The organism is Franzmannia pantelleriensis (assembly GCF_900102875.1).
Taxonomy (GTDB): Bacteria; Pseudomonadota; Gammaproteobacteria; order Pseudomonadales; family Halomonadaceae; genus Franzmannia; species Franzmannia pantelleriensis.
Genome location: NZ_FNGH01000003.1, coordinates 56714 through 169913, shown reverse-complemented (window position 1 = coordinate 169913; position 113200 = coordinate 56714). Strand labels below are relative to the sequence as shown.

The following is a 113200-nucleotide window of genomic DNA, read 5'->3' as shown; positions in this document are numbered from 1 at the left end:
GCGACTGAACTGCGAAGGGCTCTCGTAGCCCACCCGTGTGGCGGCGGCCGCGGCCGGCAGGCCATCCCGGATCATCAGCAGTCGCGCCTGGTGTAGTCGGGTCGACTTGATGTACTGCAGGGGCGAGGTTTGCGTCACCGCCTTGAAGTGCACGTGAAAGGCCGCCGTGCTCATGCCGACATCGCTTGCCAGGCGGCCCACCTCGAGGGCGTCGGCGTAATCTGCGTGGATGCGCTGCAGGGCCTTGGCAATCCGGCCGAACTGGCCCTGCTGGGCCAGTGCCGCGCGCACGCTGCCGCCCCGCTCACCAACCAGCACCCGGTAGTAGATCTCCCGCACGATCCCCGGCGCCAGCACCTGCGCCTCGGTGGGCGAAGAGAGAGCCTCGAGAAGCCGGCGCGTGGCATCCGCCATGGACTCCCCAAGCGGCGTCGAGAGCATGCCCCGTGGTATCGACTCTGAACATGCGTGCGCCTGATCCAGCATGAAGGCCAGCTCGGCCAACACGGCCATATCCAGCCGAATCGACATGGCCAGCAGCGGCTCCTCGGGGCTGGCCTCGGTATCCGAGGCGAAGGGCAGGGGCACCGACAGCACGAGATAGTGCAGGGCATCGTAGAGATACACGTCATCGCCCAGGTACCCCCACTTGCGCCCTTGGCACACGATCACGATGCTCGGCTCGTAGAGCACCGGGGTGAGTTTCAGCGGGCGGTCCGAGCGCATGAAGCGCACTTCGTTCAACAGCGACTGGGTATACCCCTCTTGCGGCGCTAGCCGATACAGCAGTTCGATCATTCGTTCCTGAACGGCGGGGTTTATCCTTGTCGGCATTCCGCCCCCTCCATCGCCTCGCCGGCGCAATACATGTTTAGGCAACAAGATTCGCCCTATTCAATCACCAATACAACTCATCAATAGAAACAGGCAATAGTTTCAGAGGAATGACCCTGTCGGCCTTGCCGGTGCCCCCTTAGGCTTTCCTGCATGACGCTCTTGCTCGTGGATCGATTATCCGAGCCCCGCAACAGGGTCGTCCCAAGCCCCCATACGGAGTCATGCTAATGAATAAGGTCATTCTTCTCACCGGCGCCAGCAGCGGCATTGGCGAAGCCACCGCACGACTGCTGGCCAAACAAGGCCATCGGCTGGTCATCGGCGCACGCCGCACCGACAGGCTGGAAGCACTGGCCCAGGCCATTCGCTGTGAAGGCGGCAGCGTGGAGTATCGCGCGCTGGACGTCACTCGGCGGGAGGATGTCCAGGCCTTTGCCGATGCCGCGCTGGCGCTTCATGGTCGCATCGACGTGATCATCAACAATGCCGGCGTCATGCCGCTCTCGCCCCTGGCCTCGCTCAAGGTTGACGAGTGGGACCGCATGATCGACGTCAACATCCGCGGCGTGCTCCACGGCATCGCCGCCGTGCTACCGACCATGCAGGCCCAGGGCAGTGGGCAGGTGATCAACATTTCCTCCATCGGCGGCCTCTACGTGGTGCCTACCGGCGCCGTCTACTGCGCCACCAAGTACGCCGTGCGGGCGATTTCCGACGGGCTGCGCCAGGAGCATGACAATCTCCGCGTCACCTGCGTCTATCCCGGCGTGGTGGAGTCGGAACTGGCCAATACCATCACCGATGCCAGCGCCGCCGAAGCGATGCAGAGTTTCCGCCAGATCGCCCTCAAGCCCGACGCCATCGCCGCTGCCATCGCTCACGTCATCGGCCAGCCCGATGAGGTGGACACCAGCGATATCGTGGTTCGCCCCACCGCAAGCCCGGCATGAGTCAACCGCTACGACGAAGCCCGTGGCGAGCGTGAGAGCGCCTACCAAGGCCGCTACCGCGTGACTGGCAGTTACATCGAGTACTGGGATGACAGCGGTTTCACCGCCGATGGAGAGTTCGTCGACGTTGTGCTCTATCACGCCGATATGGTGCTACGGCGTCGGCAGTGATACTCAGGTTCAGCGCGAGGGCGCCGAGGGCTCCGGTCGCGTAATCAGCCAGGCCGCCACCGCCACCAGTAGCGCCACGATCGCCCAGCGCAGCCAGCCCTCACCGAGGTGCAGCAGGATCATCACCATGCTGGCGCCGATCATTCCCACGGCGACGAACTTGGCTCGCCGTGGGATCGCCCGCTCCCTTTCCCAGTTCTCGAGCAGTGGCCCGACATAGCGCCGCGAGCGAATCCAGGCCTCGAAGCGCGGCGAGCCGCGAGAGGCGCAGTAGACCGCCGCCAGCATGAACTCCGTGGTCGGCAGTAGCGGCAGAAACAGGCCCAGAAAGCCCACAGCAAAGCTCAATGCCGCCAATGCCACCCATAACAATCGCACCATTACCATCGCCTCGTTAACCTACGGTTCATCCAATACCCATGAGAGTTAACGTTCCAGGCGGGGTTATTCATCATACCCAATATAATTGAGAATCATTACTACCAATGATAGTATTCCCACCTCACCATGGGAGTCATCCACTATGGCTGGACGCACGAGCTATCGCCTTTTCGATATCACCCTGGCACGCCGTACCCAGGTCAGCCCATCGCTTGTCAGGTTCACCTTCACCGGGCCCCAGGTTGGCCAGATGGCCACTCACGCGCCGGACCAACGCATCAAACTGTTCTTTCCCAAGGACGCCAACGGCCTAGACGCGCTGTTCGAGATCGCCAAGCTGGAAGAGCACGACTGGTTCGGCGCCTATCGTGCCCTGCCAGACGCCGAGCGCCCTCCTATGCGCACCTACACCATTCGCGCACTGCGCCCGGCACGCGGCGAAGTCGATGTCGAGTTCGTGCTGCATGGCGACAACGGCCCCGCCTCGCGCTGGGCGATGCGCGCCCGCCCCGGCGACCGCCTGGCGATGACCGCCCCGCTGGCCAATGCCGGAGGCGAAAAGCTCGGCTATGAGTGGAAGCCACCGCGGGGCGTCCGGCGCATCCTAATTATCGCCGATGAGACCGCCCTGCCGGCGGCCGCCGGCATCTTCGAGACACTCGACGACCTGCCCCTCGCCCCACAGGTAGAGGCCTTGATCGAAGTGCCGCGTAGCGAGGATATCCAGCCCCTCTCTCCCCCCGCCAAGCTGCGCTGGTTGACCCGCGATAGCGAGCCGGGTTGCGTACATGGCGACCTGCTGATGCGGGCCGTCCGCGACATCGACCTGCACCAGGAGATCCGCGCCCTGGGCGGTAAACCTCATGGAGGCTCCAGCGAGGGGCTCGATGAAGACGACGCCGCCCTGTGGGAGCCCGCGAGTCTCGACGACAATGCGCCCTTCTACGCCTGGGTGGCGGCCGAAACCAGGGTCACCCGGAATATTCGCCGCTATCTGGTCAACGAGTGCGGCCTGCCCAAGCAGTGCGTCACCAGCATGGGCTATTGGCGCCTGGGCAAGACCGACGACTGAACATCGCGTGGAACCTCGAAGCATGACAACACCGGCCAATCGCTGGCGGGATACCCCGGATCGCTATGGCCTCATCAGCCGTCTCCTCCACTGGCTGACGGCGGCGCAAGTGATACTGCTATTCGGCGTACTGCTGGCCTGGAAGGGATTCGGTGAGCACCCCGTCACCCTGCTGCTGGCAAGGATCGGCCCTCATGGCTCACTGGGCGCCATGCTGCTGGTGACGACGCTGCTGCGCGCCATCTGGGCCTACCGCCAGCGCCATCACCGACCGCCCCGCCCACCAGGCGTGGGGGGATTGCTGGCTAGGAGCGTGCACCTGGCCTTCTATACGCTGTTGATCCTGATACCGGCGCTGGCCATCCTGCGCCAGTATGGCCGGGGCGGCCACCTGATCTTCTATGGCATGGAACTGCTGCCGGAGGCGGAGCGCGAAATTGCCTGGATGATGGCGCCTGCTGATCTGCTGCACAGCCCCCTGGCCTGGCTGCTGCTGGCACTGATCGCTGGCCATGTGGCGATGGCACTGGCCCATCGCCTGTGGCTCAAGGATGGCATCCTGGCGCGCATGCTGGGCTCACCCCAGGCCACACGCGACACTTAACCAAACCCGCGCCTAACCTGCACCGAAAGCCCCCGCCACTCGTTCGATATCGCCAGCGTCGAGCACGCCCGCCTGCCAGCGCAGCGACAGCCAGGCGAGCAGGTAGTCGTAGCGGGCGCGGGCCAGGTCGCGCTGGGCTTCGACGTGCTGCTGTTCGGCGTTGAGGGCATCGAGGTTGGTACGCTCGCCGCCGAGGATGCTGCGCCGGGTGGCATCGAGCCGCGCTTCGGCGGCGGCCACGGCGTCGCGGTAGGCCTCGATGCGCCGCTGGCTGCTCAGGGTCATGCGGTACTGGCACTCGACGTCGTTGAGCAGTTCGGCCATGGCGCCGTCGAGCTCGAAGCGGGCCTGCTCCAGGCTGTCGCTGGCCTGGCGGCTGGCGGCGCGCACGCGCCCGCCAGCGTAGAGCGGCACCTGCACTTCCACGCCGATGCTGTCGGTGTCGTAGCGCTGCCCCACCTGGTTCTCGGCGTTGGAGTCGGTGATCTGGCTGCGCGCCACCAGCCGTACACTGGGCAAGTGGCCGGCGCGCTGTTGGTTTCGCTGCTGCCGGGTGGCTTCCAGCAGGCTACGCTGGGCGGCAAGCTCGGGGTTATGGGCCACGGCGCGCTCGCGCCACTCGTCCAGCGGCGGCAGGGCCGGCGTTTGCAACCGTGCATCGTCGCGTAGCGGCGCCAGCGCAGCGCCGGGCGAGTGGCCAATCAACACAGCCAGGGCATTGCGGGCATCCTGGCGGCGGTCCTCGGCCTCGATCAGCTGCGCCTCCACCAGCCGCCGCTGGGCCTCGATCTCCATCTGGTCGGTGCGGGTACCCTCGCCGCCCGCCACGAAGCGCCGGCTGCGCTCGGCCTCCTCTTCCAGGGCCCGGCCATGGGCGCGCATCAGCACCACCTCCTCCTCGGCATAGAGGGCGTCGGTATACGCCTGCAGCACGCGCACCGCCAGCGCCTGGCGCGCCCGCTCCAGGGTCAAGCCGGCGGCCTCGGCGCGTGCCTTGCCCTCACGATACTGAGCGAATGCCGCCGCATCGAACAGCGGCTGGGTCAGGGTGAAGCCGGAGGAGTAGCTGGAATACGCCAGGTTCTGCCGGGTCGGCCCCACAGGCGTGTCCTGGCGAATCTCCGCGTCGTTGCGCATGCGGCTATAGCGGTAGCTCAGATTGGGCAGCAGCGCCGCACGCCCCAGCGCCTGCTCGTGGCTGCCCGCGGCGCTCTCGCTGCGGGCCGCCTGCCAGGTCGGGTCGTGCTGCAGCGCCAGCTCATAGGCCTGGCGGAAATCCAGCGCCATGGCGGGCAGGGCCAGCAATGCGCTCCCGGTCACCAGCAGCCAGGCAGCGAGCACGCGGCAAACCAACTTATCCATCAGGCATCCCCCCAGGCGGTGCGGGCGCGATCCAGCAGCGGCTTGAACAGGTAGTTGAGCAGCGTACGCTCACCGCTGCGCACGAAAGCCTCCACCGGCATGCCGGCACGCAGGGCGTCACTGCCCAGCCCCTCCAGGTCCTGCGCTGCCACCTCCACCCGCAGGCGATAGTAGGGCTCGCCGCTGCGCTCATCGACCAGCCGGTCGGCGGAGACCTGGGCCACTTCGCCAGGCACCCGCGGCGTGGTGCTGCGCTCGAAGGCGGTAAAGGCCAGCTCCACCGGCAGCCCGGCATGCACCCGGTCGATATGCTCCACCGGCAGCTGGCCCTCCACCAGCAGTGGCTCATGCTCGGGCACGATCTCCATCAGGCGGCCGCCCGGCGCCACCACGCCGCCTTCGGTGTGCTGGGCCAAGCCCACCACGATGCCTGCGGCCGGGGCGCGTAGCTGGGTATGCGCCAGCTCGAACTCCGCCGTGGCCAGGCGGCCGGCCAGCTCACTCATGCGTGAGCGTGCCTGGGTCAAGGCGTCGCGTACGTCGCGCTGATACTCCTCGCGGCGCTGGGTCATGCGCAGCTGGAGTTCATCGATCTGGCGTTGGGTCTGCTCCAGGGTGCCGCGGTCGGCGACCAGCTCGCCCTGCAGTTGGGCGTACTGGCTCTCGACCTCCAGCAGGCGGTTGCGCGGGATATAACCCTCTTCCGCCAGGCCGCGCAGGTTGTCGCGCTGTTCGCCCAGCAGCGCCAGCCGTCGGCGCTTCTGCGTCAGCGATGCTTCGAGCCCGCTGGCCTGGGCGCGCTGGCCTGCCAAACTGGCGTCCAGCCCCGCCAGTTCCGAGGCGAGCGAGGCCTGGCGGCTCTCAAACAGCTGGCGATGCAGCGCCAGCACGGTCAGCCGTTCCGGGTCTGCCTGCTCGGTCAGCTCGGCGGGGTAATCGATGCTGGCGAGGCCATCGCGCTCCGCCTCGAGGCGGGCGATCTCCGCCAGGACGGTGCTGTACTGGCCACGCAATACGTCTACCTCGCTGGTATGGCGGGTCGCATCCAGGCTGACCAGCACCTGGCCCTGGGTGACGTGGTCGCCCTCGCGCACCCACAGGCGCTCGACGATGCCGCCGCTGGGGTGCTCCACCGCCTGGCGGTTGCCCGACACCACCACGGTGGCGGGGACCGCAACGCCGTTGTCCAACGGTGCCAGGGCCGCCCACACCACGAAGGCTACGAAGCCCGTCAGCAGCAGCCAGCCGCCCAGGCGACGCGGGCGCCGCCGCCGCTGCGCCATCGCTTGCCAGTCCGGCGTGGCCGACGCGATGGCAGTGCCGGTCTCGGCGCCATGCGCCGTATCGGGAGATAGGCTCATGCGCTGTTCTCCATCTGGTAGGGGCTGTGCGTCATCAGGGTCGCACCGCGGGCAGCGGCCTGACGTGACGCCCCCGCCTGCAGTACCTCCTGGGTCGGGCCGAACCGCGTCTGCCGGCCGTCCTTCAGCGCTAGCAGGTGGGTGGTGGCCTTGAGCACCTGAGGCCGATGGGTGATCAGCACCACCGTCACCTTGCGCTCACGCAGCCACTGCAGGGCTGCCAGCAACGCCTGTTCGCCAGCGTCGTCGAGGTTGGCATTGGGCTCATCGAGCACCACCAGCGATGGCGGGCCGTAGAGCGCCCGGGCCAGGCCGATGCGTTGCCGCTGGCCGCCGGAGAGCCCCACGCCGCCGTCGCCCAGCGGCGTGTCGTAGCCCTGGGGCAGCGACAGGATCAACTCATGCACCCCAGCCGCCTTGGCGGCGGTAATGACCTGGGCCGAATCCGGCTCGGCAAAGCGCGCAATATTCTCAGCCACGCTGCCGGCAAACAATTCCACGTCCTGGGGCAGGTAGCCGATGTGGGGCCCTAACTGGGCCTTGTCCCAGTGCTGGATGGCGGCGCCATCCAGCCGCACCGTGCCCACCTGGGGCCGCCATACGCCCACCAGCAGCCGCGCCAGGGTCGACTTGCCGGAACCGGAGGGGCCCACCACCCCCAGCGCATCGCCCGGCGCCAGGCGAACATCGATCTGCATCAGAGTCGGTTTGCGCCCTCCCGGCGGCATCGCGCTGACGGCCTCTACCGCCACCTCGCCCCGCGGCGCGGGTAGCGCCATGCCCGTTGCGCGAGCAGGATGCGCCTCCAGCAGCACCGCCAGACGCTGATACGCCAGGCGCGTGGTGCTCCACTGCCGCCAGGCGTTGATCACCTGGTCGATAGGCCCCAGCACGCGTCCCATCAGGATCGATCCCGCGATCATGGTGCCCGGGCTGATGGCGCCGCCCACCGCCAGCCAGGCGCCCAAGCCCAGCACCAGCGACTGCAGCGCCACGCGCAGGCTCTTCGATGCCGCGGTGATCAACGCCGTGCGCTCGCTGGCCAGCCCCTGCAGGGCGACGAAACCACCATGCAGCCGCGCCCAACGCCGCGACAGCGCACCCAGCATGCCCATGGCTTCGATGGCCTCGGCATGGCGCAATTGCGCCTCGGCGGTACTGGCGGCCTGCACCGACAGGCCGCCCGCTTCACGCAGCGGCGGCTGGGAGAGCCGCTCGTTGAGCCACGCCAGGCCGACCAGTAGCACCGCGCCCGCCAGTGCCAGGCAGCCGATCCAGGGGTGGAACAGGAACATCACCAATAGATAGAGGGGAAACCATGGAGCATCGAAGAAGGCAAAGATGGCGTTGCCGGTGATGAACTGGCGCAGCGAGTCGAGATCCCGGGTGGCCTGGCCGGCCTGGGCACCCTGGCCGGCCAGGCCGCGCTCGAAGGCTGCCGTATAGGCCCGCTCGCCGAGCCGCTCATCCATGCGCTCGCCGACCTGGATCACCACCAGGCTGCGCACATACTCCAGCGCCCCCATCAGCGCCAGCAGCCCCACCGCCATCAGCGTCAGCAGCAGCAGCGTGGTGGTATTGCCCGAGGCCAGCACCCGGTCGTAGACCTGCAGCATGTAGAGCGGCGGCACCAGCATCAGCAGATTGATCACTGCGCTATAGACGCCAACGCTGCGAAAGCCGCCGCGATAGGCCCCCAGCGCCTGGCGTATTTCGTTACGCGGCTCGCCGCGCGAAGGTTTCATGATGGGCTGCCCCTAAATAAGCGTCGTGGAAACTCGGCGCGCCCCCGTCGGGGCCCGCTCATGTATCTGTTCCGCTCATCACAGGGTCACGGTAGCCAGGCTTGACATCGCACCACTGCTGGCGACAATGCCAAGGCACCGCGCCCCGGGCACAAGGCCCGTGGCGCGGTGATCAAAGGTTGCGGCAAGGGGACTCCCCTTGCCTTTTTTATTATGTGGCGATGCTCAGGCAGCCAGGGCGACGTCGAGGTCGCTGGTGCTGGCTACGCCGGTGGTTGGCGCCGGAATCGGATCATCGAGAAGGCCGGCATCGTCCAGTACCGCCAGAAGGCCTCCACCATTCGGTGTGCCGGCGCTGTCTTCCGCCCCATCCACGGAGCCGTTCATCAGACCCCAGATAACGTCGTGGATGTCGTTGTCACGACCTTCGGACTGATCGGCAGTCAGCGGATTTTCGAAGGTGAAGGTGATGAAGTCGCTGGACACCGTACCATCGCTGTTCAACCCACCTCCCAGAGTCAGTTCCTCGAGAGTGCCGTATAGCGCATGCTGGGCGAAGTCGTAGGAGAGGTCTCCTACGGCAGAGAAGGCAAAGTCGCCACCATCGAGAGCCATGGCATAGGTATCGCCCGACAAACCGGATGGAGAGCCATTCGTATAGAACCCACCGGTATTGCCGGGATGCTCACCCGAAACACCGTAATCCTCGAATCCTACCAACAGTTCCTCAAGCGTAGAGGGGGGTGGAAAGATATCAGGAAAGTTGGCCTGATCGTAGTCGTAGCTAATGCTCATGATCGTTACTCCTTATTTGGTCACTCTAACTCGACAAAACACCCGCCGAGAGTTCCGAGGCATAATTCCTATGCCCCACCTTTATGCCGAGAGATTTCGGCATCCTCCTCGAGCATGGCGACATGCATCACCACGCTCTCAGAACTGAAGTTCCACTCCTGCAATCGCCGTACGGCCGGGACCATAGGTCTTGGAGAATATATCTGAGTAGCCAGTGACGTAATTCTCGTCGCGCAAGTTCTCCACCGAGGCACGCAGCAGTACATGGGGATTGACACGATAGCTGGCGTAGAGATCCCAGGTGGTGTAGCCGGGCCAGATGGGCGTATCGAAGTCGTCCGGCCCGCCATCAGCGCTATAATTGAGGCGCACCCCCATATCCAGGCTGCGGTCGAACAGCCGTGTCCCCAGAGTCCAACTGCCGCGGTCCATGGGCACATTGCGAGCACTGTTCATACCGAATTGCGCAGCCTGTCCTCCTGAAGCGCACACTAGGCGCTGGTCCAGATAGTCTTCGTAGGAGTCGTAACCACCATCTATCGCCCACTGATGATTTTCAGAATAGTTACCATCCTCGTCAGGCATATCATCTCTTACCCAATGACTGCCCAATGGATACTGTTTCTGACAAAAATCCTGATCTCCTCCCAGCACATGGGTATAGTTGAGCCGCGAGTACCAGATGCCAGCATCGTAATCGAGTTCCAGCTCGACACCACGAAATTTCATCGGCATCTGGTTGTTGATGAACATAGTATTACCCAACCCACCCGTGTCACCGGGCAGGGTATTGACCATACTGGTAATCAGGTAGTTGTGGGCCTTGGTGTCGTAGTAGGACAGTTTGGCAAATAGCCGGTCATCTCCGGTAAAGACATCCTGGAATGCGGTATTAATACCCACTTCCCAGCTACGCGTGGTTTCTGGCTCGGCATAGGGGTTGGGATACATGGTGGCGAAGGGGTCACTGGGATGGCTACCCTCCATCAGCGACTCGGTCAATGCCGGTGGACGCCAGCCTCTCCCCCAACTGGTAAACAGTTCCAGCCAGTCGTTGGGGCGATAGGCAGCCTGCAGAGTCGGCAGTAGCTTGTCCATGCTATTGTCGACTTCATATTCATATACCCCCCGCTGAGACTCCCACTTTGGCGCAATCCAGTTCGAATTGTAGTAATAGTCGTACCATCCGGTATCGCGCAGCATCTGCTGCTCTTCAGGGGTCCACCTTTCATCGAATTGTTCTTGGCGCGACGTGTATGTCCACTCCGTTCCCGGAACCTGGGTATCACCTTTTAGACGGTAATAATCGTAGCGGAGTCCAGCACCAAGAGTATAAGTATCGTCCTCCCATGTCAGGTTACCAAAGATACTGGTAATACTTCTCCGTCCATTGGGCTGCAGGCTGTTCTCGGCTACATCAACGACACTTCCTTCGCGGTCCCTGACAGTATCTGCATCACCGCGGTCCTGGAAATACTCGATGCCATGATTGAGAGAAAATCCATCCAAACTTCCCAGCGAGAAGTGCGCGGTATTCTCAAGGGCGATGCCATAAGTCTCGATCTGCGTCAGTACATTAGATCCAAGTCCGGCAGCGCATTCATTTTGCCAATCTTCGGGGAATGGTGTTTGATCGCACAAGCCACTGCTCCACGCTGCCTCCGTCATATTGACATCACCTTCAAACACCGGTCTTCCCGACTGTGTATAGCGTTCATTCTGGGTATCGACGTAATAGATCAGGGCGCTGAGATCCACCAGAGAAGATTTCGGATCAAACCTGTAGTCTAGACCAAAAGACTGGGTTTTTGCCTCGGCGTCACCGTATTTATCCCAAGCATCTTCTCCATCAATCGAACTACCATCGACAGGGTTTACAATCTTACGATCAGAAACATTATTGTAGCCAAGTTCAGTACCCACATAGGAAAATTGCAAAGATTGACTTTGCGTCAAACCTAGACGAGCCTTGAGTAGTGTAGACTCCTGGGTGTAGTCGGAAAAGCTGATGCGGTCGACGACCTGGGTCGTATCACGTCCTTCAAAATGATCCTGAACACCGGTATCCAGAAACTCACTATCCCCTCCTCGCATTCCAGGGCTATAATCGCCGAAGCTGCGCCGGCTTTTCGCCGCCAACAACTCCCAGCGGTCGCCAAAACGTCCGGCCACCGCGGCACTACCGATGAAATTGACTCCGTTACCCTCGCTGCCAAGGCCGGTGTTGGCCCTTAAGCGCACGCCGACATCGTTGCCTTCCATGATGATGTCGTCGTAATCGAGTGTTCTGAAATTGGCGCTACCAGCAATAGCGCCAGCCCCATGCATACCGGAACTCGGCCCCTTGTCGATGACAACACTGCTGAGAAGCTCGGAATCAACGTAGAGATTGCCATTGCGCTGCTGGTGGGCGTTCTCATTAAAGTTTTGTCGCATGCCATCGATCATGGTGTTGACACGCCCAAAATCCTGCATGCCGCGAATATTGACCGATAGACCAGGGTCCTGCGCACTCACTGCGCTATACACCCCAGGAGTCTCTTCCAACATATCAGCGGCATGGCGAGGAGGCCGGCGATCGATCTGCTCGCGGCTGATCACGCTCACCGAGCGCGGTTCATGGTAGACCCAGTCGTCGCCGATGCGGTCGGCTTCGACCGTCAGGGTGCTGAACGCCACTTGGTCGCCGGTGCTGGTCATCGTCGCCGGCTGCGGCTCGACGATTTCCGCGGTGCGCTGGTTGCTGTACTCGATGTCCAGCCCGGTGCCACTCAGCAGGTGTCTTAGCGCCTCATCAGCGCTCATCTCGCCGCTGATGGCCGGCGCCATGGCATCGATGGCCTGGGCATCCGGACGCAGCACCGAGATATTGGTGATGGCGGTAAATTCGCCGAGTGAGTAGAGCAACGACTGCTCGGGCAAGTCAAAGCGGTAGCGCTGCTGGGCGAGCGGCTGGCTCTCCCCCTGCCCCATCGCTTCTCTGTTCGCCCCCGACTGCCCATGGGCCTCGCGCAGCCCGACGAGCGCCACGAAAATCGCCAGCATCGTGACGATGCCGACCCCCTCAGCAACCTTGCGATAGTGGCTCTTACCCGCGCTGGGCAGCCTCCCTCGCTGTTCATGCTGCATGTGAATTCCCCCTCCGCACTGTAATTTATTGAATGATTGTGCTTCTCATTCAAATAACGTCCAAGGCAGGGAGGTTCCTCAACGATTCTCGCAACATGGGCTGAAATAGTGGCGCAGCGGGGAGCGCGTCGGCGTTACGCTAGGGGTAAGTTTGGCTCGGGGTGGCTCGAGCATCGATGGAGGGCAGTGTGCCGAGAACGATACAAGCCGCTTGCGCGGTCATTCAGCGCGAGGATGGCGCCATCCTGATGGTGAAACGCCTTAACCCGCCCGAAGCGGGCTTATGGTCGGTGCCCGGTGGCAAGGTCGATCCAGGAGAGAGTTTGCGTGACGCCGCCGCTCGCGAGGCGTTCGAGGAGACGGGGTTGCGCGTCGAGGTTGGCCAGCGGCTCTGGACGGCACAGCTGGCCTGGGATGACGACATCGTTTACGAACTGCATGACTTCGCCGCTAGCCCCATCGGCGGTGTGCTGCAAGCCGGCGATGACGCCGCCGAGGTGCGCTGGGTGCCTGCCGATCAGATAAGCAGCATGCCGCTGGTCGCAGCACTGCTCGATCACCTACGCGCTGCGGGCTTGGCTCCCCGCCGTTAGCAGGTTGGCTCCGACGATAGAGGGATGCCTCCGGGCAATTGCCCAACAGTATAAGTGGGCATATACTTTTCGAAGAGTTGCCTGCCCTTCAGTGGGAGAAAAACCATGCCGCAGATCACGCTATATCTCGATGCAGACACGGAAGCGATGGTCAATGCACAGGCCAAGGCCTCGGGTCAGTCGAAAAGCCGCTGGGTAGCGGAGTTAATCCGTCGTCATGCCCATGATCAATGGCCGGACTCCTGCCGAGCGCTGGCCGGCAAGTTCCCTGACTTTCCCCTGCGTGAAGACGCACCCGCCCAGGACCCAGCAAACGACGTGCAAAGAATAGGGTTTTGATGCTAGTGCTCGATAGCAACACCATTAGTTACTACTTCCGGGGCGACCCGCAGGTCGTGACACGCATGCTGGCGCTCAAACCCTCCGACTTGGCTGTTCCGGCCATTGTCGTATACGAACTGAAGTACGGCTTAAACCGATTGCCCGACGAAGCGTCGTGCCCTCGTTTGCAAGCACTGGACACCTTGTTGCAATCGGTATGGAAACTGCCTTTCGACGATGGATGCGCCGACGTGGCCGCGAGCCTGCGAGTCAGTCTTGAACGTCAAGGCAAGCCCATAGGGCCAATGGACACCTTGATCGCTGCCACCGCACTGCATCATCGTGCGCCACTGGTAACTCGCAATGTGAAAGAGTTCTCGCGCGTTCCAGAATTGAACATCATCAATTGGCATTCTGATCCACCGGATGGGCACTAACCGCGCCAGCCAGCGACCGCCGATCGGCGGCATCTCAACGCGCCAGCGAACGTGCCTGCGTTTCGACATAGGCGAAAGCCTCCTTGGCCCCGGCGATCGCCTGGGCGATGTCTGCCTCGCTTAGCGCTATCGCATCCAGCTGCTGGGTAAAGTTGCGCCAGTGCAGGCCGCGGCCATCGTCACTGGGCGCCAGGTGGCGCGCCCCGTAATTGGCAGTCAGCCCTAACGCGGCGGCGCGTTTGAACAGAAAGGCCGCCCCCAGATTGGAGCCCTCGTTCACATACAGCCAACCCAGCAGATAGGACGCCGCCTCACTTGTCGGCGCTGCCAACGGCTTGGCCTTTGCCTGCCGTTCGGCGTCGACGTTAAAGTCCTGGCAGTCGCGTACCACGGCGGCGTATCGGCAGCGCGGGCCCAGGTCGGCGATCCAGTCGGCCAGCTGCGGATGGCGATAGCAGGGCAGGCAGCGCTGTTGAAAGCCATATTGCACCCGCAAGAAGCGCGCATAGCCTTCCAGGTCGTCAAAAGGGCGCAGCGTCATGATCGCGTGATCGACCCGCTCATGCTGCTCTCGGGTGGCATGCTTGAGGCGCTTGCTGAGTGGCTGAACGGTGGTCTGCTCTGGCGGGGTTACGGTTTCCATGAGGGCCTCGTCATAGGGAAGGGACAGTTTGCTGGGTAGGATGCGCTGGCGACGCCAGCCAGGTAACGCCTGGCAGCCGCCTGACGGTTATCCCCAGGCTGGTTTCCAGGGCATCGAGAATGGCGTCGGGATCATGGGCGGGAAAGCTACCGGAAAGCCGATAGGCCCCCGCCTCATCGCCGCTGACCACCACACGCCCCGGCAGCATGCGCTCGAGCTGCACGGCCACCTCGTCGAGTGCGGTCTGGTCTAACAGCAGCTGGCCGCGGGCCCAGGCTAGCCGGCCCCTGGCATCGATCTCGCTGGGCACCCCAAGGGCTGCGCCACGCTGGAGCTCGATCATCTGGTCGGCACCCAGCACCTCCTGCTCGGCGCTGCCGCCACCCTGGCCATGGGAGACGGCGACACGCCCCTCCTCCACGGTGACACGGACATCACCGGCGCGACGCTCTACGGCAAAGCGCGTGCCCAATACCTCGGTTCTCGCCTCGCCGGCCAATACCGAGAAGGAGCGCGTCGGCTCATGGGTCACATCCACCCACAGCCGGCCTCGGCGCAGCGTCAGCTGCCGTCCGCCATCCGTCATCTCGATATCCACGGCGCTATCGGCATCGAGAAACAGCCGGGTGCCATCTTCCAGCGTCACCTGCTGGCTATGCCCCGGCGCCGTGGCCAAGTCTGCCATCCACCTGTCGAACAGACCGGGATCGCGCCAGGCGCCGAAGCCGAGCAGTAGCGTCAGCAGCAGGCATGCTGCCGCGGCCGACGGCCAGGATTGGTGCGACGAGGCCGGGCGGGCACTCGCTTCGCGCTCGGCGAGTAATTTGGCCGGCGCTTCCACCGCTTGCCAGAGTCGCTCCGCCTCTGCGTAGGCCTCGGCATGACGCTCGCTCCGCGCCAGCCACGCCTCGAAATCACGCCGATCCGCCTCGTTGGCAGAGGGGTCTCTCAGGCGCAGAAACCAGGCCATGGCTTCATCGTCGAGCGTCTCCTGTGAAGGTAACGCCACCTTGGAACATCTCCTCATCGCACGCTCATCACTGTTTCGGCACTTGTGGTTGTCTTTTCTAATAACGCGTCAGTTGCCAAACTCCCTCATTCCTCGTCATGCCGACGTTGCCACTGGCGACATACCCGCATCGCTCGCATCATCTCCTTCTCCACGGTGCTCACCGACACCCCCAACCGCTCGGCAATGGCGGCATAGGTCTCGCCCTCGATGCGGTTGAGCAGGAAAATACGCCGCGTACGCGCCGGCAGTGCGTCCAACTCCGCCGTCAGGCCACCCCAGCGTTCCAACGTGGCGGCAATCGCCTCGGGACTAGGATGCGCGTCATCCTGCTCCTCTGCCTGAGCCCCCTCCTGGTGACGCTGGCGTACCTTCTGGGCACGCAGATGATCGAGGGCCAGATTGTGCGCGGTACGATAGAGCAGCCCTACGGAATCATCTGCCCTCGGCTGGCGATGCCATAGCTTGACGAAGGTATCCTGAGCCAGATCTTCGGCTTCGGCCTCGTTGTCGACGAGACGGTTGATCCGCTGGACCAGTCGCGGGCGTTCCCCGAGAAACATCTTTAGCAGCGAGCGTGGTGAAGTGGGCATAGGACAGGCAGCATCACGTTGCGATGACATGGTTAGCGATACATCATGAAACAAACGAGACGCATTATCAAAAAAGCATCATGACGACACCGTGGACCTGCCGGCGTTGCTCATGCAACATCCAGGGACAACTGCCCGCCATTTGCAGAGGATGCCCATGCCGCTTGCCGACGCTTCCCTGACTCCCGGCTTCATGGTGGATTACTACCACCCTCCCTGTGCCGATGCCCTGGGCCTGATCCTCCTCCGCGCCAATCACGATGGCCTCACCGAGGTCGCGTTCGTCGCCAGCGAGGACGATGCGCCCCGACCGGGCGAGCTGACCGCGCGGGCCAAGGAGCAGCTCGAGGCGTACTTCACAGGCGCTCGTCGCGACTTCGACCTGCCACTGGCACCGCAGGGCACCGACTTCCAACGCCGCGTCTGGGAGGCACTGGCCAGCATCCCCTTCGGCGAGACTCGCTGCTAAGCCGAGATCGCCGAACAGCTGCGCTGCAAGGGCGGCCAGCGCGCCGTGGGAGCGGCCAACGGCAAGAACCCCATCGCCATCGTGGTGCCCTGCCACCGGGTGATCGGCAGCGACGGGCGGCTGACCGGCTACGCTGGCGGCCTTGGCCGCAAGCAGTGGCTGCTCGCCCACGAGGCAGGCGAGGTGCCCCTCGCCCTGATCTGACCCCTCAGCGGGTCACCACAGCAGCAGCGCCATGCCGCCCACCAGGAAGTTGGGCGTTGGCTGCTGGACGCGTTCGACCGGGACACACATGGCACCGCGCGCCACAACATCACTGGCTAGCCAGCGACTGATATCAGACGCGTCAACGGCCCAAGAAAAAAATCTCACGAAACTGCATCTACGCCTCTCGACCGGCCGTACATGGAAGTGACAAGCGGTTTTAACGGCCGACATGTCGCAGGACTTGGATTAAGCGACATGGCGATATCATCTAAAGAAGAGAGGTAAACATCATGAAATACACCACTATCATCGCCCAAACCATTGCTGCCAGCATGCTTACCCTGGGCCTGGTGGCCCAAGCTGCTGCGGTTGAAGGAACCCACACACGCGTCGAGATTGGCAGCCCAGCCGAGGGCGGTACCCGAGAGGGGTTCCGTTTCGTTCAGGTGGAAAAGGATCAAGACGCCATGCATCGCGCCGCGTCAAATGATCACCTCCCATCCAAGGTGGGCAACCCGATGATTGGCGGCACCCGTGAAGGCCTGCATCGCCACAATATTGAGTTCGTCGGCTCGGCGGATAATAGCGAGTATTCCACCAGTAGCGATAACAGCACCCTCGCCGAGGATCTGCAACTCAGAACCGGTACCAGTGGCTAGTAGCGGCATGGCCTAGCGTCAAGGCGTTCTAGCAACGCGCAATCCTCGTAACACGGGCCACCCAATGGGTGGCCCGTTTATCACACGATACACTGCAGCATCATATCGGCATGGCCTACCAAGGCATTCGGGCGACTCATCGGCATTTCACCGCCTACTGATTTGCGGCACCATGAGGCCTTGCCCCCGCAGGAAGTCACCACCATGCCGTTCGCCACCACGCCCCTCACTCCCGGCTTCATGGTCATCCATGGCAATCGCCTGGAGGACCTGCGCGGCGTGGCGGTGGAGTGGATGAAGCGCCACCCCCTCGGCCCGCTGGAGAACGAGACGATCCTGGTGCAGAGCAACGGCATCAGCCAGTGGCTCAAGCTGGCGCTGGCCGCCGACGAGCGCGACGACGGCACCGGCGGCTCGGGCATTGCCGCGGCGCTGGATATCACCCTGCCGGCACGCTTCCTGTGGCAGGCCTATCGCGCGGTGCTCAACCACGTGGAACAGGATCCCCACGCGGTGCCGGCCACCTCGCCCTTCGACAAGTCCCACCTGCTGTGGCGGCTGCTGCGCCTGCTGCCGGCGCTGATGGAGCGCGACGCCTTCGCCCCGCTGCGCCAGTTCCTCGCCCACGACGACGACCTTCGCAAGCACTATCAGCTCGCCGAGCGCCTGGCCGACCTGTTCGACCAGTACCAGGTCTACCGTGCCGACTGGCTCGACGCCTGGGGCCGCGGCGACGACGTGCTGATCGCCCCCCGCGGCCACGCCCAGACGCTTCCCGACACCCAGCGCTGGCAACCGGCCCTGTGGCGCGCGCTGATCGAAGACGTGGGCGACGAGGGCATCGCCTCCAGCCGCGCCATGGTGCACCGCCGTTTCATCGACGCCGCGGCCCGGCTCGACGCCAACGACCGGCCGCCCGGCCTGCCGCGCCGGGTGATGGTGTTCGGTATCTCCTCGCTGCCCCAGCAGGCGCTGGAGGCACTGGCCGCCATCGCCCGCTGCTGTCAGGTGGTGCTGTGCGTGCACAACCCCTGCCAGCACTACTGGGCGGATATCATCGAGCACAAGGACCTGCTCCGTGCCCAGCGCTACCGCCAGCAGCGCAAGCCGGGCATGCCGGCGCGCCTCGACGTGCTCGGCCTGGGCGACGCTGACGCTAATGGTGACGGCGCGGAGAGCCTGCACCTCCACGCCCAGCCGCTGCTGGCCGCCTGGGGCAAGCAGGGCCGCGACTACCTGCGCCTGCTCGACGAGCACGACGACAGCCAGCAGTACGCTGGCCTGTTCGCCGCCAACGCGCTGCGCATCGACCTGTTCGAACCCTTCGTCAATAGCCGCGGTCAGGCGCGCCTGCTCAACCAACTGCAGGACGACATCCGCGAGCTGCGCCCGCTGCACGAGACCCGCGAGGCCTGGCCGGCGGTCGACGCCCAGGCCGATGACTCGATCGTCTTTCATGTCGCCCACAGCCCCCAGCGTGAAGTGGAGATCCTCCACGACCAGCTGCTGGCCGCCTTCAGCGCCGACCCGCAGCTGCGCCCGCGGGACATCATCGTGATGGTGCCGGACATCGACCACTACGCGCCGCATGTGCAGGCCGTGTTTGGGCAATATGCGCGGGGCCACAGCGCCCCGGAGGACCCGCGGCACATTCCCTACACCCTCTCCGACCAGGGCAGCCGCCACCGCCTGCCGCTGCTGATCGCCCTGGAAACCCTGCTGCGCCTGCCGGAGCTGCGCCTCTCGGTGAGCGAGCTGCTCGACCTGATCGACGTGCCGGCGCTGCGCGCCCGCTTCGGCATCGACGAAGACGACCTGCCGACCTTGCGCCGCTGGATCGAAGGCGCCGGCATCCGCTGGGGCCTGCACGGCCAGCAGCGCGCCAGCCTCGACCTGCCCGGCGGCATGGAGCAGAACACCTGGGCCTTCGGCCTGCGCCGGCTGCTGCTCGGCTACGCCGTGGGTGAGGCGGCCACCGGCCCCTGGCAGGGCATCGAGCCGTTCGACGACATCGGCGGCCTCGACGCCCAGTTGGCCGGCCCCCTGGCCAGCCTGCTGGAGCGCCTGGAGCGCCAGTGGCACGCCCTGCGCGAGCCCACCGACGTGAACGGCTGGGTACAGCGCCTGCGCCAGCTGCTCGAGGAGAGCTTCAGCGGCGACGACGCCCAGGACAGCCTGATGCTGGCGCAGCTCGAGCAGGCGCTGCAGACCTGGCAGGAGAGCGCCGAGGAGGCCGGGCTGACCCGCGACCTGCCGCTCTCGGTGGTGCGCGAGCACTGGCTGGCGCAGATCGACGAGCACAGCCTCTCCCAGCGCTTCATGGCCGGCGCGGTCAACTTCGCCACCTTGATGCCGATGCGCGCCATCCCCTTCAAGCGCGTGTGCCTGCTGGGCATGAACGACGGCGACTACCCCCGCAGCCACCCGCCGATGGACTTCGACCTGATGAACGGCGACTACCGCCCCGGCGACCGCTCACGCCGCGAGGACGACCGCTACCTGTTCCTCGAGGCGCTGCTCTCGGCCCGCGACCAGCTCTACGTCAGCTGGGTGGGCCGCAGCATCGTCGACAACAGCGAAAAGCCGCCCTCGGTGCTGGTCGGCCAGCTGCGCGATCACCTTCAAGCCGGCTGGCGCACTAGCGACGACAGCGACCTGCTCGACGCCCTCACCACCGAGCACCCGCTGCAGCCGTTCAGCCGCAGCTACTTCCCCAGCGAGGCGCAGCAGGCCGAACGCAGCGTCGCCGACCAGCGGCTGTTCAGCTATGCCCACGAGTGGCACGAGGTGCACCACACCAGGCCGACCGCGGATCGCGAACAGCGCACGCCCGCTCTCTCTGCCTTCGAGCAGGACGCGCCGCTGACCCTGGCTCAACTCGGCAACTTCCTGCGCGACCCGGCCAGAGCCTTCTTCAATACCCGCCTGCAGGTGTTTCTCGACCAGGAGGACCTCACCAGCCTCGACCACGAACCCTTCACCCTCGACGGCCTCGCCAACTGGCAGCTGCAGGACCTGCTGATCCAGGAGCAGCGCCGCGCTGTGGACGCCGGCCAGCCCCGCGAGCCGGCCATGCTCGCCGCCCTCGACCGCCTGCAGGGCCAGGGCGTGCTGGCCATGGGCGCCTTCGGCGAACGCATGCGCGAGCAGCTGATCGAGCCGATGCCGGAGCTGTTCGAGGCCTATGAGGCGGCCCTCGAGCAGTGGCCCCAGGCCATTGCAGAGCCCGAGCCGGTGCGCCTCAACCTGCCCGGCGCCCCGCCCCTCGAGGACTGGCTCGACGAACTGCGCCGCGACGCCAACGGCCAGCGCTGCCGCCTGCTGCTCTCCAGCAGCAGCCTGGTCAAGAAGGGCAAGTACCACTGGCACCACCTGCTGCGGCCCTGGGTCGCCCATCTGGCCGGGCACCTGGAGGGCGAGCCCATGACCACCCAGCTGCTCTCCAAGGCGGGAAACGTGACGCTGCCGCCCCTCGACCCGGCGCTGGCTCGGGAGCAGCTGCGCGACATCATCAAGGCGTGGCAGGCCGGCATGGACGCACCGCTACCGCTGGCCATCGGCACCGCCTTCGTGTGGCTCAGCAAGCTGGGAACGCCGGAGAGTGAGCGCGACAGCGACGCCTGGCACGCCGCTCGCAAGACCTACGAAGGCGACGACTACAACGCTGGCGACGTGGATCGTAACCCCTACCTGGCCCACCGCTGGCCCAGCTTTACCGCGCTCTATGAAGCCCGCCACGACGCCGGCGGCTTCGCCGACCTGACCGAGCGTCTGCTCGCCCCGGTGCACCTGGCGGTGAAAGGGGGATAAGAAGGGGGACAAGAAAGACGACAAGAGAGGGAAATAAGCGCGTGACTAGCGTCAGGAGGGGTCTTGGCGACCAAACAGCCCGCTCTCTTGCACAGTCGACCGCAGCCTGCGCACAAAGCTCGCCATCAAGGGCGTCACGGCATCCTGCTACCTGCCCGCCCTCGCCATCGCCGGCCTCAAGGCCCGGGATATCATGGGCTTCTGTGCCATCATCCTGCTGGTATCGTGCGGCGATGGCCGACATCATGGAGCGAGACTTGTATAGTGTATATATACACCATACAATTATCGTGCGCTGACGTGAGAGACGGCATGATCATTAGCTTCAAACACAAGGGCCTCAAGGCCCTGTACGAGAAGGGTGCAACGAAGGGCGTGCAGCAGGATCACGTCAAGAAGCTACGCCGCATACTAGCCGGCCTGGACGATGCAGAAACCCCGGAAGACATGGACCTGCCTGGCTACAACCTCCACGAACTCAAGGGCGATAGAAAGGGAACCTGGTCGGTACAGGTCAGCGGTAATTGGCGCATCACGTGGAGATTCATAGGACGCAATGTCGAGGTGGTGAACTACGAGGACTATCACTGACCAGAGAGCGGGCGTACCCCCATTTTCATCATCTTCAGAGGTAACGAATCATGGCTATGTTCAATCCCCCACACCCTGGAGAGAGTCTGCGCGAGGACGTACTCGAGCCATTGGGACTCAGCATCACCGAAGCCGCGAAACGCCTCGGCGTGACACGCGTCGCGCTGTCCCGAGTCGTCAATGAGCATGGCGGCATCAGCCCCGATCTGGCAGTACGTCTCGAGCGGGCGGGCGTGAGTACCGCACGCCACTGGATGGCCCGCCAAACCGCCTATGAGCTATGGCAGGCAGAGCAACGCGACCAGCCCGATGTGGTACGCCTCGACAAGAGCGCGTGAATCACCAACCATGTGGGTCTGCTCAAGTTTCTTGAGGTCGTCCATGTCGCTTTCTGCTGCCCTTCTTCTCTCTAGCGCCGTGGTGGTCCAGGGTGACCGCCCTGTAGGCCTGTGTGGCCTCGTAGCGAAATGCGCTAGCCCTTACGCCGTCAAGGAAGATAGCGCATGAGCGACGTCGCGCAGCCAGTAGCGCTAGATCCATTGTCGTTTCCGCTTCACGGCAGCCGACTCATCGAAGCCAGCGCCGGCACGGGCAAGACCTTCACCATCGCCCTGCTCTACGTGCGCCTGGTACTCGGCGCCCGCTCCGCCGAAGACGACGCTGCCTTCGAGCGCCCGCTCACGCCGCCCGAAATCCTCGTCGTCACCTTCACCAACGCCGCCACCCAGGAACTGCGCGAGCGGATTCGCGCGCGGCTGGTCGAGGCAGCGAATGTCTTTCTGCAACCGGCGGAAGGTGCCGAGGGCGATGAGCTACTTCTGCAACTACGCGATCACTACGATGCAGCCACCTGGCCCGCCTGCGCCCGCCGCCTACAGCTCGCTGCCGAGTGGATGGACGAGGCCGCCGTCTCCACCATCCACAGCTGGTGCTATCGCATGCTGCGCGAGCACGCCTTCGACAGCGGCAGCCTGTTCTCGCTGAACCTGGAGAACGACCAGAGCGAGCTGGAGCTCGAGGTAGTGCGCGACTACTGGCGCAGCTTCTACTACCCCCTCGGCGCCGAGGAACTGGCCGCCGTGGTGCGCTACTGGCAATCCCCCGAGGCGCTGCACGCCGCCGTGCGCGGCCTGATGCCCGAGTGCGCCGCGCTGGACGGCAACGCCCCGCCGCCGGCCGAGACGCTGGCCAACGCCCAGCGTGAAACCGCCCAGCGCCTGGCCGAGCTCAAGGCGCCGTGGGCCACCTGGGTCGACGAGTGCGAGGCGCTGTTCGAAGAGGCCGCCCAGCGCAAGGCCTTCAAGGGCCAGAGCTTCAATGCCCGCAGCCGCGCCAACTGGCTGGGTGCGCTGCGCGAGTGGTGCCAGAGTGACGCCACCTGGCCCGCACTGACCGACGCCGCCTGGAAGCGCCTCACGCCCCAGGGTATGGCGGATATCTGGCTCAAGGGCGAGCCGCCCAACCACCCGGCGCTGGCCGCACTGGAAGCGCTGCAGGACGAACTCAACGCCCTGCCAAGCCCCTACGCCGACCTGCTCACCCACGCCGTGCACTGGTGCCGCACCCGGCTCGACCGCGAGCAGGAGCGCCGCGCCGAGATGGGCCCCAACGAGCTGCTGACCCACCTCGACCGGGCGCTGGCCGGCCCCAATAGCGACGCGCTGAGCGCCCAGATCCGCCGCCAGTTCCCGGTCGCCCTGGTCGACGAATTCCAGGACACCGACCCGGTGCAGTACCGCATTTTCGACTGCGTCTACCGCATCGCCGAGAACCGCCGCGAGAGCGGCGTCTTCCTGATCGGCGACCCCAAGCAGGCGATCTACGCCTTCCGCGGCGCCGACATCCATACCTACCTGCGCGCCCGCCGCGACACCGCCGGCCGTCATGTCACCCTGGGCACCAACTTCCGCTCCAGCACCGCCATGGTCGAGGCGGTCAACCGCTGCTTCGCATTTGCCGAGCGTCACCCGCCGGGGGCCTTTCTGTTCAAGTCGCCCGAAGGGAACCCTGTTCCCTTCCTGCCGGTAGGCGCCAAGGGCCGCAAGGACGTACTGACCCGCCGCGGCCAGCCGCTGCCCGCCATGACCCTATGGCAGCTCGACAGCGACGAACCGCTCTCCAAGACCGCCTACCACGGCGTCATGGCCGAGCGCTGCGCCTCACACATGGTCGAACTGCTCAACGAGGGGAAGCACGGCAGCGCGGGCTTCCAGCATGAACAGGGTGGGCTACAGCCGCTCAAGCCATCCGACATGGCGGTGCTGGTCAACGGCCTCGGCGAGGCGCGGGCCATCCGCCAGGCCCTGGCCCGGCGCGGGGTGAAGAGCGTCTACCTCTCCGACAAGGACAAGGTCTTCGCCTCCCCCATCGCCCCGCAGTTGGAGGCCTGGCTGCACGCCTGCGCCGAGCCCGACGACGCCCGCAAGCTGCACACCGCCCTGGCCATGCCTGCGCTGGGGCTGGAGATCGCCGACCTCGACCAATTGAAGACCGATGAACTGGCCTGGGAAGGCCGGGTGATGCAGTTTCGCGACTACCACACCCTGTGGCAGCGCCAGGGTGTACTGCCGCTGGTGCGGCGGCTGATCAACGACTTCGCTATCGCCACCCGGCTGCTCGCCGGCGGGCCGGCCTCGGAAGGCGAACGCTCCCTGACTGATCTTCTGCATCTCGGCGAACTGCTGCAGCAGGCCAGCCAGGAGCTCGACGGCGAGCACGCCCTGATCCGCTTCCTGGCAGAGTCCATCGCCAACCCCGACGGCCAGGGCGACACCCACAAGCTGCGCCTGGAAAGCGACGCCGACCTGGTGCAGGTGATCACCATCCACAAGTCCAAGGGCCTGGAGTACCCACTGGTGTTCCTGCCCTTCATCTGCGGCCACCGCCCCACCAAGGCCGACGACGCCCCGCTGCGCTGGCACGATGCCGACGGCCGGCTGCGCATCAGCCTCGAGGCCGACGAGCAGATGCTCGCCGTGGTCGACCGCGAGCGCCTCGGCGAAGACCTGCGCAAGCTCTACGTCGCCCTGACCCGCGCCCGCCACGCCACCTGGCTGGGCATGGCGCCCCTCAAGGGCCTGGAAGGCAGTGCCATGGGGCAAGTACTTACTAACGGCGAAGCCATTTCCACAGCTGGCCTCGGCGCGGCGCTGTCCCGGCTCAAGGGCGAAGGCCACGAGGCCTGCCCAGCCATCCAGATCGAGCCGGCACCCCAGGCCCACGCCCAGGTCATCGACCTGGGCAGCGACGCCCCGGCCCTGGGCGAGGCGCGCAGGCCCCAGCGCGCCGCCCGCGAGCACTGGTGGATCGCCAGCTACTCGGCGCTGCGCCTCTCCGGCGAGGCCCCCGAGCCCCTGGCTGCCGACAGCATGGCCGCCCCAGTAAGGACTGACTTACCGGCTACCCCGCATGGCAGCGCGGGGCCGCCGAGCGACAGCAGCGGCCTGCCGGAGCCCGCCACCGCCATGGAAGCCACCGCCCTGGAAGTGCTCGAGGAGCCCCGCGACAGCGGCCAGAGCGAGCCGCTGCCCTCGCTGCATCGGTTCCCAAGGGGGCCCGGCCCCGGCACCTTCCTCCACGGCATCATGGAATGGGCCGGCGAACAGGGCTTCGCCCGCGCCGCCGCCGACCCCGCGGCCCGCGAGGACGCCCTGGCGCGGCGCTGCAACCTGCGCGGCTGGTCGCAGTGGCTGCCCACCCTGCACGACTGGTTCGGCGCCCTGCTGGGAATGCCGCTGCCGCTCCCCGATGACGCCGGCAGCCTGCGGCTCGACACGCTGACCCACTACCAGGTAGAGATGGAATTCTGGTTCGCCGCCAGCCGCGTTGACACCCGCCGCCTGGACGCCCTCGTAAGTGCTTACACACTCCCCGGCGCCCGCCCCACGCCGCGTGCGGCGCTGGATGCCGACACCCTCAACGGCATGCTCAAGGGCTTCATCGACCTGGTGTTCGAGCATCAGGGGCGCTACTACGTGGCCGACTGGAAATCCAACCACCTGGGGCCGGGCGACAGCGCCTATAGCACCGATGCCATGCGCCAGGCGGTGGCCGCCAAGCGCTACGACCTGCAGTACGCGCTCTACCTGCTGGCCCTGCACCGGCTGCTCAAGGCGCGCCTGCAGGACTACGACTACGACCGGCATATCGGCGGCTCGCTTACCGTCTTTTTAAGGGGCGGAATGTCAGAGAGCCGCGGCGTCTACGCTGAGCGCCCGCCCCGCGAGCTGATCGAGGCCATGGACGCGCTGTTCCAGGGCAAGGGTCACGCCGCCGCCCAGGCGCCGACTGACACGGAGACGCCGGCATGAGCAAAGGCAGCAAGGACACTCACAACGATCCGACGCCCGACCTGTTCGGGGGTCTGCTTGACGACGCGCCCCGTCCCGAGGAGGTCGTACAGGCGTCCGCTCAGGACGAAGACGCCAGCGCCGAGCTGCACGATGTGGCCGCGCTTACCGCCCTGCTCGACCGCTGGGTGGAGCGCGGCTGGCTGCGCGCGCTGGACCGGGCACTGGCGGTATTCCTGCACCGCGAGGTCGACGACGCACCGCCCCTGCTGCTGCTCGCCGCGGCGCTGGCCAGCCACCAGCTCGGCCGCGGCCACGTCTGCCTCGACCTCGCCCAGACCCTGGCCGCCCCCGACCTGGCGCTCTCGCTGCCCCCGGAAGGCGACGACCTCAGCGACCCGCCGCCGCTGCCCAGCGAGGTTCTCGCCGAGCTCCAGCTCGCCACCTGGCGCACCGCCCTGGACCACCCACTGCTGATCGCCGACGGCAATGGCCAAGGCAACACCCCGCTGGTACGCACCGAGCACAGCGGCAACACCCGGCTCTACCTGCGCCGCTACTGGCAGTACGAGCAAGACATCCGTGGACTGATCGGCGCCCGCCTCCCAAATGTCTCCATCAACCAATGTAGGAGCGACTTCAGTCGCGATGATGCCCCCACCAACCAGTGTGGGAGCGACTTCAGTCGCGATGATGCCCCCACCAACCAGCGTGGGAGCGATTTCAGTCGCGATGATGCCCCCACCAACCAATGTGGGAGCGATTTCAGTCGCGATGATGGCCCCACCAACCAGTGTGGGAGCGACTTCAGTCGCGATGGCGCCGCCAGGCGCCCCGATACCACCACCTTGGCCACCGCCCTCTCCGCCCTCTTCACCACCACCGAACTGGACTGGCAAAAAACCGCCTGCGCCCTCGCCGCCCAGGCCCACTTCACGGTGATCACCGGCGGCCCCGGCACCGGCAAGACCACCACCGTGGTCAAACTGCTCGCCCTGCTGCAGGCACTGGCCCTGGGCGAGCCCACTGCCAACCAGGCCCCGCGCCCGCTGCGCATCCGCCTGGCCGCCCCCACCGGCAAAGCCGCCGCACGGCTCAACGAATCCATCGCCAAGCAGGTGCAGAACCTCTCGCTGGTGGAACTGGCCGTCGCCGTGGGCCAACAGGGTGTGGATATCTCGACCCTGCGCGACAGCATTCCCACCGAGGTGACCACGCTACATAGACTGCTCGGCTCACGGCCGGATACCCGCCACTTCCGCCACCACGCCGGCAACCCGCTGGCGCTGGACGCCCTGGTGATCGACGAAGCCTCGATGGTGGATATCGAGATGATGGCCGCCGTGCTCACCGCCCTGCCGCCCAAGGCGCGGCTGATCCTGCTCGGCGACAAGGACCAGCTCGCCTCAGTGGAAGCCGGCGCCGTACTCGGCGACCTGTGTCAGCGTGCCGAAGGCGGACACTACACCCCGGCCACCACCGAGTGGCTGGAAGCCGTGACCGGCACGTCGATCCCCGCGCAGTACCAGGACGCAGACGGCCAGCCGTTGGATCAGGCCATCGCCATGCTGCGGGTGAGCCACCGCTTCGATGCGCAGAGCGGCATCGGCCAGCTCGCCGAAGCCGTCAACCGCCCGCTCGCACCCGAGCATGGGCAAAAAGAGAAAAGACGCGCGGTCAGCCAAGTGTTCCAGCAGGAATATGCCGACCTCGCCCGGCTACGCTTGGCAGACGCCGATGACCCGGCGCTGGACCGGCTGGTGGTAAACGGCAACCCGGCAGGCTTCATCAACGGCGGCGAAGGCCGCCACGACCGCCGCGGCGAGCCCATCGCCCCTCCCCGCGGCTACGCCCACTACCTGAACGTGATGCAGCAACTGCGCCCCGCCCAGCCCTACTTCGGCGAAGGCGAAGCCCGCCAGCCCTATGACGACTGGGCCCGCCAGTTGCTCGCTGCCCACGGCCACTTTCAGCTGCTGTGTGCGCTCAGAAAAGGCCCCTGGGGCATCGAAGGGCTGAACCCGCGCATCGGCCGCGCCCTGCGACGCGCCGGCTGGCTCAAGGCCAGCGACCTGGAACTGGAACAAGGCTGGTTCGAAGGCCGCCCGGTGCTCGTCACCCGTAACGACTACGGCCTGGGGCTGATGAACGGCGATATCGGTATCACCCTCGCCGTACCCGAGGCCCGCAGCGCCACCGATACCCCCGCCCGCACCCTGCTGCGTGTTGCCTTCCCCGCCAGCGACGGCAGCGGCGACATCAAGTGGGTGCTACCCAGCCGCCTGCAAGCGGTGGAAACCGTCTTCGCCATGACGGTACACAAATCCCAGGGCTCGGAATTCACCCACACCGCCCTGCTACTCCCCGACGCCCCCAACCCCATCCTCACCCGGGAGCTGGTCTACACCGGCATCACCCGTGCGAGGGACTGGCTCACGCTGGTGGAGACGGGACGCGGGATGCTGGATGAGGCGGTGACGACGAAAGTTGTGAGGGTGAGCGGGCTAGGGATGTTGTGATGAGAGCCGACTCCACCAGTTCTGGTGAAGTCGGCTTTCGGCCAGAACCGGACGTTTAGGTAACGCTTATGTAGCATTCAAATTATCCAGCCGCGATAAAACGAGCGCTCTGGTTGAGCGCAGTGTTAGGCAATATCGCCAACCTAATCATTAACGTCATACTTTGCTGACAATAACTTATAATGACATGACATTTCATTGTGAGCGCTGCGAAACTCTGTTAGGCATTTCTTGACCTTTTCCTTACACACCGCAAGGTCTCTCTTATATTTTCTATCACTCTTTAGGTCGACGATCTTTTTTTCTTCATGTGAACCAAGATATTTATCAACTACTGGCCACACAGATTCACGTAGCATCCGCTGGATGTCTTCCGGCTCGCCGACAGACGAATAGATAGCATACTCTTCAGATATGGGATACAAAAGCTTGTTAAACGAAACAACTTCGGCTTTTAGTGCATTGAATTTTATTTCATATTTCTCAACCACCCTTGAAAAGATCCTGTCAAATCTTGCTGCCTGTTCATCCAATTTAATATCAACATCTCGGCTTGATACGTTAGGAAAAAAACCACTACTACTTTCTTCTTTCTCAAACCTAGACAACCAATCATTTGTCAGCTTAAGATGGCTCGACATCCTTGTAGACCAATCAAACCAAAACCTCTGAAAATATGGTTCGTATCGCATCTTCCTTTCCAAAGAAAGTGTGCGAGAAAAGGTCCATATAGATAATATGGTAGCGATAATCGCGGCAATGAGTGTCACCCAATCCTTAATAGTCATATCGCCCCCTTTGATTCGCCTAACAGATATTGAAAAATGCGCTATGGTCTTAGATGAACACGCACACACATACAGTATGTATTATACAGAACACCGCATGCCTCCCAATCTACCTCTATTGAAACCATGATGTTAAGTAAAAGCTATCCACACGACGACAACAACCGCTCCCTGCCACAATGACAATGATCGTGCATGCTGAATATTCCAAGACATCCTCTTTGGTTCGTCAGATTCAGCGCGCACCCCATCAGCATAGCCTGAAGTTCCATATTTTGCCAATAGCGCACATATGGAACAGTCACACATCATAAATCCATATATACCATTAGGAAGACGCATTAATCATTGCTTTGATTATAATATTTGAAAAAAACTACCAGCTTCTTTTAGACTCATGGGGTCATTGGGCGCATTGAACTTTCCGGCAGCATGTCGAGCGTCTTTTCCATCCACTTTTGCACAATTTGCAGAATGAGTAAGACGTTCGCGTCTGCTTGAAAGCAGCATAGCCCACTTTTATTAACTTTTTCCGAGGTGCCTCTCAACCTCCTCAAGTATTCTATAAAGACGAGGCCATGTTTTAAGAGCCCCCATTAATCCAGCGCTGCCCGCAAATGATAGTTATGAATAACGACAGAAAGCAGCTCTTGCTCATGCGTTACAGCAAGATCCTCTAAACTCTGTCCATCGACAACAGTGGCTGACGTTACTTTCGACAGAAAAGTAATAACAGTGGATGCAGAACTATACCTTGCGCGCTTACCATGATCTGTCTCTTTAATTACTTCTAAATCCGCGGACCTACGATGCCCCTGGCGTAAAAGAGATATTATAGCCGATAACTCATCAATGACTTGAAGCGACATATCATAGATTTTAGAAAACTCTTCATGCGATTCGAAAGCAGACCCCGAAAGATATTCGCAGCCATTCTCCTCAAATGAAAAAACATCACCATCGGGAAACCATCGAGGAAACTCTTCAAGATCAAAATGATCCCCACACAAACTAATCAACCATCGAGCAATATATCCCTCCCTAAAATGCTAACTTGAATTACCGCTTACGGCCAGGAGCGGACGTTTAGTGACGCTTGATGTAGCGGTGGAGCTGATCCTCTCTGAACGTAGTGAGAGTCGGGTCGAGTAACTTATTAGCGAGCAGTAACCTTGATTGGTAGTCATTCGCGTCGAAGTTTATTGGTGACCCAAATGATCGCGGTAAGGAAACCGACCACAACGAGGGATAGAGCAAAGGCAGTCAGGCCGGTCCAGGCATCTCCACGGTCGGGAAACGCACCTGTCAGGAACGGTTGAACTACAAGGTCCGCCAAACCGGCGACTCCTACGAACCCAAACACACCCGCTAGCCAACGATCAATTTGAGCTCGTTTCTTCTCGGTTCGGTATCGACGTTCGTCCAAGTGCCAGCGTGCCTGCTCCTTTCCCGATTCTACGAGCCCAGTTGTTCCGGATGCAGCTAGCAAGTAGTAAAGAGCATCTGTGATTTCCCCTGCTTGGCTCGAATGGTGGATTACAGATTCGGCCCCGGCCAAGACTTCGTAAGCTTCAATCAAGTGCTCATCCGATGGTGGAGAGCTCGCTGTCGCGCATGCGCGCGCAATTCGCAGGTTATGATACTCGAAGTGCTCTGCTCTGGCCTGATTCTCCAAAATATGAGTCTGGGTGTTAGCGTCCTCCCAGGCATCATCCGGCGTATCTGTTGCTCTTAGCCACGTCCAAAGGAGGAGCGCTCGATTACCATGGAAGCAGTAGTCCTCGAAAGGGCGCATGTCGGGTGGCAAGTCCGGGGTGGCCACTATTTCGGCGGATCGCGAGAGCACGCGGGATATCGACGGACCGAATTCCTTCAGCAGTTTCTCCTTGGAATCGGGCTGGTCGACAAAGCGCATCAACGAAATAGAGGGTCGGCCTTGCCATAGCTGTACTCGTGCCGGCCGTTTGCCCTTCTTTCTGTCTCTAGCCACTGCCAGACCTGCCACAGCGCTAACATAGATGGACCGGCAAAGATCAATTGTGGCCTCCCATTTCGCTTGATCCTCTGAACCGGCGATTTGGTGAAGAACCCAATATTTCCCATCAATCTCAAAGGTTTGTCCCTCCTTTCGAAGAGAGTCATCGAGCACCGCTCGCCCCTTTCGGCGCAGCTCCTTCACCAACTTTTGCGACTTTCGTCCAATGACTCCCTGGCCACCAATGGAGAGCTCTCTCTCATATGCGCAAGGTATAATCTGTTCAGCATCCATGCGCTGAAGGTCTGCCTGGACCCAAACGCGATTGAAATAATTTTGAAAGAGGTTGACGACTTCTTGAATGAAATCCGCCTCGTCTAGGTTGCTCCACGTGGTGTCGAGCTGGAAGCTAATGACTATGATTCCGTCAGAATAAAGTTTGAGCCATGGATGTATAGGAAGGGTCCAGTCGTCGCGCTCCAGAACCACGGGGGGTAGCGCCGCCCGGAGATGAGGGGGGAGCTGCCTTGCCTCTGCACCCTCGATGCGTTGTTCATGGAATGAAAGCTCCAGGCAGAAAATGAGGTCCTTAGCTGTGTAGTCTGGCAGATTTTCGCTAAATTTAACCGTCCAGCGGGAATCCCACTGACGCCCTTGCGGTCGAAGCCATTCAAGCTGGACGGCACCTTCCGCGTCAAGGTAGACGCATTTCAAGTCTGAGAAACAGACAGTTTGGACCATTCCGGATTTGAGAAGATTCGTCGCGGTCTTGAGAAGGTCCACATCCATGACGTCAAGGCCCGCTGTATAGTTGTAGAAGCAGTTGACCTGATGCACTTGCAGTTTGGTCGGGCGTGGCTTCACCAAGGCACTCTCCAGTTTGCGTGTTGCAGACCACCTATGAATAGCCCAACAGCTGCTTGCAAAAGCTCAATATCAGCGGCGGCGCCCAGCGCTGTCCGTTGCATGCTGTTGTTAGGACTGCGGCCCCAGGCTGGATCACACTCCATCATCAGGATCACTGCTTTCTCGCAAGTCCTCACGAGTATTCTCCAACACTAGGCGCCCCATCACTGGCAACCATCGTTCCTCATCATCGAGAAGGCGTCGGGCCGTGGGAAACACAGAAGCTCGACCGTCCTCCCCAATCGCAGCAAGTTCGGAGCTTCGGCCAAGGGCAACAGCAGCTCGCCGGTGCCGGACACCGCCGGCCGCAAGAACCCTAGCTGCTAGCGTAGGGACACCAAAACGCAGGTGCTCAGGAAAATCGACCACGGCTTGCGATAGCTCACGCTCGTTCTCCTCGAGTAGCTTCTTGAGCAAGCCAACGGCCTGTTCGACCACTACCTGAAGGACGTGGCTGATCACCCTAGCGTGAACACCCAGCATCGTGTCGATATCGATCCCCGCTCTTCGAGCTAGCTCGACTAGGGGCTGACCGTCGATCCAAGCATCGAGGACCCGGACAAAGTCCGAACGTGACGGGGATGCATCCCTGTACGCCTCCTTGACTACCTCAGTCACTTCGGGAAGGTCCCATGCCCACATCAGCAGCGTCTCTGTCAGCTCCGGGTCGGTTGCAACTGCGATGTCATCCCAACTCTCCCGCATGGGCAGCAGCTTCACTTCCACCGACTCCAGCATCCGGACGCGCGTACCCGTTTCTCGAATCCACCCGAGTCGTCCTGCCCCCTTGATTGCTGACACCCGTCGAGCACGTAGCTCGAATACATGTTTCATGAGAGCCGTTGTCTCGGGCTGAGCCTGGCTGGCCGCAAAGGTCTGACTCGACAGTTCACCGGCGATCCGTATCAGCTCGTCCTCCCCCAGCTCTTCTGCCGCAAGGTCGATGAGTGTTGCATCGATGCCGTCGATCAGGGTGTGGAGCGCGGTCGCGCCTTCAAGGATGTCATTCGTAAGCGTGATGCTCCGCTGGTTGAGTGCAGCCTGAAGGCGTCCCATCAGCTCGATCAGTGCACCAGAAACGCGCTCGCCCGGCTGCTGCTGAGCCACAGGGGCCACCAACGGCCATTGCGCAGGGTTGGCGCAGATGACAAGGCCCTTGGTTGTTGCCCCAGCTCGCCCTGCACGTCCAACGAGATTCTTGATGTCGCGTGCGAGCAGGTTCTCCGCGGCCCCGTCTGGACCGCGGCGTTGTACCGAGTACAAGACCAGCGTTCTGATTGGTAGATTGACCCCCTCCGCCAACGTGCTCGTGCAGATCGCGAGTCGAACATCCTCCTTGCGAACTAACGCTTCCACAACTTCACGGCTTTCCTGCGGAATGTCCCCGTGATGCAGAACGGCTCCTGCCGCGAGTGTTCGTGTTCCGACCCATGATGCGCCGTACTCAAGGGTGAAATACTCTACGGCGGCCTGAAGCTTTGCGGCATCGTCGACAAACTGAAATGGAGCGGGCATGGGCAATGGATTCGCCAGTTGCGATAGCAACTCATCGGCGAGACCTACAGCACCCTGGTTGCCACGCTTGTTGGCCGCGAACACAGCAACCGCCCCCATCGATAGCGCCTTTCTTGCTGCGGCGATGGCCTGAGCTTTCACGGAGTTGAATGAGTATGTATTCAGCCGACCTGTCGAAGCATTACGATAGCGAAAGTCATCGCGGCTCAGAAAACGCTCGATCGAGAAAGTGGATGCATGATGGTGCGGATGAAGCTGTAGCGCGACAGTCGCTTTGGCGTTCTTGCCGGCAACACGAAGCGCTGCGAAATCAGCGTGAGCTGGGCGGTAGTCGCTGCGGACGACCGTTGCATCCGTGCCGCCTAGCCACGCATTGATCTCTTCGATATTCGGTACGATAGCGGACACAAAGACGAACTTTGGCGGGCCGCTCTCGCGGGCTCTCATTCGAGCGAGCAGCAATTCCAGCCCTACCCCGCGGGCCTTACCGTCGAGGAGGTGCCCTTCATCGCATATCACGAGGGAGATTCGGGAGAAAAAGCCCGGTTCTGCGCTAAGCAGACCCGACAACGCTTCCGGTGTTGCAACTAGCGCCCGCGTATTATCCAGGTCTCGTACTTCACCGCCTGTGGGCACAGTCCCCCCATATGCGCATCGAGCTGGTAGACCCATGCGGCCAAGGCGCTTGACAAGACTGCCGCGCAGTTCCGCTGCGAGTGAGCGAAAGGGAACAAGTAGGATTGCCACATCCTGCGGGTGCCGGTTCAGATGATAGAAGAGTAGCGTCTCCGAGAGTGCTGTCTTACCAGCGCCCGTCGGCATCTGGATGGAGAAGGAGGCCATACCTCCCAGCAGCCCGCTCCTAATGGCATCTATCTGGGAAGGGAAAAAGTCCCATGTCGGCGGATCCCGGTTGAGGAGCGACCGAACGAGGGGATCCCAGAATTCCGCCTCGCCATCTGGGAGGACGGCACGGATGTTGGTTTGCGCGAACCTAGAGAGCATCCGTTGGAACAGGCGCCATCCTACCCATTCATCCGGATTGGTTTGCAGCGCCGATGCCTCCATCTCAGCAGCATGCTCAATCTGCGACCGGATTGCCTCGAGGTCACCGCCTCGCACGGCGCCGACAAGAGCCCGCACGCGAGCCGACTGGATCGTCGATGGCCTCGAAAGTAGCTCATGGCACGCTCGCTGTATCTCTCCGAGGGCATTCGGATCCGCTGCTTTGAGCGTCAAGTATGCCGACGCAGAATAGCCCCCGAAGTAGAATGCCGCCGCCGCGAAGACAGCGGCTTCTGGTGACAAGATCCCGCGATAGGCCAGTGCCTGATCGACCCCGACGCCTCCTGCCTGAGTGATCGCGTTGCCCAAGCGCGACCAGTCGACAGAATCCCTGTACGGCTCATGAAGCCGTTCAAAGAGCTCGCCGACGAGCGAAATGTAGTAGTCGTCGCCTCGCGAACGCAGATAGTCTAACTGGAGCGGTAGCTGCGAGAATCCGAATCGCTCCACATGGTGGAGAGCGTCCGCGTCACTAACCCACTTGGCAAGAGTCTCCCTCATGTCCCTTCCCCAGTCTCTAGGACGGTCGTATGTACAGCATCAAATACCTCTTCGTAGCGCTGCTTCAAACTCGGAACGACGATCACGACCACCGTGTGGTCTGCCGGTTCTTCATCAGGGGTGTCCTCGAGTTCCTCGTCTACCAGACTTGCGCATATAATAGCCACCGCCCGAAACTGCTTCTGGGCAGGCGGATGGTCGGTAGCCTTGATGAAACGCTCCAAGTGATCGACTGTGGTGGTGCCGAGGTCGTCGATGAGTGCACGTTCCTTCAGCCAGACAAGGGTCTTCGCCAATCGACTCGTCCGGTCTTTCTCGCAGTCCATAATCGCCGCCTTGACCGGTGAGGAGTCGCCGGCCGTTGACTTCGTTTTGACCTCAGAGCACAGGATCCGGTCTTGCCCGGAGGGTTGGGGCCAGTTCGGAAGTACGAAGTGAACAACATCAGAGTATGGCGCCGGCTTCGTCCGGTCCTGCTTCAGGCGCCACTTCTTCGGGCCGATTAGTTCTGTTCCTGGCTCGACGGCTGCATGGTATAGAAAGACCAGGATCTCCCCGAAGTCACCTGCCATGGTAGAGCCGCGATCCGGCAGCTTAGCGGCGACGATCTCTGATTTGGTACGACCCGTCTCCTGCGCCCTCGCCTCGAGTAGAGCATCGTCGATGTAGCACTGACGAACTGGCACACCGAGTACATCCGCCCAAGCAGCCGCGTGCTCGTCAGACACGCAGACTAGCACGTAGGGAGACTGGTGCTCGTCAGCAAAACATGGTGCGATGGCGCTGATATCGATGTCCAAGTCTCTCATCGTGAGCCCATTCCTCTTCCCCCCAACTGTTCAACTGTGATTAATCAGCCCATCCCTAACGCATGCAACAATGCCACTAATGATCACTACAGGTAGTACCTGGGGCTTCTAACCACTCCATGGTTAGCCCACCATGCGCTCCGCAACTCTACCAAGTTCTTCTGCGGATAAACCTTCTCCATGCCACCCCCTAGCGAATTTCACACTTTGGGATCGGGGGAGCTTTTCTTTGGCGAGGTCTTTAATACGAACTCGAGAAGGTAACGATGCTCCTTCACCAACGAAAATTGCTTCCTGCTGTGCCAAGTTGGGTAACGTACGAACCATCCCTGCTAGGCCATCGGGCAGAAAACGCGCAACATGTTGTTGATCTGAATGGTTGGTCAATCGAAGCACTAGCCAAGTACCGCATTGGGAGATAACGGTACTCTCAATATCAGCTGGTCGTTGACTCACCAACATCAATCCAAGGCCATACTTCCTGCCTTCTCTGGCAACTCTACGTACCGCTGTTTGAGCTGAGGCGTATTGGGCCTCCCCTCGGTCCGGCACATATCGATGAGCCTCTTCACAAACGAGCAAGATCGGATCTTTTGCTCGCTCATCTGCCGTTTGATAAAGCTTGTATTGGAATAGCAGCCTTGCCAACATCGCTGTTAGTGGACCGGCAACCTCGTTAGGTAAGCCAGAAATATCCAATATCTTGATCTTATTATCATCTGCTTGACCACTTCCTGGCTGCCCGACTAGCTGATTGATAACTGAAGATAAGGATGGCGACTCCAGGTCCCAGTTACCCATTAAGAAATGAATCCTCGGGTCTCTGCGCAGCACCGAAAGCTTATCTAAGAGTGATTTGAATTTTTGATTGAATTCAGAATCGGTAACCTTATTTACCTGACTGCCCTGAACCCTTCCTGCTTGTAAGTATCTAATATGACGCTCAAACTCTACAAGACAAAATGGTCGAGGCTTGTCTCGATCAAATTCCAATAGTTTTGCTTCATCCACACCATCTACTGGCTGTGACTCATCATGTGAGCGACCGCCTTCGGGCGCAGGGCTTCCATAATCATCAGGTGCTGGTATTGCAAGACCTGCGGCAACCATTCGGGCATGGGTGACTGCCTTATAGATAATGTTGTTCTGGGAGGTGGCTTCCTGTTCCGTCTTACCGATAACGAGGTGCCTGAACTCATCTGCGCTCATCAACCAGTAAGGTAACTTGATGGGAGCTCCTTCAACACCCTCTGACCCAATCGGATCATAGGCTCGATAGACAACAGCTTGCTCCTCGAATCCGGCGCCATATTCACCGTGGGGATCAATGATAATGATGTTTGGCTTAAGAGAGTCTTCACCATTAGCTTTGTGCTCCAATACACTATGTAGCAGTGCAGCCACGGCACCCGACTTACCTGAACCCGTCGAGCCTAGAACCGCACAGTGCATGCCAAACATCTTGTCAATATTTGCTCGGCAGGGGGCAGCTTCTGTGCCCACGTAGTGACCGAATGGGACTAGCGGATTATTTCCATCATCAGGCCTATCACCTTCTGCGGATTGGAATAGCCCCGTTGCCTCTTCTCGGGTCAGCAAATATGCACCTTGCTGAGGTAAAGGGTAAGTAGAAACACCACGGGAGAAATTTAATCTTCCCTTTGGCATATCCCAGACACCTTCAGCGAATAGCTCTACTTCCATTATCCGCTGATCAGAATCCGGTGGCACTGCTGTACCATGCTCAATCAAATCTTCTGACCGCATACGCAGCAAGGTAACAAAGCCAAATATAAGCTTACGTCCAAAATGAATTTTTACAATGCTACCTATCTGGCCGATGGGGTAAATACGCCCATCATAACTACGAGTCAACTCAGAAACTTCACCGCTTAGCTCAACACGTATCGAAGTCCCAGCGACTTCAACGATATTTCCGATTCGCAGCGCTTCAACTGGTTTGAAATCCGTCATTTCGCAGCACCTCCAGGTCCGTTTTCGAGAAGATTGGTTACACCTGCGAAAGTCCACCAGCTTCGTTCAGACCCCTCTTCTGGTTGACAAATAGGCCCAATTTTGCCGTTGTAAAGCCCCTTCTGTGTCATCACAAATACACGTTTTCCCCAGCGCTCTTTGAGCCAGATGTCCAGCGCTTCGGGTAGTCCTCTATCTGTTTCCATCACAAAGGCAAGAATTGTTGTATCGTTTCCCGGGCTTTCCATAGAGAGTTCAATTTCATGATTGATATGCTCATCTCCAAAGCTATAGCCGCATATTGCTAGAACATTGCCTCCATTGTTGCTAAGACTCCGGCGCAATAGGTCAAACTGAGCCGAAAACGGATCTCGCTGAGTTGCAACATACTTTGTAGCTTGAGGATAGATCATCACCCGTTTGGCATTTCCGGGATATTTGTCTCCGAGGCGGACTCTTATAAGATTCCCATCATCATCAAGGTGCCAATCGATTGAGCCATGAAGCTTCATAACGTGAGCGTCATATCTTTGTGAAAACCCAGGTTCATCAGCACCATATCGGTGGCTTCTATAGGCTATAGCCCCTCCGGAAAAACCATCCCAACACGTGTGTCGCTCTAATGCGAGCGAGTCTTCCAGCAGCGTATCATAATTAGTGGTGAAGAAACGCACAGGTGGGCGCCGATTTTCCATTCCAGAGCGGCGTGTGCCCAGTAGTGCCCTTACAAACTTACGATGTGGCTCAATATCTACTATCGAATTAAGAGGGTTGCCAACTTCTCCCGTCTCAGTTTCTCTGTCATACTTGTATCCCCAGTGGATAGCATGCGTTATATGATTGAGCACCTCTGCATGCGCCTTCATCATACTTTCCAGATCGTAAGTTTCTCCATCAATGGTTACTGTTTTACTCTTTGCCCTCTCTGCTAAAGCGTAGTAATCACCTAAGTGACTGAGCAAATGCTCAATGTGAGCGCTTTCAAGTAAATCTTTCCAGATCGCTGAAATAAGAGGTTCACTATCAGAGCCTTCAAGCCTCTCTAAGACAAAATTCGTCAGAGGCCCCATCAACGGCAGCCCTGCATCTAGGCTTGCGCCTGCTCCAAGTAACCAGACTTGATTTGGCCTGCTCAAAAATGCGTCGAGCTGTTCGAGATATGAGTCTTCTTCCAAATGTTCCATAAGCTGGTACCAAATATTTTGATTAAGAGGCCTATTAATCAGTTGCTATATATCTTGTGCCAATAAGCCTTTCCACTAATAAACCAGCCTCAAGACGTTCTCCATGAAGTGGACAACATAAACATCCCATGGCCGCTTAGGGTCGTCAGCAGTCATTCCACTATCTCCTCATAAAACGCCAACCTACCTGCTATTTCCTCCATCCCCTCTGCCGGCCGCTCATAACTCCACGCCACGTCTTGATTTTCGTCAAACGAAAAGTACTTGGCATCACCCTTGAAGGGGCAGTGGGTTTCGGTATCGGAGTTGGTCAGCAGGTCCATCCGTATGTCGTCGCGGGGGAGATACTGGCGCGGCGGGTAACCGCGTTCGCGGAGCTCGATGGCACGGGTGGTATCGGCAAGCAGGGTGCCATCGATGATGACTCGCACGCGTCGGGCGTGCGGGTGCAGGGTGATGCGGGGCTCGGTGGAAGCCGTTGGCATAGGCCATCCCTTGCGTAGGGGTATTGTGGTTATGCTGTTATGGATTTCAGCCTAGCACCAAAGGATGGTTTGTCCCATTCTAGCCATCAACGGGTGCTTCAACATCCGCTCTACGGGCTGGCGACGGGATAGGGAGATGCATGCAGCCATCGGATAGTCACAAGGCCAACCCCTATGCGGCTTGGCGCCATCGCTTGTACCTGATGCTGGAGCCCACTGCTCGTGAGTCCCCTGGGCTGTCGATGACCAACCGCTTCATCGCCGTGCTGATCATCCTCGCCACGGCGCTGACGATTCTGGAGACGGAGCCGCTGGTCCGGGCGCTGGCTCCCAGCGCCTTCGTCATCGCCGAGGTAGTGCTGGCCTTGGCGTTTTTGGTCGAGTACGTCGCGCGGGTGATCGCGGCCGGCGAAGATCCTCGCTATCGAGGGCTGGCTGGGCGCTTACGCTTTATGGTCAGCCCATGGGCGATCATCGACCTTCTCGCTATCTTGCCTTTCTTCCTCACCATGGGGGCTGTCAACGCCTTCGCCTTGCGTCTACTCAAGCTAATCCGGTTGCTCAGGCTCGCGAGGCTGGGGCGCTTCTCCAATGCAATCGGCGACCTCTATTCGGCAGTTCGCGGGAGACGCTACGAGCTCACGGTCAGCCTGATGGTGGCGGTGGCACTGCTGATCGTCACCAGCAGCGTGATCTATGTCCTGGAAGCCAGCCATCAGCCCGAGGCCTTCGGGAGCATTCCCAGGGCGCTGTGGTGGAGCGTGGCCACACTTACCACGGTGGGCTATGGGGACGTAACGCCGGTAACCGCGGCTGGGCAGCTGTTTGCCGGCCTGACCGCCATCGTCGGCATCGGCATGATCGCCATGCCGACCGGCATCCTGGCGGCTGCCTTCAGCGATGCCATGCAGAAGCGTCGGGAGCAGGCTGAAGACGACAATAATGAGTAACAAAGACAGGGAGCAGGAAATGGCACTTAGATTTCGTCGACGCATACGTATTGCCCCGGGCATTAGCCTAAACCTCAGCAAGAGCGGGATCGGGGCCTCCATCGGCCCTCGTGGCGCCAAGATAAACGTGGGGAGTCGCGGCGTTTATGCCAACGTGGGACTGCCGGGCACCGGTCTATCGTTCCGCGAGAAGCTCAACAAGCGCGGTGGCCGGGGAGCAACCAGCGCTCAGGCGGGAGCGCCCTCTGCGGGAAAAGTACTCGAGCAGCAGCTCCAGGCTGGTGGCTCGGCAGTTGCGCGTGTTCGCGTCAATGAGGACGGTGAGGTCGCGATCACCGACGACGCTGGCCAACCATATGATGAGACGGAGCTCCGGGTACTGCGCAAGTACGCGGGAGAAGGCATGCGCGATATGCTCCAACAAGCATGTGATCAGCTGAACGCCGATCTATCGGCGCTGGCCACAGTGCACATTGAAACTCTGCCGCCACGAGACAAACCAGTGTTTCAGGCTCGAGTGTTTCCCGAGCCTGAGCCTCAGCGCAGACCTCTTCTCCAGCCGACGCTGTGGAGCCGTATCTGGCCGCCGGCGGGACGGCGGCTACAAGAACAGAACGAGCGGTTGGCTGAGCAATACGCACGCGCCTTCAGCGAATGGGAAGCGGCGGCGCGAGCTTTCAACGAGCAGGAACGACAGCGTCGCGAGCAAGAGACCGAGTTAGTGCTGACGAACCTCGATGCCATGGCTAATGTGCTTGAGGAACACCTGGGGGAAATCCCGTGGCCGAGGGAAACGAATGTGAGCTTCGATCTCGGTGATGATGCCAGCACCATCGCTATCGACATTGAGTTACCCGAAGAGGATGACTTCCCGGGCGTGGAGTACAACCTAGCCGCCAAGCAGGCAAAGGTTTCCGTCAAAAAAGTCGCCGCCACTCGGCGTCGAATGCTCTACCGCGACTACGCTCATGGTGTTGCGATGCGGGTGCTGGGTGAGATATTCCACCGCCTTCCAACCGTCCAGGTAGCGCTGGTATCGGCCTACATGTCGGCACTCGACGCCGGTACTGGGCAACCCACCGAAAGCTATCTCTACAGTGTCTTGGTCACCAAGCCCCAATGGCGAGAGATCAATTTCAAGGCCCTGGCCGACATCGAGCCACCTGCCACCCTCGAACACTTCGAGCTGCGGAGAAAAATGACCAAGACGGGAGTGTTCAAGCCTATTCAGCCGTTCGACGTTGCAGCGCTGGCGAACTATCGGACCTTGGGTGATTGATTAGCGCATACGCACGTAGAGAGCTAAGGCCTCGTCGCTGTATGCCTGGGGGAATCGGGTACGAGTTTTCCCTATCTAAGCCGCTTGCCTGCCATGAGTCACCTCATTCGGTGTACTGCCTTTAACGAGGTGCCCACAGCTCCTGCCTCGCAAAGACTGCACTCCGGATAACGCAGCCTGTGAAGGCTTCGTTGATCATCTTAGGGCTGAACTCTTTCATTCTCAATGATTTGCGTGGCACGGCACTGACACAGCGATGCCCAAGCCGGCATGCTAGTAGATATTGGCATATCCACCTTTAAGCCCCTCTAGGAACGCACCATGCGACTCTCGAGACGCTAGGAAGGCACGCTAAGCCAATAAATTTCGGCCTAGTGGCCATTTAACGATATTTAATGTCTAAAAAATGGCATTTATTATGCAGTAAAAAAATGTAGCATATTCTAAACTTCATAAAGGCCGATTGAATGATTGAAAGCAGCCAAGGAAAAGGGGTTTCGCTGGTCTTTCTAGCTACATTACTGTGGAGCTCCGCTGGCCTTTTCACAAGATTATTACAACTTGACACGCTAACATTAGTCAGCTGGCGCGGCATGGTAAGCATTTTAGTAATATTGGTTATTTTTAGAAAATCAAGGAATGCTCAAAAAACAACAAGACAGCCTGGAAACTTTACCTTATCTGTGATGCTGACTTTAGCCACGCTTACATACATTGGCGCGCTGAACAACGCTACAGTGGCCGTAGTGTCAATAATCCACGCTTTCTCGCCATTGCTAGCGGCCGTAATCGCATTTATCATAGTAAAGGAGCATGTAAACAAATCCACATGGCCAAATCTATTTTTGGCACTATTATCCATTATCATTTCTGTTGGCTGGGGAGCTGGCGGAAGCTCTCTCTACGGTATCATTCTCGCTTTATCCATGACATTGCTAATGGCATCAATAGCTGTCTTTTGCCGCTATAATCACCATGCTTCACTAGTATTTTCCACCGGAATATCGGGTGTCCAGCTATTAGTCATCGGAGTTTTGAGCGGGGCACTTTTCAATGTCGAAACACATGATTTGAGCACTATAGTGTTTTTTGGATTGACTCAAGCACTGGCACTGATTTTTTTTATCGAAGGAGCCCGTTATATAAAATCTTCAACAGCTTGTCTTGTTAGTATTTCAGATGTACCTATGGCGCCTTTTCTGGTGGCCATTTTTTTCCCCGAGCCGATAGGCATTGCTACGGTGATCGGAGCAGTTGGAGTCATGTTAGCCGTAACGCTAGAGAGCCTTTACTCTGAAAAAAGGAAGCGCTGTTGATACTTCTTGGGAGTCATACCTACCACTTCTTTAAAAGCAGAAATAAATTGGCTTGTATTCTTATACCCTAGTTGACTCGCCGTTAGTGTGACTTGAGCACCATTCTTTAGCTTTATTTTTCCGAACTCCATCAGTATATTTCTGTGCCAATCTTTAAAGGTAAACCCAGTTTCTTTTTTTATCGCTCTTGAAAGAGTCTTGGCGCTAACATTTAACCGAGATGATATGCTATCTAATGTTTGCCGCTTCTCTAAATCTTCCACTACTATATCATAGGCATAAGTGAGCATTTTGCTCCTGATATTTTCTAAACTATTGAAATGTGAAAACTCTCCGAGTATTTCATCAACCACAACATGCGATAACCTTTGAAAAGAATCTAGATTTTTATAATTATTTCCCGCACACCTAATAACATCCAATGAACTTTCAACAAGCTGAGATATAACAATTCGAGCCCTCAAGCTCTCTGAACTGCAATAGTCAGATGGGCAAAAGGTATCAATATAGATAGCCTGAACAAGGCTGGATTTTTGCAAAGTCATCTTATGCTTAACATATGGAGGAAGCCAAAATATGCTATTTGAGGAAAGAGTCCAGGCCCTTTCATCTGCTTCAATTATAGCACTGCCATCTAAAAAGCGAACAAGCTGTGCTTTATCATGATAGTGAGCAGGAACGATAGCTCCTTTCTCATATAGGATATTGAACGTAGAGACAGGTAAAGAAAAGCCCTCTATATAACCATCTGTTATATGAGAATCGTCTTTTATGATGCCGGCCTCCGCAAGTATCGACTGTCTGAAAATCGACATTTTTTGTCTCCAATTGCATTTTTTTCCTTCAGACACCTACTAAATTCAAATATATAGCATATCGCTAAATTAAGCCAGCAGACTCAGGAGTCATCATGGACATTACGGCCATCATCAATTCATATGCGGACAACCCGTTATTCAACGATGCTAAAGAGGATGAGGTTCTAGTCTATAACACACCATATCGCCGACCAACAAGAATCAATGACAATCAATACATCAACTACAATAAGACAATAGGTTGCGATGGATTATCTTCTAATGGATCTTTGTCGACCCATAGATTACTGATGAATATTTATGAAAGCGACCTGCTATTTCTGCCAAATTCTAAAACATCTTTCGACCTAGAAGAAATGAAAAGATTCTATAGTCAAGAAACTATATCTAAAGCTGACATTATGAGGCCGATACTAGAAAACAAAGCATTTAATTTTTTAGAGGAAGAGGTTAAGATTTCGAAGGGGTGGACAGAAGAACTTCTTTATGAATATTTTAACCAATTCTTAGAAAAAGAAAATAACAAAAGGGGAAACAACAAGATAACAGACGGCGTATTAAGCTTTATTGCTTCTTCTAACCATCCGCAAAAATGCTTAAAACATTATGTGGTTCAGTTGGCGGGGGACTATTTGTCAGAAGCATCTGCAATGGCTAGAAATAGTCGGGTAGACCGGGAGATTACTCTACCCGGCCCCCCACAGATCCGGGCATGCGCGATTGACGCACCCGGCTCCTCAATTATCAGTTTTGCTGAAGGCTAACACCTCTGCATGATCCGAGCAGGTGGCAGTGGCAACAAGCTAAGTAGTTGGGAAGCTTTATCCCATGAGAAATAAGCTCTCTGCGATCGCCGCCTCAACCACCTAATCCAGGTTTCCGTCACGTGCTGGCGAAACGACCGCAGCGACCGCATGTTGCCCCGGATGCCATAGTAGGCATAGTGCCCCTGCACCTTGCTTCTTAACCGCCTATGCTGCTCACGAATCGGCAGATGACGGTTCCACCGGCACCACAGAGCAATTCGCCTAAGGCTTCGCTGGAGCCGCCCCTTAGCAGTCTTCCGCTTAATGACCATCCGACCGTACCGAGATTTACCCCAATAGTGGGTGAACCCCAGAAAGTCGAAGGTCTCAGCGCGTTTGTCACGGTGTGGCCGAAACCGCACCAGGCGGGTCTTGGTTGGGTGCAGGGTGAGCCCGAAGCGCGCGAAGCGCTTGGGCAACACCTCCAGCACCTTGCGGGCATCGGCTTCGTTGCTGAATGCCAGCACAGCATCATCGGCGAACCTCGCCGAGAATGTCTGTCCTCGCAGGCGCGGTTTGACGTCGTTCTCAAACCACTCATCCAGCACATAGTGGAGATAAACGTTTGCCAACAACGGGGAAATGACCCCGCCTTGTGGGCTGCCTATCTCACCTTTCTGCCACTGCCCGGCTTCCAATACCCCGGCCTTGAGCCACTTGCCGATCAAACGCAGGATCACACCGTCCTTCACTCGTTGCTGTAGAAACGCACGCAGGTGCTGGTGGTCGATCGTGTCGAAGAAGGCTTGGATATCCAGGTCGATCACCCAGCCGCCTCCCATCGACATCAGCCCATCCCGTACCGTCTGGATCGCCTGGTGTGCCGAGCGACCTGGCCGGAAGCCATACGAGCCGTCCAGAAAATCATGCTCATAAAGCGGTTCCAGCAGGGCCACCACGGCACGCTGCAAGACTTTGTCTTCGAAGGTAGGAATGCCGATCGGCCGTGTGGCGCGACCATCTCCCTTGGGGATATGGACACGTCGCACTGGCGGCGCCTGGTAACGACCGTTCTTGGCTGCCTCCAGCAAGCGCTGGATATTGGCCTCGAAGTCGCGCGCGAAGTCGTCCGCCGTCTGGCCATCGATCCCGACGGCGCCGTCTCGGCGCGTCATCAGGTAGGCCGTCTTCAGCCACTGGGCATCGAGGTGATGGGCCAGTGACGTGAAAGCACGCTGCGGGAAGCGCCCTGCCAGCGCTGCTATCCGCACTTGTTTCGTGTACATGGTTCCAGGTTCCTGAGTACCTGCCATGTGTCCCTCCTGCGGGCCTGATAATTGGCCGCCCCTTCCCTCCACCGGGTCCCGTCGAGCCGGTTCCCCGCCTTCATCGGTACTATGAGCGACTCCGACTCCCGCCCTTCCATCCGGCTGGCTCCTTGTCATCGCCTTGCCGTACCCCCTGAGTACCCGTCAGTTTGCTTCCGATGCCATCAGGTACTACAGCACCAGACCTGGAGCTTTCGCCGCAGGCAGCCCCGCGCCTGAATCATTGCCTTTCGGGGGAGAAAGGCGGGCCTCCCAGGTTCCTGGGAAACCCTTGTATGAACATGCCCTGCTCTTTGACACCGGCGGCCCCGTCTCACCCAGCCTCAACGATGATTCGGTATTGCCTTCCAGTCAGTTAACACTGTCGGCGACCACGGTATTAGTCATTTCGGTGCTCAATCACACGGCCTGCTCACTCGCTGTGTACGCTTCGCAGTGGCGGTTGCCCGACACCACGCAACACTCGCTACCGGCTGGTGGCTAGCCTTAGCCGGGTGGGACTCTCACCCACTGGGGTTCACTCCATCCTTTCTGCTCTCCACTTGAAGAGTTCCCGGATGGCCAGGCTTTGCCTGGCGCACTAACTGGAAACTATGGAAAAGTACAATCTTCTTTATTCAACATTCTTATTGATGAGTATGGTGCGGGCGTTCATGACGTAAAACATAGCACCCTCTTTATGAAGCTCATGAATAGTTTAGGCCTTGCATCAGACCCCCATGTATATTGGCAATTCTACCAACCCTCGTCGTTGATGCTGAACAATTACTTCCACTTCATAACCAGAAACAAACGGTTTTTCTTTAAGTACATTGGTGCTCTATTCTATACGGAAGCCTCACTAGCAAACATATCTAAAGAACAAGCCATCTTAGTAAAGGATGTTTTTGGAAATGGTGTGGATACTCAATACTTTGATGAGCATTACCATATCGATGAACATCATGGAGAAATGGTATTGTTCAGAATAATACAGCCCTTGCTTGAGCAATATGGAAACCAAATTGTAAACGACATACTCCTTGGATTCGAGGAATTCCAGCTATTGCAACGCCTGGCAGATGAAGACATCTTAATCCAGCTGGAGTGGGCAGACAACTTAGACACATATAGGGACAAGGGAGATGAATTATTCCATAAGCTTCCGGCCGATGTTGACCTTGATACATTCGATGAAGCTTTAGGTGAGCGCTCCACTACCCACACCCACCCCGATCATCGATTACTATATATAGAAAGAGGGGAGATGGACTTTTGGTCACTTGTGGGAGATCCGGTTAAACTTAAAGAAAAAGATGTCTTGTTAATACCAAAGCATCGTCTACATGGATCTGTCGTAAGGTCTTCATCATGCCTTTACCATCAGCCCATCATTGAAAGCATGCTTTAGACAAGTCTTTAAATCATGGGAAAACGAAAATGAGCATAAGAAACAAGCGGCTCAGCACTGGAGACAGCAAGGATACGTTAAAGCTTGCCGTTGCGATAGTCACTGATGTAATTTCAGCTCTCTATGGAAACCCTAAAATCCAACCTAAAGCTATTGGCAAGGAGCTTATCTCATCCCTGGACATGTCAATAAGTGATAATGGAGAAGGGATTGAATATATAAAGACTTTGGTTCGGAAAGATTTCTTGGATAATGTCATCAACTACAGACACCCTAACTACTTTGGACATCAAAGGCCTGCACCACTTATAGCCGGTGTCTTAGCAGACTTTGCGGCACAAGCATTTAATCCAACAGTTACGAACTACGATGGTAACCCGGTTTCTGTGACTATTGAAAATGAGCTTTTAAAGTGGTTTAAAGATCTTTTCGACTTTAGTTTACATGGATGTGCAACGTTAACAAGTGGTGGCTCGGAATCAAACTTAACGGCCTTGTTGGCTGCACGAGAGTCTAAGGGATTAGGACGCGTAATCTTGAGCAAGCATGCTCACTACTCTGTCGAAAAAGCCTGTTATATACTGGGGGTTTGCCCTCAGAATATAATAAAAATTGACGTTGATGACAGTGGCAGAATCAGCAAATCTCAGTTGGAGAAAGAAATACTAGAGGCAAAAAATAAAAGATCTAGAGTTATGGCTGTTGTTGCTACTGCAGGTACAACTTCTCTAGGAGCATTTGATGATTTGAATTTCATCGCCGAGTTAAAGAGGAAAAGTGACTTTTGGTTCCATGTAGATGGAGCACACGGTGGAGCGTGTGTGTTCTCCGATAAATTCAGCTCAAGGCTAGATGGACTTAGTTTAGCTGATAGCTTTTGTTTTGATCCTCATAAGCTGATGTGGGTCTCTCCTCCAGCTAGTATTTTTTTCTGCAGAAATAAGGAAGCACTAACGTCGGCACTTAACCCAACAGGAATGGAAGTAGGATACATCATAAAGCCGTCTAGCGAAACTAGCAGAAATTACGTTTATGAAGAGCCATTGCGGCTTTCTCTATTTTGCACGAGGCATTTCACCTCTCTAAAGATCTTGTCTGTTCTTAAAGTACATGGGATAAACTTTTTTGGTAGGGCTATAGAAAAAATAGTCGATGATACATGGAGCATTTTCCTAGCCATGGAAAAAAGCAATGACTTCGAAGTATACTGCCCTCCCTCTTTCAACATTATATGCTTTAGGCATACACCAATCAACATTCTGGAAGATAACATTTCTAACCACAATGTAAAACTAAAAGACATTGCAATACATGAGTGCGAGATTTTTTTTAACACCATCTACTTTGGTGACGAATGTTGGTTAAGGATGCAGCTAATGAATATTTACGAAGACATTAATATTCAAAGTATTTTAGACAACATCAGGCTTGCATCGAACATTACATCACTCTCTGAAAGGAGCAATGATTATGGAAACTCACCTTAGTCTTTCCGACATGTGGTCTATCTCTGAAAAAATGTTACATTCTGGCGACTACAGGAGCAAGCATATAGATATACTATCTAAAACTATTAGTGACAGAGATATGTCTATCTTAGATACAGCTTGTGGTGAAGGCTTTCCCAGTCTAGATTTATACGCACATGGGTTTCACAACATAACCTCATCAGATGGTGATCGTCATCTACTCAAGAAGTTTGAAAATGAAGTTAAAAGGAGGAATTATAACATACCAACATATTATTCCACTTGGCAGAATTTGCAAGAAATAGTAAAGATTCAGTATGACGTTGTTATCAATATTGATGCATCCATAGGGTTTATGGACTCATGGTCGACGAGCAACATGGTGACAGGGAACGGCGAAATTGTTACGCGCGTCACAGAAGTTATTTATAATTTTTTCCATATAACAAAGCCTGGAGGAATATTTGTAATTGGACTGCAAAAAAACAACCACCGCGGCCATAAATTCTTCTCCATGGATTTTGGAGAACAAAAAATTAACGAGAGTGTTATTAAGTGTAGGTGGGAAATGTATTACGACTGGGAGGAAAGGATCAAGACTTGGATAAATGTAGTAGATATAGATGGCAAAAGAAATAGCCAGACGACCAAGAGCTATCTTTTCGACAAATTCGACTTGGTCAACATGCTGTATACAGTTGGCTTTAATAGCGTTCACGAGCTTTATACCCCTTCTTATCTCTATGAAGACATACTAGTTGCGAAGAGGCCATAGCATGGGCACGAAAAAACTATTTTATTCCTTAAGCAGTCCATCAACAAACTTCCTAATTGTTGGTGACGATAGGTACTTTTTATTAACGGTAGCCAATGGAGTTCCTATTTTTGTGCCTGATAGATGTCCTCACAGGGGCGGCCCTCTGCATTTAGGAAAGTTCGTTGAAGATGGAAGAAAAATAAAGTGCCCATGGCATAGATATTGCTGGAGAAAGGAATCAATAGAGAGAAAATTTCTGCCAGTAATTGTTAACCGACAATGTTTGACCCTTGCAATTCCAAAAAATGGAAATAAAGAAATGAAGATAAAAGAAATCCACAAAGCCTTTATGCTTTGATAAACTGAACAGTGATGGTATTGGCCTGACACATATCCCTTCGGCTCCTATAGTTTAGCAGTGCTTTCAGCCGTTTTCCTAGGTTCACTCTTGGTCTCTTTGGGAGCCGTCAACGCCTTCGCCTTGCGTCTGCTCAAGCTGATCCGGTTGCTCAGGCTCGCGAGGCTGGGGCGCTTTTCCAATGCAATCGGCGACCTCTACTCGGCAGTTCGCGGACGGCGTTACGAACTTACGGTCAGCCTGATGGTGGCGGTGGCACTGCTGATCGTCACCAGCAGCGTGATCTATGTCCTGGAAGCCAGCCATCAGCCCGAAGCCTTCGGGAGTATTCCCAGGGCGCTCTGGTGGAGCGTGGCCACACTCACTACGGTGGGCTATGGGGACGTGACACCGGTAACCGCGGCTGGGCAGCTGTTTGCCGGCCTGACCGCCATCGTCGGCATCGGCATGATCGCCATGCCGACCGGCATCCTGGCGGCTGCCTTCAGCGATGCCATGCAGAAGCGTCGGGAGCAGGCTGAAGGAAACGACAACGAATAATTAAGGGATCAGTAAAAGAAGAGTGGGACGAGACTCAGACACGCACTGCCTCACGCTCGACATGGGGCCTAAGCTCAGGGCGAAGCGCCTTGTCGGTCACTAAGTCTACAGGATGGCCCAGCAGATCCTCCAGGTAGAATTGCACGCCGAAATAACGAGCCGAAGTCGCCGGGCCATCGAAGCTCACCAGGATATCGATATCGCTGTTGTCGCGAGCCTCATCCCGCGACATGGAGCCAAAAAGCGCCAACGAGGTAACGCCATACTCGCTGGATAGCGACGGCAGGTGCTCTCGCAACAGCTGTAACGTCTTGGTTCTATTCATCTTGCCCCGCCTCTGCAACGTCGAGCCTTCGGGAAGCTGATCACTATTTCTGCCCATGGCTTGGCCTAGCATGGGTGGCGGCCTGGGGCTGCTCGAGGGATAGGCTGTCGCAGCATCGCTTTTTCCGAGGCTTTCGGTACTCAGTCCGACCAATGGAGCAATATCGCCATTTGAGTGATAATTACGCACATCCGTCATTTGGCGAACGGAGGTCGTCATGGACCTGCCCCACCTGCCCGCCGAAAAGCGCCAGCAAATGAGCGCGGCGGCAATGCGTACGTACCCCAACATCGCCAACGTCTGGGGGTTGAAAGAGCAGGAAGCCGCCTTACTCCTTGGCGTACCTGGGTCAACCTATCGGCAATGGTGCAAACAGCCCGCAGCGGCAGATCTCGACGTCAATCAGCTTAAACGCATGTCGCTTATTCTGGGGATCTACAAGGCTCTCCAGATCCTGCTGCCGCGCGCCGACATCGCCGATGCCTGGTTGCGCCGGCCTAATCACAACCCCCTGTTCGCCGGCCAGCCACCCCTGGATCGGCTGCGCAGCGGCCTGGTGCAAGATCTCTATGTGGTCCGCCAGCACCTCGATACCGCCCGAGGCGGGGGCCATGCATGACGTTTACGATGCCGCTCTCATTCGTGATCCGAATTAAGCGTGTGCCACGGTGCTTCGTCCGCCGGTATTGTTAGCCACGGTCAAATTTTCACCCTTTGCTGATTTAATATCGCTATGTCGACCATCGTGGGCGCTTGACATAGCCTGGCGCTGCAGCAAAACTATACGCAAACTACGTACACATCATGAAAGCAACGTTTGTTGAGCTGCCACCCTTTGAACGGCATCGAGCGACCTACTTCGATGATGCCGCCTTTCGTGCCTTCCAGAGCTTCTTGCTCCAGAAGATGTCATCCAAAGGGGGAGGCTGCGCAAGCCCCTGAAACAGCTCCTGGATGCGGAACTCAACGCGAGGACATGATCATGGGCCGTAACATTTTTGACGAGCTAGTCGAAGGCTTCAATGCACTAGCAGATGAGCGCCAAGGCAAGCGCACGCTACGCTCCCACTCCTTAGCGCTGGAGGAGGTTCCCGACGTGACCGCTAGCGAGCTCACAGAGCTACGGGAGCGGATGCATATGTCTCGCCCGGTATTCGCCATGTACCTCCGCACCAACCCCAGGACGCTGGAAAACTGGGAACAAGGCCGTGCCAAGCCCAATGCCCAGGCCATGACTCTCATCCGGTTGGTCCAGAAATATCCTGAAACCCTTGAGCATCTCGCTGATCTTGCCTAGTACCATTGAGCACTACGGATGTTGCCTCGATACCAGATGATCACCCATGCGGATCGAACAACCGCACCTCTTGGATATCGACGTGCTCCCATACGCGGCCGGTCATGTAGGGCTCGGTGGCGAGCCAGGCATCGAAGGCCTGACGGTCGGCGAACTGGAAGTGGGCATTCGAGCCGATCATCTTGCCTTGTTCATTGAGGATCGCCCCGCCACTGAGGAAACTCCCCTGTTTGGCGAGCTGGCGAACCCCGGCCAAATGCGCTTCGCGATTTGCCATGCGACGATCCAGCGCTTCGGGGTCGGTATAGTCGTAGGCGATAACAGCATACTGCTTCATGTAACTTCCTTTTTTGCTTATTTGCACCCGTCTTGAGTTGAAGGCTCACCTACTTCGGATCTCTATCTTCCACGGTTACTCTGCCAATATGGTTGGTGCCACTCTGATGGATCAGCAGGGCTTCGCCGTCGAGTGTGGTGCGCATATGGCGCAGGATGCCGGCATAGACCTCGCCTGAGGGGATCGGCCAGCTCTGGAAAGTTTCCGCTTCAGGCTCGAAGCGCACCAGCATGTCCGGCCGCACGCCGCTTTCGTTATACCAGACCGCCCCGTCGAACATGGCGATGGCGTAAGGGTGGGAGCCTGGGCCGCTGGGTGAGTCCCACTCCTGGATGTCACCGCTGTCGGGGTCGTAACGCCCCAGACGGCCCAGCCCAGAGTTCACCCACCAGATGATGCCGTCTGCATCGATGTCGAGCCGGCGCACCGTGGTGCCGGCCTCGGGCAAGGTGATCTCGCTCACTTCCATCGATTCGGGATCGACGCGCAGCAGGCAGTTCGCCCCGTTGCAGGCAACCCAGACCATGCCATCAGAGGCGATCTTCACGCCATAGGGTCGCGAGCCCTCACGCGGGCTGGTGGCCAGCTCTACTTCTCCGGTTTCCGGATCCAGCCGGCCGATCATGTTGCTCTGCTGTAGGGTGAACCAGAGAATGCCGTTCTCGGCGAACTCGGCGGTATGCGGATCGCGCGCGGCCTCATCGGGCATGGGATATTCGCTGATCTCGCCGGTTTGCGGGTCGAATCGCCCCATGGTGGCGTTGCGGTTACCGGTGTACCAGGCGGCGCCATCGGGGCCGATATTGACAGAGTGAGGCCTTGCGCCGGAGGGCAGCTCGATCTCTTCCATCTCGCCGGTCTCGGGGTCAATCCGGCCGAGGATGTCCAACCACTGCCCTACCCACCAGATGCTGCCATCCGGCGCCTCGACCGGATCGCGGGAGCGCTGCCCCAGCGTGGGCACCACCCACTCTTCGAACTGGATGCTCAGCGGGCCATCGACCGGCGTTGCGGCCCGGTTATCGCTGGGCGGGAAGTGCTCGGCCAGGTAGCCAAGGATCTCTGCCTGCCGCTCGGGAGCGCCCGACAGGTCGATCATGGTGGCAATGAGAAAGTCCCACTCCTCGTGGGTGTATCCTGAGCTGCGCTCGATCAGGTTGACGCCGTGGCAGGCCGCGCAGACGGTTTCGACCGTCTCTCGGCCTTCGCCTTCCGGCAGCGCGAAGGCGGAGTAGGAGTGGCACAGGGCGGCTGCCAGGAAAACGGAACCAAGCGTTGTGCGAGCCATATCGTTGTTCTCAGTGGCGGCGGGGTACTCTGAGGGTAGCCAATACCCCCGGGTAGCCCAACAGACGACGCCAGACTGTCGGTAAGGATCAGCGCTTCGGCGCGGCTTGCGGATAACGCGGCAGCTCATCGGCAAGCTCAAACCACTCGGCCTTGGACGAGACCCAGGCGTGGTAGCGCTTGCTGGGCGCTAGCGAAGTCGCCAGAGTGCCTAGCCGCGGTACTGGTATTCCACTTTGCCGCATAGGCAGCGTCACTTGTGCATCGGCGCTTCTTCCGGTCGGTTGTTCATCTATCGGGTTTTGGAGCGGATAGCGATGCAGTATAATCGGAGGCCAATCCCTTCAATATGAGGTGTTCGTCCAATGCGCCATTGATGCCGCCGTTGCAATAACGGCCAGTCTCCACCGGCCCCTATCGCAGGGGGAGTGCTTGGCATCATAGGAATAGCGCATGACGAATATCCATCTCGTCCTTCACGACGTTAGTTACGCTTTGCCCGACGGCAGAGTGCTTTTCTCCGGCCTCAACGAACAGTTCGACATGCGCCCGACGGGGCTGGTTGGACGCAATGGCGTGGGCAAGACCTTGCTGGCACGCATCCTGGCCGGATTGTTGCCGCCCACCTCCGGGCACTGTCGGCGTTCCGGCAGCGTGCATTATCTCGCCCAGCAAGTGGGCCACCCTGATGATGCAACCGTGGCAACGCTGGCAGGGGTAAAGCACACCCTGGATGCGCTGGCGCGCATCGAGTCAGGCAGCACCGCAATGGAGGACTTCGACGCCGTGGGCGACGACTGGGACCTGCCGTCTCGCCTGCACCTGGCACTGGAGCAAAGTGGCTTGAGCCACCTTGACGCCGATACACCGGCCAGCGTGCTGAGCGGTGGCGAGGCGATGCGGGTGTCCCTGGCGGGGGCGATGCTGTCGAATGCCGATTTCCTGATCCTCGATGAGCCAAGCAACCATCTCGACCGGCCGAATCGGCAGGCGCTGATCGAACAGCTGCAGCGCTGGCCGCGCGGGCTGATCGTGGTCAGTCACGACCGGCGGCTGCTGGACGCCATGCAGCGCATCGTAGAGCTCTCTTCTCTAGGGCTGCAACGCTACGGGGGCAATTACACCTTTTATGCCGAGGCCAAGGCGCATGAGCGACACAACGCCCAGGAGACGCTGGCCGAGCGCAAGCGCGAGCGCCAGCGGGAAGCACGGGCGATGCGTAAGCAGGTGGAACGCCAGGAGCGGCGCCAGGCCCGCGGCTATCGGCAAGGCAAGGAGGCCAATCAAGCCAAGTCGCTGCTGGATGGGCAGAAAGAGCGCAGCGAAGCCTCCTCGGGTGCACTGCGCCGGCATCAGGCGGCCCGTTTGGACCAGCTCAACCAAGACGTGAAAGAGGCCGCGCAGCAGGTCGAAAAAGAGGCGCCCATCGCCCTGCATGACCTCCCCGTTGCGCAGCCCGCAAAACGTCGCGTGGCCGAACTGGATGGCGTGGAACTGCCTTTCGTCGCACAAGCCACCCGCGCTATCAGCCTGATCGTGAGCGGGCAGCAACGGCTGGGGGTCATCGGCCCCAACGGCTGCGGAAAATCCACTCTGCTGCGCGTGATGGCAGGCAGGATTATGCCCTTGGCCGGCGTTTGCAAGGTGACGCCCGAGCGCGCCTATCTGGACCAGCAGCTGGAGAACCTGGACCCGGCAAAGACGGTGCTCGAGCAGTTACGCTCGGCCAATCGCACGGCGACCGAGGCGGACCTGCGCATGCGCCTGGCGCAACTGGGGATCGATGCGCAGAAAATTGCGACGCCCAGTGGGTCACTGAGTGGAGGGGAACGGTTGAAGGCAGCCCTCGCTTGCCTGCTCTACGCCGACACGCCACCGCAGCTGCTGTTACTCGATGAGCCCAACAACCACCTGGATCTGCCCTCGGCCGAGGCCCTGGAAGCCATGCTGCGCAGCTACCAGGGCGCACTGATCGTGGTATCGCATGATGATGTTTTTCTGGATAACCTCGATCTGACCGACCGCCTGCTCGCGACCGAGCAGGGCTGGCAGTTGGAGCCACTGAGGTCAGCCGATTGACGACCATGGCAAGGAGAGCAACAACGATGAACCATGTCTCACCCCGCGGCAATGCCTACGTCGCGCCCAAACTGACGCAACTGGGCGGCCGCGATGTCCTTTTCGCCATGGCCGCCGAGGCCGAGTACGGCCCGCATCTCAGGCAGCGCTTTACTCCAATCATGACCGGCGTCGGCCCGGTGGAGGCGGCGGTGGAGCTCACCGCGGCGCTGGCCGCTCTTGCTCAACAAGGGCGCCTGCCGGATCTGGTGGTGTCGCTGGGTTCGGCGGGCAGCCAGGGGCTGGAGCAGACCGCGGTCTATCAGGCCACGTCCGTCGCCTACCGCGACATGGACGCCTCACCGCTGGGCTTCGAGAAAGGCACCACGCCCTTTCTCGACCTGCCGGCGATCGTTCCCCTGCCGCTGCGCATCCCCGGCATTCCCGAGGCGACGCTTTCCACTGGGGCCAATATCGTCTCGGGCGAAGCCTATGCCGCCATCGCCGCGGAGATGGTCGACATGGAGAGCTACGCCTGCCTGCGTGCCTGCACCCGCTTCGAGGTGCCGCTGGTGGTGCTGCGCGGTATTTCCGACGGCAAAGCCGAACTGCAACACGTCGATGACTGGACGGCGTACCTACACATCATCGACGCGAAGCTGGCGTTGGCCGTCGACCACCTCGGCGAGGCGCTCGCCGAGGGGCTGTTGGACCCCTGATGCTCGGGATTGGAGGATCAGGGAGTGTCTGAGGCAGCTTCGCCACCTTCCAGGCCCGAGCCCACCACTCGGTAGCGCGTGCTGCGCCCTCCCCCGGGCAGTTTCTCCAGGCAGCCCTTGGCCAATAGGTCGGATAGATGGCGGGTCGCAGTGGCCTTACTAACCTTGGCGACCTTCTGATACTGGGCAGCACTGATGCCACCCTCGAAGCCCCGCTCCCCACCATCCAGCAGACGATTGAGCACCTTGACCTGTTCCGGTAACAGGCCAGCTTCGGCGAATCGCTGCCAGAAACGGGTCTTGGCCAGGGTACGCTCGATGCCGGCGAGAGCATCTGCCAGGGTTTGCAGCAGGATATCGAGAAACCAGGCCAGCCAGTCACTGAGATCCGTCGTGCCACGCTGGCTGCTCTCGAGCACTTGGTAATAGTCTTGCCGCTCGGCCAGGATCGCGGCGGACATGGTGTAGAGGCGAATGCTTTGTCGGTCGGCCTGGGCCAAGGCCCGGTCGGCAATGGCGCGGGCCAGGCGGCCGTTCCCATCCTCGAAGGGGTGCAGGGTCACGAACCAGAAGTGAGCAATACCGGCACGCAGTAGAGGGTCCAGGGTCGGGTCGTGGCGGCTCGTATCGAACCACGCCAGGAAGGCAGACATTTCGTCCTCCAGCACCTGGCGAGGTGGGGCTTCGAAATGCACCTTCGGCTTATCTAGACGGCCGGAGACGACCTGCATCGGCTCCTCGCCCCGCCACTCGCCTACTCGCAGCTTGACCAGCGATGCCTCAGCATCGGGAAAAAGCCAGCGATGCCACTGGAAGAGCCGCTCGCGGGTCAGCGTCGTATCCGGCGAGCCGATGGCATCCATCATCATGTCGGCCAGGCCTTCCGAACGCAATGAAACGGCCGTCGCCCCCTCCTCCACGCCGAGTCGTCGTGCCAGGGAAGAGCGCACCGAGACAGCATTCAGGCGCTCTCCTTCGATGGCCGAGGAGGTAATGATGTTCTGCAGCAGCGTATCCAGCATTACTGCCGGATCGTTGTCGGCCGGGAGGGAACCAACCCTGCCCAGCAACATCCCTAGAGACCGCCACGCTTCCTGAAGACGGGGCTGGATCACGGCGGCCCGCCAGTGGAAAGCGGGCCAGTCGGGTTGCTGCCAGATCCAGATTGGCGTCGTGCTTGAATCGTTCATGGCGGCACCCTGCATGACGGGTGAGCCGAATAGACAACCTATTCGGCTCACCCTATGAGCCGAATTTTCACTTCATTCGGCTCAAGGGTCAAGCCAAGCGCTTTCTTACGAGCCCCTTGCCGAGGGGTTGTTGGGTCGCTGACGGCGGAAATCAGCCGCCCTGCACGACGCCGCAGGCGACCCGTGCGCCGGCACCGCCGATGGGCTGGCTCATGTGGTCATCGGGGTTCTCATGGATGACCAGCGCGCTGCCGTCATCGTCGAGCATATTGCCACCGATGCTGCCGTCGAGGCTGGCCCGCTCGTTGAACATCTCCACCATCGCGCTGCCGTTGCTGTGGACGTAGAAGTTAGGCAGGTCGCCGGCGTCCGGGCCCTCCGGATTGAGGAAGCCGTGTGCTGAATCATCGGGATTGAGGTGGCCGCCAGAGTCCTGGAATCCGTCCTCGTGGTCGTCGCAGGTGCCGACGCTGTGGATGTGGATGGCCTTCCAGCCCTCTTCGAGGCCATCGATGCTGAAGTTGAGCACTACCCCGACCGGGCCCTGCTTGATCGTGCCTTCCCCCACTACCTCTCCATGGTTGTCGACGAATTCGACGCTGGCCGTGGGGCCGTTGCCCTCGTCGGCCATGCTCGTCAGGGAGAAGGCCCCGAGTGCCAAACCAATCACTGCTGCATGTCCCTTTTTCATAACGCCTCCATATGGCTGAACGACCTTGTTGGCCTACCCCAGCATAGTCGCTGGGGGCGTGAATCACGACCGGGAGATGCTATGGTGCGTGGGAACCCTACCCGGCAGTTCCGCGACCATGCCCCATATCGACATCACCGTGATTTCCGATGCCATCTGCCCGTGGTGTTTCATCGGTAAACGCCATCTCGATCTCGCCCTGGCCGACCTACCCGATGAGATCAGCGTCTCGGTGGCCTGGCACCCCTTCGAGCTGAATCCCGATATGCCCATCGAGGGCTTATCGCGGCGCGACTATCGCACCGCCAAGTTCGGCTCCTGGGAGCGCTCCCGGGAACTCGACGCCCAGGTGGAAGCGGCGGCCGCCGAGGCCGGTATCACGATCCACCACGAGCGCATGACGCGCACCCCCAATACCTTCAACGCCCACCGGCTGATCTGGCTGGCCGGGGAACAGGGCGTCCAGTCAGCAGTGGTCAGCGCGCTCTTCCAGTGCTACTTCGTCGACGGTGAGGACATCGGCGACAGCACGGTACTGGCCAGCGCCGCCCAAGCCGGTGGGTTGGCGGATATCGATATACCCGCCTTCCTCGCCGGCGATCAGGGCCGAAGCGAGGTACAGGCAGGCCTGGACCAGGCGCGACGCCTGGGGGTGAGCGGTGTACCCACCTTTATCTTCAACGGCTCCACCGGCCTGTCGGGCGCCCAACCTCCCGAGGCACTGCGCCAGGCAATTCTCGAGATAACCGGCAGGAGTTGAAAGGCTGCACTTCAGCCATACCAGGCACTCAAGATGCCGGGAATCGGGCCTCGAAGGCCTTCACCACCTCGCGCAACGCCGGCGTTAGCCGCGCCAATGTCTCGTCTCGCAGCGACTCGGGCAGACCACCGTGGAACGCCTCGGCCATGGCGCCCGCCATGCATGCCTGGGTGTCGGCATCGCCGCCCAGCGAGACCGCATTGCGGATGGCGGCCTCGACGCTATCGGCCTCCAGAAAGGCGAGGATCGCCGGTGGCACCGAGCCCTGGCAGGAGACGTCGAAGCGATAGTCAGGCCGAATGTCGTCGAGCCGTTGGGAGAGGTCATAGCCGAAACGCCCCTCTACCTCGGCACGCAGGCTTGTCTTATCGGCCCCCTGGCGCGCCTGGTAGATCACCGCCGCCACCGCCTGGGCGCCACGGATGCCCTCGGGATGGTCGTGGGTGACCTCGGCACTGCGCCTGGCCAGGCTAAGCGCTTCCTCCAGCGACGTAGCAGCAAAGCCTACCGGAGGCACTCGCATGGCCGAGCCGTTACCCCAGCTGTAGTAGGGCTGCCTGTCCCGGTTGCCCGCCCAGCGCATGAAGCCGCCGCCGAAGCCGGCATCCGGATAGCGATGGAAGTAGTCATGGAAGGCATCGACGAAGTCGCCGCCGTGCAGCAGCACCTCGGCAACTGCCACGCAGAGCACGCTGTCGTCGGTGAAGGTGCTGTACGGCGTGAACAGCGGAAAGTCCTGATGCTTGGTGCCGCGGCCTTCATGCACCGAGCCGATGATATCGCCAGCGATGGCACCGAGCATGGTGGCCTCCTAGATAGCAAGCTGTCGTGATTGCCCGTGAGCGGTGTCTACCCCCATGCTTAGCGGCAAGGCAACGACCTCGTCAAGCGAGCCTGCCTGCGGTTAGATTCATCTCTGACCAGATTCCTTCACCATCGACCACCCGGAGTCCAGCCATGCCTCGCGCTATCGACATCCCCGCTGCCGACGGCACCATCGACGCCCATATCGTCACCCCCGATAACGCCGACGGCCCCCTTCCGGCGGTGCTGCTGTTCACCGATATCGGCGGCCTGCGTCCCTGCTATCACGAGAAGGCCCAGCGCATCGCGGATAATGGCTACGCCGTGCTGATGCCCAACGTCTACTACCGCGATGCGCGTGGCGCCGTGGTGCCGGAGGGCAAGTCGTTCCGCGACCCGGACGTGCGACCGACGTTGTTCGAGTATGCCGGCCACCTCACACCCGAGGCACAATCCCGCGACTTCGCCGCCCTGCTGACATGCCTCGATGACCAGGCCGAATTCGCCGACGGCAAGCTCGGCGTGGTCGGCTACTGCATGACCGGCGCCTTCGCGCTGCGCATGGCGGCCGAGCACCCTAAGCGCGTTGCCGCTGCGGCGGGCTTTCACTCGGCGCGGTTGGCGGAGGCCGACGATCCGAACAGCCTGGTTCAAGTGGTTGGCACCATCGAGGGTCGCGTCTATCTCGGCCACGCCGACAAGGATGAGCTGCTGCCACCGGAGCAGATTGCCCGCCTGGATGAGGCGCTGGCCGCCGCCAGCGTGCACTTCACCACCGAGCTCTACAAGGGCGCCGCCCACGGCTTCACGGCCAAGGACGCGCCATCCTTCAACGCGGCCGCCGACGACCTGCATCACAAGCGCCTTGCACTGCTGCTGGAGGAGACGCTCAAGGCTTAGGAGAATTACCAAGCGACTAGCCTGCATGCGACTGCAGAGAAGTGGAGGCCTGGTCAGCCGATGAAAGGATAATTGATTTATCGACATTATAATGTCGCTAAATGTACAAAACGATACTATATTAACGACATGAGAACGAGACATGTCACCCTGAGTCCCAAGGCCTCCCTTTCGCTTCGCCTCTTCGCTGGCTTGATCGAAGAGGGACGATTACGCAAGGGTTGGACCCGCGACGAACTCGCTGAGCGGGTAGGTGTTGGTGTAGTGACGATACGGCAGGTGGCCAAAGGCTCTCCCAAGGTGGCCATCGGGACTTACTTCGAAGCGGCGGCTCTGGTTGGCGTATCGCTTTTCACCGATGACCTCGACAGCCTGAAGCGCGAGCATGGCAGCCAATGGGAGCGGCTGACATTACTGCCCAAGCGTGTCCGCCGCCAACCGGAAGGCCCTATGGATGACGACTTCTAACCAACGTGCCTATGTTTGGGTCTGGCTGCCGAATCAGACCTCCCCGGTGGCAGCCGGCCTAGTGGAACGCGACGATCAAGACCGTTACCGCTTCGCCTATGGCCGCAGCTATCTCGCGCGTGAGGATGCCATCAGTCTATTTCCTCGTGAGCTTCCTCTGCGGCCCAGCACTCTGGCGCAGCCTGATGGCTCGCTGCCTTCCTGTCTTCGCGACGCCTCCCCCGACGCCTGGGGCAGACGGGTTATCATCAATCGGCTGACAGGCTTGGGTGCCGACGAGGTCGACTTCAATGAGATAGTGTATCTGCTGGAGTCAGGATCGGACCGTATCGGGGCGCTCGATTTCCAGGACTCCTCCACCGAATATCAGCCACGCGAATATCAGGACGCCAGCCTGGCTGAACTGCAGAAGGCTTCTGAATATATCGAGGCTGGTGAGCCGCTGCCCCCTATTCTCGACCAAGCCATCCAACATGGCAGCAGCATAGGCGGCGCCCGCCCCAAGGCGCTCCTGAATGACAAGGAGCGCAAGCTGGTCGCAAAATTCTCTTCCAGCACCGACCTCTATAGCGTGGTGAAAGCAGAGTTCGTTGCCATGCGACTCGCCAGGCTCGTGGGCCTTGATGTGGCTCCTGTCGAGATGACCCACTCGCTGGGAAAAGACGTGCTGTTGGTGGAGCGCTTCGACAGAATGCAAGCTCCCAGCGGTTGGTCCCGAAGGATCGTTCTGTCGGCACTGACTCTGTTGGGACTGGATGAAATGATGGCTCGCTATGCCAGCTATGAGGCGCTGGGCCATCTCATCCGCGCAGGGTTCGACCAGCCCGGAGAAACGCTGCATGAGCTGTTCGGACGCATCGTCTTCAACGTGCTATGCGGCAACACCGACGATCACGCGCGCAATCATGCCGCCTTCTGGGATGGCGAGGCCTATCGCCTGACGCCCGCTTATGACATCTGCCCCCAGTCCAGAACCGGAGGAGAAGCTACCCAAGCGATGCTGCTCCATGGTCAGGAGAGACGCAGCCAACTGGTCCACTGCCTGGAAGCGGCAGTGCAACTCGGCCTGACCCAGGTGCAAGCCCACGAGATCATCGGCCGTCAGCTCGCCACGATCCGAGAGCAGTGGGACTACGTTTGCGATCAAGCCGAATTAAGCCAGGTCGACCGAAGCTATTTATGGGGTAGGCAGTTTCTTAACCCCTTCGCGCTAGAGGGATATACCCCATGACCACTGAGTCCAGCGACTCGCCTGCCGCTGCCGCCACCCCCGCCCAGCGACTCGCAGCGCAGCGCGCGGCCTTCCGCCGCGACGGGGCGCCTTCGCTCGCCGAGCGGCGCGCCGATCTTGCCGCGCTGCGCGCCGCACTGATCGAGCACCGCAGCCGGATCGAAGCGGCGATCAATGCCGATTTCGGGCATCGCTCACGCCATGAGACGAGCGTCATGGAGCTCGGCAGCACGATCAGCGGGATCGACTATCTGCACAAGCATCTGCGGCGCATGATGCGCCCGGAAAAGCGCCATGTTGCCCTGCATATGCGCATGGGCTCGGCGCGGGTCGAGTACCAGCCGCTGGGCGTCGTCGGGGTGATGTCGCCTTGGAACTACCCTCTCGTGCTCGCCTTGATGCCGCTGGCGACGGCGCTGGCGGCCGGCAACCGGGTGATGCTGAAGCCGTCGGAATTTACCCCGACGATCAACGCACTGCTCGAGGAGATACTCGGCGCGCTGTTTCCGCCGGAACAAGTGGCGGTGGTGCACGGCGATGCTGATGTCGGTGCCGCTTTCGCCGCCCTGCCGTTCGATCATCTGATCTTCACCGGCAGCACCGCCGTCGGCCGCAAGGTCATGCAGGCGGCCAGCGAACACCTGGTGCCGGTAACGCTCGAGTTGGGCGGCAAGTCGCCGGTGATCGTCGAGCCGGGTCACCCACTCGACCATGCCAGCGCCGGCATCGTGTTCGGTAAGCTGGTGAGTGGCGGCCAGACCTGCATCGCCCCTGACTATGCCCTGGTGCATGAGGACGATCTTGAGGCCTTCCTCACCCATTACGACGACGCCGTGGTGGCCGCCTACCCCGACGGCCCCTCAAGCGAGGATTACACCTGGGTGTTCAACGACCGGCACCTGGCGCGCCTGAATGGGCTACTGGAGGATGCCCGTGCCAAGGGCGCGACGCTGCGCGAGGTCGGTCGCGAGGGGCAAGGCGCCCACCCACGCGCGATGCGCCCAACGCTGGTACTCGACGTCAGCGACGACATGACCATCGCCCAGGAGGAGATCTTCGGGCCGATCCTTCCGGTGTTCACTTATCGTACGCTGGAGGAGGCCATCGATTTCGTCGCTGCGCGCCCCCGGCCGCTGGCGCTCTACTACTTCGGGCATGACAAGGCGGCGCAGCGCAGGGTGCTCGACGGCACCACCTCGGGCAACGTGACCCTCAACGGCACGCTGATGCACATCGCCCAGGACGACCTGCCGTTCGGCGGGGTCGGCGCGAGCGGCATCGGCGCCTATCACGGCATCGAGGGTTTCCGCCGGCTGAGCCATGCCAAGGGGATTTACGTGCAGGGCCGCTGGAACGTCGCGACGCTGCTGCGTCCGCCATTCGGCAGGATGGCCGAGCGACTCCTGCGCTTCGTGCTGCGCTGAACAGGAGGCAGAGCCGCGCTGCCGCGATGCGATTGAGAGACCTCGCATGAGCAGCGCATTGGTTCATCAAACGATCAGGAAACCTCCTGCTGCTTGAGCCGATAGAGCACTTTTTCCGGCCTGCCGTCGTCGTCGGTGTAGACCACAAAGGCCTTGTAGTAGTCGAAGAAGGTGCCGGTAAAGAAGATCCACTCATCGGGGCGGAAGTTGACGATGTTGTCCAGCTGGACATCCTCCTCTTCGAAGAAGTCCTCACCGGTCAGCGTGATCAACAGCGCACGGAAGTCGTCAGCGTTGGCCTCGTCGATCACGAAGTCTGGGGCGAGCAGGCCATCGAAAAAGCGGCTCAAGTCGGTATCGCTGGAGGGCCGCTGAAAGGGCACCAGCTGCTCACCGTCTCGGTAGAAGAAATACTCGCGGGTGCTGCGCCAGCCGCTGTCGTCGGAGCGCGAGGCGAAGGTGTCGTAGTCATAGCGATAGACGCTGCGCTGCACGATCTCGCTGCTGTCCGGTGTAAGAACCGGCTCGACCTCCAGGCGAATATCATCGCGAAACAGTGCCTCGACCTCAGCGATTTCCTCCTCGCTGACGGAAGGCGCCGAGGCATCCACCAGGTCATCACGCCCCCAATCGACGACCCGCATCGAGACGTCCCTGCTCAGCTCGCCCTCGAGCGTCAGGGACATCGCAGCATCCTCCAGCGGCTGCTCGTCCATGCCCACCAGGCGGCCATCGAAGGACAGGCTCCATTCCAGGGTATCTTCTGTCGCCTGCTCGAAGTGGACACTGCCAGTCTCGGCCAGCACCTCGGCCAGTCCTTCCTGACGCTCTCCCAGCATCCCCATTGCCATGAAGGTGTCGCCATCGATGGTCTCGACGTCAGGGCCAACCACGGCGGCCTCGCCTTCCAGCATCGACGTCTCGTTGTGGGGCGACAGCACCAGGCACAGATAGTGCAGCTCGTCACTGTCGCTTCTCAGCATGAGCATCGTGCCGACGATCAGGCCGCTGCTGCTGTCGTTGAACCAACCCTGGCCGTAGGCACGCCAGGGTCCGTCCTCTCGCTCCCAGACGCCAGCGATGGGTGGCGCCATGTCTGGATCGTCGCTGTCGAGCATGGTGATGATTTCCGCATCGGACATATCCTCTGGCGGCGGCGAACAGAGCGTCGGGTCCACCATCTCGATCAGCATGCCCGGGGGCATCCGCTCCTCGAACTCGCTGGCGCTGGCTGGTGACGCTACTGCCACCAGCAAGCCGGCCCCCATCAGGCTGGCTGCCCGCCGGTTGCGTATGGATGAAATGCCTGAAAGCGACATCGTACAAACTCCCCATTTTTTGTTGGTCGGACAGCGCCCTGCCCTACGGCAGCGCATCTGCCATTAACCTAGCGCTGGGCGGCGGGAGATTCCCCGTTCAAGTAAACGGTATTGCCTGTCGCATTGCTTGACACCGCCGGGCGTGGCGTACTTAGATGGCACGAATTTAGATAGATCGGTCTATATAGGAAAACCGCCGATGCCAGCCTCCAAGCGCGACCAGCTACTCGCCACCGCCGAGCAGCTCTTCCATGAGCAGGGCTTCCACGCCACCGGTATCGACCGCATCGTCGCGGCGGCCGGCGTAGTGCGCATGACCCTCTACAACCACTTCGCCTCCAAGGAGGCGCTGGTGATGGCCGTGCTGGCGGCCCGCCATGAGCGCTTCCTTGCCCATCTCGATGCGGCAACGGCCAACGCCGCACCGGGCCAAGCCACCATGGCCCTGGTCGATGCGCACGGCGACTGGCTGGAACGCTACAGCCAGCATGGCTGCATCATGGCCAAGGCAATGGGGGAATTTGCCGAGCACAGCATCGACATCCATGCCCTGGCGGCAGCCGCCAAGATCGACCTGCTGACTCGCCTCGAGGCCGCCGTGGCACGCGACGCGCTGGAGGACCACGCCAGCCTGGCGCGGCATCTGTTCATGATGCTGGAAGGCAGCAATATGGCGGTGGCCCTGCTCGGCGTGCAAACGGCCCTTTCTGACACTCGCGCAATGGCCGGCACCCTGCTGGCGTCGGCCCGGAGCAATACCCAATGAGAACCTTGTCGAATATGGGGTTTGCCCTGTTTGGTGCCGGGCTCATCGCCATCAGTTACGGGCTTGCACGCTTCGCTTTCGGCCTGTTCGTCCCCTCCATCAGCGACGAGCTCGAGCTGACGGCCCACCGGATCGGCATCATCGGGTCGCTGCCCTTCATCAGTTTCGTGCTCGCCACCCTGGTCGCACCGCTCGCCGCTGACCGCCTGGGGGCGCGAAACCTGGCGGTCCTCTCGGGCAGCTTCGGCGCCGGCGGCCTGACCTTGATCAGTCAGGCATCGGACGCACTCTCGCTGGGTGTTGGGGTATTTATCTGCGGCATCTGTACCGGTTTGATGATGCCGGCGCTGACTAGCGCCATGCAGGCGCTGGTCAGCCGCACGATGCACGGCCGCGTCAGTTCGATCATGAATGCTGGCACCAGCATCGGCATCATCGTGGCGGTACCCACCGTGGTGTTTCTCTTCGATGCCTGGCGCTTCACCTATGCCATGTTCGCGGTGCTGGCGGGTATCGGGGTCGTGGCGGCGTGGTTCTTCATCCCCTCGGTATCGCGGATCATACCGGCCAACGCCGTCCCGCCGGAGCCGATCAACAGACAGCAGTGGTCACGCCTCATACGCCTGACACTGTTCGCCTTTACCATGGGCTTTGTGTCCGCTCCCTACTGGCTGTTTGCACCGGACCTGGCGGTCACCCTCGGCGCTCTCTCCCCTGGCCACACCGGTTGGCTGTGGTTCGCCGTGGGTGTCGCCGGCCTTGGGGGAGCCATGGTGAGTGACCTGGCCGACCGCAATAACCCGCCGATCACGCAAGCCTTGATGCTGATGATGCTGGCCTCGAGCCTGGCACTGCTTGCCGCGAGCCCGGGGCAGCTAGGGCTGGCGATGTTCTCGGCGCTGGTCTTCGGCCTCGCCTATATGAGCCTGACCGGTCTGTATCTGATGACCGGCATCCGCCTGCTGCCGGGCCGGCTCTCGGTGGGGCCGGTACTGCCGTTCATGGCGGTGGCGCTCGGCCAGGCGGCGGGTTCTCCGGTGATCGGCGCGCTGGTGGGTAGGCTCGGCTATGCCGAGGCCTTTTCGGTCTTCGCGATGATCGGCATTCTGGCGTCGATGCTGTCACCGATCTATCCAGGCCACATCGACTACTGGGCAGACTGGACAGAGGAAACAGCAGAAGACACCGCAGAAGAAGAGCCCGAGGCACAGCCGGAGGTGGAAGAGACTGGCCTACAGGCGGCGTATGACCAACAGCTGGTGGATGAGAACGGCGACCCCGTTGAACCGGCCGTGGAAGAGGACGAGACGACTACCTAGCCGGTAGGTCGTTCGGCCTGGCGAAGCCCTCCATAGAGGAGGGCTTGGCTTATCAGGCGCGGCTGACAGCTCAGTGATTGAGCATAACCGGCCATCCTGTTCCGGTAAGGTTCTATGCAGCCAAGCCCCTTACCCATTGCACGCACAGCCAGGCGGCTGTCGGCAGGTGTAGTTGCGATTGATACAGGAGTTTCCGCAGGCCTTGCCGGTGCGGCACACGCGGCAGCAGCCCTGTGCCAACAGTAGCCCATCCGACTCGACGTGACGTTCACAGGGTTCACTCAGAGCACTGTCGTTGGTGGTTTCCAGCGCGGTCATCAGCTGGGCATGTGCGCTGAGTGTGACGCTGTCGCTGGTTTGAGTGGCGTCAGTGTGTGGCAGATTGGCGAAGGCCGCGCTCGATAGTGCGAACGCGACCAGCAGAACGAGAAGTCGCTGAATCATGGTATGTGCCCTGGCGTTATCGTTATCGTTTTTAGGGCTCGCTCGTTCCAACGACGGCAAGCACCTTGGCTACCATACTCCACCCAGCTCCCCTAAGGTAAGCTGGCATCGTCACTCGACGATCATGTGAACCATCCCACAAGGAGTCGCACCGTGTTTATCGCTATGAACCGTTTTCGGGTTAACCCAGAGCGTGTGAAGGAGTTCGAACAGATTTGGCTGGAGCGGGAGTCCCACCTACAGGGCCTGCCCGGCTTCGTAGAATTCCATATGCTGCGCGGCCCCGAGGAAGAGGACCACGTCCTCTACGCCTCACACACGATCTGGAAATCCCGCAAGGATTTCGAGGCCTGGACCCACTCCGAGGCGTTCCGCGCCGCCCACGCCAACGCCGGGCAGAGCCGCCGCGAAGGGCTCTACCTGGGGCCACCGAAGTTCGAGGGTTTCGAGGTCATCCAGACGATCGGCAATGAGGGCAATGCCTAACGCTTGCGGGTTGCTCGGGGGTAATGATGATGCAGCATGAATATCACCTGCTCGATGTCTTCACTGATCGCGCCTTCAGCGGTAATCCGCTCGCGGTGTTCCCTCAAGCGGAGGGCATGACTAGCGACACGATGCAGGCAATCGCCAACGAGCTGAATCTCTCTGAAACCGTCTTCGTCGCTGAGGCTATCGCTCCCGGGCGTTACCCCATCCGCATATTTACACCCGCCAGAGAGTTGCCCTTTGCGGGCCACCCGACGGTGGGTACTGCCCACCTTCTGGCAGAGCTGGGCATAGCCAAGCGTGATAGCCCCCTTACCCTCGAGGCTCGCGTCGGCCCCTTGGTGGTCCGTTATGAAGATGATCTCGCCGGATTTACCACCGCGGCGCCGATCGAGATTCAAGCCAGCACGCTTGACCCGCCCGCCGCTGCACAGCTGCTCGGCCTGGATGCGTCCGAGGTCGTGGGCGAGCCGGTGCTAGCGTCCTGCGGGCTGCCTTATCATCTGATTGAACTCGATTCCCTCGACGCACTGAAGCGAGCCCAGCCCTCGGCCCATGTCTGGTCGGAGTGGGTATCCCCAAGCGGCTACGATCAGATCTATTTGTACGCGATGGGCAGCCTCCATCATGGCAACTCCGTTATACGAGCGCGGATGTTCTCAAGCAAAGGCGGCGGGCGTGAAGACCCCGCCACCGGCAGTGCCGCCTCCGCCCTGGCCGGCCACCTGGCCGTCAGTAGCGGAACAACCGGCGCGTACCGCTGGGAGATTCACCAGGGCGTCGAGATGGGGCGGCCTAGCCAGATCTTCGCCAGCGCCGACGTCGTTGGGAGTGACTGGGTGATTCGGATTGCAGGAAAAGCGGTTATCGTTGGCACCGGCATGCTGAAAAGCGCGCCAGGCAAGAGCGACAATGCCCGCTAACGCTGAAGCGAGGCCAGCGTCAATCGCAGCTCATGTGCTGCCGGTAGCGCTCGGGATCGTGCCCCTCGGGCACGCTGTCGCAGGGATCGTCCTGAGCGTTGGTGTAGCCACGCAGGTCGTTATATCGCGCCACCTGGTCATCATCGAGAATCGGCAGCGTGTCGAGGTGGGTAGCCAGGTGCACGAAGCGTAGCTCGGCCCGCGCCTCCTCGGCGTCGGCGAGCCGCTGGCGTAGTCCTTCCTCGTCCAGGCGGCGCTCGGCGAAGCCCTCTTCGATGGCGCGTTCGACTTCTATCAGCCGCTCACCGGCGGGAATTGCAGCCTCGTGCCTGCTAACGACAACCGGCCCAGAAAGATGGGATGCTCAGTGGACACCTCATCATAGCCCACCCGATGTCAGTGGCAGCCATACGTGCTCGTAACTGATCGAGATCGCAACCCACACCAGCAGCGTGGCCATGGCGAGGCTAAACCCCTTCAGAATGGCAGGGTTCTCGATACGCTGCCCGACCACGGCGCCAACCAGCGCGTAGCTACCGGGGGCACCGAAGGCCAGCGCCGCCAGCCCAAACGACCAGAGCACCAGGCTGGCGCCATGGATGCCGGCTGCGGGGAACTGGATGGTGGCGATCGGCAAGGTGACGATCATGGCCTTGGGATTACACAGCTGCATGATCAGGCCGTCACGGAAGCTCAACACGCGTGAGGGCCCCCGCCGCGCGGCGCTCAGATCAATGCTGGAGCAAGCAACCTTGATGGCCAGATAGAGGATATAGCCACAGCCCAGTGCCCCCACCAAGGCAAGCATATCACCGCGTAGCCAGGCCGCGCCGGCCCAGCCGAACACCAGCAAGAGGATTAGCATGGCCAGGCCCACTCCGACGAAAAAACCGAGGGATGTTCTGGCCTGGCCGTTGAGGCCCGCATTGAGGCCGAGCAGATTCACGGGCCCAGGCGTGTACATGACGCCCAGGGCATAGGCGACGATCTCTAGCATTGGGTGAGCTCCCGTTGGGCTAGCGCGTTACGACTCGCCGGGCGGCTTGCGCTCAGTGGCGTGCCGTGACACTGCGCTGGTACTGATGGGGCGTCTTGCCGTAAATGCGCTTGAAGCGCCGGTTGAAGTGGCTTAGATCGGTAAAGCCGTAGCGGAAAGCCACCTCGTTGGGTGGTGCGCCTGCCGCCAGGTCGTGGCGTGCGGCATTGACCCGGCAGTTGAGCACGTACTGGTGCGGCGTGATGCCGTACTGCTGTCGGAATAGCCGCAGGAAGTGGTACTTCGAGAGATGGGCGGCCTGGCTGATGTCATCCAGCGAGACGTCGTCTTTGAGATGCGCCAGGATGTACTCTTTGGCACGGATCAACAGCGCATCGGGCCGACTCACCTTGCCGTCTACCTGGAACATGCCGCTGCGCTGTACCAAGCGAGTGGCTATCCGGTAGAGGGAGTGCTCCTGCTCGATGCGCGTGCCCGCCTGCTGCGTGACCAAGTGGGAGAGATCCAGGATGGCGTGGCGCAGTACGGGATCCGAGATCAGCGTTTCCCTGCTCCTAAATCGCCCGGCGTCTTCGCGCCCCACCGCGTCGGCAAACATTGACTCCACCTGACGGGGAGACACATACACCATGACATAGCCCAGCGTACTGTCGTTGCCTGGGTGTCCATCATGCACTTCCTCAGGATTGAGCAGGACGACATTACCCGGCGAACTGCGGTGGAACGCCCCGTTGCTGAAGAAATCCTGCTGCCCGGCGAGGGTAACACCTACAGCGTACTCCTCGTGGGCGTGGCGGTCGTAGCTGAAGTCGCTCAGCGACGCCCATAGCACCGTAAGCTCTGGGACATGCCGACTCTTGAAGTAATCGAACCGACTGGATTGCTTGGCCACATCACACCTCCCTGACACCAGTACGGCACAGCGTAGGCCCGGCTCGCTCCAGTGGCTTGGACATTATTGCGGAAATGGCTTGCTGCTGTGGGCCACCAGATCCCTAACCATGTCAGCCTGAGTCTCAGGCTCTTTCAACAGGTCGATGAAAGCACGCAGTGCAGCGGGTACATGGCGGTGCCCGGGGTAGTAGAGCATCAAGCCGGGATATGGCGGGCTCCAATCTTCCAGCACCGCCACGAGCTGGCTCGATGCGAGCCGGTCGCTGGCCACAAGCTCGGGAACGAAGGCGATACCGAGGCCGTCGGCGGCCGCCTCGACCATGAGATCGTTGTCGTCGAGCATCAGTGCACCGGGCACGTCAATGGCCATTTCCTGACCGCGCTGCTCGAATTCCCAGCGGTAGCGTTTCCCGCTGGGCAAGCGCTGACGGATGCAACGATGCTTGTGCAGGTCATCGGGCACGCTTGGGGTGCCAAAGCGGCGTAGGTAGTCCGGCGAGGCCACTGCCAGGAAGCGCATGTCGCCGCCCAGCTTTACCGCAATCATGTCCTGGGGCACCGCCTCGCCAAGCCGCACCCCGGCATCGAAGCCCCGCTCGACAATGTCGACGAGCCGCCCTTCGCTGACGAGGTCGAGTTCCACCGCCGGGTATCGGCTCAGGTAGGTGGGGACGATATGGGCGAGCAGCAGCCGGACCGCGCCTTTGCTGGCATTGATGCGCAGCAGGCCGCTGGGCTCGCCGCGGTCATCGGAGAGAGCATCCAACGCGGCATTCAACTCCTTCAAGGTGGGCGTCATGCGTGCCAGAAACCGGCTGCCGGCATCGGTGAGCGAGACGCTGCGGGTGGTACGGTGTAACAGCCGTACGCCGAGCTGCGCTTCCAGGTGTCGCATGCGATGGCTCAGTGCCGAGCGCGAGACGCCGATGAGATCGGCCGCGCGACGGAAGCTGCGCTCAGCGGCGACGACGGCGAAGGCATCCAGATCGGTCAGTGTCGGTTTGGTCATGTTCAGCCTGCTTATTGGTGAACATTATTCACTAGTTCGTACCATATTAGCCTAGTTCTTCTTGCCAATCGGGTGCGCCACCATGAAATGGTCAATCCACCCGACGTAAGGAACGTAACGATGAGCAAGACATGGCTGATTACCGGGGCATCCTCAGGCCTTGGCCGGTTGATGACAGAACGCGTGCTGGCCCGCGGCGACCGCGTGGTCGCCACGTTGCGCCGGGAAGGCGTGCTCGACGAACTACAGCAGCGCCATGGCGAACGCCTCACGGTGCTGACACTCGACCTCACCGACGTATCAAGGATTCGCGAGGTCACCCGCGAAGCCTTTACTCGCATGGGACGTATCGACGTGGTGGTGTCCAACGCCGGCTATGGCCTCTTCGGCGCCGCCGAAGAGCTCAGCGACGAGCAGATCGACCACCAGATCGCGACCAATCTCACCGGGTCGATCCAGTTGATTCGCACGGTACTACCCCACCTGCGCGCCCAGGGGGGCGGGCGCATCGTGCAGGTCTCCTCGGAAGGCGGTCAGAAGGCCTATCCCAACTTCTCGCTCTATCACGCCACCAAGTGGGGCATCGAGGGTTTCGTCGAATCGACGGCCCAGGACGTGGCGCCGCTCGGCATCGATTTCATCATTGTGGAACCGGGCCCCACTGCGACCGACTTCGCCACCGGGCTCGTGCACGGAACGCCCATGGAGGTCTATGAGGCAACGCCGGCGGGCGACGTCAGGCGTGCCGTGGCAGATGGCAGCTTCGAGATAAAGGGCGATGCCGCCAGGACGGTAGACGCCATGATCGCCACCTCCGACGAGCCGAATCCCCCCTTGCGGCTGGCGCTCGGTAGCTCGGCGTATACCGGCATCAAACAGGCGTTGGAAGAACGGCTCCAAGCCCTCGAGGCTCAACGCGAAGTAGCCTACTCGGCCGATGGTAATTAACGCGGATCAGCGCTGATGCTAAGCGCTACCTATCTGCAAACTGTCGGCGCCAGCGACTTTCGATAGTGTCGAGCTCAGCCGGGCCGTAACGGGCGACACCGCTCCCGCGGTAGTGGGCCCAGAGCTGATCGCCGTAATCGTAGTGCCACCACTCGCTGGGCAGGTTGGTAAACCCCGCTTCCTGCATCACATGGTAGAGCAGGCGACGGTTATTACACGCCTGGCGCTGCGCCGCGCTCAGCGCCGTAAGGGACTCGAAGTGATCGGTGTGCGAGGCGGGGATGGCTTCATCGAACTGTGTCCCCATGTCGAGGGGCATGCCGTCGGCATCGCAGAGGGTCACATCCACGGCGCCACCGGTCAGATGCGGGCTCGGCGCCAGTGGATCACGACTCGGCAGTGACACGAACTCGCGAGTGCGGACCATGAGCTCCCCTTCATCCAGAGAAGGGTGATGGTGGTGGATCGCTTCATGCAGGGTATCGAACAGATACTGCTGCACGCGCCACGGCCGCCAGCCATCGAGCACCACCATGCCGACGCCCTCGGGTAACTGCCGGGCGGCTTGCAGCAGCGCGCGGTAGACCCCTTCGCGCACGAAGCACTCGGGTACGGCGCCGGGGATACCCAGGCGCGCATAGGCGGGGAACACCTTGACGGGTTCGGGTGCAAGGCTCATCGGAATGAGCCGCTCACCACACTCTGAGATTGGTAGCGCCGACACACGCTCCCACTCGGGAGCCTCCAGGCTGGGGACCCGGGGCAATGGGGCGCCGTCGGCAGTTGGGGAGTTGCAGGTCGGCATGGTCTTATCCAAGGACATGGGGCAGCCACAAGGTGAGCGGGGGGAACAGGATCAGCAGCAGTTGGACCGCGATGGCCGTCAGCACGAACGGCCAGATGGTCCGAAACAGCGAGACGATCTCCAGCCGGCTGACTGCCGCTGCCACGAACACGCAGGCCCCCATGGGTGGCGTGATCAGGGCGATGGTAATGTTGAGCGTGATGACGATGCCCAGGTGCACGGGGTCGATCCCGGCCATCATGGCGACCGGCGTAAAGATCGGCGTGAGCAGCATCAGCGACGAGACCTCCTCCATGAACATCCCGGTGATGAAGGTGATGGCGCTGAGCATCAGCAGGATCAAGAAGGCGTTATCGATGTAGGGCGAGAGCAGTGAGACGAACTGCGCCGGCACCTGAGCGTAGGAGAGTAGCCAGCTGATGGTGGCCGATGCCGCCATGATCAGGAAGATCGCCGAGGTGAGACGCGAAGTATCGACAATCGCCTGCCAGAACTGAGGCAGCCGTAGCCCGCCCAGCACGATGCCACACAGCGCGACATACAGGGCGGTCAAGGCACCCGACTCGGTCGGTGTGACAACGCCCATGACGATGCCGGCCACGATGATGAATGGCGCCACCAGCGCCGGCAGGGCGGCGACCGCTGCCAGCCCAAGCTCCCTGGCCTTCGGCAACTGGCCGCGCTTCGGCAGGCCGTTGCGCCACGCGTACCAGGCGTTCATGGCCATGAACGCCACCCCCAACAGCAGGCCCGGGATCACCCCGGCCAGGAACAGGTCCCCCACCGAGGTGTTGGTCAGCGACGCGTAGAGAATCATAAAGATACTGGGCGGAATGATGGGCCCGATCAGCGAACTACCCGCCGTGAGACCAGCCGCAAAGGCGCGTGAATACCCTTCCCGCTCCATCGCCGGTACCAGCAGCGAGCCCAGCGCCGAGGTGTCGGCCACCGCGGAGCCATTGACGCCGGCAAAGAACACGCTGGAGACGACGTTGACGTGGCCCATCCCTCCGCGGAAATGCCCCACCAGCAGGCGCGCCAGCCCCATCAGGCGCTCGGTCAGCCCGCTGACGTTCATCAGGTTACCCGCCAGGATGAACAGGGGAATCGCCATCAGCGAGAAGACATTGATACCCCCGAAGTACTGCTGGGGCATCATCCGCGGAATCATGCTCGGGTCGACGAAGAAGAAGCCGACCAGCGCCGTCGTGAGCAGCGCGATGAACAAGGGCAGGCCGAGCAGCACATGGCCCAGAAACACCGCCAGCATGGTCAAGATCATGATGCAGCGTCCTCCGTCGCGACCCGCAGGGGGGCGGGGCCGTACCAGAGCACATGCCAGGCCAGCAGGGCAAAGCCGATGGGCAGCGACATGAGAGGAACCGTGCGGCTAATGCCCAGCCCCGAGGTGGTGAACATGCTGACGGAGAGGGCGTAACGGTAGCTGACCCAGGCACCACCCAGCGCAATGCCAAGCGTCAGCAGCCACTGGTAGATATTCAGCAGGCGAGTCAGCGCAGGCGGCAGCAGACGCTCGATCAGCGCCACACGCATATGGCCGCCCTCTACCCAGACGGCACCGGCGGCGAGCATGACCGTGCCGATGATCAGGAACCGAGCGAGCTCATCGGTCCAGATCGGTGCGCCACCGGCGAAGTAGCGCATGAAGACGCCATACAGAATGGCGCACAAGTTGATGAAGAGCAGGCTGGCGGCGAGTGTCAGCGACAAAGGTCGACTGATCGCCAGCACGCGATGGCGCAGTGACGACATGATGAACGTCCTGTAGGGAAAAGGGCCGGACATACCGGCCCCGAATAGTCCTGGCGGCCCGGATCAGTCGAGAAGATCGCTCATGCCGGCATCTTCGAGCGCCATATCGATCCAGCGCTGTTCGATGCCACGATCGGACAGCCACTCCAAGTAGGCCGGCTGGCCAATATCACGGAAGGCTGCCAGGTCGTCCTCGGAGGGGCGGATCACCTCCATGCCCTGCTCTTCGAGGAAGGCGATACGTTCCTCCACCTGGGACTCGTTGTGAACCCGGGCGTTATGGTTAGCCTCGGCAACGGCTTCCATGAAGGCGTCGCGCACCTCGTCGTCCCACCCCTCGATCATCTGGCTGTTGCCGACCAGGAACTGGTTGGAGTACTGGATGTTGGCCAGCGTCAGGTAGTCCTGCACCTCGTAAAGGCTGCCCAGGATGATGTACATCGGCGGGTTCATCTGGCCATCGGCAACGCCGGTGCGTAGCGACATGTACACTTCCGTCCAGGGAATCGGTGTCCCTGATGCACCGAAGGATTCATACAGCGCGACCTGGCTGGGATCCATGGCGCGGAAGCGAAGCCCTTCGAAGTCATCGGGATGGGTAATCGGCCGCTCATCGTTGGTAAAGGCCAGGAAGCCCCCCTCCTCTACCACCGCCAACATATCGACACCGGCACGCTCTTTGAGGGTAGCCTCCACCTCACGCCAGTAGCCGCCCTCATCGAAGAAGGTACGAGCGTCGTCAAAGTCATCGAACAGGAACGGAATCGCACTGACGAAGATTTCATCGACCAGCGGTGAGACGCCTGCGAACGATGCCACGTTCAGCTTGGGCGTGTTCATGGTCTGCTCCATGCGATCCTCTTCCTCTCCCAGCATGCTGTTGGGATAGAGTTCCAGCAGGATCTCGCCATCGGTCTTGTCTTCCACCAGTTCCTTGAGGTTGGTGGCAAAGACATGCACGGCATTCTTGTCGGGATCGGGTGCGCCGTTGTAGCTCAGGTTGATGGTGGTCGCGGCCATGGCCTGGCCAGTGAGCAATGCACTCCCCAGCAGGCAGGCAGACGCCAGGGCAGTCAGCGGAAAAGACGTCGAGACGGTCATCGACAAGCTCCTTGTTATTGGTAAGACATTAGCAGGGTATGGATTGATCCGTTGACTATGCAATACCCAAAGCGTTGCTAATAAAGCAACATTCAGACCTGCTCGGTCAGCAGCCTTGGCGCATCGCCGCGGAAGAAGCGCATCCCCTGGCTAAGGTGGGTCAAGCAGGTTTGGGCGGCCACGCTCAGTTCGCGTCCGTCCAGGCTCACGATCTGGGCACGCGCCTCGCTCATGATCGGGTACGACAAAGGCAGGCGGTGAATCTCGCCACGCTCGATTTCATCCATCACCGTCAATTCCGGCATGAACGTCACGCCGATGCCGGAGCGTACGAAGTTCTTCAGCACCGCCACGGAGTTGGTGTGCAGCCTGGCCTTGAGATGCACCCGCTCCTGGTGGGCCACCATGTTGACCATCTGGCGCATGCCGAAGGGATTATCCATGAGTGCCAGGGGCCAATCAGCCAAGTCCCGCAACCTCAAGGGACGCGTCAGGGTCAGGAGGGGGTGGTCGGGAGGCACGATCACATCGAGGGGCTGACGTGTCTCGACGTGGCAGTGAAGCACCGGGTCGACGGGCGGCGCGTAGAGCAAGGCCAGGTCCACCTCGCTGTCCTTCAGCAGTGACATGGCCTCATTGACGCCGGCCATGCGGATTTCCACTTCTATGCCGGGAAAAGCGTTCATGAAGGCATTCATCGGGGCGTCGATGAGGTCGGCAATAAAGCCTTCGCCAACGGCAATCCGCACCTCCCCTCGGGCAACGCCCTGAAGCGCAACCAGCTGCGACAGCACCGCCTCCTCCGCTGAGCGCTGCGCATGGAAATAGTGCACCAATAGCTTGCCAGCTTCCGTGGTGCGCATGCCGCCGCCATAGCGCTCGCATACTCGAACGCCCAGCTCTTCCTCAAGCTGCTTGAGCTGGCGGCTGATGGCCGAGGGATCGACGTTCAAGTGAGCAGCAGCGCGTCGCAATGAACCGCGCCGACTCACTTCATTCAGATAGGCAAGCGCACGGGAATTCAACATACAAGACGTTTCCTGGCAACGATGGGGGGTGAACGCAGCGTGGCGCTCGACTGCTGCTTACCCTATCCCAAGTTCCTTGCGCTGTGGGGACTATCCCCAGCGCAGCCATGCACAGTGAGCAGCTTGGCATGTCGCGACCAGGCAGCCTCGGTACGCTTTCCGGCCTGCGCTTTTCTGGTAACCGTCGAGACTGGCGGAACTGCTGTTCAAGGAGAGGCCTCATGTGGCAAGGACTTCCCAGGCGCGCCCGTGGCTACCTGATCACCGGCGCTGGGGTGCTGTTGCTCTCGCCGGACGCCCTCTTCGTCAAGGACACTCAGGTCGAGGTGGAGGTTTTCGTGTTCTGGCGGGCGCTGCTGTTGGGCATGATGCTGGGTCTGGTGGCGCTGGCCCGCTATGGTCGCGGGCTGCCCCGCGCCTTGCGCGCCTGTGGCCCGGCCGCCCTGTGGTGCCCACTGGCCTTTGCCGGCAGTGCCTGGGGTTTCGTGGCCGCGGTGCGCCTTACCGCCGCCGGCAATGTGCTGGTGATCCAGAACCTGGCTCCCTTGGTGGCGGGCGTGTTGGGACTGCTGCTATTCAGTCAGCGACTCCGGGTACAAACCTGGATCGTGATACTGCTCTGCGTACTGGGAGCCGGGCTGATGGCTGTCGGTGAGATGGAACAGGGCTCGCTGCTGGGCATGGTGGTGGCCTTGGCGATTCCGCTGTCGATCGCCGTCAACATGACCGTGGCCAGCGCCCAACGCGGCGTGGATACCACCGTGATCCTGCCCTTGGGCTGTCTGGTGATGCTGCTGCCGGCCCTGGCCATGGGCGGCATGCAGCTGCCCTCTTCGTCGGACCTGCTACGCCTGTTGCTGATGGGGCTGGTGTTTCTGCCGGCGGCCTACTATCTGATCCAGACCGGGCCCCGCTACCTGTCCGGCGCCGAGGCCAGCCTGGTGATGCTGCTGGAGACCCTGGTGGGTACCCTGCTGGTGTGGTGGTGGGTCGGCGAGGTGCCACCCGCACTGGCCTTCGCCGGTGGCGGCCTGATCCTGCTCGCCTTGCTCGGCAGTGGCCTGCTGGACCTGCTACGGCAGCGCCGCAAGGTGGCCGACGGCGCCCCGGATCCGCAGCGAGTGATCGCCGAGGCTGATGACGGCCCCTCCGCTCATCCTCAGGACGAGCTGACGGCAAGGCCAGAGCTGCGGTCAGGCCGATAGCGCCTGCATGACGCGATAGAGGTCGGCCTTGCCCTCGAAGCCGATGCCCGGGAGCTCGGGCATGGTCACGAAGCCATTCTCCACGCGTACGCCATCGGGGAAGCCGCCGAAGGGTTGGAACAGGTCGGGGTAGGACTCATTGCCGCCCAGGCCCAGGCCGGCGGCAATGTTGAGTGACATCTGGTGGCCGCCGTGGGGGATGCAGCGGCTCGCCGACCAGCCGTGCTCCTTGAGCATGTCGAGGGTGCGCAGGTACTCGACCAGACCGTAGCTCAGCGCGCAGTCGAACTGCAGCCAGTCGCGGTCGGGGCGCATGCCACCGTAGCGGATCAGGTTGCGCGCGTCCTGCATCGAGAAGAGGTTCTCGCCGGTGGCCATGGGGTTGGCGTAGAAGCTGCGCAGGGTCGCCTGCAGCTCGAAGTCGAGCGGGTCGCCGGGCTCTTCGTACCAGAACAGATCGTACTGCGAGAGCGCCTTGGCGTAGGCAATGGCGGTCTCCAGATCGAAGCGGCCGTTGGCGTCCACGCACAGTTTCTGACCATCCTGCAGCACGTCCATGATGGCGTCGATGCGGCGCAGGTCCTCCTCCAGGGAGGCCCCGCCGATCTTCTTCTTGACCACGTTATAGCCGCGGTCGATGTAGCTGCGCATCTCATCCTGCAGCTTGCGATAATCCTGGCCGGGGTAGTAGTAGCCGCCGGCCGCGTAGACGAACACCTTGGGATCGGGCTGGCCGCTGCCGTAGCGCTCGGCCAGCAGCTGGAACAGCGGTTTCTCCTCGATCTTGGCCACGGCGTCCCAGACCGCCATGTCGATGGTGCCCATGGCAACCGAGCGCTCGCCGTGCCCGCCGGGCTTCTCGTTGATGAACATGGCGTCCCAGATCTTGTGCGGATCGAGATTGCGCCCGCTGGCGTCGAGCAGGTCCTCCGGGGTCGCCTCCATCACCCGGGGGATGAAGCGCTCACGCATCAGGGTGCCCTGGCCGTAGCGCCCGTTGGAGTTGAAGCCGTAGCCGACCACCGGCTTGCCGTCGCGCACCACGTCGGTGATAACGGCCACCAGGCTCAAGGTCATCTTGCTGAAGTCGATGTAGGCATTGCGGATGGAGGAACTGATGGGCAGGGTCTTCTCGCGAATCTCGACGATCTTCATACTGGGTCTCCAAGGGTAACGACGTCAGGCCATGATCGACTCACCCAGGGGCTGGCGGCCAATGCTCAATTTCACTGATGTCATGCACGGGACGAACCGGCAGTGAACCTCATCTGGCTCGAAGACTTTCTGGCCCTGGCGCCAACCGGCAACTTTTCCCGCGCGGCCGAGGAACGGCACAGCTCCCAGCCCGCGTTCAGCCGCCGCATTCGTGCGCTGGAGGCGTGGGTCGGTGCCGAACTGTTCGACCGCAGCACCCAGCCCGCCAGGCTGACGGAAGTCGGTGAGTGGTTTCTCGGCGTGGCACAGGATCTACTGGCACGCGTCTCACGGGTACCGGGGGATGCCCAGCGAGTGGCCGAGGCCAGCTCGGTGACACTGCGCCTGGCCTCTACCCACGCGCTCTCCTTCACCTTTCTGCCACGCTGGCTGCGCGGCCTGGAAGCCTCGGCCGCGCTCGAGTCGGTGCAGCTGATGTCGGATGTACTACAGCGCTGCGAGGCGCTGATGCAGGAGGGCAAAGCGCAGTTCGTGTTGAGCCACACCCATTCGCTGGCGCCAGGGGTACTGGACACGGATAGCTATCTCGCCATTCAGGTCGGTGTCGACGAGCTGATACCGGTCTCTTTACCGAACGACTCGGGCGCGGCCCGTTTTGCACTGGGGGGCGGGGCCAGCGCGCCGCTGCTCCACTACAGCGAGGAATCAGGCCTGGGGCGCATCATCCGTGCGGTTTTCGAGCGGCGCCTGAACGATTGCGCGGTGCATACGGTCTTTACCGCCCATGCCGCCTCGGTGCTGCGCACCATGGCGCTGGATGGCAGGGGCGTGGCCTGGCTGCCGCGCACCTTGGTGGAGGACGATCTGGACGCGGGGAAGCTGGTAGCGGCGGGTGGCGACGCGTGGCGGGTGCCCATTGCCATCAAGCTCTACCGCGAGCGGGACCTCAGTGGCAGGGCCGCGGAGACATTCTGGCAAGCCGTGACGCTCCAACACGCCAGCTAATAGATGAGCTCCATTCGTTCAGCAAGCGAGCCCGAATGCTGGAAACCGAATGCAAATCGCACGCGAAATTAATATCAAGACACTGAATTTAAAGGAAAAATTGACCATTACCGCATTTCCTTCTAGGATACCTTACTCATATATCGTGCTAATAAAGGTAACCCCATGAAAGGCAAGCAGAACATCATCGACGCCTTGAACGGCCTGCTCGCGGCCGAGCTCGCCGCCATGGACCAGTACTTCATCCATTCCGAGATGTATGCCGACTGGGGCTTCACCAAGCTCTATGAACGCATCGCCCATGAGTTCGACGACGAGAAGGACCACGCCAAGCAGCTGATCGAGCGAATCCTGTTCCTGGAAGGCAAGCCCGACATGCATACCCGCACTCCGGTGCGCGTGGGCAAGGACGTGGAGGAGATGCTCGACAACGACCTGCAGCTCGAGTACGAGGTGGGTGACGCCCTGAAGGACGCCATCGCGCTGTGCGAGAAGGAGAGTGACTTTCAGACCCGCAGCGTGCTGCTGGGGCTGCTGGCCGACACCGAAGAAGACCACGCCTACTGGCTTGAGCAGCAGCTTAGGCTGATCAAGATGCTGGGCAGAGAGAACTACCTGCAGGCACAGATCTAAGCCAGGGCGCCCGGCGGGCGCCCTCTCCTCCTACTTGCAAGTTCCAGGGTTCAGCAACTGCTTGCTCGTGGACAAATGCGTATCCCGCCCACCCATCGCTCCCCGCATGCATGATCCAGCCAGTGGCGTCGCCCTTCGAGCACGTCCTGCCCCAATCCCGTGAGTGCAAGCTGGCGATGCGGCCACTCCTGATGGGTATCGCTGATCTGTAGTAGCGGCTGCGACACGCTCATCAGCGGCTGTAGTAGCCACCAGAACATCAGGTCGCCCAGGTAGGGCAACGGCTCGTACTCGCGCATCAGCAGCGCAAAGGCCCTGCCCACCGGCAAGGGGCCGTGGTCGCGTACGATCTCGAGCGTTAGCGTTTCCGTCAGGCCGAGGCCGGTGCTCGCCTCTGGCAGCTCCCGCAGATGCCGCTCGAGCGCCCTCCCCATCATCGGCAAGGCCGGCGTACCGGTGGCGATCAGGTCTTCGAGGGGACCGGGGTTATCGGCGGTGAGCGCGCGCCATGCGCGGGTACCCAGGTCGAGCAGCGGCGCCTCAACAGGTCGACGCTGCCGCCATAGCCAGGCGAGCAGGTCCGGCGCGAGCTGACCGATACCAATAAAGCGCTCGATGCCGGGTATCGACTCCACAGCCACCAGCTCGATCCTGGCGCTTGGCAGGTGCTGACGTAAGCGATGCAGCAGGTAGGCAAGGAGCAGCTGGTCGTAGCTATCATGCTCGAACCACAGCACGATCCGCGCGTAGTGTGCCAGCTCATCCAGCCCCTTATAGCTCTTTACAAGACGCCCCAGGATATCGCCCTCAGCCATGCCGGAAAGCCCGGCCAGGAAGCCAGCACGTAGACGCATCAGCTCCTCGGGGGGAAGATCGCGCAGCGGGCCCAGGCAGAAGGGATCGGAGAACTCCAGGAAGTCGCCCTCGAAGCCGGCCATGCGCAGGCTATGCTCGATATCCGAACCACAGCGGATATGCAGGGTCGTCAGGTCACGGTCGCCTCGCTCGGTCACCAGCCGCCGCGACATATCCAGCGACTCGGTATGGGCCTTGAGCTTTGGCCAGCTAGGGAAGCCGCATTCGCGGGCGATGACGAACTGGGCATCGGCAAGGGTCAGCGGCGACTCGCGGGGCGGCACGTATTGCAGGAATCGCGCCTGTGCAGCCGGCTCAGCGGCACGCACCGCCTTGAGCAGTTCCTTGGCGCGCTTGCGCTGCTGCTCGAGATTGAAGCGGCCGTGGGACCGGGCATCCGGCCGGGAAAGTGACGTCATACGAATCCCTCCATATGCCTGCGTCCGCCGGACAGGCCGGGAGTCGTATGGGGTGATCGATTAGAATCTTGGGCGCAGCCCTTTCCGCGGACGGGGACGCCTTGCGGCGCTGCCCCTTAGGCTCGCGCGGAAGTGGCAAGGTGTCAATGGAGGGAGATGGCACTGCGTGGCGCTACACACCCTCCGCCTCTGGACGGCGGGTATCGCTAGCCGCCACCTGGCGTAGAGTGTCGACGAAACGCGCCAGTGCCGGTGTCCAGGTGGCCGGCTGGGCGGCGGCAAAGTAGGTGTCGACCTGCGCGATGGGGGCTGGCAGTGCCAGGCAGTGAATACCGAAGCGGTGCTGGTGAGCCTCCACCGTGGCCCTTGGCAACACGGTATAGCCCATGCCGGCAGCGACGCACCCCAGCATGGCGTCCAGCGAGCCAAGCTCGAAGATCCGGGCCGCGCTGACCCCACAGTGAGCCAGCAGTAGTTCGATGCGCTGGCGATAGCTGCAGCCCTGGCGGAAGGCGAGAAAGGTCGCGGTCAACAACGCCTCGGTGGTGGGCATGGCCATCATCGGGTTGGCGCTCACCAATACCAGCTCTTCGCTGAACACCTTCTCGAGGTGGTAGTGAGGGTGATCGAGGTGTCCCGCCACGAATACGCCGTCGACCAGCCCCTCCGTCAGCCGCTCGACCAGCGAGGCCGTTGGGCCTGTGTGCAGCTGAAGATCGACTTCCGGATAGGCGCCATGAAAGGCGGCCAGCACCGGCGGCAAGCGCAGCGCCGTAGTGGTTTCCATGGCACCGATGCGTAGCCGGCTGCCGGCCACCCTGTCGCCCTTGAACAGCGATAGCGCCTCATCGTGGGCGCTGAGTATGCGCTCGGCATACTCCGCCAGGGCCATCCCGGCCGTGGTCAGCCGGACCTGCCCGCTCCGATGAACGAGCTGCACGCCCAGTTCCTCTTCGAGCTTCTTGATATGCGCCGTGACGTTGGACTGCACCGTATGCAGCCGCTGAGCGGTGGCAACGAAACTGCCGGTTTCCGCCACGCCCATCAATAGACGCAGAGACTTGAGCTGCATGGGCGCCTCCGGCCGAGCCATGAAAATCACATAACAAGATAGTTTATATCAAAACAAATCATTTTCCATGAATATCAGCCGTCACGTAACGTGTGCTGTAGTGGCGTTGACTCAGGACTCATCTGCATGATCGATAAGCGAGATATTCCCGCCCTGCTCACGGGCGTCATGGCCACCCTCGCCGGGATCGGCCTTGCTCGCTTTGCCTATACCCCGCTGCTGCCGGCGGTGATCGAAGCGCAGTGGTTCAGCGCCAGCGCTGGGGCCTATCTCGGCGCAGCCAACCTGCTCGGCTACCTGTTCGGGGCTCTCTCCGGCCACAGTCTGTCCGAACGCTACCCACCGCGGGCGCTGCTCGGCATCTGCTTTGCGGCCATTGCGCTGAGTTTTCTGCTCTGTGCATGGCCTGCTAGCTTTGCCTGGTTCTTCGTCTGGCGGCTGGCCGCCGGCATCGCTGGGGGGATCCTGATGGTGGTCGGCCCGTCCCTGGCGCTAACCGCCACGCCAGTCGACCGACGCGCCCATATCGGTGCCCTGGCGTTTGCCGGCATCGGCCTGGGGGCGCTGCTCTCGGCCTGGGTCGTGCCGCTGCTGCTCGAGACCAGCCTGATGGCGACCTGGCTCGCCCTTGGCGTACTGAGCCTGGCAGTGGGGGTAATCGGTGACCGCGGCCTGGCACGCCTGACGGTATCCGAGCCCGCTTCGTCCGAGGGAGCAAGTACACCCCGAGCCCACACGGGGGTGGCCATTGCCGTGCTGCTGGTGATAGGCGCCTATGTCCTGGATGGCGCGGGGTACGTGCCACATACGCTGTTCTGGGTCGACTACCTGGCCAGGGAGCATGCCCTGGGACACCCCTCCGCCGCCCTGCAGTGGGGCCTGTTTGGGTTGGGCGCGGTGTGCGGGCCGCTGCTGGCTAGCGCCGCGGCCCGGCGGCTAGGTTGGCAGCGTGGGCTGGCCCTGGCGTTCCTGGCCAAGGCCACCGCGGTCGCCTTGCCGCTGCTGTCGTTGGATCTACTCAGCCGCTCGATCTCTTCCTTGGTGGTCGGCGCCATGATCCCCGGGATCGTGGCCTTGACCTCCGGCCGCCTTGCCGAGTTGGTCGGCCCGGCGGCTCACAAACGGCTCTGGGGGCGTGCCACTGCGGCGTTCGCCGCGGCACAGGCGGCCTCGGGCTACGGCATGTCCGCCCTCTATGCTGGGTGGGGCAGCTATACGCCTCTCTTCGCCATCGGCAGCGTGATGCTGGCCGGCGGTTTCGTGCTGGTACTCCTCAGCCGTGGCCTGCAGGCACACCACGGCGCATTTTCCACGCCACCCAGGAGGCACTGATGGAACTCTTTCTGAACGCGACCTCACCCTATGCCCGCATGGTGCGTATCACGGTGATGGAGAAAGGCCTGGCGGAGACAGTAAGGCTGCGCTGGTGCGACCCCTGGGCCGACGATGCCGCACTGCTGGAGGCCAACCCCGCCGGGCGCATTCCGGCTCTGGTCACGGCGGACGGCACGGCGCTGAGCGAATCGCTGCTGATTGCTTTCTACCTCGAGGGGCACGGCGCTGGCGAGACGCTGATGCCACCATCACGCCAGAGCGAAGTGCTGCATCGGCTCGGCCTCGGCCAAGGCCTGATGGATGCCGCCTTCACCACGGTGATCGCGCGCAAGCATCAGGGCCGCGAGGCCGACGGCAGCGTGCTGGGGCAGCGCCGCCAGCGGGCCTTTCAGCGCATCCTGGACCAGCTGGAGCAGGAGCACGATGAGGCCCAGGGGGCGTCGGCCATGACCTTGGCCGATATCGCCGTAGGCGTCGCGCTGGACTACCTGACGTTCCGGCTGCCCGAGGTGGCGTGGGCCGAGGGCCGCCCCGAGCTCGCGGCCTGGCACCGTCAGATCACCCGCCGCAAGAGTTTCAGTCAGACGGCGTTTGGGTGAGGCCGGATAGCCTTTAAGGCAGCGCCTCCAGGCCACGCAGGGCCTCGCGCACGATGGCTTCGCGCTTGGGAATATCCTCCATCCGGTTGGGGGTATCGATGTTGAGGGCGAAGAACACCGGCCCGCTGGGCCATTCGACCCAGCCCGTCCACCAGCCGTACTCGCCGGACCAGCCGGTCTTGGCGCGCAGGATCCAGTCGCGACCGGCCTCGCCGATCATCAGGTCCTTGACCAGCCGCTGGTCGGCCTCATCGAACGGCAATTCGTTGCGATAGAGGCGCTGGAGGAAGTCGACCTGCTCCTCGGCGGAGACTTCCAAGTTGCCCGGCTCCAGCCAGAAATTCTCGAGATCGTCGCCAATCTCGGCGTTGCCGTAGTTGATCGCCTCCAGGTAGCGGCGCTCACTCTCCTCGCCCAGCTCCCGGGCGAAATATTGGAAGAGCCACACCGTCGAGTTACGCATCCCCGAGCGCAGGTCCTGATCGGCATTCCATGCGGGGAATCCGCGTTCAATACCATCCCAGTCAAACACCTGGAACTCGTCGTCCGCCACGCCGGCATCCAGCGCAAACAGGGTGTGGGGCACCTTGAAGGTGGAAGCGGGCACGAAGCGCTGGCGGGCACGCTCGGCGTCATGCACCCAGGCGGCTTGGACATCCTGGCGCTGATCCACCACCAGCAGGGTGCCTTCGGCATCATGTTCCTGAAAGAGCGCCGCCCAGTCGTCCCGTTCCTGCCAGGTGTCGGCCATCGCGCCTAGCGGGGCCAAGCCCAGCGCCAGGGCGCCGACCAGTAAAAATTTTAGGGTCATGGTTCCATTCCGTTGTCGTGGTTTCGATCCAAGAGCAGGCAGTGCGCTGCCGAAAAGCAGATTAGTCGATCACGAAACGCGCCCACAAACTATGTTAACTTGCATCAGCCATAAACTGGATTTGGGCTATGACGAGACCTTACCTACCGCTCAATGCCCTGCGCGCCTTCGAGGCCTCCGCCCGCCTAAGAAGCTTCACCCGCGCCGGCGATGAGCTAAATGTGACCCAGGCTGCCGTCAGCCATCAGGTCAAGCTGCTGGAACAGCGGCTAGGCGTGGTGCTGTTCAAGCGCCTGCCGCGGGGCCTGATGATCACCGCCGAGGGCGAGGCGCTGCTGCCGGTGCTGGGCGATGCCTTCGACCGCATGGCCGAGATGCTGGGGCGCCTGGAGGGCGGCCAGGTCAGGGAGATCATGATGGTTGGCGCAGTGGGTACCTTTGCGGTGGGCTGGCTGCTGCCACGTCTGGCCGAGTTCCAGGCGCGCCACCCGCTGATCGACGTGCGCCTGTCGACCCACAACAATCGGGTCGACATGGCCGCCGAGGGGTTGGATTTCGCCATTCGCTTCGGCGACGGCGCCTGGTATGGCTGCGAGGCCGAGCCGCTGTTCGAGGCGCCGCTATCCCCCCTCTGCACACCAAGGGTCGCGGCAACGCTGAGCGCCCCCAACGACCTGATGCAGCACACGCTGCTGCGCTCCTATCGCGAGAACGAATGGCCCAGCTGGTTTGCCGCCGCGGGCATTCCGCGCCCACCACCGCTGGTCAAGGGCATCACCTTCGACTCCTCCCTGGCGATGATGGAGGCGGCCACCCAAGGCGCCGGCGTGGCACTGGCACCGCCGCGGATGTTCGAGCGGCAACTGGCAGCGGGCAGCATCGTGCAGCCTTTTGCGACCACCACCTCACTGGGCCGCTACTGGCTGACGCGTCAGATCTCCCGCGCCCCCAGCGCGGCCATGACGACCTTTCGAGACTGGCTTCAGGATGCCGTGCATCAGGCCTACGGCGAGGCGGCCTGACCTTCGCTAGCTCGCCATTACCTGCGCCAGCTCATGCCGATAGGCGGCGGCATGCTGGGCCGGGTCGGCGGGAAAACGGCCAAGCGCTACCGCCAGCTCGAAGAAGCCCTGCCGCGGCAAGTCGCCTCGCCGGCTGACCACCAGCGCCGCGATCAGCGGGCGTCCGGCGGCCACGTCCTCGCGCATCAGGGCTTCCAGCGCCATGGCAACGCGCTGGATGGTACCCGGCGGCGTCAACCCTAGGGCTTCGGCGGCCTGCTGGTAGGTGATCGGCACGGCCTCGCTTGGCAGCTGGGTCAGCAGCGCGCGCAAGCGCAGCGCCAGCGTGGCTTGCTCGGAAGAGATCATGGTTTCGGCTCCTGGTAGCGACAAGACGGCAACCACCACCTGTACATCACAGCGGCAGATGCATTATGGCGCCGCGCAGGCCGTGCTCATCGGCCCATAGCTTGCCCAGGGTGATAGGCAGGCGGAAGCGGCGCTTGCCGGCGGCACCGGGATTGAACAGCAGGCGGCCATCCTGCCACTGGTTGCGCGGCTTGTGAGAGTGGCCGTGGAGCACGGCGTCGCAGGCCGTGGCGGGGTCAAATTCCTTGATGATATGCACCAGATGCAGGCGCCAGCCGTTGACGCTGAGGTCGCAGGTCATCGGCAGGGCCTCGGCCCAGGGGGCGGTGTCGATATTGCCGCGCACCGTGACCAGCGGCGCGAGCTCCCCCAGCCGTTCGAGAATGGCGGCGTCCTGCTCTCGGCTTCCCACGTCGCCGAGGTGCAGAATCACGCCGCAGCCCTCGAGCATGACCAGTGCCTCGGGACGCAGAAGGCCGTGGGTATCGCTGATCACCCCGATGGGCCCTGTGGTACTGATGGCCCGCATGGCCGCCTCCCTTTATCCGTCCGGTAGCCCCGCTACCTGCGTAGTGGTGCAATGCACAATATGTCGTTTTACTACAACCACGCGTGCGGCTAATGGCGCTTTGTGCAGTGCATGATCCTGGCCCATAGTGACATCACGGTTCAGGACAGGGTATCGCTACCTCGAGCCCCTGACCTGACCCCAGCTACCCACTGAGCGCCATGCCTTATTTGATCCAGGCGCCAGAGCGAAGGTCTTGGAATACGCTTGTGACCCTGTCGCAGTTGCAGCACTGGGCGCTTACCCGGCCCGGCATGAGTAGCTAAGGCACCAGAGCGCCATCGCCGATGGCAACCCCAAAGACGGGATTTCCCCGGGGGATGATGACCTTACACGAGGATTGAACCATGAACTGCACTCAACTGACCCAGCAAGCCGACCATATCGCCAGCACCTTCAGCAAGCAGGACCTCGCCAAGCTGGTGGTGGCCCTCAAGGGCCGCGGTGAGTCCCTGCAGCATGCCGTCGAGGTAATCGACACCATCGATGCCTGCCAGGGTTACACCCTGGACCAGGCCTGGGACGAAGTGCGTAACGGTGAAGCTCGCCTGATGGCCGCCGGCGACGACTAAGCTCTGTCCGACAACTGGCTGGCTAATACGCCCTCCTAGCGCAACGTTTCACCCCCTCTCGGCGAGGGGGTTTTTCATTCCTGCACCGCGCCCAATCCCTGCCAGTCCTCGAGATCGAGCTCCGGTTTCTCTTGCCTGAAGCGAGCATATTGCGCGATGCCCTGCGGGTCTTCGAGGATCTCGACCTCGACGCCCTTACTACGCAGTAGGGCCTCGGTACCCGAGGCGTTGGTGACATCCCCCACCACCACCCGCGAGAAGCCACGCATATACACCAGGGTGGCGCAGATCTCGCAGGGACTCAGCGAGGTGAACAGCGTGGTGCGCCGGAAGTCGATGCGGCCGGCATCACGGATTGCCGAGGTTTCGCCGTGATGGTAGGGATGGTTCTCCTGCACCAGGGTGTTGTGTCCCTTGCCGAGAATCCGCCGCGTGGCATTATCGACGATCAGCGCGCCGATCGGGCAGCCGCCCTCGTCGTAGCTCTTCTGCGCCAGCAGCACCGCCACCCGCATCAGGTCGGCGTCGCTCAGTCGCTTAGCGAAGTAGTCGCTCATCAGCGCCGGTAGGCTGGCCGTCGGCATGTGCGCAATGGCGCTGAGTGCGGCGTCCGAGACCTCCGCGTTTGCGTTGAGTAGCGTTTCCATCACCTCTCCCCATAATCGAATAGCCATCCCGACCGCGGGCCTGGGTGCCTATCAGGCTACTACATGCGCAAAGACGCGGCATGTGGCAGCCATTTTCCCTGAAGAGATAAACATGTCGTCCCATCGCGCGTTGCTTGCAATATGTCCCTATTGGGAAAATCATCGTTGATCGTGTGATTGCACTAACCGCCCAACGCAGCGCCACTCCGCCTGCCCCAGCCAAGAGACCTCCATGCGCAAGATTCTGCTCGTCGACAACGGTTCACGTCGTCCCCAAGCCACGCTCAACCTGCGTCGGCTGGCCGAGGCACTCAGCCAGGCTAGCGGCGAAGCGGTCGAGGCCGCCTCGCTGCTGCACTCCTACAAGATCCCCGCCGAGCAGCTAGGCGGCCGCAAGGCGGTATCGCTGGGGCCATTGGCCGAGCAGTTTGCGGCACAAGGGGGCACTGAGCTGGTGGTGTTGCCGTTCTTCTTCGGCCCCAGCCAGGCATTGACCCGCTACCTGCCTGAACGTCTGGCCGAGGTGCAGGCCAGCTACCCGCTGCTGAGCATCAAGGTGACCCAGCCACTGGTCGACACCCAGGGGCCGCTCGACCTGCGCCTGGCACAGCTGCTGGCCGACAACGTGCGCGAGCGCATGTCAGGCATGACTCGCCCCAAGGTGGTGCTGGTCGATCACGGCAGTCCGATTCCCGAGGTCACGGCGGTGCGCAACTACCTCGCCGGCCAGCTCAGCGTGCTGCTTGCCGAGCAGGCCAGCTGCGTCACCTTTGCCTCCATGGAGCGTCGCGAAGGCGATGCCTACCGCTTCAACGAACCGCTGCTGGAGTCCCTCTTGGCCTCTCCCACCATGGCCAGCGGCGACGTGATCCTGGCCATGCTGTTTCTCTCCCCGGGGCGTCACGCCGGCGAAGACGGCGATATTGCCGAGATCTGCGACCAGGCAATGACGGATAACCCCCGCCTCAACGTTGCCACCACGCGCCTGGCCGGTGAACACGACGGCATCGTGGAGATCCTCGCCACCCGCCTGCAGCAGGGGCTGGCAGGGGAGTCGCTGCTGCTGAGGCGTCAAGCAGACCTTAACCCATAGTGTCTCCCCGCACCGCCTCACCTGTTCGGTGTTTCGGCGTGGAAGCCCCTTGCGCTCGGCGTAAAAATTGTTGAGCGCACACCTGCACAACCTGTCCTAGTATGAAGCGTGTAGCGGGTCGACAAAAATACTAACAAGTGTGGGAGAAACGCCAATGACGCCAAGAATCACCGCGCCGTCACTCCTTACCATTATGGGAACTGCCATGATGGTAGGCCTTCCAGCGACGGCTTTTGCGAGTACTGATGCCCCAACCCTTGATCATAACGTGGTGCTTTCCGACCTGGACAATCCGTGGGACATGGCCTTTCTGCCCGATGGGACCATGTTCTTCACAGAGAAGTGTCTTGGGCTATCGGTGCTGCTACCCGGTGGCGACGTCAATAAACTGATGGGCATGGCCGACACCGAAGGCTACGCAAGTACCGAATCGGATCTGTTCTGTGAAGGCCAGGCCGGCATGAACGGTGTCGCAGTGGACCCCGAGTTCGATGACAACCGCTACCTCTACGTCTATTCGGCCTCCAGCACGACCGAGCCAGGTACCAATCGGGTGCTGCGACTGGTGGTCAACGACGACTTCAGCGGCGTATCAGAGCGCACCGACATTGTCGAAGACATCCCCTACAAGCCCGAGGCCACAGACCAACCCTTTGGCGGGCCGGGGGCACATAACGGCGGCCGGCTTCGGTTTAGTCCGGATGATGGCTATCTGTATGTCGCCACCGGTGATACTCACAATGCCGAGGTACCGCAGAGTCCTACCCTACTGGGAGGCAAGGTGCTGCGTATTGACCGAGACGGCAATGCTGCCGAGGGCAACACGCCCCCAGAGGGTTTCGATGCGCGCATCTTCACCTATGGCCATCGCAACGTGCAGGGCCTCACCTTCCATCCTGAGACCCACCAGCCCATTGCCGCTGAACACGGCCCCTGGCACTCGGATGAGATCACCGCGCTAGTGGCCGGCGGCAACGGTGGCTGGGATCCGCGTCCCAACATGGCCGGGCGCGACGACTGTCCTGACGGCTACTGTGGCTATGAACCTCACCAGATGGATGCCATGGAGCCATCTGAGCGGGCCGCCTACATGCCCATGACCGACTTCGACACCTACCCCGACGCCATGCCGCCGGCCTGGGAAAACAATGGTCTCTCGCAAGGCATGGTATCCGCTGAGTTTCTGACCGGCGAGCAGTGGGGAGCCTGGAATGGCCGGATGGTGGTCGGTTTCATGGGGATTGGCTTCGGGGACACCCCGGTCGGCCAGCGTATCGATGTGATCGACATCGCGGAAGACGGCCTCTCCGTCCACGACGTTACCGAAATGCCACTGCCGATGCCCTCCGCCCGATTCCGCTCCCTCGTTCAGGCACCTGATGGCAGCCTGTACGCGGCTGTGGATGAAGGGGAGATCCACCAGATCATCCCGGAATAACTGCATACGGCCCACCGCGCCGCACTGCCCATGGCAGTGCGGCCATTTGCCGTTGCGTGCTTGCACAACACCCATGCATTGACTGCCCACCCCACGCGAGATTGGCGAGACTAGCACACCATGAAATTACCCATGCTCATTGTCATCGGCGTTGCCCTTATGTCTGGAACCTTCAACACCCAGGCAGCGGAGACAAGCGATGCTGAAACACTATATGCAAATGTCTGCGCTCACTGTCATGGCCGCTCAGGGAAAGGCATGGCGAGCTTTCCCTCGCTGGCGGGTAGAGATGCGGACTACCTATCGTCTCGCCTCATGCAGTATCGAGCAGGTGAACAAGTGGGGCCGAATACTGCCTTGATGGCGTCCAATGCCACCGACCTATCCGATGAAGAGATCGACAATCTCGCGGATTACATGTCGGAAAGCTTCCATTGACATCCACTAGCGGAGGGCCAAATGGCCCTACCGACTCAGGCCACGCCGAGTGATTCCGTATTGGCTATGCCAACCGCGCTCGGCACGCTGTGACGAATCGAGGCGATGTCCTTGCGCGGTGGCGCGCCGAACATCCGCGAGTACTCGCGGCTGAATTGCGATGGACTCTGATAGCCCACCGTGAACCCGACGCTTGCGGCATCTGCCTGCTGGCTCAACAGCAGGCGCCGCGCCTCCTGCAAACGGATCTGTTTCTGGTACTGCAGCGGGCTCATGGCGGTGACCGACTTGAAGTGGCGGTGCAGCGACGACGGGCTCATATTGGCCACTTTCGCCACGGTCTCGATACGCAGCGGATCGGCATAGTGGCCACGAATCCAGGTGATCGCCTTGCTGACCTGGGTCAGGTGACTCTCGCCCAGGGCGATCTGCCGCAGCGACTCGCCCTGCTCGCTGCGCAGCAGCAGGTAGAGAATCTCGCGCTCGATCAGCGGCGCCAGAATCGCGGTGTCCTGAGGACGCTCGAGCAGACGCAGCAGTCGTGTGAGGGCATCCAGCAGCTCTGGCGACAGCTGGCACATCGACATGCCCGAACAGGGGCGATTCGAGACCGGCTGCTCCGGCATGGCCAGCAATAGCTCGGCCAGTATCGTGGTATCGAGGCGCAGGGCACAGGCCAGATAGGGCTCCTCGGGGCTCGCCTCGATGACTTCGCCACTGATGGTCAGGTCGACCGACGCGATCAAATAATCGCCGGCGCCATGCTCGAAGCAGCGGTCGCCAAGCATGGTGCGCTTGCGCCCCTGCACAATGAAGCACAGCATCGGCTCGAAGATCGCCGGAATGGCCGCCGTGGGCGCATCCGAGCGATACAGCATCACGCCGGGAATCGGTGTCGTCCCGCACCCTTCGCCATTCTGACAGAATCGTTTAATCAGCTGGCTGGCCTCTGCAAACGGCCGGATCTCCGTCGCCATCTCTCAACTCCTGTCTCCACAGGAGTATCACGTTACGTCGAGCCGATACCTCGCACAATCGCCCAGCCTACATATTGATAGGATCGTGCAAGAATCGCAGAGAATCATCTTAGCGTCGCCCGCCTATCCTTCGGCCAGCTCATGCGTGACGTCACTTCATCTCGAAGCCGCGCTTGACCAGGAAATCACGCATGTGCGGGCGCAGCTTGGTCTCGAACAGCGGCGTGAGGTTATGTGACCAGTCGGTGTTCTTGTTGCCCCCGCTACGCTCGCTGTAATAGGTGTGCATGGTGGCATCGAAGGTGGCGACCGGGGCGCTATCCTCGCGGTAGGTGTTCTCCATCAGTACCGCCTCCACCGGCAGGCGCGGCTTGACGTCCGGCTCCTGGGCCGGATAGCCGAGACACAACCCAAACACCGGGAAGACATGATCCGGCAGCGACAGCAAATCGCTGATCTGCTGCGGATTGTTGCGAATGCCGCCGATGTAGCAGATGCCCAACCCTTCGGACTCGGCGGCCACCACCACGTTTTGCGCCATCAGGGCGGTATCCACGCTGGCTACCAGCAGCTGTTCGGTCATGCCGCGCACGACCTTGGCACCGGTGCGCTCGGCGGCATCGGTGGGGCGCTTCATGTCGGCACACAGCACCAGGAAGTCAGAACAGCTGGCGATATAGCCCTGGCCACCGGCGAGCTCGGCGATCATTTCGCGCTTTCCCGGATCGGTGACATGGATCACGCTGTAGGCTTGGACGTGGCTCGACGTTGCCGCCGCCTGACCGGCACGAATCAGCTCCAGCAGCAGCTCCCGCGGGATCTTCTGCTCGCTGAACTTGCGAATCGAGCGGTGAGACATCAACAGTTCGATGGTCGGGTTCATGTGGCCTCGCTAAACGTTGCGTTGCTAAGGATCAAGTCGATAACCACCAAGATACCACCCACACCTCCGCTCTGGCATGCTCCCAGTGCCGGCCTCGGCGCCATGCATGCCTCACTGCGGTGTCGTCATGTGCTGGCAATGCAACCCGTTTCAGGAGCTGGATGCCGATGAATATTCGCACGCTGGAAACCTTTGTCTGGATTGCCCGGCTGGGCAGTTTCAGGGCGGCGGCCAGGCAAGCGAGATGCTGATCATCCTCGCGGCCAAGCTGGTGGCCACCGCGGTAGTGGTGATCGGCGTGTCCATCGCGGTGGGCAAGCTGGGCCCCAGGCTAGGCGGCATCATTGCCGGTATGCCGATCGTCCTGGGGCCTGGCTACTTTTTCATGCTCCAGGAGCAGTCACCGGCGTTCATTCGCGAAGCGGCACTCTCAACCCTTCACGCCCTGGTCGCCACGCTGGTATTCACTATCTGCTTCGTTGTCTCGGCCAAACGGATGGGCGCCAGAGCCAGCCTGACACTGGCAGCGCTGTGCTGGATTCCTTCGGTATTGCTGTTCTTGCAACTCCCAGGCGGGGTAACCATGGCGGTGCTGATGTACGCCTTGGTGCTGCTGCTGGCCGAGAGCGTAAAGCGCTATCTCAGGCTGACACCGCCCAGGGTGGTCGCCGCCTCGGGCTGGTTCGATCTGGTCTTGCGCGGCGTACTCGCCGGCGTGCTGGTGAGCGTTGCCACCACCGTTGCGGCCAGTGCCGGGCCGCTGCTCTCGGGGATACTGGTGGGCTTCCCCATTGGACTGCTGACCATCGGCTGGACCCTTCACCAGCGTTACGGCGTCGAGGTGGCGCGCGCCACGGTGAGCATGGCGCAACAGGGCATGCTGAGTCTGGTGGCCTTCGGCCTGGTGACGGCCCTCCTGGCAGGCAGCGTGCCCCCACTGGTCACTTTCCTGCTGGCACTGCTGGCCTCGGCGGGTGTGAGCTTCGCGTTGTTCATACTCAGCCAGTGGCGCATCCGGCGAGCTTATGCCACCCTCTCGCCCCCTCCTCATAAGCACTGACCGCTCCAATATCTTCTGAGCGCTGCCGCGAGCAAGGACGCTCCAGCATTAGATACTCGGCATTTGCCGGGTGACACGAGTATGCTTAGACAAAACAACGCGAAATGACCAGGAGTCATCATGTCTAAGCTAACCTTACGACCTCGTCCCCGCGGTGGGCGCTGGCCGGTCGTCCTGGCCTGGTTGAGCCTGCTGCTGCTGGGCGGTGCAGCACTGCTGATGGGCGGCGCGGGGCCGGCCCACCGTCTGGACCTGATAGACCTTGGCACTGCCTTCGGATGGCTTCGCCAGGGCGCCTACGTGGCGCTGGCTGCCGCGGCCATGGGGCTAATGACACTGCTGGTAGCGAGCCTGTGCAAGCGCGTTCAACCCGCGCTGGTGGGTGGGCTGGTGATCGTGGCGGTAGCGAGCATGATGTGGGTGCCCTATCAGCTGCAGCAGCGCGCCCAGCAGGTACCGCCGATCCACGATATCACCACCGATCTGGACGATCCGCCGGCCTTCGTGACACTCGCCGAGGCCCGGGAAGCCGCACCCAACGCCGTCGACCACCCCGGCGAGCGCACCGCTCGCCAGCAGCGCGAGGCTTACCCGGACATTCAGCCGATCATGCTCGAGCTGTCACTCGACGACGCCCTCAGCGCCGCCGAAGCTGCCGCTCTGGACCAGGGCTGGGCGCTGGCCGAGGTCAGTCGCGACCGCATCGAGGCTACCGCCACCACGCGTTGGTTCGGCTTCAAGGACGACGTGGCGATCCGCTTGAGCGAGGTCGAGGGCGGCACCCAGGTGGACGTGCGTTCGGCGTCGCGGCTCGGACGCAGCGATATGGGCACCAACGCCCAGCGCATCCGTGACTATCTGGCCGCGCTTCGGGCGCGGGTCGAGTAGGCGCAACCGCTCACTGCACAGGGAGGAGAGCCGCGTGACCAACGTGCCCTATTACGCTCAGTGGGAGAGCCCCGAGCTGATCGACGACTTCCTGTCAGGCCGGCGACGGCCTCGGGACGACCCGCGCTGGCAAGACTCCGGCGCGCGATCTGCTAATGAGTATGAAACATGGGCCAGGCATGTGTGCGGCTTGGCCTGCCTCAAGATGGCCATCGCCCACTTCACCGGCAGCGTCTATCCGATCTTTCGCCTGCTCGAGCGAGCTATCCAGCACGGTGCCTACGTCGAGCGAGACGGCGAGATAAAAGGCATGATCTATGCCCCAGCCACGCAGCTGCTGCGCGAGGAGTTCGGCCTGCAGGCCACGGTACATACCGCTGTCGAAATGCATGAGCTGACAAAACATCTCGATGGCGACGCCCTGTTCGTGGCGTCGGTACACCCCGGCATTCGCCGGCCCGAGGTCGAGCCGCCGGCGCGTGGTGGGCACCTGGTACTGATCACCCAGGCCACCCGAGACGCCCTGCGCTTCCATAACCCCTCCGGCGTGGAGCGCGCTACACAGCAGGATGCGACCTTGACACCTGCCGTGTTCGCACGCTTCTTTGCCGGCCGCGGAATACGGCTGGCACCCGGCTAGCGGACCTCGCCACTCGCCGGATCGAGACGGTAGCTCTCGCCGTCCACGTCGAACAGCAGGCTGTCATCGTGCCACTCCGTTACCCGGTACTCGCTTTCCGCCGGGATGCTCTCGGCGTGCTCGGGGATACGCACCGGGCGCGCGTTGGCCTCCACCGTCTCGCCCACGGCATCGCCCTCGACGATAACCAGAGTACGGCTCGGCGCCGGGCCCTCCAGCGCGAACACCACATAGGCGCCGTCGTCGCGCCACGGACCCGGTTCGACCTCCCCGCCGTACTGAAAGGCGGCCGGATGCAGCGTGCCGTCCTCGACGGCCAGCAGCCAGCCGGCGGCGTGGGCGGCACCCTGAGTGGCAACCGCTATCCGGCTCTCATCAGGCGACAGCTCGGCGGCAACAAAGCGCTGTGCGGCGCCGAACTCGGCGTCGTCATCGATGTGAATATTGCTGGGCACCTCACCGATATCCAGCAGGCGCCCGTCATCCGCTCCGCGAATCGCCTCATCCGTCACGGCCAGCGGTGTCAGGCTGGCCGTGGCCGACGCATCCGGCTGCGGCTCGCTGCATCCGGCAGCGAACGCCAGCACCAGCCCCGCTGCGGCGCCACGAGACACTATTCTCACGCGTCCTCCTTCTGCTCCTTCTTGTCTTCCTCGGGCTTGGCATGGCCCTGGTGCGTCAATGCACCGGCCTCGTCCAGCCGCGGGTGGTTGTCGAGGAACTCACGGTGGATATCGGGCAGCGCGTCCAGCGCCTTGAGGCTATGGGTCAGCGCATGAATGGCAGCCAGCACGTCCTGGGTGTTGCCGGTCTCGGAGATGGTATGCATGTTGCGGATCGGGAAACCGATCGAGGTCGCCGCACAGTCCACCGCGGCGAGCACGCCGGCCATGCCGTCGGTGCCAGTATCTGCGCCGACGATATCACGCTGCAGCGGGATGCCCTGCTCCTTGGCAGTGGTCTCGATTAGGCGATTGAGCTGCTCGCTGGCGATGGCGCCCACCGACATGGTGAAGCCCTTACCCATCTCCAGCGGCTGCATGCGCCGGTCGCCGATGCCCGGCGCGGCCACGTAGTCGTGATTGACGTCGACGCCGATCAGCGCATCCGGCTTTAGCTCGCCGGCCAGTACCCGGCTGCCGAAGCGGCCGATCTCTTCGTAGCTGGCGATGGCGAACAGCACCCGCACCTGCTGGGTGCCGCCGGCCTCGGCGATCAGCCGCGCCACCTCGGCGGTCACGAAGCAGCCCAGGCCGTTATCCAGGTAGGCGCCATAGAAGGTGTCGGGGCTGAAGCCGGGGCGTATCGGGCGGTCGAACAGGATCGAGTCGCCGGGACGCACGCCGAGGTTGAGCACCTGCTGCTTCTTGTTCTCGCCGTGAATCTGCAGGTCGAGGTAGATCTGCTCCTTCTTGAGGCCCTTGCTACCGTCGCGCTGGGCCGGTTCGGAGAAGTGGATGGCGCCCAGCGCCTCGACGGTGCCGCCACGAATCACCCGGTAGCTGCCGGGCTGCTCGGGATCCTCGCTGAACAGCTTGACCTCGTGGCCAATCAGCACCCCAGGCAGGAAGGAGTCGGTGTTGATCCAGATCTTGCCGTCGTCGCCGATGCTGCGCACCTGCATGCGGATCTTGTCGGCGTGGCCGATGATCATCACCTTGAACATGTCGTCGCGGCCGGGATGGGTATCCAGCACCACCCCGGCATGCCCCTTGTACTGGTGCAGGTGCCAACCGTTGGGCGCAAAGCCTTCGAAGTAGGGCTTGAGCACGCCGTAGGTCATGGCGCCCTCCAGGCCTATCGGGCTCGGCGCATCGAGGATCCGGCGCATCAGGGTGAACTGCTCGTCCGGCATGGGTTGAGTCCAGGGCTTGGTCGCGTCGCTCATCTAGGTCTCTCGCTGATTGAGGAAGTATTTCCCCAGTCTGCCAGATTCCGCGGCAGCTGGCCCGCTGACAGCATTCTCTGTCACCCCGCCCTTAACCGGCCATATGCTAGGCTAGCGTTTTTCTCTTCTGCCATTCATGAGGCCCGCATGCTTCGTATTTCCAACAGCGTGGAGCTGGGCGACTGGGAAATCGAGATCAGTCAGATCCGCGCCCAGGGCGCCGGTGGCCAGAACGTCAACAAGGTCGCCTCGGCGGTGCATCTGCGCTTCGATATCCCCAACTCCAGCCTGCCGCCCTTCTACAAGGAGCGGCTGATGGCGCTGTCCGACCAGCGCATCAGCAAGGAGGGGGTAGTAGTGATCAAGGCCCAGAGTCACCGCACCCTGGAGTTGAACAAGGAGGATGCACTGGCGCGCCTGCGCGAGCTGATCCGCGAGGCGGTCAAGCAGCAAAAGGTGCGCAAGCCGACCCGGCCGACCAAGGGCTCGCAGCGCCGCCGAGTCGACAGCAAGACCCGCAAGGGCAAGACCAAGTCGCTGCGCGGCAAGGTCAAGGTATGAGCGCGCCCCGCCTTGGGGCGCCGCTCTCGGGGCCGCTATGTTCGCTCAGGATGAGCGCTGGTCAGGATGTGGTGTAGCCCGCTGCAATCGACCATGGCGTCGTCGCAGTTGACGACGATCTCCGAGCGCGCCAGCACGTAGCTCTTGCCGGTGATGGTGTTCTCCACCACATGGCCATTGCCCTCCTCGCGCACCGCAGTGAACTGGCCGATGAAGCCGGTCTCGCGCAGCGACACGGTTTCCAGCTTGTCCCCCGGTTTGATGGTGCCCTCGTAGTGCATCAGCGCCAGCCGCGCCGAGGTGCCGGTGCCGGTGGTGCTGCGGCAGATCACGCCGGGATGCACATAGGTGGTCGAGCGTGAGCGGTAGAAGTCGTCGGCGACCTGCTCCACCGGTCCCATGAAGTGCAGGAACGGCAGCGGCCCCACGTCGCCCAGGGTGTAGTGGGAGAAGCCTCGCTCGGCCTGGATCGCCTCGACGATCTTGTGGGCACACTCGGCCAGCTGGCGCTCCTCGGCACGGTTGAGCGAGAACCCCAGCTCGGCGGCATCGACCAGCGCATAGAAACCGCCGCTATAGGCCACGCTATAGGTCACGTCGCCAAGGTCCGGGACATGGATCTTGGCGCGGTAGGTATCGATGTAGCTGGGCAGCCCGCCGCAGGTGATCGCCTCGACCACGCCGTTCTCGACCCGCGCCTCGATGTTGACCAGCCCGGCCGGCGACTCGAGCACGAAGCGCTGGGTGCCCTCCTGCTTGGGTACGATGCCGGCCTCGAGCACCGCGGTGGCGGTGCAGATGGTGTTGGAGCCGGAGTAGATCGGATAGCCCATCACCTCCATGATGATATAGCCGGCCGCCGCCGTCGGGTCGGTGGCCGGCACGATCAGATCCACCGACATCTCAGGGATGCCGTAGGGCTCTTCCAGCAGCAGCCGGCGCAGGCCGTCGGCGTCGTCGCGCAGGTAGTGCATCTGCTCACGCACCGTGGCCCCGGGCAGCGCGTCGATACCGCCGGTGACGATGCGGCTGACGTCGCCGCCGGCGTGGGTGTCCATCAACTGAAAGGTCAGTTCGCTCATGCGCGTTGCTCCAGGGCGAAAGGGGCGCCGTGCTCATCCCACTCGGCGTCGGGCACGATAACGATCTTGCCCAGGTAGTTGCTGCCACGCTTGACGAAATAGCGCTCGGCGGTGTGCAGCTCGGAGAGTTTGAAGGCAGCGTGCAGTACCGGCTTGAGCTGACCGGCACGGATCCACTCGACCAGCTGCTCGGCCTCCTCACGGGTGCCGTGGGAGACGCCGAAGATCTGCACCTGGTAGAGGTAGATGCGTGTCCACATGATCTCGCTGAGATTGCCGCCGCTGGCCCCGGCGATCGACAGCCGTGGGTAGTCGGCGCGGCGATTCATGTCGACGATCATGGTGTCGATGAAGCGATCGGTCATCTCGCCGCCGACCAGATCCATCACCGCATCGATGGGCGCGCCGCCGGTAGCCGTCATGACCTGTGCGGTGAAGTCATCCATCCGGGTCCGGTCGAATACCGCCTCGGCGCCCAGCGCCTTGAGCGCCTCGGCCTTGTCGGCCTGGCTCAGCGCATAGGGGATGGCACCGACGATGCGGCACAGCTGGATCAGCGCCGTGCCCACGCCGCCGCTGGCGCCGGTGACCAATACGTGCTCGCCGGCCTTGACCCGCGCCGAGGTCATCATGTGGTAGGCCGTCTGGTAGGAGCACATGCCCATGGCGGCGAGTTCGGCATCGGCCAGTTCGGGGTTGGGCACAGGGTGAAACTGATCCGCCGGCAGCGCGACGTACTCGGCGTAGCCGCCGTCGGCGCCGTGGCCGTAGTAGTCCGGCGTCAGATTGATATGACGCCGGCCGTCGGCGTAGAGGTTGAAGTCGAGCAGGCCACGCTCGCCGATGCGCGCCGGGTCGACGCCGTCACCCACCGCGGCGATGCGCCCGGCGATATCGGCGCCCTGGATGCGCGGAAAGGTCAGGGTCGCCTCGCCGCCCATGGCGAACGAGGTCACCTCGCCCTTTTCCTTGGTCGGGTAGAGCCCCTCCCGCGCCTTGCGGTCGGTGTTGTTCTTGGCCGTGGCGGTGACCCGCACCAGCACCTCACCGGGAGCGGGGCGCGGAGTCGGGACATCATGGCGGTATTCGAGCTTGTCAACGTCACCATGACCGGTCAGCAGCATGGCCGACATGGTGGCAGGAATCGAGTCTGATGTTGCTTCAGGTGCCATGGGCTACCTCTTCGCGTTGGCGGAGCATTCACGCCGCGACGATATCAAACTCAGGCATTCTGCCTAGTGCAGAAATTTTCGAATCGCGCCCCTGGCACAAGAGAAATTTTTGTCTCGCTGCTCAGCGCCCGCCGGAGACATCAATGAAGCTGCCGGTGGTATAGGAAGCGTCTGCGGAGGCCAGCCACAGGATGGCACGGGCGACCTCCTCGGCCTCGCCGCCGCGCTGCATCGGCACGCCCGGTGCCAGCCGCGCCACGCGCTCCGGCTCGCCACCGCTGGCGTGAATGTCAGTAGCGATCAGCCCCGGTCGCACGGCGTTGACGCGGATTCCCTGGGTCGCCACCTCCTTGGCCAGGCCAACGGTAAAACTGTCGATCGCGCCCTTGGCGGCGGCATAGTCGACGTACTCGTTGGGCGCGCCCAACCGCGCGGCCATCGACGACAGGTTGACGATGGCCCCGCCCGGGCCGCCGTGCAGGGTCGACATGCGCCGGATCGCCTCGCGTGCACACAGGAAGCTGCCGGTGACATTGACCGCCAGCACCCGCTCCAGGCGTGCGGCGTCCATCGCCTCGACCCGGCACTGCGGCGCCAGGATGCCAGCGTTGTTGACCAACACCTCGACGCGGCCCAGGGCGTGGTCGACGGTGTCGAACAGCCGTGCCACGTCGCGCTCGACGCTGACGTCCGCGGCCACCGCGATCGCTTCGCCGCCGTTCCGCGCGATGCTGGCGGCCACCTCATCGCCCGCCTCGCGATTGTCGCGGTAGCTCAGGCACACCCGATAGCCGGCCGCCGCGGCCAACCGAGCGGTGGCCGCGCCAATCCCGCGGCTGCCACCGGTGACGATCATTACCTTGCCCATGCGGCTTTCCTCAGCCCATCACCGGCATGCCGGTGACCAGCACGTGAAGGTGGAAGGCAAACAGGTAGTAGGCCACCAGGCCGATCACCACCGTCAGCACGGTGGCGGTGGCGCGGCTCTCGCGGGCGGCCGGCGGATTGGCCCGGTCGCGCTGCTTGGCGGCACGGAAGGCCAGAATCGCCCACACCAGGAAGGCGCCGAAGAACACGATATCGCCGAGCCGACCGTTGGCCAGCAGGTGGGCCAGGGCCCAAATCTTCACCGCCAGCATCATCGGGTGGCCGAGTCTGGCCTTGATGGCGTTGTGCGGCACGTAGGCGGCCACCAGCATGATAAACGCCGGGATCATCAGCAGCAGCACCAGATGGCGCAGCCCGGTGGGCGGGAACCACACGAAGATTGGGTCGAAGCGCATCTGGCCATAGCCCCAGATGGCGATGGCCAGGCCAGCCACGGAGACCACTGAGTAGGCGAGCTTCCAGGTCGTCTCACCAAGGCGCTCACACTGCGCCTGACGCCAATCGTCGGCGAAGATGCGCACGGAGTGGCTGCCCAGGAAGATCAGCAGGCCGAGAATCATGATCAGCATGTAGGAAATGCTCCAGCAGAGGGTGTCAGGTGCGCCAAGCATGCCATAACGCGCCGGCCAGAACATGCCATGCATGCAGTACGAGCTTGAAGGCCGCCATCCATATCAGCCAACATAGCGCTCTCCTGCGCCGGGCACCCAATGCCCAAGCGCTCGCCAAGGACCGGTCATGCTGAACTTCCCCAGCCGTCACCACCGCCAGGTGACTCTCTGCTATTTTCTGCTGTTCCTCGGCGTCGGCATGACCGGCGGCCTGCTCGGGCCGGCGCTGCCGCATCTGGCGGCAATGACCGACTCGAGCATGAGTCAGATCGCCATCCTGTTCACCGCCCGCGCGCTGGGCAATATGAGCGGTGCCTTCGTCACCGGCCTGCTGATGGACCGACTCAATGGCCACCGGGTGTTGATCGGTATGCTGCTGCTGACCGCGGCGGGACTTACAGTGGCCCCGCTGAGTCCGACGCTAGGGTTGCTGACCGGGCTGTTTCTGCTGCTGGGCTTCGCTGAAGTGTCGCTCAACTCGGGGGCCAACACCCTGCTGCTATGGCGTCACCGAGATGCCGCCGGGCCCCACGTCAGTGCCCTGCACTTCTGCTTCGGGCTGGGCAATATGCTGGTGCCGCTGGTGATGGTGGCGGCCCTGGCCATCAGCGGTCAGTTTCAGTGGGCGTTCTGGGTAGTGGCCGCCTATCTGCTGGCGATGCTGTGGCCGCTGTCGCGGCTGAGGAGCCCAAGCAAGCTGGCCAGCGATGAGGATGCCACCCCGCGCACGCCAAAGCACCGCGACCCCGTCCTGCTGGCGCTGTTCATGCTGCTGTTCGCGCTCTATGTGGGCGTCGAGATCACCTTCGCCGGCTGGATCACCGCTTACGGTGTGCTCACCGGGCTAACCGCCGAGCGTGCCGCACTGCTGGTGACGCTGTTCTGGATGGCACTCTCTGCCGGGCGCCTGCTGGCGATTCCACTGCTGCGCTGGTGTTCGCCCTGGGCGATCCTGATCGGCTGCCTGCTGCTCGGCATCATCACGGCGCTGGCACTGCATGCGGTGTGGCTGCCGCTGACACTGGGGGCGCTGCTCTTCGGCCTGGCAGCCTCGGCGATCTTTCCCACCCTGTTCAGCCTCGGCAATCAGGTGATGGACATGAGTGGACGCACCACTGGGCTGATCTTTACCGCCGCCGGCAGTGGCGCCTTGGTGGTCCCGTCGTTGACCGGACCGCTGCTCGACCTGGCAGGCGCCGAGGCCTTTCCACCGCTGCTTGGCGGCATGCTGGTGCTGCTCGGGCTAGGTCTAGTGGCACTGCACCTGCGGCTGTCGCGACTGGCACAACGCCAGGCCACGACCTAACCCGAGGCGCTGAAGCGCTAACGAAACCAGCCTTTACGCTGAAACAGCCATACCAGCGTAAACCCTATCCCCAGCATGACGCCCAGCACCACGAAATAGGCATAGCGCCAGCCGAGCTCCGGCATATTCTCGAAGTTCATGCCGTAGAGCCCGGCGATGAAGGTCAGCGGAATGAAGATCGCCGAAATCACCGTCAGCACGCGCATGGTGATGTTTAGCTGGTGGGAAGAAATCGAGATATAGCCGTTCACCAGGTCGCCGCAGATGTCGTAGTACATCTGGGTCAGGCTGTGCAGCCGCTCGAAGCGCTCGTAGACGTCGTTGATGGCGTGCAGGGTGTCGCTGTCGTCACGCGGCAGATGCCGGTAATCGTAGGCGATCAGTTCCTGGGTGATGCCCTTGTGGTAGTTGAAGATGCGGCGCATCTTCACCAGCCGCGAGCGGTAGGCGGTGATGCGCCGCATCAGCTGGTCGTTGCCGGCCTCGAGGAGTTCGTCCTCGAGGTCGCTGAGCACCCCCTCGAACTCCAGCAGGCTGTCGAGGTAGTAGCCCGCCGAGGTGTACATCACCTTGAGCGCGGCCTGCTGCGGCGAGGCCTGCAGCAGCGCCTGGCCGTGCGCGTCGAACAGCTGCTCGATACTGCGCGCCTCGCTGGGGTGCAGGCTGATGAGAAATCGCTGACCGATAAAGAAGCACAGCGGCTGGGCCTGGTAGTTGAGCTCGCCGTCGAAGGCGGCGATGCCGCGATAGATGATCAGAGTGTGGTGCTCGAACTCCTCGATCTTGGGAGGATGACGGTCGCGGTGGGCATCGTTGATTGCCATCGGATGGCAGTCGAAGGCATCGAGCAGCTGGCGCTCGTAGGCCTGCGACTCCCCCTGCATATCGATCCAGATATGCGCGTCGTCACGGGTACGCCAAGCGTCGATCAGCTCCTCGCCACCGCGCTGCCAGTGGCCGCTGCCGGTAACCATCAGGGTACGTATCATGAGTCGTCGTCATCCTCTGCGAGGTGAACGCGTGCCTTGCCGGCGCGTTTGGCGGTGTACATCGCCACGTCGGCGCGCTTGAGAAGTGCGGCGGCAGTCCTGACATCCCCCGGCCCATGCACGGCCACGCCGATGCTGGTACTGACCTCGGCGACCTCCTCGCCCAGCGCCACCGGGGCCTCGACCAGGGTTACCAGTTTGCCAGCGAAGGCCTCGGCATCGATGATGTCGATGCCTTCCAGCAGTACCACGAACTCATCCCCCGCCAAGCGCGACACGTGATCGGTCTTACGCACCGAGTCAAGCAGGCGCCGGGCGATCTCGCGCAGCAGGGCGTCGCCGGCGTCATGGCCGTAGTCGTCGTTGACCGCCTTGAAGCCATCGAGATCCATGAACAGCAGTGCCAGCGGCTTGCCGGAGCGAATCACCCGTGCCATCGCCTCCGGCAGCCGCTCGTCCAGGGCGCGACGATTGGGCAGGCCGGTGAGCACGTCCTGGCGCGCCTCCTGGTCGCGAAGGGCGTCGAGCTGGCGGCGCTCGGTGATATCGTGGACGAAGATACTGCAGTGGGTATCGGCCCCCAGCTCGAATGCCCGCATGCGCACCTCGACCGGTATCTCGTGACCGTCGTGACGCCTGGCCATTGCTTCGCTGATGCTGCGCTCACCCGCAAAGGGCAGCGTCAACGGGCCAATCAGCTGATCGATCGACATTCCCAGCGCCGCCTCCCGCGAGAGACCGAACATATGCCCCGCCGCACGATTCCAATCGGTAACCCGTCCCTCGCCATCGAGGCCGATATAGGCATCATAGGCGGTATCGATGACCAGTCGCAGTTCGGTCTCGCGTGCATGCAGCGTGCGATGGGTTTCGGCGTGATCGGCAACCAGGGTTGCTAAGCGCTGGTTGGTCTCGCGCAGCTGGATCTCCTGATTGATGATCGCCGCTAGGTCCTCCAGTGTCGCCAACTGCTCGGCATCGATCCGCCGCGGCTGGTGATCCACCGCACACAGCGACCCCAGCGCCACCCCGGCCGAGTTGTAAAGCGGGATACCGGCATAGAAGCGCAGGCCGTCATGACGATTGACGCCTGAAAAATGCGCGAAGCGTGGGTCCTGGCTCAGGTCTTCGATCACGAGCGGCGAGCGCTGGTCGATGGTCCAGTTGCATACCGACTCGCTGCGCGGGGTGGATTCGACATCCAGCCCGACTCGCGACTTGAGCCACTGGCGATGCGCATCGATCAAGGTCACCAGCGCAACCGGCACCTCCAGCAGCCGTGAGACCAACCGCGTGACCCGATCGAAGGCCGGCTCGGCGCTGGTATCGAGCAATTCCAGCTCGTGTAACGTCGCGAGCCGTGCCTGCTCATCCGCGGGTATCGGATAGTCGCTCATCACTGGCCTCTCGTTACACTAGTGGCTGCTGCCCAGCATAACGGTTACCGGGAGGCCTTGCTTGTTCGCATCGCTCAGCGCCAGGTCGCATGTTTCTTCTGCGGCGGCTCGAGCAGCGACGCCCCTCTGTTGCTGCTGGTATCCGCGACCTGGAAGCGACCCACCAGAGCGTGCATGTCAGCGGCCTGCTGGTCGAGCACGTGGCTGGCGCTCGAGGCCTCCTGCACCAGCTGGGCATTCTGATGGGTGACCTGATCGAGTTGAGCGATGGCTTGGTTGATCTGTTCGATACCCGACGACTGCTCGTGGGTCGCGTCGGCGATCTCGGTCACGAAACCGCTGACGTGCTTGAGACTGTCAATGATCTCCTGCAGGTGTTCGCTGGTGGCACGCACCAGGCTGGCCCCCTCGCCGACCTTGTTGACGCTGTCATCGACCAGTTGGCGGATCTGCGCCGCCTCCTCGGCACTGCGGCTGGCCAGCTTGCGCACTTCCTGGGCCACCACCGCGAAGCCGCGGCCCTGCTCGCCGGCGCGTGCCGCTTCCACCGAGGCATTGAGCGCCAGCAGATTGGTCTGGAAGGCGATATCGTCGATGGCGGTGATAATGCCAGTGATCTTCTCGCTGGAATGGCGGATCGCCTGCATGGCATCGTTGGTGCGTCCGGCCACATCGCCGGCGGAGTGGGCGCGCCGGTCGACCTCCTGGCTGGCGTCGCGCGCCTGGTTGGCGTAGTCGGCGGTCTGCTTGACGGTGGCCGTAATCTGCTCGAGGCTCGAGGCGGTTTCGGCCAGCGACGAGGATTGCTCTTCGGTGCGCTGCGACAGGTCGTCGTTGCCCGAAGCAATCTGGCGGCTGCTGGCGGCAATCGCCCCGGCACCGTCGCGGATCTGCGCCACGATCGCCTCGAAGGTATCCATCATGCGATTGAAGGCCTGGGCGGTGCGGCCGATCTCATCATCACGCTGCAGATCCAGGCGTTGCGACAAATCGGCGTTTTCGCCGGCCGCACCGCTGATGCCCTGCATCTGTCGGCGCATCTGCCCCAGCGGCCCCAGCACTCGCACCAGGGTTCGCCAGCCGAAGATCGCCAACACCAGGATCACCGTCAGGGTCACGCCGATCTGCAACACCCGCCCGGCGTTGGCCAGCTCTTCAGCCTGGCCGGCGGCCATATCGGCCTGGGCCACGCCATCGGCCTGCAGCTCACTCAGCGTTACGCGCATATCCCCCATGGCCGTGGCCACCTCGTCGAGCGCCTGCGCTTCGCGCTGACGTAACTCGAGTTGTTCATGGCGCAGCGCATAAACCGACTGGTTGCCACCCACCATCAGGCTATCCAGCTCGTCGATGACCTCGGTCAGCGCCGCGGCACGCTCGCTCTGCGCGGTGCTGGCCTGCAGCGATCCGGCAATCGCGTCAAGCGATTGGCGCGCCAGGTTGAGCTGCTGGGCGATCTCGTTGTAGCGCAGATTGACCAGCCGGTCGCTGCTCTCGACCTGCATCAGCTGGCGCCCCAGATCGGCCAGCAGCGCTACTGCGGTGCGCACATCGCTGCTGGCGGCGGCAATGTTGCCACCGTCGTCGAACAGGCTCTCGACCAGCACGGTCGGCAGCGTGGTCATGCCGTCATCGAGCCAGGCTTCGACCCGTGCACGCTGTTGACGCTGCGCGCGGACAGCGGCCAGGGTGGCGCGCCCTGCCATGTCTTCGGCACTGATCATGACCTCGACGATGCGCTGCTGCATGGCGGCGATGCGCTCGTCCATGGTCGCATCGAGGGCCAGGTCTTCGCGGCGCACCTCCTCCAGAGCGTCATCCGCCTCCAGCAACGCCGCATAGCCGGCATCGAGCCTGGCCAGCCGCTCGCGCTGGGCCGCATCGTCGCGCTCGCTCAGGCCTTCATGCGCCGCCAGGAAGCGTTCATCGAGCGACGCCTGGGGCGTGACGTCGGCCAACGCCGTGTCATCGTCGGCGGCCAGCAGGTCGGCGTGGCGCCCGCCGAAGGCCGCCATGACATCGACCATGCCGCGGCTAGCCTCCTGCTGGGGCAGCACCTCGCCGAGGATGAAGCGCTGGGAGTCGACCAGGCGCTGGTTCGACATCAGGCCAGTGGCCGCCAGCACCACCGCACCGATGACGGCGGCCAGAAACAGCCCGATCAGCATCGCGCGCAGACTGAGAGTACGTTTCATGTCGTGCCCCTTGGGTAGTCGGAACCATCCCGCCGTACAGAGGGAATCAGCGTGCGAGGGTGGACCAGTCCACCGGTTCGAAGCCGCCATCGCGGATAATGGTCGGCCATACCGCGTCACTGGCCTGGTGGTCGCCGCGCCCTAGTCGCAGCGGCTCACCGAGGCCTAGGTCAACCTCGCCGAGCCCCAGCAGTGCATCGACCAGCGCCTCCCGGTCCGGCGCGGGGCCGGCCGCCTCCAGCCCCTTGACGAATAGCGCAGCGGCCAGATAGCCCTCCAGCGAGATGAAATCGGGGCTGGCGCCATTGCCATGAGCCTCGAGGGCCTCGCGGTAAGCCACCACGCCGGGCAGCTCGGCATCCAGGGGCGGCACCACCTGGGTGATGATCACGTCCTCGGCCAGTGCGCCCAGCTCGTCGACCAGCGCCTGGCTGCCGACGAAGGAGACGTTGAGAAACAGCGTCTCGGGGAGATCCTGGCGCGCTTCGCGAATGAAGTCGGCCACCGGCCCGTAGGTACCCACCATGATGATCGCCCGCGGCATCACCGGCGCTTGCAGGATGGTCGCCAGCGCCTGGTGCACGTTGCGGGTACTGCGGGTGAAGCGGCCGTGAGCCAGTTGACCAGCGTCCTCGAAGCCGTGGGACGCCAGAGCGCGTACGCCGCCGATGTAGCCGGCATCGCCGAAACCGTCGTTCTGGGTGAAGAAGGCAATCTCTTCCGGGGCGATACCTGCCTCGAGCAGCCCCTCGACCATTGCCGCGGTCTCTTGTACGTAGCTGGCACGGTAGTTGATGACGTGACGATCGGGTGGGTCTCGGCGCAGCACGCCGGCGCCGGTGAAGGCACCGTAGAGCAGCGTCTGGTACTGGTTGTGCAGCGGGATGGTGACGATCGCGGTGGGGGTACCGACGTTGCCGATCGCCGCCAGCATTTCGTCCTCCTCGATCAGGCGGCGAGTCTCGGGAGCGGCGCGCAGCGGCTCGTACTGGTCGTCGCGGGCCAATAAGGTGAGTTCGGCGCCGTGCACACCGCCGGCGGCATTGACCTCGGCAAAGTGCGCCTCGATGCCCTGGCGCATGCCGTTGCCCAGCGAGGCGGCGGGGCCGCTGAGAGGGGCCACCAGGCCAAACGTCAGCTCGGCCTGGACAGGTGGAGCCAGCAGACACAGGGCTCCGAATAGCAGCGTTAATCGACGTCGCATGGACCGACTCCCGATTGTCCGTCGTCAAAGGCGGCCACCGCAGATGGCGATGACCATCAGCAACGAATATCGGCAGTCATCGAGTAAAGTTTAGCGAATGCTACGCCGCGTCAGGTGCGTATCCCGGGGCTCAATCCTCCAGCGCCCGCGGTGGGTCGAGATAGTCGCTCATGAACATCAGCGCATTGGGCAGGCTGGTACGCCATACCCGCCAGGTGTGACCACCGCGCAGGATCTCCAGCATCAGCTGCTCCGGCTGGTGGTCGACCAGCTCACGGTGAATGCGCCGGGCGTGGCCCTCGGCATCCAGGGGGTCGCGGTTGCCTGCGCTGAGGTAGAGCGGCACGACCTGCGGCTGCGCCAGATAGTCATCGAGATAGGCCGTGTAGTTGAGCTGCGACCATAGCACCGGGTCGAAGCGCCCCTCCTCATCCAGGAAGGCCGGATGGCGGCGCGCCGAGGAGTTACCCGGCGGCATCGGACTGTAGCTGGCCGGGCTCAGCGCCGCGGCAGCGGCGAACAGGTCGGGCCGTTCGAGAATGAAGTTGAGGGATCCGTAGCCCCCCGCCGAGAGCCCGCCTACGGCACGCCCCTGGCGGTGCTCGTGAACGTGCCAGGAGGCTTCGATATGCGGCATCAGGTCGTCGAAGAAGGCCGTGCGTGCCGCCTCGTTATGGCCATCCACCCACCAGCTGAGGCTCCCCGGCATGACGATCACCGCCGGGGGAATACGCCCCTCCCCGATCAGGTGGTCGGCGACCCTGCGCAAGTTACCGCTGCTGGTCCAGTCGCGGTCACTGCCGAACGAACCGTGCAGCAGATAGATCACCGGGTAGCGCTGATTGGATACCGCGTAGCCGTCGGGGAGGTAGATGGTGTAGGGGTAATCACGCCCCAGAGTCTCGGAGGCAAAGCGTTGATGGCTGACCTGCCCTGCCAGGGCCGGGGCACACAGCAGCAGCGACATCACTCCCAACAACATCACATGCAAGCGTACGTTCATATCTGGACGACTCCCTATCCATGAAATAAACAGCCATGAAATGAAAAGGATAACTCCACTTCAGGGAATTACTCGGGCATGCCGTGGTCGGACATCACGCGGCGCGAGGTCGTTCAACGGCTAACGATCACGATGGACAGCGAACCGGTTTGGGGAGCCCATGAAACGAATCGAGGAAATCTACTGGCTGCGTTTTTATGGCTGTCTGGCGGTATTCTGCTTCCACTTCCTCGATCGCCTAAACCAGCGCTACGACAATCTCTACCTCGACCTGGCGCGTATTCCCACCGTGCTCGGTACGCCGGTGTTCATCTTCATTTCGATCTTCCTGTTCTCGGCGCGTTACGGCAGCCATATCCCCGACGGCTTCCTGGCTAACCGTATCAAGTACGTGATGGTGCCCTACGTGGTCTACGGGTTGATCTACTCCACCACCAACTACCTTAGCGTCAACGCCGAGGGCGGCGAGCTGGGCTTCATCGACAACTTCGTCGAATACATGATCTATGCCGGCTGGCACGGCTACTTCCTGATCATCGCCATGCAGTTCTACGTCTTCTACTGGGTCTACACCCGCTACGACCTGGGCCGCTACCTGCCCGCCGCTCCCTGGCTGGTACTCGGCAGCCTGATCAGTGCCGGCTACTGGGGCCTTACCCGCTGGTTCGACGTCTCGCCCCCCGGCTACCTTCACTGGATCGTGCCGGTGGGCTGGATCTACCTGTTCTTCCTGGCGCTGGTGCTGGTCCGCCACTACCCCGATCTGGAGCGCGTCTCCGCGCTGCGCCAACTGGCCAACCCTGGATGGTTGATCATCTGGGTCGCGGTGATCGTGACGCTGACCTTTGCCGGCCTGCTCGAGTATTCCTCCAAGGAGAGCTGGGTGATCCCCTTCTTCATCCTGTTCACCCTGTGGCTGATGCGCCATCTCAAGGACCGCCCGGCGCCCGCGCTGGTCAAGAAGGTCAACGAGTACTCGTTCGGCATCTACCTGGCTCATCCGCTGTTCTTTGCCGTGGTCGACTTCGCCGATCGGTTCGTACACTTTTCGCTACCGGTCTACTGCCTGCTGCTGCTGGTGGTGGGCATGGCCGGGTCGATCTGGCTCAATGCGCTGGTCAATCGCCTCGATTGGGGCGGCATGATGTTCGGCAAGCGCCTAGCGATTCGCTAGCCGACAAGACCCGCCACTCTGCGCTAGGCTACTGGCAGCAAAGTAGTTTCGATAATAAAAG

Annotated in this window: 110 protein-coding genes and 1 pseudogene (1 of these 111 only partly in view); 54 read left to right on the top strand and 57 right to left on the bottom strand. The window is 61.5% G+C overall.

What is annotated here, in order from left to right; genetic code table 11:
* On the bottom strand, positions 1–834 hold the 5' portion of the coding sequence (locus tag BLT16_RS05055; protein ID WP_245701467.1) for an AraC family transcriptional regulator. The gene continues 111 nt to the left of window position 1, outside the view; 834 of the gene's 945 nt are visible here — the first part of the coding sequence; the start codon lies at positions 832–834; the stop codon falls past the left edge of the window.
* Positions 835–1064: 230 nt separating this feature from the next.
* On the opposite strand from BLT16_RS05055, the gene BLT16_RS05050 reads away from it, so the two are divergent.
* Positions 1065–1787, top strand: coding sequence for an SDR family oxidoreductase (locus BLT16_RS05050; protein ID WP_089657440.1), 723 nt, complete (start codon positions 1065–1067; stop codon positions 1785–1787).
* 18 nt (positions 1788–1805) lie between these two features.
* Positions 1806–1958, top strand: a pseudogene (locus tag BLT16_RS05045) (Atu4866 domain-containing protein); the annotation flags it as partial.
* 9 nt (positions 1959–1967) lie between these two features.
* On the opposite strand, the gene BLT16_RS05040 reads toward BLT16_RS05045, so the two are convergent.
* Complete coding sequence (locus tag BLT16_RS05040; RefSeq protein WP_245701463.1) at positions 1968–2339, bottom strand: YbaN family protein; 372 nt, start codon at positions 2337–2339, stop codon at positions 1968–1970.
* Positions 2340–2481: 142 nt separating this feature from the next.
* On the opposite strand from BLT16_RS05040, the gene BLT16_RS05035 reads away from it, so the two are divergent.
* Together BLT16_RS05035 and BLT16_RS05030 are read left to right on the top strand one after the other, a co-directional pair.
* Entirely contained in the window at positions 2482–3411 is a 930-nt protein-coding gene (locus BLT16_RS05035; RefSeq protein ID WP_089657438.1) for a siderophore-interacting protein, read from the top strand.
* A 22-nt stretch (positions 3412–3433) separates the two neighbouring features.
* The gene (locus BLT16_RS05030) at positions 3434–4015 is read left to right on the top strand and encodes a cytochrome b (RefSeq protein WP_089657437.1); all 582 of its coding nucleotides are present in this window, start codon (positions 3434–3436) and stop codon (positions 4013–4015) included.
* Positions 4016–4027: 12 nt separating this feature from the next.
* Here the strand turns inward: BLT16_RS05030 and BLT16_RS05025 are convergent, their stop codons facing one another.
* The 5 genes from BLT16_RS05025 to BLT16_RS05005 all read right to left on the bottom strand — a co-directional run bounded on the left by BLT16_RS05025 (position 4028) and on the right by BLT16_RS05005 (position 12407).
* Complete coding sequence (locus BLT16_RS05025; RefSeq protein WP_089657436.1) at positions 4028–5377, bottom strand: TolC family outer membrane protein; 1350 nt, start codon at positions 5375–5377, stop codon at positions 4028–4030.
* Positions 5377–6738 carry an HlyD family type I secretion periplasmic adaptor subunit gene (locus tag BLT16_RS05020; RefSeq protein ID WP_089657435.1) on the bottom strand — a complete coding sequence of 454 codons (1362 nt, stop codon included), beginning with the start codon at positions 6736–6738 and terminating at the stop codon, positions 5377–5379. The genes BLT16_RS05025 and BLT16_RS05020 overlap by 1 nt, the downstream gene beginning before the upstream one ends.
* A complete protein-coding gene (locus BLT16_RS05015) occupies positions 6735–8483 on the bottom strand; it encodes a type I secretion system permease/ATPase (protein WP_089657434.1) in 1749 nt (582 codons plus the stop codon). The genes BLT16_RS05020 and BLT16_RS05015 overlap by 4 nt, the downstream gene beginning before the upstream one ends.
* A 225-nt stretch (positions 8484–8708) precedes the next feature.
* Complete coding sequence (locus tag BLT16_RS05010) at positions 8709–9278, bottom strand: heme acquisition protein HasA (protein ID WP_089657433.1); 570 nt, start codon at positions 9276–9278, stop codon at positions 8709–8711.
* 138 nt (positions 9279–9416) lie between these two features.
* On the bottom strand, positions 9417–12407 hold the full coding sequence (locus BLT16_RS05005) for a TonB-dependent receptor (RefSeq protein ID WP_089657432.1): 2991 nt from the start codon (positions 12405–12407) through the stop codon (positions 9417–9419).
* Positions 12408–12595: 188 nt separating this feature from the next.
* On the opposite strand from BLT16_RS05005, the gene BLT16_RS05000 reads away from it, so the two are divergent.
* The 3 genes from BLT16_RS05000 to BLT16_RS04990 all read left to right on the top strand — a co-directional run bounded on the left by BLT16_RS05000 (position 12596) and on the right by BLT16_RS04990 (position 13758).
* Positions 12596–13000 carry an NUDIX hydrolase gene (locus BLT16_RS05000; protein WP_205600994.1) on the top strand — a complete coding sequence of 135 codons (405 nt, stop codon included), beginning with the start codon at positions 12596–12598 and terminating at the stop codon, positions 12998–13000.
* 105 nt (positions 13001–13105) lie between these two features.
* A complete protein-coding gene (locus BLT16_RS04995; RefSeq protein ID WP_089657430.1) occupies positions 13106–13339 on the top strand; it encodes a ribbon-helix-helix domain-containing protein in 234 nt (77 codons plus the stop codon).
* The gene (locus BLT16_RS04990) at positions 13339–13758 is read left to right on the top strand and encodes a type II toxin-antitoxin system VapC family toxin (protein ID WP_176817168.1); all 420 of its coding nucleotides are present in this window, start codon (positions 13339–13341) and stop codon (positions 13756–13758) included. The genes BLT16_RS04995 and BLT16_RS04990 overlap by 1 nt, the downstream gene beginning before the upstream one ends.
* Positions 13759–13792: 34 nt before the next feature.
* On the opposite strand, the gene BLT16_RS04985 is transcribed toward BLT16_RS04990, so the two are convergent.
* The 3 genes from BLT16_RS04985 to BLT16_RS04975 all read right to left on the bottom strand — a co-directional run bounded on the left by BLT16_RS04985 (position 13793) and on the right by BLT16_RS04975 (position 16003).
* Complete coding sequence (locus tag BLT16_RS04985) at positions 13793–14401, bottom strand: biliverdin-producing heme oxygenase (protein WP_089657428.1); 609 nt, start codon at positions 14399–14401, stop codon at positions 13793–13795.
* Between the two features lie 10 nt (positions 14402–14411).
* Entirely contained in the window at positions 14412–15410 is a 999-nt protein-coding gene (locus BLT16_RS04980) for a FecR family protein (protein WP_176817167.1), read from the bottom strand.
* Between the two features lie 86 nt (positions 15411–15496).
* Positions 15497–16003, bottom strand: a complete 507-nt coding sequence (locus tag BLT16_RS04975) for an RNA polymerase sigma factor (protein ID WP_176817166.1) — start codon at positions 16001–16003, stop codon at positions 15497–15499.
* Between the two features lie 157 nt (positions 16004–16160).
* On the opposite strand from BLT16_RS04975, the gene BLT16_RS21165 reads away from it, so the two are divergent.
* From BLT16_RS21165 to recD, 8 genes are all read left to right on the top strand, one after another.
* Positions 16161–16472, top strand: coding sequence for a methylated-DNA--[protein]-cysteine S-methyltransferase (locus BLT16_RS21165; protein ID WP_340148243.1), 312 nt, complete (start codon positions 16161–16163; stop codon positions 16470–16472).
* Positions 16473–16478: 6 nt separating this feature from the next.
* A complete protein-coding gene (locus BLT16_RS21160) occupies positions 16479–16676 on the top strand; it encodes a methylated-DNA--[protein]-cysteine S-methyltransferase (RefSeq protein WP_340148246.1) in 198 nt (65 codons plus the stop codon).
* A gap of 293 nt (positions 16677–16969) precedes the next feature.
* Positions 16970–17338 carry a hypothetical protein gene (locus tag BLT16_RS04965; RefSeq protein ID WP_089657425.1) on the top strand — a complete coding sequence of 123 codons (369 nt, stop codon included), beginning with the start codon at positions 16970–16972 and terminating at the stop codon, positions 17336–17338.
* A gap of 204 nt (positions 17339–17542) precedes the next feature.
* Positions 17543–21148 carry an exodeoxyribonuclease V subunit gamma gene (gene recC, locus BLT16_RS04960; protein WP_089657424.1) on the top strand — a complete coding sequence of 1202 codons (3606 nt, stop codon included), beginning with the start codon at positions 17543–17545 and terminating at the stop codon, positions 21146–21148.
* 312 nt (positions 21149–21460) lie between these two features.
* On the top strand, positions 21461–21739 hold the full coding sequence (locus BLT16_RS04955; RefSeq protein ID WP_089657423.1) for a type II toxin-antitoxin system RelE/ParE family toxin: 279 nt from the start codon (positions 21461–21463) through the stop codon (positions 21737–21739).
* A 50-nt stretch (positions 21740–21789) separates the two neighbouring features.
* Positions 21790–22077 (top strand): HigA family addiction module antitoxin, encoded by a 288-nt coding sequence (locus tag BLT16_RS04950; protein ID WP_089657422.1) that lies wholly within the window; start codon positions 21790–21792, stop codon positions 22075–22077.
* 165 nt (positions 22078–22242) lie between these two features.
* Positions 22243–26049: an exodeoxyribonuclease V subunit beta gene (gene recB, locus BLT16_RS04945; RefSeq protein WP_089657421.1), complete on the top strand. Its 3807-nt coding sequence runs from the start codon at positions 22243–22245 to the stop codon at positions 26047–26049.
* The gene (recD, locus tag BLT16_RS04940) at positions 26046–28547 is read left to right on the top strand and encodes an exodeoxyribonuclease V subunit alpha (RefSeq protein ID WP_089657420.1); all 2502 of its coding nucleotides are present in this window, start codon (positions 26046–26048) and stop codon (positions 28545–28547) included. The genes recB and recD overlap by 4 nt, the downstream gene beginning before the upstream one ends.
* Positions 28548–28690: 143 nt before the next feature.
* Here recD and BLT16_RS20540 read toward each other — a convergent pair whose 3' ends face one another.
* The 8 genes from BLT16_RS20540 to BLT16_RS04910 all read right to left on the bottom strand — a co-directional run bounded on the left by BLT16_RS20540 (position 28691) and on the right by BLT16_RS04910 (position 39749).
* Positions 28691–29335, bottom strand: coding sequence for a hypothetical protein (locus tag BLT16_RS20540; protein ID WP_143025043.1), 645 nt, complete (start codon positions 29333–29335; stop codon positions 28691–28693).
* Between the two features lie 596 nt (positions 29336–29931).
* A complete protein-coding gene (locus BLT16_RS20535; protein WP_176817165.1) occupies positions 29932–30345 on the bottom strand; it encodes a hypothetical protein in 414 nt (137 codons plus the stop codon).
* Positions 30346–30518: 173 nt separating this feature from the next.
* Positions 30519–32177: a hypothetical protein gene (locus tag BLT16_RS04935; protein ID WP_089657419.1), complete on the bottom strand. Its 1659-nt coding sequence runs from the start codon at positions 32175–32177 to the stop codon at positions 30519–30521.
* Between the two features lie 132 nt (positions 32178–32309).
* Positions 32310–35297 (bottom strand): DEAD/DEAH box helicase, encoded by a 2988-nt coding sequence (locus BLT16_RS04930; RefSeq protein ID WP_089657418.1) that lies wholly within the window; start codon positions 35295–35297, stop codon positions 32310–32312.
* The gene (locus BLT16_RS04925; RefSeq protein WP_218124407.1) at positions 35294–36097 is read right to left on the bottom strand and encodes a Hachiman antiphage defense system protein HamA; all 804 of its coding nucleotides are present in this window, start codon (positions 36095–36097) and stop codon (positions 35294–35296) included. The genes BLT16_RS04930 and BLT16_RS04925 overlap by 4 nt, the downstream gene beginning before the upstream one ends.
* Positions 36098–36229: 132 nt before the next feature.
* Positions 36230–38080, bottom strand: coding sequence for an ATP-binding protein (locus BLT16_RS04920; RefSeq protein ID WP_089657416.1), 1851 nt, complete (start codon positions 38078–38080; stop codon positions 36230–36232).
* Positions 38077–39264 (bottom strand): SIR2 family protein, encoded by a 1188-nt coding sequence (locus tag BLT16_RS04915; protein WP_089657415.1) that lies wholly within the window; start codon positions 39262–39264, stop codon positions 38077–38079. The genes BLT16_RS04920 and BLT16_RS04915 overlap by 4 nt, the downstream gene beginning before the upstream one ends.
* 152 nt (positions 39265–39416) lie before the next feature.
* Entirely contained in the window at positions 39417–39749 is a 333-nt protein-coding gene (locus tag BLT16_RS04910; RefSeq protein ID WP_089657414.1) for a DUF427 domain-containing protein, read from the bottom strand.
* Between the two features lie 140 nt (positions 39750–39889).
* On the opposite strand from BLT16_RS04910, the gene BLT16_RS04905 reads away from it, so the two are divergent.
* From BLT16_RS04905 to BLT16_RS04895, 3 genes are all read left to right on the top strand, one after another.
* On the top strand, positions 39890–40699 hold the full coding sequence (locus BLT16_RS04905) for an ion transporter (protein ID WP_176817164.1): 810 nt from the start codon (positions 39890–39892) through the stop codon (positions 40697–40699).
* Entirely contained in the window at positions 40692–41978 is a 1287-nt protein-coding gene (locus BLT16_RS04900; protein WP_176817163.1) for a DUF4236 domain-containing protein, read from the top strand. The genes BLT16_RS04905 and BLT16_RS04900 overlap by 8 nt, the downstream gene beginning before the upstream one ends.
* Positions 41979–42445: 467 nt before the next feature.
* Complete coding sequence (locus BLT16_RS04895; RefSeq protein WP_089657412.1) at positions 42446–43294, top strand: DMT family transporter; 849 nt, start codon at positions 42446–42448, stop codon at positions 43292–43294.
* On the opposite strand, the gene BLT16_RS04890 is transcribed toward BLT16_RS04895, so the two are convergent.
* The gene (locus tag BLT16_RS04890) at positions 43267–44109 is read right to left on the bottom strand and encodes a helix-turn-helix domain-containing protein (protein WP_089657411.1); all 843 of its coding nucleotides are present in this window, start codon (positions 44107–44109) and stop codon (positions 43267–43269) included. The genes BLT16_RS04895 and BLT16_RS04890 overlap by 28 nt on opposite strands.
* Before the next feature lie 95 nt (positions 44110–44204).
* Here BLT16_RS04890 and BLT16_RS20530 point away from each other — a divergent pair, with 95 nt between their 5' ends.
* The gene (locus BLT16_RS20530) at positions 44205–44876 is read left to right on the top strand and encodes a hypothetical protein (protein WP_143025041.1); all 672 of its coding nucleotides are present in this window, start codon (positions 44205–44207) and stop codon (positions 44874–44876) included.
* On the opposite strand, the gene ltrA is transcribed toward BLT16_RS20530, so the two are convergent.
* Entirely contained in the window at positions 44873–46171 is a 1299-nt protein-coding gene (gene ltrA / locus BLT16_RS04885; RefSeq protein ID WP_089657410.1) for a group II intron reverse transcriptase/maturase, read from the bottom strand. The two genes, BLT16_RS20530 and ltrA, sit on opposite strands and share 4 nt — an antisense overlap.
* Before the next feature lie 583 nt (positions 46172–46754).
* Between ltrA and BLT16_RS04880 the strand changes: the two genes are divergently transcribed.
* The 5 genes from BLT16_RS04880 (at position 46755) to BLT16_RS04860 (ending at position 50700) form a co-directional block, all read left to right on the top strand.
* The gene (locus BLT16_RS04880; protein WP_089657409.1) at positions 46755–47576 is read left to right on the top strand and encodes an iron-containing redox enzyme family protein; all 822 of its coding nucleotides are present in this window, start codon (positions 46755–46757) and stop codon (positions 47574–47576) included.
* A gap of 29 nt (positions 47577–47605) precedes the next feature.
* Positions 47606–49063, top strand: a complete 1458-nt coding sequence (locus BLT16_RS04875; RefSeq protein ID WP_089657408.1) for a pyridoxal phosphate-dependent decarboxylase family protein — start codon at positions 47606–47608, stop codon at positions 49061–49063.
* Positions 49047–49820 carry a class I SAM-dependent methyltransferase gene (locus BLT16_RS20525; RefSeq protein WP_143025040.1) on the top strand — a complete coding sequence of 258 codons (774 nt, stop codon included), beginning with the start codon at positions 49047–49049 and terminating at the stop codon, positions 49818–49820. The genes BLT16_RS04875 and BLT16_RS20525 overlap by 17 nt, the downstream gene beginning before the upstream one ends.
* Position 49821: 1 nt before the next feature.
* Positions 49822–50160 (top strand): Rieske (2Fe-2S) protein, encoded by a 339-nt coding sequence (locus tag BLT16_RS04865; RefSeq protein ID WP_089657406.1) that lies wholly within the window; start codon positions 49822–49824, stop codon positions 50158–50160.
* Between the two features lie 90 nt (positions 50161–50250).
* A complete protein-coding gene (locus BLT16_RS04860) occupies positions 50251–50700 on the top strand; it encodes a potassium channel family protein (protein ID WP_245701462.1) in 450 nt (149 codons plus the stop codon).
* 34 nt (positions 50701–50734) lie between these two features.
* Here BLT16_RS04860 and BLT16_RS20980 read toward each other — a convergent pair whose 3' ends face one another.
* Entirely contained in the window at positions 50735–51244 is a 510-nt protein-coding gene (locus BLT16_RS20980) for a nucleotidyltransferase family protein (RefSeq protein ID WP_245701460.1), read from the bottom strand.
* Here BLT16_RS20980 and BLT16_RS04850 point away from each other — a divergent pair.
* Positions 51243–51644 carry an MbcA/ParS/Xre antitoxin family protein gene (locus BLT16_RS04850; RefSeq protein ID WP_089657404.1) on the top strand — a complete coding sequence of 134 codons (402 nt, stop codon included), beginning with the start codon at positions 51243–51245 and terminating at the stop codon, positions 51642–51644. The two genes, BLT16_RS20980 and BLT16_RS04850, sit on opposite strands and share 2 nt — an antisense overlap.
* A gap of 363 nt (positions 51645–52007) precedes the next feature.
* Complete coding sequence (locus tag BLT16_RS04845) at positions 52008–52322, top strand: helix-turn-helix domain-containing protein (RefSeq protein ID WP_176817162.1); 315 nt, start codon at positions 52008–52010, stop codon at positions 52320–52322.
* A gap of 40 nt (positions 52323–52362) precedes the next feature.
* On the opposite strand, the gene BLT16_RS04840 is transcribed toward BLT16_RS04845, so the two are convergent.
* Together BLT16_RS04840 and BLT16_RS04835 are read right to left on the bottom strand one after the other, a co-directional pair.
* The gene (locus tag BLT16_RS04840) at positions 52363–52659 is read right to left on the bottom strand and encodes a YciI family protein (protein ID WP_089657403.1); all 297 of its coding nucleotides are present in this window, start codon (positions 52657–52659) and stop codon (positions 52363–52365) included.
* A gap of 49 nt (positions 52660–52708) precedes the next feature.
* Positions 52709–53947: a Vgb family protein gene (locus BLT16_RS04835; RefSeq protein ID WP_089657402.1), complete on the bottom strand. Its 1239-nt coding sequence runs from the start codon at positions 53945–53947 to the stop codon at positions 52709–52711.
* A gap of 452 nt (positions 53948–54399) precedes the next feature.
* Between BLT16_RS04835 and BLT16_RS04825 the strand changes: the two genes are divergently transcribed.
* Positions 54400–56025: an ABC-F family ATP-binding cassette domain-containing protein gene (locus tag BLT16_RS04825; protein WP_089657401.1), complete on the top strand. Its 1626-nt coding sequence runs from the start codon at positions 54400–54402 to the stop codon at positions 56023–56025.
* A 26-nt stretch (positions 56026–56051) separates the two neighbouring features.
* Positions 56052–56723, top strand: a complete 672-nt coding sequence (locus tag BLT16_RS04820; protein ID WP_089657400.1) for a 5'-methylthioadenosine/S-adenosylhomocysteine nucleosidase — start codon at positions 56052–56054, stop codon at positions 56721–56723.
* A gap of 17 nt (positions 56724–56740) precedes the next feature.
* Here BLT16_RS04820 and BLT16_RS04815 read toward each other — a convergent pair whose 3' ends face one another.
* Both BLT16_RS04815 and BLT16_RS04810 read right to left on the bottom strand, forming a co-directional pair.
* A complete protein-coding gene (locus BLT16_RS04815) occupies positions 56741–57913 on the bottom strand; it encodes a Fic family protein (RefSeq protein ID WP_089657579.1) in 1173 nt (390 codons plus the stop codon).
* 151 nt (positions 57914–58064) lie between these two features.
* Positions 58065–58604: a superoxide dismutase family protein gene (locus BLT16_RS04810; RefSeq protein WP_089657399.1), complete on the bottom strand. Its 540-nt coding sequence runs from the start codon at positions 58602–58604 to the stop codon at positions 58065–58067.
* 118 nt (positions 58605–58722) lie between these two features.
* Between BLT16_RS04810 and BLT16_RS04805 the strand changes: the two genes are divergently transcribed.
* On the top strand, positions 58723–59364 hold the full coding sequence (locus tag BLT16_RS04805; protein WP_089657398.1) for a DsbA family oxidoreductase: 642 nt from the start codon (positions 58723–58725) through the stop codon (positions 59362–59364).
* A 28-nt stretch (positions 59365–59392) separates the two neighbouring features.
* Here the strand turns inward: BLT16_RS04805 and BLT16_RS04800 are convergent, their stop codons facing one another.
* Complete coding sequence (locus BLT16_RS04800) at positions 59393–60166, bottom strand: ADP-ribosylglycohydrolase family protein (RefSeq protein ID WP_089657397.1); 774 nt, start codon at positions 60164–60166, stop codon at positions 59393–59395.
* 155 nt (positions 60167–60321) lie between these two features.
* Between BLT16_RS04800 and BLT16_RS04795 the strand changes: the two genes are divergently transcribed.
* The 4 genes from BLT16_RS04795 to BLT16_RS04780 all read left to right on the top strand — a co-directional run bounded on the left by BLT16_RS04795 (position 60322) and on the right by BLT16_RS04780 (position 64191).
* Positions 60322–61068, top strand: a complete 747-nt coding sequence (locus tag BLT16_RS04795) for a dienelactone hydrolase family protein (RefSeq protein ID WP_089657396.1) — start codon at positions 60322–60324, stop codon at positions 61066–61068.
* Between the two features lie 129 nt (positions 61069–61197).
* Positions 61198–61536 carry a helix-turn-helix domain-containing protein gene (locus tag BLT16_RS04790; RefSeq protein WP_089657395.1) on the top strand — a complete coding sequence of 113 codons (339 nt, stop codon included), beginning with the start codon at positions 61198–61200 and terminating at the stop codon, positions 61534–61536.
* Positions 61523–62767: a type II toxin-antitoxin system HipA family toxin gene (locus tag BLT16_RS04785; protein ID WP_089657394.1), complete on the top strand. Its 1245-nt coding sequence runs from the start codon at positions 61523–61525 to the stop codon at positions 62765–62767. The genes BLT16_RS04790 and BLT16_RS04785 overlap by 14 nt, the downstream gene beginning before the upstream one ends.
* On the top strand, positions 62764–64191 hold the full coding sequence (locus BLT16_RS04780) for a coniferyl aldehyde dehydrogenase (RefSeq protein ID WP_089657393.1): 1428 nt from the start codon (positions 62764–62766) through the stop codon (positions 64189–64191). Before BLT16_RS04785 ends, BLT16_RS04780 begins: the two co-directional genes overlap by 4 nt.
* 74 nt (positions 64192–64265) lie before the next feature.
* Here the strand turns inward: BLT16_RS04780 and BLT16_RS04775 are convergent, their stop codons facing one another.
* A complete protein-coding gene (locus tag BLT16_RS04775) occupies positions 64266–65510 on the bottom strand; it encodes a hypothetical protein (RefSeq protein ID WP_089657392.1) in 1245 nt (414 codons plus the stop codon).
* 199 nt (positions 65511–65709) lie between these two features.
* Here BLT16_RS04775 and BLT16_RS04770 point away from each other — a divergent pair, with 199 nt between their 5' ends.
* Together BLT16_RS04770 and BLT16_RS04765 are read left to right on the top strand one after the other, a co-directional pair.
* Positions 65710–66276: a TetR/AcrR family transcriptional regulator gene (locus BLT16_RS04770; protein ID WP_089657391.1), complete on the top strand. Its 567-nt coding sequence runs from the start codon at positions 65710–65712 to the stop codon at positions 66274–66276.
* The gene (locus tag BLT16_RS04765) at positions 66273–67595 is read left to right on the top strand and encodes an MFS transporter (RefSeq protein WP_089657390.1); all 1323 of its coding nucleotides are present in this window, start codon (positions 66273–66275) and stop codon (positions 67593–67595) included. The genes BLT16_RS04770 and BLT16_RS04765 overlap by 4 nt, the downstream gene beginning before the upstream one ends.
* Positions 67596–67724: 129 nt before the next feature.
* On the opposite strand, the gene BLT16_RS04760 is transcribed toward BLT16_RS04765, so the two are convergent.
* Positions 67725–68039, bottom strand: a complete 315-nt coding sequence (locus BLT16_RS04760) for a hypothetical protein (RefSeq protein ID WP_089657389.1) — start codon at positions 68037–68039, stop codon at positions 67725–67727.
* A 153-nt stretch (positions 68040–68192) separates the two neighbouring features.
* Here BLT16_RS04760 and hmuQ point away from each other — a divergent pair, with 153 nt between their 5' ends.
* Both hmuQ and BLT16_RS04750 read left to right on the top strand, forming a co-directional pair.
* On the top strand, positions 68193–68525 hold the full coding sequence (gene hmuQ / locus BLT16_RS04755) for a heme-degrading protein HmuQ (protein WP_089657388.1): 333 nt from the start codon (positions 68193–68195) through the stop codon (positions 68523–68525).
* 29 nt (positions 68526–68554) lie between these two features.
* Positions 68555–69451 carry a PhzF family phenazine biosynthesis isomerase gene (locus BLT16_RS04750; protein ID WP_089657387.1) on the top strand — a complete coding sequence of 299 codons (897 nt, stop codon included), beginning with the start codon at positions 68555–68557 and terminating at the stop codon, positions 69449–69451.
* A gap of 19 nt (positions 69452–69470) precedes the next feature.
* Here BLT16_RS04750 and BLT16_RS20800 read toward each other — a convergent pair whose 3' ends face one another.
* From BLT16_RS20800 to BLT16_RS04735, 4 genes are all read right to left on the bottom strand, one after another.
* Positions 69471–69635 (bottom strand): hypothetical protein, encoded by a 165-nt coding sequence (locus tag BLT16_RS20800; RefSeq protein WP_176817160.1) that lies wholly within the window; start codon positions 69633–69635, stop codon positions 69471–69473.
* 195 nt (positions 69636–69830) lie between these two features.
* The gene (locus BLT16_RS04745; RefSeq protein WP_089657386.1) at positions 69831–70448 is read right to left on the bottom strand and encodes a LysE family translocator; all 618 of its coding nucleotides are present in this window, start codon (positions 70446–70448) and stop codon (positions 69831–69833) included.
* A gap of 52 nt (positions 70449–70500) precedes the next feature.
* A complete protein-coding gene (locus BLT16_RS04740) occupies positions 70501–71340 on the bottom strand; it encodes an AraC family transcriptional regulator (RefSeq protein ID WP_245701458.1) in 840 nt (279 codons plus the stop codon).
* A 63-nt stretch (positions 71341–71403) separates the two neighbouring features.
* Entirely contained in the window at positions 71404–72351 is a 948-nt protein-coding gene (locus BLT16_RS04735; protein WP_089657385.1) for a LysR family transcriptional regulator, read from the bottom strand.
* Positions 72352–72471: 120 nt separating this feature from the next.
* On the opposite strand from BLT16_RS04735, the gene BLT16_RS04730 reads away from it, so the two are divergent.
* Positions 72472–73299: an SDR family oxidoreductase gene (locus tag BLT16_RS04730; RefSeq protein WP_089657384.1), complete on the top strand. Its 828-nt coding sequence runs from the start codon at positions 72472–72474 to the stop codon at positions 73297–73299.
* 25 nt (positions 73300–73324) lie between these two features.
* On the opposite strand, the gene BLT16_RS04725 is transcribed toward BLT16_RS04730, so the two are convergent.
* From BLT16_RS04725 to BLT16_RS04705, 5 genes are all read right to left on the bottom strand, one after another.
* Complete coding sequence (locus BLT16_RS04725) at positions 73325–73978, bottom strand: M15 family metallopeptidase (RefSeq protein WP_340148242.1); 654 nt, start codon at positions 73976–73978, stop codon at positions 73325–73327.
* Positions 73979–74108: 130 nt separating this feature from the next.
* Positions 74109–75386, bottom strand: a complete 1278-nt coding sequence (locus BLT16_RS04720; RefSeq protein ID WP_089657383.1) for a TRAP transporter large permease — start codon at positions 75384–75386, stop codon at positions 74109–74111.
* Positions 75383–75877: a TRAP transporter small permease gene (locus BLT16_RS04715; protein ID WP_089657382.1), complete on the bottom strand. Its 495-nt coding sequence runs from the start codon at positions 75875–75877 to the stop codon at positions 75383–75385. The genes BLT16_RS04720 and BLT16_RS04715 overlap by 4 nt, the downstream gene beginning before the upstream one ends.
* Before the next feature lie 63 nt (positions 75878–75940).
* Positions 75941–76978 (bottom strand): TRAP transporter substrate-binding protein DctP, encoded by a 1038-nt coding sequence (gene dctP / locus BLT16_RS04710; protein ID WP_089657381.1) that lies wholly within the window; start codon positions 76976–76978, stop codon positions 75941–75943.
* Between the two features lie 92 nt (positions 76979–77070).
* Positions 77071–78006 (bottom strand): LysR family transcriptional regulator, encoded by a 936-nt coding sequence (locus tag BLT16_RS04705; protein ID WP_089657380.1) that lies wholly within the window; start codon positions 78004–78006, stop codon positions 77071–77073.
* Between the two features lie 221 nt (positions 78007–78227).
* Here BLT16_RS04705 and BLT16_RS04700 point away from each other — a divergent pair, with 221 nt between their 5' ends.
* A complete protein-coding gene (locus BLT16_RS04700) occupies positions 78228–79211 on the top strand; it encodes a DMT family transporter (protein WP_089657379.1) in 984 nt (327 codons plus the stop codon).
* On the opposite strand, the gene BLT16_RS04695 is transcribed toward BLT16_RS04700, so the two are convergent.
* Positions 79200–80366, bottom strand: coding sequence for a mandelate racemase/muconate lactonizing enzyme family protein (locus BLT16_RS04695; RefSeq protein WP_089657378.1), 1167 nt, complete (start codon positions 80364–80366; stop codon positions 79200–79202). The genes BLT16_RS04700 and BLT16_RS04695 overlap by 12 nt on opposite strands.
* A 102-nt stretch (positions 80367–80468) precedes the next feature.
* Between BLT16_RS04695 and BLT16_RS04690 the strand changes: the two genes are divergently transcribed.
* Complete coding sequence (locus BLT16_RS04690; protein ID WP_089657377.1) at positions 80469–81371, top strand: LysR substrate-binding domain-containing protein; 903 nt, start codon at positions 80469–80471, stop codon at positions 81369–81371.
* Between the two features lie 165 nt (positions 81372–81536).
* The gene (gene bfr, locus BLT16_RS04685; RefSeq protein ID WP_089657376.1) at positions 81537–82004 is read left to right on the top strand and encodes a bacterioferritin; all 468 of its coding nucleotides are present in this window, start codon (positions 81537–81539) and stop codon (positions 82002–82004) included.
* Positions 82005–82054: 50 nt separating this feature from the next.
* Here the strand turns inward: bfr and BLT16_RS04680 are convergent, their stop codons facing one another.
* Both BLT16_RS04680 and BLT16_RS04675 read right to left on the bottom strand, forming a co-directional pair.
* Positions 82055–83278 (bottom strand): DUF1835 domain-containing protein, encoded by a 1224-nt coding sequence (locus BLT16_RS04680; protein ID WP_089657375.1) that lies wholly within the window; start codon positions 83276–83278, stop codon positions 82055–82057.
* 172 nt (positions 83279–83450) lie between these two features.
* On the bottom strand, positions 83451–84350 hold the full coding sequence (locus BLT16_RS04675; protein WP_089657374.1) for a LysR family transcriptional regulator: 900 nt from the start codon (positions 84348–84350) through the stop codon (positions 83451–83453).
* A 126-nt stretch (positions 84351–84476) separates the two neighbouring features.
* Between BLT16_RS04675 and BLT16_RS04670 the strand changes: the two genes are divergently transcribed.
* Positions 84477–85682: a YbfB/YjiJ family MFS transporter gene (locus tag BLT16_RS04670; RefSeq protein WP_089657373.1), complete on the top strand. Its 1206-nt coding sequence runs from the start codon at positions 84477–84479 to the stop codon at positions 85680–85682.
* Positions 85682–86284 carry a glutathione S-transferase N-terminal domain-containing protein gene (locus BLT16_RS04665; RefSeq protein ID WP_089657372.1) on the top strand — a complete coding sequence of 201 codons (603 nt, stop codon included), beginning with the start codon at positions 85682–85684 and terminating at the stop codon, positions 86282–86284. The genes BLT16_RS04670 and BLT16_RS04665 overlap by 1 nt, the downstream gene beginning before the upstream one ends.
* Before the next feature lie 13 nt (positions 86285–86297).
* Here BLT16_RS04665 and blaOXA read toward each other — a convergent pair whose 3' ends face one another.
* The gene (gene blaOXA, locus BLT16_RS04660; protein WP_089657371.1) at positions 86298–87095 is read right to left on the bottom strand and encodes a class D beta-lactamase; all 798 of its coding nucleotides are present in this window, start codon (positions 87093–87095) and stop codon (positions 86298–86300) included.
* A 128-nt stretch (positions 87096–87223) separates the two neighbouring features.
* On the opposite strand from blaOXA, the gene BLT16_RS04655 reads away from it, so the two are divergent.
* Positions 87224–88117 carry a LysR family transcriptional regulator gene (locus BLT16_RS04655; RefSeq protein WP_089657370.1) on the top strand — a complete coding sequence of 298 codons (894 nt, stop codon included), beginning with the start codon at positions 87224–87226 and terminating at the stop codon, positions 88115–88117.
* 6 nt (positions 88118–88123) lie between these two features.
* Here the strand turns inward: BLT16_RS04655 and BLT16_RS04650 are convergent, their stop codons facing one another.
* Both BLT16_RS04650 and BLT16_RS04645 read right to left on the bottom strand, forming a co-directional pair.
* Complete coding sequence (locus BLT16_RS04650) at positions 88124–88465, bottom strand: hypothetical protein (protein ID WP_089657369.1); 342 nt, start codon at positions 88463–88465, stop codon at positions 88124–88126.
* A gap of 46 nt (positions 88466–88511) precedes the next feature.
* Positions 88512–88994, bottom strand: a complete 483-nt coding sequence (locus BLT16_RS04645) for a metallophosphoesterase family protein (protein ID WP_089657368.1) — start codon at positions 88992–88994, stop codon at positions 88512–88514.
* A 386-nt stretch (positions 88995–89380) separates the two neighbouring features.
* On the opposite strand from BLT16_RS04645, the gene BLT16_RS04640 reads away from it, so the two are divergent.
* Positions 89381–89605, top strand: a complete 225-nt coding sequence (locus BLT16_RS04640) for a hypothetical protein (protein WP_089657367.1) — start codon at positions 89381–89383, stop codon at positions 89603–89605.
* Positions 89606–89679: 74 nt separating this feature from the next.
* Here BLT16_RS04640 and BLT16_RS04635 read toward each other — a convergent pair whose 3' ends face one another.
* Positions 89680–90252, bottom strand: a complete 573-nt coding sequence (locus tag BLT16_RS04635) for a nucleoside deaminase (RefSeq protein ID WP_089657366.1) — start codon at positions 90250–90252, stop codon at positions 89680–89682.
* A gap of 232 nt (positions 90253–90484) precedes the next feature.
* On the opposite strand from BLT16_RS04635, the gene BLT16_RS04630 reads away from it, so the two are divergent.
* From BLT16_RS04630 to BLT16_RS04620, 3 genes are all read left to right on the top strand, one after another.
* Positions 90485–91345 carry a sirohydrochlorin chelatase gene (locus tag BLT16_RS04630; protein WP_089657365.1) on the top strand — a complete coding sequence of 287 codons (861 nt, stop codon included), beginning with the start codon at positions 90485–90487 and terminating at the stop codon, positions 91343–91345.
* A gap of 268 nt (positions 91346–91613) precedes the next feature.
* On the top strand, positions 91614–92783 hold the full coding sequence (locus BLT16_RS04625; protein ID WP_245701456.1) for a PQQ-dependent sugar dehydrogenase: 1170 nt from the start codon (positions 91614–91616) through the stop codon (positions 92781–92783).
* 132 nt (positions 92784–92915) lie between these two features.
* Positions 92916–93221, top strand: coding sequence for a c-type cytochrome (locus BLT16_RS04620; RefSeq protein WP_245701454.1), 306 nt, complete (start codon positions 92916–92918; stop codon positions 93219–93221).
* 35 nt (positions 93222–93256) lie between these two features.
* Here BLT16_RS04620 and BLT16_RS04615 read toward each other — a convergent pair whose 3' ends face one another.
* Both BLT16_RS04615 and nfsA read right to left on the bottom strand, forming a co-directional pair.
* Positions 93257–94198, bottom strand: a complete 942-nt coding sequence (locus BLT16_RS04615; RefSeq protein ID WP_089657362.1) for an AraC family transcriptional regulator — start codon at positions 94196–94198, stop codon at positions 93257–93259.
* A gap of 151 nt (positions 94199–94349) precedes the next feature.
* Positions 94350–95081 carry an oxygen-insensitive NADPH nitroreductase gene (gene nfsA, locus BLT16_RS04610; RefSeq protein ID WP_089657361.1) on the bottom strand — a complete coding sequence of 244 codons (732 nt, stop codon included), beginning with the start codon at positions 95079–95081 and terminating at the stop codon, positions 94350–94352.
* 244 nt (positions 95082–95325) lie between these two features.
* Between nfsA and BLT16_RS04605 the strand changes: the two genes are divergently transcribed.
* From BLT16_RS04605 to BLT16_RS04595, 3 genes are all read left to right on the top strand, one after another.
* Entirely contained in the window at positions 95326–96141 is an 816-nt protein-coding gene (locus BLT16_RS04605; RefSeq protein ID WP_089657360.1) for a hypothetical protein, read from the top strand.
* Between the two features lie 120 nt (positions 96142–96261).
* Positions 96262–97029 carry a DUF1499 domain-containing protein gene (locus BLT16_RS04600; RefSeq protein ID WP_089657359.1) on the top strand — a complete coding sequence of 256 codons (768 nt, stop codon included), beginning with the start codon at positions 96262–96264 and terminating at the stop codon, positions 97027–97029.
* A gap of 34 nt (positions 97030–97063) precedes the next feature.
* A complete protein-coding gene (locus tag BLT16_RS04595) occupies positions 97064–97669 on the top strand; it encodes a C39 family peptidase (RefSeq protein ID WP_089657358.1) in 606 nt (201 codons plus the stop codon).
* On the opposite strand, the gene BLT16_RS04590 is transcribed toward BLT16_RS04595, so the two are convergent.
* Both BLT16_RS04590 and BLT16_RS04585 read right to left on the bottom strand, forming a co-directional pair.
* The gene (locus BLT16_RS04590; RefSeq protein ID WP_089657357.1) at positions 97666–98292 is read right to left on the bottom strand and encodes a hypothetical protein; all 627 of its coding nucleotides are present in this window, start codon (positions 98290–98292) and stop codon (positions 97666–97668) included. The genes BLT16_RS04595 and BLT16_RS04590 overlap by 4 nt on opposite strands.
* Complete coding sequence (locus BLT16_RS04585) at positions 98289–99557, bottom strand: M20/M25/M40 family metallo-hydrolase (protein WP_089657356.1); 1269 nt, start codon at positions 99555–99557, stop codon at positions 98289–98291. The genes BLT16_RS04590 and BLT16_RS04585 overlap by 4 nt, the downstream gene beginning before the upstream one ends.
* Positions 99558–99704: 147 nt before the next feature.
* Between BLT16_RS04585 and arfB the strand changes: the two genes are divergently transcribed.
* Positions 99705–100118 carry an alternative ribosome rescue aminoacyl-tRNA hydrolase ArfB gene (gene arfB, locus BLT16_RS04580; protein WP_089657355.1) on the top strand — a complete coding sequence of 138 codons (414 nt, stop codon included), beginning with the start codon at positions 99705–99707 and terminating at the stop codon, positions 100116–100118.
* A gap of 35 nt (positions 100119–100153) precedes the next feature.
* Here the strand turns inward: arfB and BLT16_RS04575 are convergent, their stop codons facing one another.
* The 4 genes from BLT16_RS04575 to BLT16_RS04560 all read right to left on the bottom strand — a co-directional run bounded on the left by BLT16_RS04575 (position 100154) and on the right by BLT16_RS04560 (position 103829).
* Positions 100154–101200: a proline racemase family protein gene (locus BLT16_RS04575; protein WP_089657354.1), complete on the bottom strand. Its 1047-nt coding sequence runs from the start codon at positions 101198–101200 to the stop codon at positions 100154–100156.
* On the bottom strand, positions 101197–102372 hold the full coding sequence (locus BLT16_RS04570) for a zinc-binding dehydrogenase (RefSeq protein WP_089657353.1): 1176 nt from the start codon (positions 102370–102372) through the stop codon (positions 101197–101199). Before BLT16_RS04570 ends, BLT16_RS04575 begins: the two co-directional genes overlap by 4 nt.
* A 121-nt stretch (positions 102373–102493) precedes the next feature.
* Positions 102494–103240 carry an SDR family oxidoreductase gene (locus BLT16_RS04565; RefSeq protein WP_089657352.1) on the bottom strand — a complete coding sequence of 249 codons (747 nt, stop codon included), beginning with the start codon at positions 103238–103240 and terminating at the stop codon, positions 102494–102496.
* A 10-nt stretch (positions 103241–103250) separates the two neighbouring features.
* Positions 103251–103829 (bottom strand): NnrU family protein, encoded by a 579-nt coding sequence (locus tag BLT16_RS04560; RefSeq protein WP_089657576.1) that lies wholly within the window; start codon positions 103827–103829, stop codon positions 103251–103253.
* A 169-nt stretch (positions 103830–103998) separates the two neighbouring features.
* Here BLT16_RS04560 and BLT16_RS04555 point away from each other — a divergent pair, with 169 nt between their 5' ends.
* Positions 103999–105177: an MFS transporter gene (locus BLT16_RS04555; protein WP_089657351.1), complete on the top strand. Its 1179-nt coding sequence runs from the start codon at positions 103999–104001 to the stop codon at positions 105175–105177.
* 17 nt (positions 105178–105194) lie between these two features.
* On the opposite strand, the gene BLT16_RS04550 is transcribed toward BLT16_RS04555, so the two are convergent.
* The 5 genes from BLT16_RS04550 to BLT16_RS04530 all read right to left on the bottom strand — a co-directional run bounded on the left by BLT16_RS04550 (position 105195) and on the right by BLT16_RS04530 (position 111965).
* A complete protein-coding gene (locus tag BLT16_RS04550; protein ID WP_089657350.1) occupies positions 105195–106166 on the bottom strand; it encodes a magnesium transporter CorA family protein in 972 nt (323 codons plus the stop codon).
* Entirely contained in the window at positions 106163–107563 is a 1401-nt protein-coding gene (locus tag BLT16_RS04545) for a diguanylate cyclase domain-containing protein (protein WP_089657349.1), read from the bottom strand. Before BLT16_RS04545 ends, BLT16_RS04550 begins: the two co-directional genes overlap by 4 nt.
* A gap of 74 nt (positions 107564–107637) precedes the next feature.
* Complete coding sequence (locus BLT16_RS04540) at positions 107638–109758, bottom strand: methyl-accepting chemotaxis protein (protein ID WP_089657348.1); 2121 nt, start codon at positions 109756–109758, stop codon at positions 107638–107640.
* Between the two features lie 46 nt (positions 109759–109804).
* Positions 109805–110962, bottom strand: a complete 1158-nt coding sequence (locus tag BLT16_RS04535) for an ABC transporter substrate-binding protein (protein WP_089657347.1) — start codon at positions 110960–110962, stop codon at positions 109805–109807.
* A gap of 130 nt (positions 110963–111092) precedes the next feature.
* Complete coding sequence (locus BLT16_RS04530) at positions 111093–111965, bottom strand: alpha/beta hydrolase (RefSeq protein ID WP_089657346.1); 873 nt, start codon at positions 111963–111965, stop codon at positions 111093–111095.
* Between the two features lie 160 nt (positions 111966–112125).
* On the opposite strand from BLT16_RS04530, the gene BLT16_RS04525 reads away from it, so the two are divergent.
* The gene (locus BLT16_RS04525) at positions 112126–113139 is read left to right on the top strand and encodes an acyltransferase family protein (RefSeq protein WP_089657345.1); all 1014 of its coding nucleotides are present in this window, start codon (positions 112126–112128) and stop codon (positions 113137–113139) included.
* Positions 113140–113200 lie beyond the last annotated feature (61 nt).

Coding starts and splice junctions, on each gene's coding strand:
- BLT16_RS05050 (WP_089657440.1), top strand. CDS start 1,065: ATGAATAAGGTCATTCTTCTCACCGGCGCCAGCAGCGGCATTGGCGAA.
- BLT16_RS05040 (WP_245701463.1), bottom strand. CDS start 2,339: ATGGTGCGATTGTTATGGGTGGCATTGGCGGCATTGAGCTTTGCTGTG.
- BLT16_RS05035 (WP_089657438.1), top strand. CDS start 2,482: ATGGCTGGACGCACGAGCTATCGCCTTTTCGATATCACCCTGGCACGC.
- BLT16_RS05030 (WP_089657437.1), top strand. CDS start 3,434: ATGACAACACCGGCCAATCGCTGGCGGGATACCCCGGATCGCTATGGC.
- BLT16_RS05025 (WP_089657436.1), bottom strand. CDS start 5,377: ATGGATAAGTTGGTTTGCCGCGTGCTCGCTGCCTGGCTGCTGGTGACC.
- BLT16_RS05020 (WP_089657435.1), bottom strand. CDS start 6,738: ATGAGCCTATCTCCCGATACGGCGCATGGCGCCGAGACCGGCACTGCC.
- BLT16_RS05015 (WP_089657434.1), bottom strand. CDS start 8,483: ATGAAACCTTCGCGCGGCGAGCCGCGTAACGAAATACGCCAGGCGCTG.
- BLT16_RS05010 (WP_089657433.1), bottom strand. CDS start 9,278: ATGAGCATTAGCTACGACTACGATCAGGCCAACTTTCCTGATATCTTT.
- BLT16_RS05005 (WP_089657432.1), bottom strand. CDS start 12,407: ATGCAGCATGAACAGCGAGGGAGGCTGCCCAGCGCGGGTAAGAGCCAC.
- BLT16_RS04995 (WP_089657430.1), top strand. CDS start 13,106: ATGCCGCAGATCACGCTATATCTCGATGCAGACACGGAAGCGATGGTC.
- BLT16_RS04990 (WP_176817168.1), top strand. CDS start 13,339: ATGCTAGTGCTCGATAGCAACACCATTAGTTACTACTTCCGGGGCGAC.
- BLT16_RS04985 (WP_089657428.1), bottom strand. CDS start 14,401: ATGGAAACCGTAACCCCGCCAGAGCAGACCACCGTTCAGCCACTCAGC.
- BLT16_RS04975 (WP_176817166.1), bottom strand. CDS start 16,003: ATGCCCACTTCACCACGCTCGCTGCTAAAGATGTTTCTCGGGGAACGC.
- BLT16_RS21165 (WP_340148243.1), top strand. CDS start 16,161: ATGCCGCTTGCCGACGCTTCCCTGACTCCCGGCTTCATGGTGGATTAC.
- BLT16_RS04965 (WP_089657425.1), top strand. CDS start 16,970: ATGAAATACACCACTATCATCGCCCAAACCATTGCTGCCAGCATGCTT.
- recC (WP_089657424.1), top strand. CDS start 17,543: ATGCCGTTCGCCACCACGCCCCTCACTCCCGGCTTCATGGTCATCCAT.
- BLT16_RS04955 (WP_089657423.1), top strand. CDS start 21,461: ATGATCATTAGCTTCAAACACAAGGGCCTCAAGGCCCTGTACGAGAAG.
- BLT16_RS04950 (WP_089657422.1), top strand. CDS start 21,790: ATGGCTATGTTCAATCCCCCACACCCTGGAGAGAGTCTGCGCGAGGAC.
- recB (WP_089657421.1), top strand. CDS start 22,243: ATGAGCGACGTCGCGCAGCCAGTAGCGCTAGATCCATTGTCGTTTCCG.
- recD (WP_089657420.1), top strand. CDS start 26,046: ATGAGCAAAGGCAGCAAGGACACTCACAACGATCCGACGCCCGACCTG.
- BLT16_RS20540 (WP_143025043.1), bottom strand. CDS start 29,335: ATGACTATTAAGGATTGGGTGACACTCATTGCCGCGATTATCGCTACC.
- BLT16_RS04930 (WP_089657418.1), bottom strand. CDS start 35,297: ATGAGGGAGACTCTTGCCAAGTGGGTTAGTGACGCGGACGCTCTCCAC.
- BLT16_RS04920 (WP_089657416.1), bottom strand. CDS start 38,080: ATGACGGATTTCAAACCAGTTGAAGCGCTGCGAATCGGAAATATCGTT.
- BLT16_RS04915 (WP_089657415.1), bottom strand. CDS start 39,264: ATGGAACATTTGGAAGAAGACTCATATCTCGAACAGCTCGACGCATTT.
- BLT16_RS04910 (WP_089657414.1), bottom strand. CDS start 39,749: ATGCCAACGGCTTCCACCGAGCCCCGCATCACCCTGCACCCGCACGCC.
- BLT16_RS04905 (WP_176817164.1), top strand. CDS start 39,890: ATGCAGCCATCGGATAGTCACAAGGCCAACCCCTATGCGGCTTGGCGC.
- BLT16_RS04900 (WP_176817163.1), top strand. CDS start 40,692: ATGAGTAACAAAGACAGGGAGCAGGAAATGGCACTTAGATTTCGTCGA.
- BLT16_RS04895 (WP_089657412.1), top strand. CDS start 42,446: ATGATTGAAAGCAGCCAAGGAAAAGGGGTTTCGCTGGTCTTTCTAGCT.
- BLT16_RS04890 (WP_089657411.1), bottom strand. CDS start 44,109: ATGTCGATTTTCAGACAGTCGATACTTGCGGAGGCCGGCATCATAAAA.
- BLT16_RS20530 (WP_143025041.1), top strand. CDS start 44,205: ATGGACATTACGGCCATCATCAATTCATATGCGGACAACCCGTTATTC.
- ltrA (WP_089657410.1), bottom strand. CDS start 46,171: ATGGCAGGTACTCAGGAACCTGGAACCATGTACACGAAACAAGTGCGG.
- BLT16_RS04875 (WP_089657408.1), top strand. CDS start 47,606: ATGAGCATAAGAAACAAGCGGCTCAGCACTGGAGACAGCAAGGATACG.
- BLT16_RS20525 (WP_143025040.1), top strand. CDS start 49,047: ATGGAAACTCACCTTAGTCTTTCCGACATGTGGTCTATCTCTGAAAAA.
- BLT16_RS04865 (WP_089657406.1), top strand. CDS start 49,822: ATGGGCACGAAAAAACTATTTTATTCCTTAAGCAGTCCATCAACAAAC.
- BLT16_RS04850 (WP_089657404.1), top strand. CDS start 51,243: ATGGACCTGCCCCACCTGCCCGCCGAAAAGCGCCAGCAAATGAGCGCG.
- BLT16_RS20980 (WP_245701460.1), bottom strand. CDS start 51,244: ATGACGACCTCCGTTCGCCAAATGACGGATGTGCGTAATTATCACTCA.
- BLT16_RS04845 (WP_176817162.1), top strand. CDS start 52,008: ATGGGCCGTAACATTTTTGACGAGCTAGTCGAAGGCTTCAATGCACTA.
- BLT16_RS04840 (WP_089657403.1), bottom strand. CDS start 52,659: ATGAAGCAGTATGCTGTTATCGCCTACGACTATACCGACCCCGAAGCG.
- BLT16_RS04835 (WP_089657402.1), bottom strand. CDS start 53,947: ATGGCTCGCACAACGCTTGGTTCCGTTTTCCTGGCAGCCGCCCTGTGC.
- BLT16_RS04825 (WP_089657401.1), top strand. CDS start 54,400: ATGACGAATATCCATCTCGTCCTTCACGACGTTAGTTACGCTTTGCCC.
- BLT16_RS04820 (WP_089657400.1), top strand. CDS start 56,052: ATGAACCATGTCTCACCCCGCGGCAATGCCTACGTCGCGCCCAAACTG.
- BLT16_RS04815 (WP_089657579.1), bottom strand. CDS start 57,913: ATGAACGATTCAAGCACGACGCCAATCTGGATCTGGCAGCAACCCGAC.
- BLT16_RS04810 (WP_089657399.1), bottom strand. CDS start 58,604: ATGAAAAAGGGACATGCAGCAGTGATTGGTTTGGCACTCGGGGCCTTC.
- BLT16_RS04805 (WP_089657398.1), top strand. CDS start 58,723: ATGCCCCATATCGACATCACCGTGATTTCCGATGCCATCTGCCCGTGG.
- BLT16_RS04800 (WP_089657397.1), bottom strand. CDS start 60,166: ATGCTCGGTGCCATCGCTGGCGATATCATCGGCTCGGTGCATGAAGGC.
- BLT16_RS04795 (WP_089657396.1), top strand. CDS start 60,322: ATGCCTCGCGCTATCGACATCCCCGCTGCCGACGGCACCATCGACGCC.
- BLT16_RS04790 (WP_089657395.1), top strand. CDS start 61,198: ATGAGAACGAGACATGTCACCCTGAGTCCCAAGGCCTCCCTTTCGCTT.
- BLT16_RS04785 (WP_089657394.1), top strand. CDS start 61,523: ATGACGACTTCTAACCAACGTGCCTATGTTTGGGTCTGGCTGCCGAAT.
- BLT16_RS04780 (WP_089657393.1), top strand. CDS start 62,764: ATGACCACTGAGTCCAGCGACTCGCCTGCCGCTGCCGCCACCCCCGCC.
- BLT16_RS04775 (WP_089657392.1), bottom strand. CDS start 65,510: ATGTCGCTTTCAGGCATTTCATCCATACGCAACCGGCGGGCAGCCAGC.
- BLT16_RS04770 (WP_089657391.1), top strand. CDS start 65,710: ATGCCAGCCTCCAAGCGCGACCAGCTACTCGCCACCGCCGAGCAGCTC.
- BLT16_RS04765 (WP_089657390.1), top strand. CDS start 66,273: ATGAGAACCTTGTCGAATATGGGGTTTGCCCTGTTTGGTGCCGGGCTC.
- BLT16_RS04760 (WP_089657389.1), bottom strand. CDS start 68,039: ATGATTCAGCGACTTCTCGTTCTGCTGGTCGCGTTCGCACTATCGAGC.
- BLT16_RS04750 (WP_089657387.1), top strand. CDS start 68,555: ATGCAGCATGAATATCACCTGCTCGATGTCTTCACTGATCGCGCCTTC.
- BLT16_RS04745 (WP_089657386.1), bottom strand. CDS start 70,448: ATGCTAGAGATCGTCGCCTATGCCCTGGGCGTCATGTACACGCCTGGG.
- BLT16_RS04735 (WP_089657385.1), bottom strand. CDS start 72,351: ATGACCAAACCGACACTGACCGATCTGGATGCCTTCGCCGTCGTCGCC.
- BLT16_RS04730 (WP_089657384.1), top strand. CDS start 72,472: ATGAGCAAGACATGGCTGATTACCGGGGCATCCTCAGGCCTTGGCCGG.
- BLT16_RS04725 (WP_340148242.1), bottom strand. CDS start 73,978: ATGAGCCTTGCACCCGAACCCGTCAAGGTGTTCCCCGCCTATGCGCGC.
- BLT16_RS04720 (WP_089657383.1), bottom strand. CDS start 75,386: ATGATCTTGACCATGCTGGCGGTGTTTCTGGGCCATGTGCTGCTCGGC.
- BLT16_RS04715 (WP_089657382.1), bottom strand. CDS start 75,877: ATGTCGTCACTGCGCCATCGCGTGCTGGCGATCAGTCGACCTTTGTCG.
- dctP (WP_089657381.1), bottom strand. CDS start 76,978: ATGACCGTCTCGACGTCTTTTCCGCTGACTGCCCTGGCGTCTGCCTGC.
- BLT16_RS04705 (WP_089657380.1), bottom strand. CDS start 78,006: ATGTTGAATTCCCGTGCGCTTGCCTATCTGAATGAAGTGAGTCGGCGC.
- BLT16_RS04700 (WP_089657379.1), top strand. CDS start 78,228: ATGTGGCAAGGACTTCCCAGGCGCGCCCGTGGCTACCTGATCACCGGC.
- BLT16_RS04695 (WP_089657378.1), bottom strand. CDS start 80,366: ATGAAGATCGTCGAGATTCGCGAGAAGACCCTGCCCATCAGTTCCTCC.
- bfr (WP_089657376.1), top strand. CDS start 81,537: ATGAAAGGCAAGCAGAACATCATCGACGCCTTGAACGGCCTGCTCGCG.
- BLT16_RS04680 (WP_089657375.1), bottom strand. CDS start 83,278: ATGACGTCACTTTCCCGGCCGGATGCCCGGTCCCACGGCCGCTTCAAT.
- BLT16_RS04675 (WP_089657374.1), bottom strand. CDS start 84,350: ATGCAGCTCAAGTCTCTGCGTCTATTGATGGGCGTGGCGGAAACCGGC.
- BLT16_RS04670 (WP_089657373.1), top strand. CDS start 84,477: ATGATCGATAAGCGAGATATTCCCGCCCTGCTCACGGGCGTCATGGCC.
- BLT16_RS04665 (WP_089657372.1), top strand. CDS start 85,682: ATGGAACTCTTTCTGAACGCGACCTCACCCTATGCCCGCATGGTGCGT.
- blaOXA (WP_089657371.1), bottom strand. CDS start 87,095: ATGACCCTAAAATTTTTACTGGTCGGCGCCCTGGCGCTGGGCTTGGCC.
- BLT16_RS04655 (WP_089657370.1), top strand. CDS start 87,224: ATGACGAGACCTTACCTACCGCTCAATGCCCTGCGCGCCTTCGAGGCC.
- BLT16_RS04650 (WP_089657369.1), bottom strand. CDS start 88,465: ATGATCTCTTCCGAGCAAGCCACGCTGGCGCTGCGCTTGCGCGCGCTG.
- BLT16_RS04645 (WP_089657368.1), bottom strand. CDS start 88,994: ATGCGGGCCATCAGTACCACAGGGCCCATCGGGGTGATCAGCGATACC.
- BLT16_RS04640 (WP_089657367.1), top strand. CDS start 89,381: ATGAACTGCACTCAACTGACCCAGCAAGCCGACCATATCGCCAGCACC.
- BLT16_RS04635 (WP_089657366.1), bottom strand. CDS start 90,252: ATGGAAACGCTACTCAACGCAAACGCGGAGGTCTCGGACGCCGCACTC.
- BLT16_RS04630 (WP_089657365.1), top strand. CDS start 90,485: ATGCGCAAGATTCTGCTCGTCGACAACGGTTCACGTCGTCCCCAAGCC.
- BLT16_RS04620 (WP_245701454.1), top strand. CDS start 92,916: ATGCTCATTGTCATCGGCGTTGCCCTTATGTCTGGAACCTTCAACACC.
- BLT16_RS04615 (WP_089657362.1), bottom strand. CDS start 94,198: ATGGCGACGGAGATCCGGCCGTTTGCAGAGGCCAGCCAGCTGATTAAA.
- nfsA (WP_089657361.1), bottom strand. CDS start 95,081: ATGAACCCGACCATCGAACTGTTGATGTCTCACCGCTCGATTCGCAAG.
- BLT16_RS04605 (WP_089657360.1), top strand. CDS start 95,326: ATGCTGATCATCCTCGCGGCCAAGCTGGTGGCCACCGCGGTAGTGGTG.
- BLT16_RS04600 (WP_089657359.1), top strand. CDS start 96,262: ATGTCTAAGCTAACCTTACGACCTCGTCCCCGCGGTGGGCGCTGGCCG.
- BLT16_RS04585 (WP_089657356.1), bottom strand. CDS start 99,557: ATGAGCGACGCGACCAAGCCCTGGACTCAACCCATGCCGGACGAGCAG.
- arfB (WP_089657355.1), top strand. CDS start 99,705: ATGCTTCGTATTTCCAACAGCGTGGAGCTGGGCGACTGGGAAATCGAG.
- BLT16_RS04575 (WP_089657354.1), bottom strand. CDS start 101,200: ATGAGCGAACTGACCTTTCAGTTGATGGACACCCACGCCGGCGGCGAC.
- BLT16_RS04570 (WP_089657353.1), bottom strand. CDS start 102,372: ATGGCACCTGAAGCAACATCAGACTCGATTCCTGCCACCATGTCGGCC.
- BLT16_RS04565 (WP_089657352.1), bottom strand. CDS start 103,240: ATGGGCAAGGTAATGATCGTCACCGGTGGCAGCCGCGGGATTGGCGCG.
- BLT16_RS04560 (WP_089657576.1), bottom strand. CDS start 103,829: ATGCTGATCATGATTCTCGGCCTGCTGATCTTCCTGGGCAGCCACTCC.
- BLT16_RS04555 (WP_089657351.1), top strand. CDS start 103,999: ATGCTGAACTTCCCCAGCCGTCACCACCGCCAGGTGACTCTCTGCTAT.
- BLT16_RS04550 (WP_089657350.1), bottom strand. CDS start 106,166: ATGATACGTACCCTGATGGTTACCGGCAGCGGCCACTGGCAGCGCGGT.
- BLT16_RS04545 (WP_089657349.1), bottom strand. CDS start 107,563: ATGAGCGACTATCCGATACCCGCGGATGAGCAGGCACGGCTCGCGACG.
- BLT16_RS04540 (WP_089657348.1), bottom strand. CDS start 109,758: ATGAAACGTACTCTCAGTCTGCGCGCGATGCTGATCGGGCTGTTTCTG.
- BLT16_RS04535 (WP_089657347.1), bottom strand. CDS start 110,962: ATGCGACGTCGATTAACGCTGCTATTCGGAGCCCTGTGTCTGCTGGCT.
- BLT16_RS04530 (WP_089657346.1), bottom strand. CDS start 111,965: ATGAACGTACGCTTGCATGTGATGTTGTTGGGAGTGATGTCGCTGCTG.
- BLT16_RS04525 (WP_089657345.1), top strand. CDS start 112,126: ATGAAACGAATCGAGGAAATCTACTGGCTGCGTTTTTATGGCTGTCTG.